General features: G+C 60.0%; 92 protein-coding genes, 2 tRNA genes and 24 pseudogenes (2 of these 118 running past the window's edge). 61 read left to right on the top strand and 57 right to left on the bottom strand.

Going from position 1 to position 113,567, the window contains the following annotated elements; genetic code table 11:
• Positions 1-140 carry the 3' portion of an MFS transporter small subunit gene (locus ACW4PC_RS12515; RefSeq protein ID WP_455874015.1) on the top strand. The gene continues 373 nt to the left of window position 1, outside the view, so 140 of the gene's 513 nt are visible here — the last part of the coding sequence; its start codon lies off the left edge, out of view; it ends in the stop codon at positions 138-140.
• Positions 141-255: 115 nt separating this feature from the next.
• Here the strand turns inward: ACW4PC_RS12515 and ACW4PC_RS12510 are convergent, their stop codons facing one another.
• The 3 genes from ACW4PC_RS12510 to rocF all read right to left on the bottom strand — a co-directional run bounded on the left by ACW4PC_RS12510 (position 256) and on the right by rocF (position 3,108).
• Positions 256-732 carry a chemotaxis protein CheW gene (locus ACW4PC_RS12510; protein WP_027511677.1) on the bottom strand — a complete coding sequence of 159 codons (477 nt, stop codon included), beginning with the start codon at positions 730-732 and terminating at the stop codon, positions 256-258.
• A gap of 228 nt (positions 733-960) precedes the next feature.
• Entirely contained in the window at positions 961-2,160 is a 1,200-nt protein-coding gene (gene rocD, locus ACW4PC_RS12505) for an ornithine--oxo-acid transaminase (RefSeq protein WP_455874014.1), read from the bottom strand.
• Between the two features lie 12 nt (positions 2,161-2,172).
• On the bottom strand, positions 2,173-3,108 hold the full coding sequence (gene rocF, locus ACW4PC_RS12500; RefSeq protein WP_194728356.1) for an arginase: 936 nt from the start codon (positions 3,106-3,108) through the stop codon (positions 2,173-2,175).
• A gap of 132 nt (positions 3,109-3,240) precedes the next feature.
• Here rocF and ACW4PC_RS12495 point away from each other — a divergent pair.
• Positions 3,241-3,660: pseudogene (locus ACW4PC_RS12495) on the top strand (Lrp/AsnC family transcriptional regulator); the annotation flags it as partial.
• 4 nt (positions 3,661-3,664) lie between these two features.
• Here ACW4PC_RS12495 and ACW4PC_RS12490 read toward each other — a convergent pair.
• From ACW4PC_RS12490 to ACW4PC_RS12475, 4 genes are all read right to left on the bottom strand, one after another.
• Entirely contained in the window at positions 3,665-4,036 is a 372-nt protein-coding gene (locus ACW4PC_RS12490) for a translocation/assembly module TamB domain-containing protein (RefSeq protein WP_455874013.1), read from the bottom strand.
• Positions 4,023-10,412 carry a translocation/assembly module TamB domain-containing protein gene (locus ACW4PC_RS12485; RefSeq protein WP_455874012.1) on the bottom strand — a complete coding sequence of 2,130 codons (6,390 nt, stop codon included), beginning with the start codon at positions 10,410-10,412 and terminating at the stop codon, positions 4,023-4,025. Before ACW4PC_RS12485 ends, ACW4PC_RS12490 begins: the two co-directional genes overlap by 14 nt.
• A 62-nt stretch (positions 10,413-10,474) precedes the next feature.
• A complete protein-coding gene (locus ACW4PC_RS12480; RefSeq protein WP_455874011.1) occupies positions 10,475-12,397 on the bottom strand; it encodes an autotransporter assembly complex protein TamA in 1,923 nt (640 codons plus the stop codon).
• 155 nt (positions 12,398-12,552) lie between these two features.
• Positions 12,553-12,807: a YMGG-like glycine zipper-containing protein gene (locus tag ACW4PC_RS12475; protein WP_039846321.1), complete on the bottom strand. Its 255-nt coding sequence runs from the start codon at positions 12,805-12,807 to the stop codon at positions 12,553-12,555.
• 271 nt (positions 12,808-13,078) lie between these two features.
• Here ACW4PC_RS12475 and ACW4PC_RS12470 point away from each other — a divergent pair.
• From ACW4PC_RS12470 to ACW4PC_RS12460, 3 genes and pseudogenes are all read left to right on the top strand, one after another.
• Positions 13,079-13,569: pseudogene (locus ACW4PC_RS12470) on the top strand ((2Fe-2S)-binding protein).
• Between the two features lie 84 nt (positions 13,570-13,653).
• Positions 13,654-16,004, top strand: a pseudogene (locus ACW4PC_RS12465) (xanthine dehydrogenase family protein molybdopterin-binding subunit).
• Positions 16,005-16,016: 12 nt separating this feature from the next.
• On the top strand, positions 16,017-16,814 hold the full coding sequence (locus tag ACW4PC_RS12460) for an FAD binding domain-containing protein (RefSeq protein WP_455874010.1): 798 nt from the start codon (positions 16,017-16,019) through the stop codon (positions 16,812-16,814).
• 93 nt (positions 16,815-16,907) lie between these two features.
• On the opposite strand, the gene ACW4PC_RS12455 is transcribed toward ACW4PC_RS12460, so the two are convergent.
• Positions 16,908-17,099 carry a hypothetical protein gene (locus ACW4PC_RS12455; protein ID WP_455875078.1) on the bottom strand — a complete coding sequence of 64 codons (192 nt, stop codon included), beginning with the start codon at positions 17,097-17,099 and terminating at the stop codon, positions 16,908-16,910.
• On the opposite strand from ACW4PC_RS12455, the pseudogene hemA reads away from it, so the two are divergent.
• Positions 17,013-18,252: pseudogene (gene hemA / locus ACW4PC_RS12450) on the top strand (5-aminolevulinate synthase). The gene ACW4PC_RS12455 and the pseudogene hemA overlap by 87 nt on opposite strands.
• Before the next feature lie 233 nt (positions 18,253-18,485).
• Here the strand turns inward: hemA and dxr are convergent.
• Positions 18,486-19,682: pseudogene (dxr, locus tag ACW4PC_RS12445) on the bottom strand (1-deoxy-D-xylulose-5-phosphate reductoisomerase).
• A gap of 311 nt (positions 19,683-19,993) precedes the next feature.
• Here dxr and ACW4PC_RS12440 point away from each other — a divergent pair.
• The gene (locus ACW4PC_RS12440; protein WP_455874009.1) at positions 19,994-20,641 is read left to right on the top strand and encodes a hypothetical protein; all 648 of its coding nucleotides are present in this window, start codon (positions 19,994-19,996) and stop codon (positions 20,639-20,641) included.
• A 75-nt stretch (positions 20,642-20,716) separates the two neighbouring features.
• Positions 20,717-20,983 (top strand): BON domain-containing protein, encoded by a 267-nt coding sequence (locus tag ACW4PC_RS12435; protein ID WP_455874008.1) that lies wholly within the window; start codon positions 20,717-20,719, stop codon positions 20,981-20,983.
• A gap of 90 nt (positions 20,984-21,073) precedes the next feature.
• Here ACW4PC_RS12435 and ACW4PC_RS12430 read toward each other — a convergent pair whose 3' ends face one another.
• The gene (locus tag ACW4PC_RS12430; protein WP_455874007.1) at positions 21,074-21,238 is read right to left on the bottom strand and encodes a hypothetical protein; all 165 of its coding nucleotides are present in this window, start codon (positions 21,236-21,238) and stop codon (positions 21,074-21,076) included.
• Positions 21,239-21,588: 350 nt separating this feature from the next.
• Between ACW4PC_RS12430 and ACW4PC_RS12425 the strand changes: the two genes are divergently transcribed.
• The 4 genes and pseudogenes from ACW4PC_RS12425 (at position 21,589) to ACW4PC_RS12410 (ending at position 27,399) form a co-directional block, all read left to right on the top strand.
• Entirely contained in the window at positions 21,589-22,128 is a 540-nt protein-coding gene (locus tag ACW4PC_RS12425; RefSeq protein WP_455874998.1) for a DUF992 domain-containing protein, read from the top strand.
• 481 nt (positions 22,129-22,609) lie between these two features.
• The gene (locus tag ACW4PC_RS12420; protein WP_039846313.1) at positions 22,610-24,553 is read left to right on the top strand and encodes a PrkA family serine protein kinase; all 1,944 of its coding nucleotides are present in this window, start codon (positions 22,610-22,612) and stop codon (positions 24,551-24,553) included.
• A gap of 19 nt (positions 24,554-24,572) precedes the next feature.
• The gene (locus ACW4PC_RS12415) at positions 24,573-25,850 is read left to right on the top strand and encodes a YeaH/YhbH family protein (protein WP_455874006.1); all 1,278 of its coding nucleotides are present in this window, start codon (positions 24,573-24,575) and stop codon (positions 25,848-25,850) included.
• A pseudogene (locus ACW4PC_RS12410) lies at positions 25,847-27,399 on the top strand (SpoVR family protein). The gene ACW4PC_RS12415 and the pseudogene ACW4PC_RS12410 overlap by 4 nt, the downstream one beginning before the upstream one ends.
• Positions 27,400-27,435: 36 nt before the next feature.
• Here the strand turns inward: ACW4PC_RS12410 and ACW4PC_RS12405 are convergent.
• Positions 27,436-27,512 (bottom strand) — tRNA-Arg (locus tag ACW4PC_RS12405).
• A 73-nt stretch (positions 27,513-27,585) separates the two neighbouring features.
• Positions 27,586-28,754, bottom strand: a pseudogene (locus tag ACW4PC_RS12400) (M20 aminoacylase family protein).
• A 176-nt stretch (positions 28,755-28,930) separates the two neighbouring features.
• Between ACW4PC_RS12400 and ACW4PC_RS12395 the strand changes: the two are divergent.
• Positions 28,931-30,018, top strand: a pseudogene (locus ACW4PC_RS12395) (D-alanyl-D-alanine carboxypeptidase family protein).
• An 11-nt stretch (positions 30,019-30,029) separates the two neighbouring features.
• A pseudogene (locus tag ACW4PC_RS12390) lies at positions 30,030-31,243 on the top strand (CobW family GTP-binding protein).
• Here ACW4PC_RS12390 and ACW4PC_RS12385 read toward each other — a convergent pair.
• The 5 genes and pseudogenes from ACW4PC_RS12385 to ACW4PC_RS12365 form a co-directional block, all read right to left on the bottom strand.
• Positions 31,187-31,414: pseudogene (locus ACW4PC_RS12385) on the bottom strand (sulfurtransferase TusA family protein). The pseudogenes ACW4PC_RS12390 and ACW4PC_RS12385 overlap by 57 nt on opposite strands.
• Positions 31,415-31,419: 5 nt before the next feature.
• A pseudogene (locus ACW4PC_RS12380) lies at positions 31,420-32,714 on the bottom strand (L,D-transpeptidase family protein).
• Positions 32,715-32,840: 126 nt separating this feature from the next.
• A pseudogene (locus ACW4PC_RS12375) lies at positions 32,841-33,850 on the bottom strand (acetyl-CoA carboxylase carboxyltransferase subunit alpha).
• Between the two features lie 62 nt (positions 33,851-33,912).
• Positions 33,913-34,881 (bottom strand): annotated as a pseudogene (gene xerD, locus ACW4PC_RS12370) (site-specific tyrosine recombinase XerD).
• Positions 34,878-35,030, bottom strand: a complete 153-nt coding sequence (locus ACW4PC_RS12365; protein ID WP_455875077.1) for a hypothetical protein — start codon at positions 35,028-35,030, stop codon at positions 34,878-34,880. The pseudogene xerD and the gene ACW4PC_RS12365 overlap by 4 nt, the downstream one beginning before the upstream one ends.
• Before the next feature lie 188 nt (positions 35,031-35,218).
• Here ACW4PC_RS12365 and ACW4PC_RS12360 point away from each other — a divergent pair.
• The 3 pseudogenes from ACW4PC_RS12360 to ACW4PC_RS12350 all read left to right on the top strand — a co-directional run.
• A pseudogene (locus ACW4PC_RS12360) lies at positions 35,219-35,794 on the top strand (shikimate kinase); the annotation flags it as partial.
• A gap of 18 nt (positions 35,795-35,812) precedes the next feature.
• A pseudogene (gene aroB, locus ACW4PC_RS12355) lies at positions 35,813-36,945 on the top strand (3-dehydroquinate synthase).
• A pseudogene (locus ACW4PC_RS12350) lies at positions 36,942-38,253 on the top strand (HlyC/CorC family transporter). The pseudogenes aroB and ACW4PC_RS12350 overlap by 4 nt, the downstream one beginning before the upstream one ends.
• A gap of 3 nt (positions 38,254-38,256) precedes the next feature.
• Here ACW4PC_RS12350 and ACW4PC_RS12345 read toward each other — a convergent pair.
• On the bottom strand, positions 38,257-38,580 hold the full coding sequence (locus ACW4PC_RS12345) for a hypothetical protein (protein ID WP_455874005.1): 324 nt from the start codon (positions 38,578-38,580) through the stop codon (positions 38,257-38,259).
• Between the two features lie 54 nt (positions 38,581-38,634).
• Positions 38,635-38,920: pseudogene (locus ACW4PC_RS12340) on the bottom strand (BolA family protein).
• 104 nt (positions 38,921-39,024) lie between these two features.
• On the opposite strand from ACW4PC_RS12340, the gene ACW4PC_RS12335 reads away from it, so the two are divergent.
• The 7 genes and pseudogenes from ACW4PC_RS12335 (at position 39,025) to ACW4PC_RS12305 (ending at position 43,879) form a co-directional block, all read left to right on the top strand.
• Positions 39,025-39,639: a J domain-containing protein gene (locus ACW4PC_RS12335; protein WP_074069857.1), complete on the top strand. Its 615-nt coding sequence runs from the start codon at positions 39,025-39,027 to the stop codon at positions 39,637-39,639.
• Between the two features lie 311 nt (positions 39,640-39,950).
• The gene (gene cobS, locus ACW4PC_RS12330) at positions 39,951-40,943 is read left to right on the top strand and encodes a cobaltochelatase subunit CobS (RefSeq protein ID WP_022718065.1); all 993 of its coding nucleotides are present in this window, start codon (positions 39,951-39,953) and stop codon (positions 40,941-40,943) included.
• 12 nt (positions 40,944-40,955) lie between these two features.
• Entirely contained in the window at positions 40,956-41,111 is a 156-nt protein-coding gene (locus ACW4PC_RS12325; protein ID WP_455874004.1) for a hypothetical protein, read from the top strand.
• A 52-nt stretch (positions 41,112-41,163) separates the two neighbouring features.
• The gene (locus tag ACW4PC_RS12320; protein WP_455874003.1) at positions 41,164-41,439 is read left to right on the top strand and encodes a hypothetical protein; all 276 of its coding nucleotides are present in this window, start codon (positions 41,164-41,166) and stop codon (positions 41,437-41,439) included.
• Positions 41,345-41,578, top strand: a pseudogene (locus ACW4PC_RS12315) (cobaltochelatase subunit CobT); the annotation flags it as partial. The gene ACW4PC_RS12320 and the pseudogene ACW4PC_RS12315, both read left to right, overlap by 95 nt.
• Positions 41,491-42,861 (top strand): cobaltochelatase subunit CobT, encoded by a 1,371-nt coding sequence (gene cobT / locus ACW4PC_RS12310; protein ID WP_455874997.1) that lies wholly within the window; start codon positions 41,491-41,493, stop codon positions 42,859-42,861. The pseudogene ACW4PC_RS12315 and the gene cobT, both read left to right, overlap by 88 nt.
• 22 nt (positions 42,862-42,883) lie before the next feature.
• Positions 42,884-43,879 (top strand): annotated as a pseudogene (locus ACW4PC_RS12305) (esterase-like activity of phytase family protein).
• A 29-nt stretch (positions 43,880-43,908) separates the two neighbouring features.
• Here the strand turns inward: ACW4PC_RS12305 and ACW4PC_RS12300 are convergent.
• Together ACW4PC_RS12300 and rpmB are read right to left on the bottom strand one after the other, a co-directional pair.
• Positions 43,909-44,544 (bottom strand): queuosine precursor transporter, encoded by a 636-nt coding sequence (locus ACW4PC_RS12300; protein ID WP_455874002.1) that lies wholly within the window; start codon positions 44,542-44,544, stop codon positions 43,909-43,911.
• Between the two features lie 112 nt (positions 44,545-44,656).
• Entirely contained in the window at positions 44,657-44,947 is a 291-nt protein-coding gene (rpmB, locus tag ACW4PC_RS12295; RefSeq protein ID WP_022718069.1) for a 50S ribosomal protein L28, read from the bottom strand.
• Between the two features lie 240 nt (positions 44,948-45,187).
• Between rpmB and ACW4PC_RS12290 the strand changes: the two genes are divergently transcribed.
• Both ACW4PC_RS12290 and yddG read left to right on the top strand, forming a co-directional pair.
• The gene (locus ACW4PC_RS12290; protein ID WP_455874001.1) at positions 45,188-45,964 is read left to right on the top strand and encodes a DUF3108 domain-containing protein; all 777 of its coding nucleotides are present in this window, start codon (positions 45,188-45,190) and stop codon (positions 45,962-45,964) included.
• 28 nt (positions 45,965-45,992) lie between these two features.
• Positions 45,993-46,889 carry an aromatic amino acid exporter YddG gene (yddG, locus tag ACW4PC_RS12285; RefSeq protein WP_455874996.1) on the top strand — a complete coding sequence of 299 codons (897 nt, stop codon included), beginning with the start codon at positions 45,993-45,995 and terminating at the stop codon, positions 46,887-46,889.
• 3 nt (positions 46,890-46,892) lie between these two features.
• Here yddG and ACW4PC_RS12280 read toward each other — a convergent pair whose 3' ends face one another.
• Together ACW4PC_RS12280 and gloB are read right to left on the bottom strand one after the other, a co-directional pair.
• Positions 46,893-47,315, bottom strand: a complete 423-nt coding sequence (locus ACW4PC_RS12280) for a cupin domain-containing protein (protein WP_455874000.1) — start codon at positions 47,313-47,315, stop codon at positions 46,893-46,895.
• Positions 47,315-48,085, bottom strand: a complete 771-nt coding sequence (gloB, locus tag ACW4PC_RS12275) for a hydroxyacylglutathione hydrolase (RefSeq protein WP_455873999.1) — start codon at positions 48,083-48,085, stop codon at positions 47,315-47,317. The genes ACW4PC_RS12280 and gloB overlap by 1 nt, the downstream gene beginning before the upstream one ends.
• 53 nt (positions 48,086-48,138) lie before the next feature.
• Between gloB and ACW4PC_RS12270 the strand changes: the two genes are divergently transcribed.
• The 3 genes from ACW4PC_RS12270 (at position 48,139) to ACW4PC_RS12260 (ending at position 51,041) form a co-directional block, all read left to right on the top strand.
• Positions 48,139-48,915 (top strand): class I SAM-dependent methyltransferase, encoded by a 777-nt coding sequence (locus ACW4PC_RS12270; protein WP_039847020.1) that lies wholly within the window; start codon positions 48,139-48,141, stop codon positions 48,913-48,915.
• An 87-nt stretch (positions 48,916-49,002) separates the two neighbouring features.
• A complete protein-coding gene (hisC, locus tag ACW4PC_RS12265) occupies positions 49,003-50,112 on the top strand; it encodes a histidinol-phosphate transaminase (protein ID WP_455873998.1) in 1,110 nt (369 codons plus the stop codon).
• A complete protein-coding gene (locus ACW4PC_RS12260; RefSeq protein WP_133941558.1) occupies positions 50,109-51,041 on the top strand; it encodes a prephenate/arogenate dehydrogenase family protein in 933 nt (310 codons plus the stop codon). Before hisC ends, ACW4PC_RS12260 begins: the two co-directional genes overlap by 4 nt.
• A gap of 3 nt (positions 51,042-51,044) precedes the next feature.
• Here ACW4PC_RS12260 and ACW4PC_RS12255 read toward each other — a convergent pair whose 3' ends face one another.
• Complete coding sequence (locus ACW4PC_RS12255; RefSeq protein WP_455873997.1) at positions 51,045-52,046, bottom strand: DUF2125 domain-containing protein; 1,002 nt, start codon at positions 52,044-52,046, stop codon at positions 51,045-51,047.
• A gap of 52 nt (positions 52,047-52,098) precedes the next feature.
• Here ACW4PC_RS12255 and ACW4PC_RS12250 point away from each other — a divergent pair, with 52 nt between their 5' ends.
• Positions 52,099-52,629 (top strand): gamma-glutamylcyclotransferase, encoded by a 531-nt coding sequence (locus ACW4PC_RS12250; RefSeq protein ID WP_455873996.1) that lies wholly within the window; start codon positions 52,099-52,101, stop codon positions 52,627-52,629.
• Here ACW4PC_RS12250 and ACW4PC_RS12245 read toward each other — a convergent pair.
• From ACW4PC_RS12245 to ftsE, 4 genes are all read right to left on the bottom strand, one after another.
• Entirely contained in the window at positions 52,626-53,423 is a 798-nt protein-coding gene (locus ACW4PC_RS12245) for a lysophospholipid acyltransferase family protein (protein WP_455873995.1), read from the bottom strand. The two genes, ACW4PC_RS12250 and ACW4PC_RS12245, sit on opposite strands and share 4 nt — an antisense overlap.
• Before the next feature lie 87 nt (positions 53,424-53,510).
• Positions 53,511-54,227 carry a YdcF family protein gene (locus ACW4PC_RS12240; RefSeq protein WP_455873994.1) on the bottom strand — a complete coding sequence of 239 codons (717 nt, stop codon included), beginning with the start codon at positions 54,225-54,227 and terminating at the stop codon, positions 53,511-53,513.
• Positions 54,228-54,293: 66 nt separating this feature from the next.
• The gene (locus tag ACW4PC_RS12235) at positions 54,294-55,307 is read right to left on the bottom strand and encodes a cell division protein FtsX (protein ID WP_455874995.1); all 1,014 of its coding nucleotides are present in this window, start codon (positions 55,305-55,307) and stop codon (positions 54,294-54,296) included.
• On the bottom strand, positions 55,300-55,959 hold the full coding sequence (gene ftsE / locus ACW4PC_RS12230; RefSeq protein ID WP_022718083.1) for a cell division ATP-binding protein FtsE: 660 nt from the start codon (positions 55,957-55,959) through the stop codon (positions 55,300-55,302). The genes ACW4PC_RS12235 and ftsE overlap by 8 nt, the downstream gene beginning before the upstream one ends.
• 206 nt (positions 55,960-56,165) lie before the next feature.
• On the opposite strand from ftsE, the gene ACW4PC_RS12225 reads away from it, so the two are divergent.
• From ACW4PC_RS12225 to ACW4PC_RS12215, 3 genes are all read left to right on the top strand, one after another.
• Complete coding sequence (locus ACW4PC_RS12225; protein ID WP_455873993.1) at positions 56,166-56,825, top strand: hypothetical protein; 660 nt, start codon at positions 56,166-56,168, stop codon at positions 56,823-56,825.
• 59 nt (positions 56,826-56,884) lie between these two features.
• Positions 56,885-57,427 (top strand): hypoxanthine phosphoribosyltransferase, encoded by a 543-nt coding sequence (hpt, locus tag ACW4PC_RS12220; protein ID WP_022718085.1) that lies wholly within the window; start codon positions 56,885-56,887, stop codon positions 57,425-57,427.
• Positions 57,428-57,547: 120 nt separating this feature from the next.
• Entirely contained in the window at positions 57,548-57,907 is a 360-nt protein-coding gene (locus ACW4PC_RS12215; protein ID WP_455873992.1) for a response regulator, read from the top strand.
• A gap of 150 nt (positions 57,908-58,057) precedes the next feature.
• On the opposite strand, the gene ACW4PC_RS12210 is transcribed toward ACW4PC_RS12215, so the two are convergent.
• The 4 genes from ACW4PC_RS12210 to argH all read right to left on the bottom strand — a co-directional run bounded on the left by ACW4PC_RS12210 (position 58,058) and on the right by argH (position 63,826).
• Complete coding sequence (locus ACW4PC_RS12210) at positions 58,058-60,721, bottom strand: TIGR02302 family protein (RefSeq protein ID WP_455873991.1); 2,664 nt, start codon at positions 60,719-60,721, stop codon at positions 58,058-58,060.
• A 149-nt stretch (positions 60,722-60,870) separates the two neighbouring features.
• Positions 60,871-62,139, bottom strand: coding sequence for a diaminopimelate decarboxylase (gene lysA, locus ACW4PC_RS12205; RefSeq protein ID WP_455873990.1), 1,269 nt, complete (start codon positions 62,137-62,139; stop codon positions 60,871-60,873).
• 12 nt (positions 62,140-62,151) lie between these two features.
• Positions 62,152-62,346 carry an LPS translocon maturation chaperone LptM gene (gene lptM, locus ACW4PC_RS12200; RefSeq protein ID WP_455873989.1) on the bottom strand — a complete coding sequence of 65 codons (195 nt, stop codon included), beginning with the start codon at positions 62,344-62,346 and terminating at the stop codon, positions 62,152-62,154.
• 76 nt (positions 62,347-62,422) lie between these two features.
• Positions 62,423-63,826 (bottom strand): argininosuccinate lyase, encoded by a 1,404-nt coding sequence (gene argH, locus ACW4PC_RS12195; protein WP_074069841.1) that lies wholly within the window; start codon positions 63,824-63,826, stop codon positions 62,423-62,425.
• A 41-nt stretch (positions 63,827-63,867) separates the two neighbouring features.
• Between argH and tlpA the strand changes: the two genes are divergently transcribed.
• On the top strand, positions 63,868-64,530 hold the full coding sequence (tlpA, locus tag ACW4PC_RS12190; protein ID WP_455873988.1) for a thiol:disulfide interchange protein TlpA: 663 nt from the start codon (positions 63,868-63,870) through the stop codon (positions 64,528-64,530).
• A gap of 2 nt (positions 64,531-64,532) precedes the next feature.
• On the opposite strand, the gene ACW4PC_RS12185 is transcribed toward tlpA, so the two are convergent.
• From ACW4PC_RS12185 to ACW4PC_RS12155, 7 genes and pseudogenes are all read right to left on the bottom strand, one after another.
• Positions 64,533-65,414, bottom strand: a complete 882-nt coding sequence (locus ACW4PC_RS12185; RefSeq protein WP_455873987.1) for a 3-hydroxybutyryl-CoA dehydrogenase — start codon at positions 65,412-65,414, stop codon at positions 64,533-64,535.
• 149 nt (positions 65,415-65,563) lie between these two features.
• Positions 65,564-66,495: pseudogene (locus tag ACW4PC_RS12180) on the bottom strand (electron transfer flavoprotein subunit alpha/FixB family protein).
• A 21-nt stretch (positions 66,496-66,516) separates the two neighbouring features.
• Positions 66,517-67,267 (bottom strand): annotated as a pseudogene (locus ACW4PC_RS12175) (electron transfer flavoprotein subunit beta/FixA family protein).
• Positions 67,268-67,455: 188 nt separating this feature from the next.
• The gene (locus tag ACW4PC_RS12170; protein WP_455873986.1) at positions 67,456-68,223 is read right to left on the bottom strand and encodes a rhomboid family intramembrane serine protease; all 768 of its coding nucleotides are present in this window, start codon (positions 68,221-68,223) and stop codon (positions 67,456-67,458) included.
• 35 nt (positions 68,224-68,258) lie between these two features.
• Complete coding sequence (locus ACW4PC_RS12165; protein ID WP_183930785.1) at positions 68,259-68,837, bottom strand: cob(I)yrinic acid a,c-diamide adenosyltransferase; 579 nt, start codon at positions 68,835-68,837, stop codon at positions 68,259-68,261.
• Between the two features lie 23 nt (positions 68,838-68,860).
• Complete coding sequence (locus ACW4PC_RS12160; protein WP_455873985.1) at positions 68,861-69,064, bottom strand: twin transmembrane helix small protein; 204 nt, start codon at positions 69,062-69,064, stop codon at positions 68,861-68,863.
• An 18-nt stretch (positions 69,065-69,082) separates the two neighbouring features.
• A complete protein-coding gene (locus tag ACW4PC_RS12155) occupies positions 69,083-69,916 on the bottom strand; it encodes an SDR family oxidoreductase (protein WP_455873984.1) in 834 nt (277 codons plus the stop codon).
• A 76-nt stretch (positions 69,917-69,992) separates the two neighbouring features.
• Between ACW4PC_RS12155 and ACW4PC_RS12150 the strand changes: the two genes are divergently transcribed.
• On the top strand, positions 69,993-70,910 hold the full coding sequence (locus ACW4PC_RS12150) for a YihY/virulence factor BrkB family protein (RefSeq protein ID WP_455873983.1): 918 nt from the start codon (positions 69,993-69,995) through the stop codon (positions 70,908-70,910).
• On the opposite strand, the gene gluQRS is transcribed toward ACW4PC_RS12150, so the two are convergent.
• The gene (gene gluQRS / locus ACW4PC_RS12145) at positions 70,872-71,753 is read right to left on the bottom strand and encodes a tRNA glutamyl-Q(34) synthetase GluQRS (RefSeq protein WP_455873982.1); all 882 of its coding nucleotides are present in this window, start codon (positions 71,751-71,753) and stop codon (positions 70,872-70,874) included. The genes ACW4PC_RS12150 and gluQRS overlap by 39 nt on opposite strands.
• Here gluQRS and ACW4PC_RS12140 point away from each other — a divergent pair.
• Positions 71,752-72,438 carry a DNA-3-methyladenine glycosylase family protein gene (locus ACW4PC_RS12140; RefSeq protein ID WP_455873981.1) on the top strand — a complete coding sequence of 229 codons (687 nt, stop codon included), beginning with the start codon at positions 71,752-71,754 and terminating at the stop codon, positions 72,436-72,438. The two genes, gluQRS and ACW4PC_RS12140, sit on opposite strands and share 2 nt — an antisense overlap.
• Before the next feature lie 111 nt (positions 72,439-72,549).
• Positions 72,550-73,107 (top strand): HNH endonuclease, encoded by a 558-nt coding sequence (locus ACW4PC_RS12135; RefSeq protein ID WP_022718785.1) that lies wholly within the window; start codon positions 72,550-72,552, stop codon positions 73,105-73,107.
• Between the two features lie 14 nt (positions 73,108-73,121).
• On the opposite strand, the gene ACW4PC_RS12130 is transcribed toward ACW4PC_RS12135, so the two are convergent.
• The gene (locus tag ACW4PC_RS12130; protein WP_455873980.1) at positions 73,122-73,637 is read right to left on the bottom strand and encodes a disulfide bond formation protein B; all 516 of its coding nucleotides are present in this window, start codon (positions 73,635-73,637) and stop codon (positions 73,122-73,124) included.
• Positions 73,638-73,659: 22 nt separating this feature from the next.
• Positions 73,660-74,250, bottom strand: coding sequence for a YqaA family protein (locus ACW4PC_RS12125; protein WP_074069827.1), 591 nt, complete (start codon positions 74,248-74,250; stop codon positions 73,660-73,662).
• A gap of 199 nt (positions 74,251-74,449) precedes the next feature.
• Between ACW4PC_RS12125 and ACW4PC_RS12120 the strand changes: the two genes are divergently transcribed.
• The gene (locus ACW4PC_RS12120) at positions 74,450-74,749 is read left to right on the top strand and encodes a hypothetical protein (RefSeq protein ID WP_455873979.1); all 300 of its coding nucleotides are present in this window, start codon (positions 74,450-74,452) and stop codon (positions 74,747-74,749) included.
• Here ACW4PC_RS12120 and ACW4PC_RS12115 read toward each other — a convergent pair.
• Complete coding sequence (locus ACW4PC_RS12115; RefSeq protein WP_455874994.1) at positions 74,719-76,485, bottom strand: cation:proton antiporter domain-containing protein; 1,767 nt, start codon at positions 76,483-76,485, stop codon at positions 74,719-74,721. The two genes, ACW4PC_RS12120 and ACW4PC_RS12115, sit on opposite strands and share 31 nt — an antisense overlap.
• 207 nt (positions 76,486-76,692) lie before the next feature.
• Between ACW4PC_RS12115 and ACW4PC_RS12110 the strand changes: the two genes are divergently transcribed.
• The gene (locus ACW4PC_RS12110) at positions 76,693-76,899 is read left to right on the top strand and encodes a hypothetical protein (RefSeq protein WP_074069825.1); all 207 of its coding nucleotides are present in this window, start codon (positions 76,693-76,695) and stop codon (positions 76,897-76,899) included.
• A gap of 65 nt (positions 76,900-76,964) precedes the next feature.
• Here ACW4PC_RS12110 and ACW4PC_RS12105 read toward each other — a convergent pair whose 3' ends face one another.
• The gene (locus ACW4PC_RS12105) at positions 76,965-77,552 is read right to left on the bottom strand and encodes a hypothetical protein (RefSeq protein ID WP_455873978.1); all 588 of its coding nucleotides are present in this window, start codon (positions 77,550-77,552) and stop codon (positions 76,965-76,967) included.
• A gap of 336 nt (positions 77,553-77,888) precedes the next feature.
• On the opposite strand from ACW4PC_RS12105, the gene ACW4PC_RS12100 reads away from it, so the two are divergent.
• Positions 77,889-78,467, top strand: coding sequence for a DUF1643 domain-containing protein (locus ACW4PC_RS12100; RefSeq protein ID WP_455873977.1), 579 nt, complete (start codon positions 77,889-77,891; stop codon positions 78,465-78,467).
• Positions 78,468-78,700: 233 nt separating this feature from the next.
• On the opposite strand, the gene ACW4PC_RS12095 is transcribed toward ACW4PC_RS12100, so the two are convergent.
• Both ACW4PC_RS12095 and ACW4PC_RS12090 read right to left on the bottom strand, forming a co-directional pair.
• A tRNA-Ser gene (locus tag ACW4PC_RS12095) sits at positions 78,701-78,786 on the bottom strand.
• A 123-nt stretch (positions 78,787-78,909) separates the two neighbouring features.
• A complete protein-coding gene (locus ACW4PC_RS12090; RefSeq protein WP_194728316.1) occupies positions 78,910-80,205 on the bottom strand; it encodes an MFS transporter in 1,296 nt (431 codons plus the stop codon).
• Positions 80,206-80,329: 124 nt separating this feature from the next.
• Between ACW4PC_RS12090 and ACW4PC_RS12085 the strand changes: the two genes are divergently transcribed.
• Complete coding sequence (locus tag ACW4PC_RS12085; protein WP_455873976.1) at positions 80,330-80,914, top strand: TetR/AcrR family transcriptional regulator; 585 nt, start codon at positions 80,330-80,332, stop codon at positions 80,912-80,914.
• Positions 80,915-80,936: 22 nt separating this feature from the next.
• Here the strand turns inward: ACW4PC_RS12085 and ACW4PC_RS12080 are convergent, their stop codons facing one another.
• Positions 80,937-81,914, bottom strand: a complete 978-nt coding sequence (locus ACW4PC_RS12080) for an aldo/keto reductase (protein WP_455873975.1) — start codon at positions 81,912-81,914, stop codon at positions 80,937-80,939.
• 208 nt (positions 81,915-82,122) lie between these two features.
• Here ACW4PC_RS12080 and ACW4PC_RS12075 point away from each other — a divergent pair, with 208 nt between their 5' ends.
• Positions 82,123-83,751 (top strand): AMP-binding protein, encoded by a 1,629-nt coding sequence (locus tag ACW4PC_RS12075; protein WP_455873974.1) that lies wholly within the window; start codon positions 82,123-82,125, stop codon positions 83,749-83,751.
• Here ACW4PC_RS12075 and ACW4PC_RS12070 read toward each other — a convergent pair.
• From ACW4PC_RS12070 to secA, 3 genes are all read right to left on the bottom strand, one after another.
• Entirely contained in the window at positions 83,748-85,025 is a 1,278-nt protein-coding gene (locus ACW4PC_RS12070; protein ID WP_455873973.1) for a GNAT family N-acetyltransferase, read from the bottom strand. The two genes, ACW4PC_RS12075 and ACW4PC_RS12070, sit on opposite strands and share 4 nt — an antisense overlap.
• Positions 85,026-85,027: 2 nt before the next feature.
• Positions 85,028-86,437 carry a lipopolysaccharide biosynthesis protein gene (locus ACW4PC_RS12065; protein ID WP_455873972.1) on the bottom strand — a complete coding sequence of 470 codons (1,410 nt, stop codon included), beginning with the start codon at positions 86,435-86,437 and terminating at the stop codon, positions 85,028-85,030.
• Between the two features lie 162 nt (positions 86,438-86,599).
• Entirely contained in the window at positions 86,600-89,314 is a 2,715-nt protein-coding gene (gene secA / locus ACW4PC_RS12060; protein WP_455873971.1) for a preprotein translocase subunit SecA, read from the bottom strand.
• A 247-nt stretch (positions 89,315-89,561) separates the two neighbouring features.
• On the opposite strand from secA, the gene ACW4PC_RS12055 reads away from it, so the two are divergent.
• From ACW4PC_RS12055 to ACW4PC_RS12030, 6 genes are all read left to right on the top strand, one after another.
• The gene (locus ACW4PC_RS12055) at positions 89,562-90,437 is read left to right on the top strand and encodes a peptidylprolyl isomerase (RefSeq protein WP_092588443.1); all 876 of its coding nucleotides are present in this window, start codon (positions 89,562-89,564) and stop codon (positions 90,435-90,437) included.
• Positions 90,438-90,551: 114 nt separating this feature from the next.
• Entirely contained in the window at positions 90,552-91,793 is a 1,242-nt protein-coding gene (gene argJ / locus ACW4PC_RS12050; RefSeq protein ID WP_455873970.1) for a bifunctional glutamate N-acetyltransferase/amino-acid acetyltransferase ArgJ, read from the top strand.
• The gene (locus ACW4PC_RS12045; RefSeq protein WP_455873969.1) at positions 91,762-92,583 is read left to right on the top strand and encodes a GNAT family N-acetyltransferase; all 822 of its coding nucleotides are present in this window, start codon (positions 91,762-91,764) and stop codon (positions 92,581-92,583) included. The genes argJ and ACW4PC_RS12045 overlap by 32 nt, the downstream gene beginning before the upstream one ends.
• On the top strand, positions 92,580-92,993 hold the full coding sequence (mutT, locus tag ACW4PC_RS12040; protein ID WP_039846256.1) for an 8-oxo-dGTP diphosphatase MutT: 414 nt from the start codon (positions 92,580-92,582) through the stop codon (positions 92,991-92,993). The genes ACW4PC_RS12045 and mutT overlap by 4 nt, the downstream gene beginning before the upstream one ends.
• A 124-nt stretch (positions 92,994-93,117) precedes the next feature.
• Complete coding sequence (locus tag ACW4PC_RS12035; RefSeq protein ID WP_074069810.1) at positions 93,118-93,435, top strand: hypothetical protein; 318 nt, start codon at positions 93,118-93,120, stop codon at positions 93,433-93,435.
• Positions 93,436-93,472: 37 nt separating this feature from the next.
• Positions 93,473-93,640: a Flp family type IVb pilin gene (locus ACW4PC_RS12030; protein ID WP_455873968.1), complete on the top strand. Its 168-nt coding sequence runs from the start codon at positions 93,473-93,475 to the stop codon at positions 93,638-93,640.
• Positions 93,641-93,664: 24 nt separating this feature from the next.
• On the opposite strand, the gene ACW4PC_RS12025 is transcribed toward ACW4PC_RS12030, so the two are convergent.
• Positions 93,665-94,549 carry a methyltransferase domain-containing protein gene (locus ACW4PC_RS12025; RefSeq protein WP_455874993.1) on the bottom strand — a complete coding sequence of 295 codons (885 nt, stop codon included), beginning with the start codon at positions 94,547-94,549 and terminating at the stop codon, positions 93,665-93,667.
• A gap of 77 nt (positions 94,550-94,626) precedes the next feature.
• On the opposite strand from ACW4PC_RS12025, the pseudogene ACW4PC_RS12020 reads away from it, so the two are divergent.
• From ACW4PC_RS12020 to ACW4PC_RS12005, 4 genes and pseudogenes are all read left to right on the top strand, one after another.
• A pseudogene (locus tag ACW4PC_RS12020) lies at positions 94,627-95,108 on the top strand (ComF family protein); the annotation flags it as partial.
• 90 nt (positions 95,109-95,198) lie between these two features.
• Positions 95,199-95,456, top strand: a complete 258-nt coding sequence (gene grxC, locus ACW4PC_RS12015) for a glutaredoxin 3 (protein ID WP_022718762.1) — start codon at positions 95,199-95,201, stop codon at positions 95,454-95,456.
• 10 nt (positions 95,457-95,466) lie between these two features.
• Positions 95,467-96,324: a carbon-nitrogen hydrolase family protein gene (locus ACW4PC_RS12010; RefSeq protein ID WP_455873967.1), complete on the top strand. Its 858-nt coding sequence runs from the start codon at positions 95,467-95,469 to the stop codon at positions 96,322-96,324.
• A complete protein-coding gene (locus tag ACW4PC_RS12005; protein WP_455873966.1) occupies positions 96,321-96,749 on the top strand; it encodes a DUF1178 family protein in 429 nt (142 codons plus the stop codon). The genes ACW4PC_RS12010 and ACW4PC_RS12005 overlap by 4 nt, the downstream gene beginning before the upstream one ends.
• 3 nt (positions 96,750-96,752) lie before the next feature.
• On the opposite strand, the gene ubiG is transcribed toward ACW4PC_RS12005, so the two are convergent.
• From ubiG to ACW4PC_RS11990, 3 genes and pseudogenes are all read right to left on the bottom strand, one after another.
• Positions 96,753-97,499 (bottom strand): bifunctional 2-polyprenyl-6-hydroxyphenol methylase/3-demethylubiquinol 3-O-methyltransferase UbiG, encoded by a 747-nt coding sequence (gene ubiG / locus ACW4PC_RS12000; RefSeq protein ID WP_455873965.1) that lies wholly within the window; start codon positions 97,497-97,499, stop codon positions 96,753-96,755.
• A 53-nt stretch (positions 97,500-97,552) separates the two neighbouring features.
• Positions 97,553-98,980 (bottom strand): amidase, encoded by a 1,428-nt coding sequence (locus ACW4PC_RS11995; protein ID WP_455873964.1) that lies wholly within the window; start codon positions 98,978-98,980, stop codon positions 97,553-97,555.
• Positions 98,981-99,016: 36 nt separating this feature from the next.
• Positions 99,017-99,301: pseudogene (locus ACW4PC_RS11990) on the bottom strand (cysteine hydrolase family protein); the annotation flags it as partial.
• Between the two features lie 156 nt (positions 99,302-99,457).
• Between ACW4PC_RS11990 and ACW4PC_RS11985 the strand changes: the two are divergent.
• Positions 99,458-99,961 carry a hypothetical protein gene (locus tag ACW4PC_RS11985; protein WP_455873963.1) on the top strand — a complete coding sequence of 168 codons (504 nt, stop codon included), beginning with the start codon at positions 99,458-99,460 and terminating at the stop codon, positions 99,959-99,961.
• Between the two features lie 12 nt (positions 99,962-99,973).
• Positions 99,974-100,417: a DUF421 domain-containing protein gene (locus tag ACW4PC_RS11980; protein ID WP_039846247.1), complete on the top strand. Its 444-nt coding sequence runs from the start codon at positions 99,974-99,976 to the stop codon at positions 100,415-100,417.
• 30 nt (positions 100,418-100,447) lie between these two features.
• Here ACW4PC_RS11980 and ACW4PC_RS11975 read toward each other — a convergent pair whose 3' ends face one another.
• Positions 100,448-101,857: a DUF5939 domain-containing protein gene (locus tag ACW4PC_RS11975; RefSeq protein WP_455874992.1), complete on the bottom strand. Its 1,410-nt coding sequence runs from the start codon at positions 101,855-101,857 to the stop codon at positions 100,448-100,450.
• Positions 101,858-102,127: 270 nt separating this feature from the next.
• On the opposite strand from ACW4PC_RS11975, the gene ACW4PC_RS11970 reads away from it, so the two are divergent.
• The 5 genes from ACW4PC_RS11970 to ACW4PC_RS11950 all read left to right on the top strand — a co-directional run bounded on the left by ACW4PC_RS11970 (position 102,128) and on the right by ACW4PC_RS11950 (position 108,749).
• The gene (locus ACW4PC_RS11970) at positions 102,128-103,402 is read left to right on the top strand and encodes an aspartate kinase (RefSeq protein ID WP_455873962.1); all 1,275 of its coding nucleotides are present in this window, start codon (positions 102,128-102,130) and stop codon (positions 103,400-103,402) included.
• A gap of 87 nt (positions 103,403-103,489) precedes the next feature.
• Positions 103,490-105,757 (top strand): phosphoenolpyruvate--protein phosphotransferase, encoded by a 2,268-nt coding sequence (gene ptsP / locus ACW4PC_RS11965; protein ID WP_455873961.1) that lies wholly within the window; start codon positions 103,490-103,492, stop codon positions 105,755-105,757.
• 28 nt (positions 105,758-105,785) lie between these two features.
• Positions 105,786-106,865, top strand: coding sequence for a peptide chain release factor 1 (gene prfA / locus ACW4PC_RS11960; protein ID WP_455873960.1), 1,080 nt, complete (start codon positions 105,786-105,788; stop codon positions 106,863-106,865).
• Positions 106,862-107,734, top strand: a complete 873-nt coding sequence (gene prmC, locus ACW4PC_RS11955; RefSeq protein WP_455873959.1) for a peptide chain release factor N(5)-glutamine methyltransferase — start codon at positions 106,862-106,864, stop codon at positions 107,732-107,734. The genes prfA and prmC overlap by 4 nt, the downstream gene beginning before the upstream one ends.
• Positions 107,735-108,074: 340 nt before the next feature.
• Positions 108,075-108,749 (top strand): DUF4167 domain-containing protein, encoded by a 675-nt coding sequence (locus ACW4PC_RS11950; protein WP_455873958.1) that lies wholly within the window; start codon positions 108,075-108,077, stop codon positions 108,747-108,749.
• 104 nt (positions 108,750-108,853) lie between these two features.
• On the opposite strand, the pseudogene ACW4PC_RS11945 reads toward ACW4PC_RS11950, so the two are convergent.
• Positions 108,854-109,282, bottom strand: a pseudogene (locus ACW4PC_RS11945) (LysE family translocator); the annotation flags it as partial.
• On the opposite strand from ACW4PC_RS11945, the gene ACW4PC_RS11940 reads away from it, so the two are divergent.
• On the top strand, positions 109,281-109,583 hold the full coding sequence (locus ACW4PC_RS11940) for a hypothetical protein (protein WP_455875076.1): 303 nt from the start codon (positions 109,281-109,283) through the stop codon (positions 109,581-109,583). The pseudogene ACW4PC_RS11945 and the gene ACW4PC_RS11940 sit on opposite strands and share 2 nt — an antisense overlap.
• A gap of 64 nt (positions 109,584-109,647) precedes the next feature.
• Positions 109,648-112,251 (top strand): ATP-dependent chaperone ClpB, encoded by a 2,604-nt coding sequence (clpB, locus tag ACW4PC_RS11935; protein WP_455873957.1) that lies wholly within the window; start codon positions 109,648-109,650, stop codon positions 112,249-112,251.
• Between the two features lie 51 nt (positions 112,252-112,302).
• Here clpB and ACW4PC_RS11930 read toward each other — a convergent pair whose 3' ends face one another.
• A protein-coding gene (locus ACW4PC_RS11930; RefSeq protein ID WP_455873956.1) for a M23 family metallopeptidase crosses the window boundary here: on the bottom strand, positions 112,303-113,567 show its 3' portion. Its footprint extends 667 nt past the window's final position; 1,265 of the gene's 1,932 nt are visible here — the last part of the coding sequence; its start codon lies off the right edge, out of view; the stop codon is at positions 112,303-112,305.

The raw sequence follows: 113,567 nt of genomic DNA, 5'->3' as shown, positions 1-113,567 counted from the left end.
GCATCGGCCCGACCGGCTCGTTCGGTATCGGCAAAGGCGGCTTCGACGCGAAGGCTCTGCTTGCCTGGGCCGTCGTCGGCATCCCGCTGCTTTGGGGCGTATGGGTCACGCTGAAGGCAACCTTTGCACTGTTCGGTTGATTTTGACCATTCTCGAAAATCAAGGCACGCGCGTCGGCGCGTGCTTTTTTAATGGTGCGCCACCATTAAAAAAGCCGCCTTGCGGCGGCTTCTCCGGAAATCATGCTTCGATGGCTTACGCTGCCAGTTCGTCGGTTTCGTTTTCCTTGAACATCTTGGCAAGGTTCAGGAAGCAGATCATGCCGTTCTCCGAAGCGATGACGCCTTCGCAGTAAGCGCGATCGAAGGATGCCGTCACTTCGGGTACGGGCTGAACCTGGCTGGAGGCAATCGTCAGAATGTCGGAGACGCGGTCGACAAGCATGCCGATGACCATGCTGTGCACTTCGGCGACAACGATGGCGCTTCGCTCATTGGCGACGGTGCTCTTCATGCCGAGCTTATAGGCGAGATCGATGATCGGGATAACTGAGCCGCGAAGGTTCATGACGCCGATGACATCAGCGGGCGCATGCGGGATCGGCGTCGAGGGCGCCCAGCCGCGGATTTCGCGGATGGTGGTCGTCTTTACGCAGAACTCCTGATCATGCAGGCGAAATGCGATGATCTCGAGAGTGTCGCCGCTGAAGTTATTTGAGTTGATCGTCGTCATTAGAAAGTCTTCCCAAGCCCGGCAGAAGCGGCTGCGCCACCATTGGCGCGAACACCCCGTGCCTTCACACCACGCGACGCCCTCGCAATGATCTTCGAGGCCTCGTTACGGTTATCCGGGACATTACCGGAAGAGTGTTGCACAAATCTAAATTGTCACAGGAGACCACAAGGTTTTTGGGTTCATTCGCGGTCTTGCATCAACAACAGAAACGAGAAGGTGCTTGCCTTATGCGATCGTCTTCTCGATCTCAGAGATCGCCCATTCCACCTGTTCCTTGGTGATGACGAGCGGCGGCGCCAGGCGGATCGTATTTTCATGCGTATCCTTTGCCAGCAGGCCCCGTTCCTTGAGGTTGTAGCAGTACTGCCGCGCGCCGCCAGCTTCCGGCTCCAGCTCGATCGCCATCATCAGGCCGCGGCCGCGCACGTCCTTGACGATGTTGGAGCGGATCGACCTCAGGCCGTCGAGGAAGTATGCACCCATCTTCTCGGCATTTTCGATCATGCCTTCCTCAGTGAGCACCTTCAGTGCCGCGCGGGCGACGGCGCAAGCAAGAGGGTTGCCTCCAAACGTCGAGCCATGCTGGCCGGGTTTTAGCACGCCGAGAACTTCCGAGTTGGAAAGGACGGCCGATACCGGATAGAAACCACCGGAAAGCGCCTTGCCGATCAGCGTCACGTCGGCTTCAATGCCCTCATGCTCCTCGGCCAGGAGTTTGCCCGTCCGGCCGAGGCCCGTCTGGATCTCGTCGAGGATCAGCGTGACGTTGTTGGCGGTGCACAACTCACGGACACGCTTGAAATATCCCTCAGGCGGGATGATGACACCGGCTTCGCCCTGGATCGGCTCGATGAGGGCGGCAACGGTGTTCTCGTTGATGGTGGCCGCGAAGGCTTCCGCATCGCCGAAGGGAACCATGCGAAAGCCTGACGTATAGGGGCCGAAGCCGGCACGTGCGTCCGGATCGGTGGAAAAGCTGATGATAGTAAGCGTCCGGCCATGGAAGTTATCGGCGCAGACGATGATCTCCGCCTGTCCTTCCGGAACGCCCTTTACTTCATAGCCCCATTTGCGAACCGCCTTGATGGCCGTCTCAACGGCTTCGGCGCCGGAGTTCATCGGCAGGATCTTGTGAGAGCCGGTGAGCGTGGCCAGCTCCTCATAGAGATGTGCGAGCTGGTCGTTGCGGAATGCGCGCGAGGTGAGAGTGAGCTTTCCGGCCTGTTCGACCATCGCCGCCAGGATCTTCGGATGGCAGTGCCCCTGATTGACAGCCGAATAGGCGGAAAGGCAATCGAGATACCGCTTGCCGTCCGTATCCCAGACGTACACCCCTTCGCCGCGGGTCAGGACGACGTCGAGCGGCTTGTAGTTATGCGCACCAAGCTGGTGTTCGGTGGCGATCAGATCTGCGGATGTGCTCATGGCTGCTTCCCCTTATGCGGCGCGTGTCGGACGATCGAAGATGCGGCGGCCGAAGAGGCTTGCCGTCAGTTCCACGAGAACGCGGGCACTCTTGCCGCGATCGTCCAGAAACGGATTGAGCTCGACGAGATCAAGCGACGAAACGAGCCCGCTGTCGGAAAGCATTTCCATGACGAGGTGCGCTTCGCGAAATGTCGCGCCGCCCGGGACGGTAGTGCCGACGCCAGGTGCGATATCCGGGTCGAGGAAATCGACATCGAGGCTTACATGCAGAAGGCCGTTCGCCTTTTCGATTGTGCTGACGATATGGCGCATGGTGGCTGCGATGCCCTGCTCATCGATCGAGCGCATGTCGAAGACGTTGACGCCGTGCTTTTGGATTTCCACGCGCTCGGACGGATCGACGGAGCGAATGCCAACTTGGAACACATTGCGCGGGTCAACGAGGGGCCGGTCCTTGGGCAGGATTTCGGCGACCTCGGCCTGACCGCTGAAGAAAGCGACGGGCATGCCGTGCATATTGCCGGAAGGCGACGTCGCCGGCGAATTGAAGTCGGAATGGGCGTCGAGCCAGAGCACGAAGAGCGGGCGGTCTTTTTCGGCCGCGTAACGCGCCATGCCGGAGACACTGCCCATCGACAAGCTGTGGTCGCCGCCGAGAATCAGCGGAAAGCGTCCGGCCGCAGCGGCCTCGTAGGTGCTGGCTTCGAGCGCACGCGTATAGGCGCCAATGAGACGCAGATTGTGCGCCTTCGGATGGTTCGGAAGGTCACGTGCCGGAACGACGTGGATGTCGCCTTCATCGCGCACATCATGGCCGAGGTCGATCAACGTCTGGTCCACACCGGCAATGCGCAGCGCTGCCGGCCCCATCGCCGCCCCGCGCCGGCCCGAGCCTTCCTCTACCGGAACACCAATGAGTGTGACTGATCGAGATTGAACTTCCATTCTGGGCGCTCCGGATTCGAAATTGGATTAGCGCATATTCGGATATCGACGTGACGGCAAAAAGATGGAAAAGTGTCAGAAATGAAATCCGATTATGCACTTTGCTAAGTGTGTTTCGACAAAGTGATCGCCATGGACGACCTTGATCAAGAACTTCTAAGCGCGCTTCGCCATAATGCGAGAACGCCGGTATCCTCTCTCGCCGCGATGACTGGCGCGTCGCGCGCGACCGTTGCCGCCCGTATCGACCGGCTTGTTGCAAGCGGCACCATAGCCGCTTTTACCATCCGGACCGGCCATGAAACGCGCGCCGCCGGCGTTCGTGCCATCGTCATGATCGAGGTACTCGGCAAGCTCGCCGACCGAGTAGCCGATCAGTTGCGCGGTCTCCCGCAGGTGCGCGCGCTGCACAGCACCAACGGCAAATGGGATTTCGTCGCCGAGCTTGAGGATCGCGATCTCGTCTCCTTCGATGAGACGCTCCGCCGTATCCGGCTCATCAACGGCATCAATTCGACTGAAACCAGTATCCTGCTGAAAACCCGGAAGTCCGATTCTAATATTCATGTTCGTAGACGATGCCGGCTTCGCCGGCGCCATTTCCACCCGCAGCACCACGTAATTTCACGCCACGCCCGACATCGAGATTGATGACCGCCTTGGCGCCTGCTTCGCCGCCTTGCTGCAACTCGAAATAGGTGCGCTCGTTCAGATAGCGGCCGACGCTGACGCTTGTCTGCCCCTTCTCGTCGGTGCTGATGTTGAGGTCGTCGACACCAAGCTGGTTGCGGAGCCCCTCGAAAAGCGAGGTCGAACGTCCGCCCGCCAGCTGGCTCACCGCATCGGCGAGCTGCGCGATCTGGACCGGCGAGAGCTTCGACATCGATTGGCCGAATATGAGCTGCGCCAGCACTTCATCCTGCGGCAAGGTTGGCGAGGACGAGAAGGTGATCGAGGGATTCTGTCGCAAGTCCCGTGACATCGACGGTGAGCGTCGTCGTTCCCGAAGTGGAGCTCGCTTCCATATCGAGCGCCGGCGTCAAGTCGCCAGCAAACGTAATGCGGCTCTTGTCGGTGAAGTTCAGGCGGCGATTAAGCATGGTCAAGCGTCCGCGACGCATGGTGAAGCCGCCGGAAACGACGGGCGTTGCCGCCGTTCCCCTGATCGTGACACTGCCTCCAAGTTCCGAATCGATGCCGCGGCCGCGGACGAAGATTTTCGACGGCGCGCTAATCTGCAGGTCGAGCGCGAGCGTCGTGGATTTCTCGCCGGCCTTCTGTGCGTTTTCGTCGCGCAGCTGGGCACGCACCGCAGGTGGTGCATTCACGTGCTTAATGTTGATTTCGCGCAGTGAAGTCGGCAGCTTGTCCGGCACGGTGATCGATGCTTTTTCGACGTTCAACCTGCCGCTCAGCACCGGGTTGGTGAGAAGCGGACCCCGCAGACCGAGATTGCCATCGACCGTCGCGACGACAAGCGTTCCGTCAACATAGACTGCCCTGTCCAGCCTAACCTCGATGTTTACCGGATAGCCGCTGCCCGGCCGTATCCCGACCGTGCCGCTCGCCGTAACGCTGCCGCCGCTCGCGAAATTGCCGCTCAGGCGGGAAATGGTGGCCTGCTCGCCATTCATGGTGATGTTGGCGACGACGTTGTCGAGCGCAAGGTTCCTGCGGACATCGACCAGCTTGGCGCCGCTGGTCGCGATAGACCCGTTGATGACGGGGCCGGCGGCCGTGCCGGTGACACGGAGGTCTATGTCGGCGGTACCGTCCGCGACAAAGCCCTGTTGCGCCAGCTGTGCACCCAAGATGGCAAAGGGGAGGTTGCCGCGGAATTGCAGGTTGAGGGCCCGACTGCCGGTGATCGCAACGGTGCCGCCACCCTTCATCGAAAGGCCGCTGTCGCCGGTAAGGTCGGTATCGAGGGTGAGTGTGTTATCGGCGAGCTTGCCGTTCGCGGTGATTGCGAACGGCGAGAGCCCGGCGCCTTTGGTTTGGCTGGTCGCCGCATTCTTCCAGTTGAGCTTGAAATCAACCTTCGGAGCGGAAAGCGGCCCCGAAACCGATGCGGTTCCGGAGATCGTTCCCTCGGCGGCGAGGCCCGGTACGAAACCGTTTGCCACGCTCGCCGGAAGATTGGAGACATTGGCGTCCACCTTGAGGCTCTTGACGACTGTGCCCTCTATCATGACATTGCCGCCGGCTTTCAGCGTGACGTTGTCAGCGCCGTTCAAGTTAGCATCGAAGTCGAGCCTGTTGTTCGCAAGCTTGCCGGTCGCGTTCACCGCGAGCTGGGACAGTCCTGCCTTCTTGGTGTGGCTGGTTGCCGCGTTCTTCCAGTTGAGTTTGAAATCGGCTGTCGGGGAAGCAAGGCTTCCCTCAGCCACAACCGTGCCAGAAATGACACCTTCTGCCGCAAGGCCCGGCACGAAATTGTTGGCGATGCCTGCCGGTAGATCGGCAATGTCGGCGTCCACCTTCAGGCTCTCGACTGTCTTGCCGGCAATTGCGACATTGCCGATAGCTTTCAGCGAAGCTCCGTCAGCACCGCTCGCATTCGCGTCGAAATCGAGCTTGTTGTCGGCATATTTTCCGGTCGCGCTGAGGTTCAGCGACGACAGCTTGGCGTCCTTCGTCTGACTTGTCGCCAAGTCCTTCCAATCGAGCCTGAAATCAACGGCAGGTGAGGAGAGCGTCCCAGAGGCTGTCACCGTTCCCGAAACGGTACCCCCGGCAGCCAGGCCCGGGACGAAGCCGTTTGCGATGCTTGCGGGAACGTTGGTGACGTTCGCGTCAATCTCCAAGCTCTGAATAGTCTTTTCAGCAACAACGACCTTACCCGCCGCTTTCAAAGCTACGCCATCGGCGGCATTCGCACTTGTATCGAAGTCGAGCTTGTTATCGGCAAATTTGCCGGTGGTGCTCAGCTCGAGCGCTTTCAATCCGGCACCCTTGGTCTGGCTTGTGGCTGCGTCCTTCCAATCAAGATCGAAATCAACGGCCGGCGCAGCAAGTGTTCCCGATGCCTTGGCAGTTCCGGAGATCGTGCCCTCCGCGGCAAGTCCGGGCACGAAGCTGTTTGCAATGCTTGCCGGGACATTGTTGAGATTGGCATTGACGTCGAGACTTTGGACCGCCGTGCCGGCGATAACAATATTCCCGTCCGCGCTCAGTCCCGTGTTGGCTGCCCCGGTCAGATCTGCATCGAAGTCGAGCTTGTTATCTGCGAGTTTGCCGGTGGCGCTCAGGCCGAACGGAGCAAGCTTTGCCTGTTTCGTCTGGCTCGTGGCTGCGTCTTTCCAGTCGAGATCGAAATCGACGGCCGGTGCAGTCGGCGTTCCCGATGCCTTGGCAGTTCCAGAGATCGTTCCTTCGGCAGCAAGTCCGGGCACGAAGCTATTTGCAATGTTTGCCGGGACATTGTTGAGATTGGCATTGACGTCGAGACTTTGGACCGCCGTACCGGCAATCACGACATTGCCGTTTGCCTTGAGACCCATTTCGGCTGGGCCCGATAGGTTCGCATCGAAGTCGAGCTTGTTATCGGCAAACTTGCCAGTGGTGCTCAGCCCGAGCGCTTTCAATCCGGCACCCTTGGTCTGGCTTGTGGCTGCGTCCTTCCAATCAAGATCGAAATCAACGGCCGGCGCAGCAAGTGTTCCCGATGCCTTGGCAGTTCCGGAGATCGTGCCCTCCGCGGCAAGTCCGGGCACGAAGCTGTTTGCAATGCTTGCCGGGACATTGTTGAGATTGGCATTGACGTCGAGACTTTGGACCGCCGTGCCGGCGATAACAATATTCCCGTCCGCGCTCAGTCCCGTGTTGGCTGCCCCGGTCAGATCTGCATCGAAGTCGAGCTTGTTATCTGCGAGTTTGCCGGTGGCGCTCAGGCCGAACGGAGCAAGCTTTGCCTGTTTCGTCTGGCTCGTGGCTGCGTCTTTCCAGTCGAGATCGAAATCGACGGCCGGTGCAGTCGGCGTTCCCGATGCCTTGGCAGTTCCAGAGATCGTTCCTTCGGCAGCAAGTCCGGGCACGAAGCTATTTGCAATGTTTGCCGGGACATTGTTGAGATTGGCATTGACGTCGAGACTTTGGACCGCCGTACCGGCAATCACGACATTGCCGTTTGCCTTGAGACCCATTTCGGCTGGGCCCGATAGGTTCGCATCGAAGTCGAGCTTGTTATCGGCAAACTTGCCAGTGGTGCTCAGCCCGAGCGCTTTCAATCCGGCACCCTTGGTCTGGCTTGTGGCTGCGTCCTTCCAATCAAGATCGAAATCAACGACTGGTGCGGAGAGCCTTCCAGAAGCGGAAACGGTGCCGGTTATCGCGCCTTCGGCGGCAAGATCCGGAACGAAGCCGTTGGCGATGCGCGCCGGAAGGTTGACGACATCGGCATCGATTTTCAGGCTTTGTCCGTCCGTTCCGGCCACAACAACATTTCCGCGGGATTTCAAGGACAGTCCCTCGGAACCATCGACACTTGCGTCGAAGTCGAGCTTGTTATCGGCGAGTTTTCCGATCGCGGCGACGCCGAACGGCGCAAGATGCGCGCTCTTGGTGTGGCTAGTTGCGGCATTCTTCCAGTCGAGCTTGAAATCCGCAATCGGCGTCGCCGGCGTTCCCTTGACCGATACCGTGCCGGAGATGGCGCCTTCGGCATTCAGCTTGGGAACGAAACCGTTGGCGAGGCTTGCGGGCAGGTCGCTGATGACCGCATTGATGTCGAGCGTCTCGCCCGCCGAGCCGGTCACCGCCACGGAACCGCTTCCGGTCTTGACCGTGAGGCCGCTCAGCGCGGCCTGGCCGTTCGCAATCGCGATTTCGGTGGGTTGGGAGAGCTCAACCGGAATGTTGCGTGGTTTGCCTGAAAATCGATCGAGCCGGATCCTCGTCGCGCCTGCTTTTGTTTCAAGATCGCCTTCGGCAAGCACCGGATTATCGTCGTAGGCAGCGTTAAGATCGAACTTCGTGCGGTTCTGTTGCTGCACGAAGTTCAGCACCGGTTCAGCGAGCTTGTTGGCGCCTGCCGACATCTCGCCGGCCTTGACGATGCCGTTGGCGGAAAAGGCTTTGAGATCGGTAATGGTGATAGCGATGTCCGGTCTCACGATCGAAAATGTGTCGCGCTGCAAGCCATTTCCCGCTGCCGTCACCTTTAGCGCGATCTTGCCATTGTCGTTTGCGATGTCGAGTGCACCCTTGAGATCGCCTTGAGCTCTCTGCCCGCCGAGTGCGGCTAGCAGGCCGATATCCGGAAAATCGAAGGTGAGCGCTCCGGTCGGCTCGAAGCGTGAGGACAGTTGGATACTGCCTCGCAGCCGGTTGCTGCCGACGTCCGCACTGAGAGACGGAACGTTGATGACGCCGCCTTTGGACTGTGCGTCGGCAACGATGGAAATCGGTTGGCCGTCGATCGTGACCTTGGCATTGATGGTACCTTGCGGTGCGTCGGGATCAGCCGCGCCGGAAATGTTGACGTCCAGGTCACCAAGCGTGCGGCCAGCGGTGCGAAGAGTTGCCGCCTTCAGATTTGCCTTTATCGCCAGGGCTGTCAGCGGGCCGCTGGCATTGACCGTATAGCTCGCCTCGCCTTCGGCGGTTTCCAGAAGCTTCCTTACATCCGGCAGCCGCCCGGAAAGGCTGGCGGTGAGGCTTTCGCCGTCAAGCACCACGGAGCCGGCAGTTTCGATCGTTCCGGATTTGACGACGAGATCCGAGAGGTTGATCTTGGACGGAATGGTTCCGGCGATCTGTGTATCGATCGAGATCGGCGTATCGAAGCGCGGCGCGATAGCAGGCGGCAGTGCCGCGGGTTGAACTGTAAGCTTCGCATTTCCCGTCAGCGTGTTGTCGGTAAGCTTGTAGGTGCCGTTGACGGTGCCGCTTGCATTGGCGCTTTCAAATGTCGTCCCGTTGAAGCCTACGCCATCGGCGCCGATTTGGAGCGGCGCGGCAAGCGTCACAGGACCTTGTACTGCCCGATTGACATCCGGGTTCAGGAACGTCGTATCACCGGCAACCATGCGCAACTGAACGGCACCGGAACGCTTGGCCAGGTTGAAAGCGTCGCTCTTTGCCGTCAGCTTCACGTTGCCGATCGTCGCCTGAGGCAATGTCGCGGCATCGAGCGAAGCACTGGCGTTCAGCCGTGCCGACTGCGCATCGCCCGTGAGGGCGAGGTTTAGACCGGTCACCATGAAACGGGCTTCGCCATCGGCAAGCGGCCAACGAAAATCGACCGGGCCTGACGTACCGAGCACGTTGACGTTCAGGCTGTTGTTTCCCGCCCGATCCAGGGTGCCGGATGCCGCAATGACGACGCTGCCGGTTGCTATGTTGCCGGTCTGGATATCGAGTTTGCCTCTATTGTTGAAGGTGGCGGAGACATCGATGTTCGTCTGGCCGGAAAACAGTGGCCGGAAGGCCGGCGGCAGAAGAGTGCTCAGATCGCCGCCGCCCTTGAGATCAAGATGGTGCAGACCGTCCTGTGTGAGCGCATGATGTCCTTTGATCGAAGCGCGTTGCTGACCGTCCAGGGCGGCTTGAAGCCTGCCGTTCCAATCCGAAACCGGTCCTTCGCCATCGACGACGATATCGACTGAAGGGTCGCCCGGCAGCGATAGGAAAGCTGCAACCAGCCCCCCCTTCGGTTCAGACAGCTGCGCCTTCAGCCGCAACTGGTTCTGATCGGGCATGAACGCCAAATCGGCCGAGAGCTTGGCGTCCGGCACATCGTGACGGCTGATATTGATTACGGCATTCCCGCCATTCTGGTCGGCCTGCAGATTGCCGCCCGCCGTTAAAGTAAACGCGCGTCCCGCGAATTTCTCGCTCAGATTGATGTCCGAGATGGCGATCCTGTCGACATCGATCTTGATCGGCAGGCTGAATCCCTCGTCCTCACCGCTTGCTGGTGGTGAGGGAATGGTACGCACCGGCTTTCGGATCATATTGACCGAGCCGAGGGAGAGTTCGCTTGCGTGGAATGAGCCGCGCAGCAGCGCCAGCGGGTTCCAGTCTATCGAGAGACCGGTTATCTGCGCAAATACCCCGCGCGTATCTGAGACCGTTATCTCCGCAGCGCGTAATCCGCCGGTCAGCAGGCCGCTTGGCTCGCGGACCGCAATTTTCATGTCGCGGTTCGAAAGGGCTTCCGCGACTTCCTCCGTGACAATGCGCGAGCCGAACGAGGTGAAGCCGAAGATCGCAATGGCTATCGCGGCAAGGATCAGTGCAGCACCGGTCGCAAAGCCGATCACACGGATGGTCCAACTCACGAATTTCGTCAGCGCTTGCATGAAGGCGCAACTACCCTGTTCTCGTCATTGTTCGCGGGTTTGAAATCCGCGACTGTCGCATTCTAGAATGACTGGCCGATCCCGGCATAGATGCCGTAACTCGTGCCATCCTCGTACTTGTTCAACGGTACGGCAAAATCAAGCCGCAGGGGGCCAAAAGGCGTCGCGTAGCGTATTCCGATGCCGGCACCGGCCCGGATGTCGGAAAAATCGGGAAACTCCTCGCTCCCCACTGTTCCGACGTCGATGAAAGGAACGATGCCGATGGTCTCGGTGATCCTGACGCGCGCTTCCAGCGAGGCGGTGACATAGGATTTGCCGCCCGTCGCTTCATTCTCAGCGTTGTAGGGGGAAATCTCCTGATAGCCATACCCCCGAACCGAGCCGCCACCGCCGGCAAAAAAACGTCTCGTTGCGGGAATATCCGGCAATTCTCCGCCAACCAGCAGGCCGGCCGCCACCTTGCCAGCGAAGACAACATTGTCTTCCGCGCCGATCGACTGGTAGCCGGTTATCGAACCCTCGAAGGACGAGAAGATCGTGCTGCCGAACATTTCATAGCTCGGCGTCGCTGCAAGCGTTGCCCGGTACCCTTCCGTGGGGTTGAGTTTGTTGTCGCGCGCATCGCGCTCGTAAGTAAGCGGCAGGGCGAAAGTCAGATATTCATTGTCGCCGAAGGCGTCATCGTCCTTTTCATAGCTGATTTCAGCGCTCGCCGAGGCGGTATCCTGATCCGTCAGCTCGTAAGACAGGCCGAGCGACGCGGTGATCAGGGATGCGTTGTAGGCATCCGGATTTTCCGTCTTTGCGAGAATGCCGGCCTTCAGCGTTGCGGCAGGGAAAAAGGCGCCGGGTTTGGTGAAGAGAATACCTGTCGAGTAGTCGAGATTTCCGATGTCGTTTTCGCCGAGGCGTCCAACGGTGCCCTCAATTCGAAGGGATTCCGCTTCGCCGAAAAGGTTGCGGTGTCCCCAATAACCTTGGACCCCCATGCCGTCGATCGTCGAATAATTAGCGCCGACACCGAAATAGCGCTGCTTGCCTTCCGAGACTTCAATCGTCATCGGCAACGTACCATCGGCGGCGAGGCTATCGGCTTCGTGAATGGTGACGCTCGAAAAAACGCCAAGCGCGCGCAACCGTTCGCCAGCCTTCTTGAGTGCCTCGGGAGAATAGGTTCCCCCTTTTTCAAGGCGCGAATAACGCTGGATGAACGCAGGTTTGACGGCTTTCTGCCCGGTGACGCCGACATTGCCGATCGGGGCTACCGGACCCCCTTCCGTCGCGATAACGATATCGACCGTCTTGGTGCGGTGATCGGCCACCACTTGGCGTGTGGTCAGCTTCGCAAGCGGTCGGCCCTCGCTCTTCAGCTGTTCGACGATCTTGTCCCCGGCCTTGATGATCGTCAGCGATCCGGCCACTTCGCCAGGCCCCAGGTCGTAATCGGCGGGATTGCGATTTGCAGCATCGCCGCCGAACTGCACTTCCTTGACCCGGAAGACCGGTCCCGGCTCGATGGCGACTTGAACGGGAACGGGCCTGGACCGGTCGAAGGTCGGGTTGGGAGGCAGGTCGTCGATGTTCTTTCCGTCGATCGTGATCGTCACGACGCCGCCGTAGCGCGCTTTTTCATAGAGCGCCGCGATCAGGCGGTCGCGGTCGTCGCGTGCCTTGACGACAATGCCGAGATCGCCGGAAACCGGGCGATCCTCGTCGCCAATCAGACGCGAACTGTTCTCCAAAGCCTCTTTGAGATCAGGATCGGCGGTATTCGTTGCAAGATTGGCGTCGTAGCGCACAGGATCAGGCACCTGCTCGCTGTCATTCTCGTCTTCGCCAAAAATGGTAATGCCGAAAAGCTTGAATGCATAGGCCTCGCCAGTCAGAACCGGTGAAAACGCAGCCGTCGCCGCGATCACCATCATGGTGCCTGCCCGCCGATACGCAAAACCCGATTTCGGTGTCTTCCCTCTGATATGCATCCGCCGCTTTTGATTACATGCGTTGCCCAGCAATTAACAGCTTAGCGGCAAAAATGCACGAGGTGTACCGATTTAAGCTATTTTCGAGCTAATTTAGCACGAAAGATGAAAAATCCCGGTCTGCAGCCGGGATTTTCGGACCTTGGCACTCCGTCTCAGGGGCAATCGTCGATGTAGCGGCGACCATAGCGGTCACGATAGTAGCATTGCCCGGGCTGTTCTGCGACTCTGCCAATGACGGCACCTGCGACGCCGCCGATCGCAGCGCCGACTGCGGCTCCGCGAACATTGCCTGTGGCAACCCCGCCGATGACCGCGCCAGATGCCGCACCGATGCCGGCACCCCGCTCCGTCGGTGTGCAGCTCGCGATCGAGAGGCCGATCAGAGCAAATGCGATTGCTTTCTTCATTTTTTCTCTCCAAGGTTGACTGCCGCTTGACAGCCGCTGTCCCTTCACGGTGTCTTTTTGATAATTAAAACTATGTCGCAACAGGATGGCGTCCAGTTTGCAGCTGAAATTTTTGTGATCACGGTTGTTTTCAATCCGATTCAGATGTCATGGGGAGTCATGCAGTCGTCCGTAGAGCAAATTTGGCAGAACTCCCCAAAGTAGCGGTTGATCCCCAAGCGAAAAAGTCAAATGATGTTCCTGTGCCTGGAGGAGGCACGAGGAGAAAATCATGGCGAAGGTGAAACTGACGGTGAACGGCCGGGCGGTGAGCGGCGACTGTGAAGAGCGCATGCTTCTCGTCCATTTCATTCGCGAAAAACTGGGCCTGACGGGAACCCATGTCGGCTGCGATACGACGCAGTGCGGCACCTGCGTCGTCCATATGGACGACAAGTCGGTCAAGAGCTGCACGATCCTCGCCGTTCAGGCATGGGTTCGTCGGTCACGACGATCGAAGGCCTAGCCGCAAATGGCGAACTTCATCCGGTTCAGGCCGCCTTCAAGGAGCATCACGGGCTCCAGTGCGGATTCTGCACGCCCGGCATGGTGATGACCGCGGTCGACATGATCAATCGTCATGGCGGGCAACTGGATGAACAGACGGTTCGCCAGGAGCTCGAAGGCAACATCTGTCGCTGCACCGGTTACCACAACATCGTCAAGGCCGTGCTTTCCGCCAATGCGCAGATGCATGGCGGCGCCAAGCAGGCTGCCGAGTAACATCTTTCCGGAATTGTCTGGCTGACTGCCGCACACGATGCTCTTTGGCGGAGGCCAGGCCAAAACCCCAATTGGGAGGACATCATGGGTGTCGAAGGAGTTGGTGCACGCGTCGCACGCAAGGAAGACAAGCGGTTCTTAACCGGCAAGGGCCGTTATACGGACGATATGGTCGTGCCCGGCATGAAATACGGCTATTTCGTTCGCAGTCCGCATGCGCATGCCAAAATCAAGCGCATCGATATTTCCGCTGCGAAAGCCATGCCGGGCGTCATCGACGTGCTGGACGGCAAGCAATTGCTCGCTGACGGCATCGGCAACCTCATCTGCGGCTGGATGATCCATTCGAAGGACGGTTCGGCGATGAAAATGGGCGCGTGGCGCCCGTTGGCGGTGGAGACGGTGCGCTATGTGGGCGATGCTGTTGCGATCGTCATCGCGGACTCGCTCGACGAAGCGCGCGACGCGGCAGAAGCGGTCGTTGTCGATTACGAGGAACTGCCGGCTGTGATCGAGGCGGTCGATGCTCTGAACCCCGGTGCGCCGCAAATCCATCCGGAAGCGGTCAATAATCTGATTTTCGACTGGGAGATCGGCGACGCTGCCGCTGCCGACCAGGCAATCGCGCAAGCAGCACATGTGGTCGAGGTCGATATCGTCAATAACCGCCTCTCCCCCAATGCGATGGAGCCGCGCGCCACGCTCGGCATCTACGATGCGGGCGATGACCATTATACCTGCTACACCACCAGCCAGAATCCGCATCTGGCGCGGCTGGTCATGAGCGCTTTCTACAACGTGGCGCCGGAAAACAAGCTGCGGGTCATCGCGCCGGATGTCGGCGGCGGCTTCGGCTCCAAGATCTACATCTATCCGGAGGAGATCGTGTGTCTCTGGGCATCCAAGAAGACCGGCGTGCCGGTGAAATGGACTGCAGACCGCACGGAGGCCTTTCTCACGGACGCGCACGGCCGCGACCATGTCTCCAAGGTCAGGATGGCCTTCGATGCAGACAATCGCATCACGGCACTGAAGGTCGACACGATCGCCAACCTCGGCGCCTACATGTCGCTGTTCTCGTCCTGCGTGCCGACCTACCTCTACGCGACGCTGCTTTCCGGCCAGTACCGGATACTACCGGCAATCCACGCCAATGTGCGTACGGTCTATACCAACACCGCGCCTGTCGACGCCTATCGCGGCGCGGGGCGGCCGGAGGCGACCTATCTCCTCGAGAGGACCATGGAAACGGCGGCGCGCGAGCTCGGCATTTCGCCTGCTGAACTCAGGCGTAAGAACTTCATCCGCTCGTTCCCCCACCAGACGCCGGTCATTTTGAACTACGACGCAGGCGATTATGAAGCTTCGCTCAACGCGGCGATGCAGGCGGCCGATTGGAACGGCTTTGCCGCGCGCAAGGAGGAGGCTAGCCGGCGTGGCATGAAGCGCGGCATCGGCATGAGCTGCTATATAGAGGCATGCGGGCTTGCTCCGTCGCAGGCGGTCAGGCTCCCTCGGCGCCGGTGTTGGCCTTTGGGAGTCCGCCGAGGTGCGGGTCAATGCCGTCGGTACCGTGGAGGTCCTGACCGGGTCGCACAGCCACGGCCAGGGACACGAAACGACGTTCGCACAGCTCGTTGCGGGCCGGCTCGGCGTGCCGATCGATAGCATTTCCATCGTTCACGGCGATACCGACAAGCGTGCAGATGGGCATGGGTACCTATGGTTCGCGTTCTGGTGCCGTTGGCATGTCGGCCGTTGCCAAGGCGCTCGACAAGGTCGAGGCCAAGGCGAAAAAGATTGCCGCGCACCTCATGGAGGCGGATGAGAGCGATATTGTGATCGAAAACGGCGAGCTGAAGGTGGCGGGCACGGACAAGACGCTGCCATGGTTCCAGGTAGCGCTTGCCGCCTACACCGCCCACAATCTGCCTGCCGGAATGGAGCCGGGTCTGAAGGAGACGGCCTTCTATGATCCGTCGAACTTCACGTTCCCGGCGGGCTGCTACATCTGCGAGGTCGAAGTCGATCCCGAAACGGGCACGACGAAAATCGTGCAGTTCGTCGCTGCCGACGACTTCGGCAATATCATCAACCCGATGATTGTCGAAGGCCAGGTCCATGGTGGCCTTGCCCAAGGCATCGGCCAGGCGCTGCTTGAAGGCGTTCACTACGACGAGAGCGGCCAGCTTTTGACGGCGAGCTACATGGATTACGCCATGCCGCGTGCCGACGACCTGCCATCCTTCAATCTGTCGCATCAAAACACCCCGTGTCCGAGCAACCCGCTGGGCGTCAAGGGCTGCGGCGAGGCGGGCGCGATCGGCTCGCCGCCGGCGCTGATGAACGCGATCACGGATGCGATCGGCAACAACATGCTGACGATGCCCGCCACGCCGCAGAAGGTGTGGATGGCTGCGCAAGCAACCCACTGAGGAGGAACGGCCATGTATCAAACGAATTATCACCGCGCCTCGACAGTCGATGAGGCCGTGAGCATGATCACGGGCGCATCGGAGGGCAAATATGTCTCCGGGGGCATGACTTTAATCGCAACGATGAAGCAACGGCTTGCCGCGCCAAGCGATCTGGTGGATCTACGCCACATTCAGTCGATGAAAGGTATCCAGGTCGAAGGCCGCAAGGTGCGGATCGGCGCGGCATTGACACATGCGGAAGTGGCGTCTTCTGCCGCAATCGGCGCAATCTGCCCGGCCTTGTGCGAACTCGCCGGACGGATCGGCGATCCGCATGTGCGGCATATGGGTACCATCGGCGGTTCAATCGCCAATAACGATCCTGCTGCCGATTATCCAGCTGCGATGCTGGCGCTGAATGCCCGTATCGTCACGAATAAACGCGAGATCGCAGCCGACGATTTCTTCACCGGTCTTTTCGAAACGGCACTTGAGGAGGGTGAACTGATCGCAGCGATCAGCTTCGAGGCGCCGGAGAGGGCCGGCTACGCCAAGTTTGCGAATCCGGCTTCCCGCTATGCCATGACCGGCGTGTTCGTTGCGAAGGGATCCGGCGGCGTGCGCGTCGCCGTCACCGGTGCGGGCTCCGGCGGTGTCTTTCGTCAATCTGCGATGGAGCAGGCGCTGGGCGCAAACTGGTCGCCGGATGCGCTCGCGAGCGTCAATGTCGATCCGGCCGCGTTGATGTCGGACCTGCATGCCAGCGCGGAATATCGCGCCAATCTGGTGAAAGTGATGGCGAAGCGCGCCGTTGCCGCAGCGGGCTAACATATCGAGCGGAGCCGGCTTGCCGGCTCCATCAATTGTGCAAGAATGCGCTCCGGATCAGCGAGGTTCGCGCAATTTTTTATCTGAAATCATTCAAAAATATGGGCCATTTGCCGCAGTTGGTGCTAAAGCGTGAAGTAAGGGTTGACGCGCGATCGTCCGCTCAGCAAAACCGTCGCGCGATACTGGAGCACATGCATGGATTTCGAAGGATTTTTTAGGAGCGAGCTGGACGGGCTTCACAAGGAAGGCCGCTATCGGGTTTTCGCCGATCTCGAGCGTCATCGCGGCAGCTTTCCACGCGCCACGCGTCACACGGCCGGACGGTGCGAAAGGACGTCACCGTCTGGTGCTCCAACGACTATCTCGGCATGGGCCAGAACCCGAAGGTGATCGAGGCGATGAAGAATGCCATCGACCACTGTCGGCGCGGGCTGCCGGCGGCACCCGCAATATCTCCGGCACCAACCACTACCACGTGCTGCTCGAGCGCCGAGCTGGCCGACCTGCACGGCAAGGAAGCGGCGCTGCTCTTCACCTCCGGCTATGTCTCCAACTGAGGCGTCGCTCGGCACGCTCGGCGCAGGATCCTCCGGGCTGATCATCTTCTCCGACGCGCTGAACCACGCCTCGATGATCGCCGGCATCCGCCATGCCGAGATGCGGCAAGCGTGATCTGGCCGCCACAACGACGTCGGCCGATCTCGAAGCCAAGCTTGCGGCCGCCCGATCCGACGCGCGCCGAAGCTGATCGCCTTCGAGATGCGTCTATTCGATGGACGGCGACATCGCGCCGATCAAGCGAGATCTGCGATCTCGCCGACAGGTACGGCGCGATGACCTATCTCGACGAGGTCCATGCCGTCGGCATGTATGGTCCGCGCGGCGGCGGCATCGCCGAGCGCGACGGGGCTGATGGACCGGCTGACCATCATCGAGGGCACGCTCGGCAAGGCCTTCGGCGTCATGGGCGGCTATATCGCCGCCTCAACGGCACTGTGCGATTTCATCCGCTGCGTTTGCCTCCGGCTTCATCTTCACGACGGCGCTGCCGCCGGCGCTTGCTGCCGGTGCGGTGGCCTGCGATCCAGCACCTGAAAGTCAGCCAGTTCGAGCGCGCCGCGCCATCAGGACCGGGCGCGCAACGCTCGAGGTCACTGCTTGACCAGCGCGGCCTCGCCGCATGATGCCGAACGCCGAGCCACATCGTGCCGGTCTTGGTCGGCGATGCCGGCGAAGTGCAAATGGATCATCGGATCTGCTGCTCGACAATTTCGGCGTCTATGTCCAGCCGATCAACTATCCGACGGTGCCAAAGAAGACCGAACGGCTGCGCATCACCCCGACGCCGCTGCATTCCGATGCCGACATCGAACAGCTGGTCGCAGCACTCCATTCCCTCTGGTCGCGCTGCGCGCTCGCAAGGCAGGTCGCATAAAGTCGATTGGCTTCGTGGTCATCGGGAAGAACAACGCGAGGTCGCCGTCCGGCCGTGGGATAGGAACGCCGACCACAACAGTCCGGCGATACAGATAGATAATTGACAGCCGTTTCGATTCGGCCAGCAGCGCTTCCGACGTTGTGCCATTGCAGTCGCTGCGCTCATCGTAGCGATTGTGCACCAGCGGTCGCTAGTCGGGAAGAAAAGGACCGCCAATCAGCGGCCTGCCGTCAGGCGGCTTTTTCGTTGAGCGCAATCAGTTCGGCAGCAAGCCTGCGGGCTTCAGCGTCGGCCGCAAAGACGTCATCCATCGTGTGCGCGCCACCCGTGCCGGCCATCCTGTCCATAACGGCTTCGACAATATCGGCCATTTGCAGGAGAGCCGATCCGTTTCGTCGACGAAGGCATGAAAGGCCACTTCTTCAGCAGCATTCATGATCGCTCCTTGCAAGCCGCCTCGCTCCAATGCCGTGCGCGCAAGCCTGAGAGCGGGGAAACGCTTTTCGTCCGGCGCTTCGAAGTCCAGGCGAGAGAGCTTTGCGAAATCCAGGCGCTCGACATTCAGCTTCGGCCGGCGCGGATACTCCAACGCATAGCCGATCGCCGTTCGCATATCCGGGCTGCCGAGTTGGGCGATGATGGATCCATCGGTGTAACCGACCATGGAATGGACGATCAGGTTGCGGATGCACGACCACCTCGATCTGGTCCGGGCGGACACTGAAGAGGTGCTTAGCCTCGATCATCTCCAGTGCCTTGTTGAACATCGAGGCACTGCCGATGGAGATTTTCAAGCCCATCGACCAATTCGGATGGGCGCGTGCGGTTGCCGCAGTCACATTCGCCATCTCGGCGCGCGACCAGGTGCGGAAAGGACCGCCTGATGCCGTGAGGATGATCCGTTCGACGGCGTGCCGCTGATTTTCGTCAAGCGACTGGAAGATGGCACTATGCTCGCTATCGACCGGGATCAACAGCCCGCCGCCTTTCAGCACCGCTTCGACAAAGAGATCGCCTGCTGAAACAAGGCACTCCTTGTTTGCCAGCGCGATCGCCGCACCCTTGCGCGCTGCCGCCAGTGTCGGCACCAGCCCCGCCGTGCCGACGATGGCGGCCATGACCCAGTCCGCTTCGATGTCGGCGGCTTCCGCCAGTCCTTGAGCGCCGGCTGCGACCCCGATACCGCTGCCCGAGAGCTCGGCCTTCAGCGATCTGTATTTGCTGTCGCTTGCGGTGACTGCTAGCCGGGCGCCGGTCGATCTTGCCTGCTGCGCAAGAAGCTCAATATTTTCATTTCCGGTCACCACGGAAATTTCATAGCTCTCACGGCCGCCCAGCTGCTGGATGACATCGAGCGTATTTTGCCCGATCGAGCCTGTTGAACCAAAGATGCTAAGGCGCCGCGGCGCGTTTGTGGCGGTCGTCATGCGGGTTTTTTGCCGAAGATTTCCCATTAGCCTCTGGCTCTACAAGGCTTTGAAATGGGCGGCAAGTGTGCAGTGCAGCACTTTTCTACCGTTGAGTGGTTTACACGATGAGCTTCGGATGTGATCCTTATAACAATTCCTGCGGGGTTTAACTCCGCAGTTGTTCTGCAGTCGCCGATGAACTCATGTCGCGCTGCATGGCAAACGGCATCAGATGCCGGGCCAGTTCACAAATCGGGAGGAGTTGAAAGGATGCGTGGAAGCGCATCAGCGGGTTTTTGCGCGGTGCGCGCTGAGTGCGATTGGATTTGATGACGACGTTTAAGAAAATACTATTGTCGGGCGTATGCCTTCTGGGGGCCCTTCCGGCCAAGGCGGACAATCTTTTGATCTGGGCACCAGTGCGGGTTTCCGAGCAATCCTACAAGGCGACGATGGGTTTTCGCCTGCCTTTCGAATGGGAAACGAGCGCCGGCGCCGACCTGGCGCTCGCGTCGACCGATGGCGAGGCTATCCAGCCCGGCTCCGAACAGGCGACGTTTTGGGGAAAGATCACAAAGGCGCGCGTCACGCCGGCAGGCAAAGCGCAACAGGATGCAAGCCTCCGGATCGATACGTTGCGCGGCAGTGGTTCGCTGATGCTGAGCCGCTCGCGCAGTTTTATTCTCTCTGACTCGCTCGACCTGCAGACAAGCCGGGCTGTCAGCGTCGGCTACGCTGCCGTCGAAACGCGTCAGACGTCGGTGACGGCGACCCAGGCGCTGAAACTGATTTATCCGTGGACTGGAACGTCAATTTCGGCAGGAAGCAGCGTGACGGATTTCGGCAAGGATTTTTCGAGTTCAGTGGGCGTCAGCCAGACTGTTCTTCCAAACCTCAATCTCAATGCTTCGGTGACCGATCCGCTTTCGTCGGGACGTTCAGCCAGCGTCAATGTCAACTACCGGGTAAGCTGGTAGGCGATCACGAGATCGACGGCTGCAACAAAGCCGGTTGCCTTTGCGTTTCCCCGCAATCCAACAGGAGGAACGATCATGGTTTTCAAGAAGGCTACATTCCACGGGAAGCAGCCTGGAATCGAAGCGGTGTCGGTCGATCATGCATCGCTTGAAAGGGCAGTGGCTGGCGCGCTTGCGACAGCTGGCGGCATCGACGCTTCGGACGTTGAAGTAACGGCCGAAGGCGACGACATCGTACTCACCGGCTCGGTTGGTACTGCCGATGAAATCGAACGTGCCACGGCCGTCGCGCGAGCCGTTCAGGGCGTACGCTCTGTTCGAAACCGGATCCTGCCTGGTTGAATGCACACGCGCCACCATAAACCAGGACGAAAGATTGGCACCCCGCAGTTGGACCGGTGGATTGCGCGGCCTACATTACTTTTAGCTGATTCAGCCGGCAAAGCGCTCGCTAAGGAATACCGAGCCATTGCCTGCGCCGCCCGCGCGGTCGGTCTTTTCTGTGGTGACTGGGCCGGACGACTGATGAGCGATTGCAAGCAACAGGCCACTGATCGCGACGTAAGCAATCGCAAGGATGGTCATCTTTGTACGCATGACGAAACACTCCCTGTTTCGCCTTCAACGCCAGCCCTATTTCAAAGTTCCCGATGACGATATCGGGAGCCATTTGCTCGCTGTCGCTTTTCCGCCACTTGCTGGGAGAAAAGGACGCCGACCCGGGCCGATTTAGGCTGCGCCTTCGAAATGTCCGTTTGCGATGTGAGCAGTGTTTGCTGTCCGCAACATGCAACCAAGGCACGGCGCCCAAGGCACGGCGCCATGACATGCAGATAAGGGGGAGACAGTTGGGATCATTCTTCGACGACGCACGTTATGTGTTTCAGAGTTTGTTCTTCGCCGGCTGAACCCAATGCCATCGCCATAATTTGAGTAAGGAGACCATGATGAAAAAGTCCATTGCGATGATAGTTGCCGCAGCGTCACTGGCTCAAGCCTGCGTGACGGCTGCAAACGCAGCAGACACGATCCGGCGCTACCAAGAGCCAGACGCACGCACCTACCAAGAGCCGGACGTACGCGGTGGGGTCAAGATTGGCCTCCTGACATGCGATGTCGGTGGAGGCCTAGGCTACGTGCTGGGTTCAGCGAAGGAGGCCGACTGCGTTTTTTCTTCGAGTGTTGGTCAGGAGATTTCCGATCACTATACCGGCGATATCAGGAAACTCGGTGTGGATCTCGGCTTCACGACGCGCAGCCGCCTCATTTGGGCCGTCTTCGCGCCGACTGCCGGCTATCATCGCGGCTCGCTCGGTGGCCTTTATGTCGGCGCCGTGGCTGAAGCCACGCTTGGCGCCGGTGTCGGTGCGAATGTCTTGGTCGGTGGTACCGCGGGATCGATCCATCTCCAGCCTCTCAGCGTAACAGGCCAGCTCGGTCTCAATATTGCAGCGGCCGGCGCGTCGATGACGCTCACCCCGGCCTGACAAGTTGCGTTACGCCCCTTTCGTCATGTCGGAAGGGGCGCCAAGCTCGGATGAGGAGTTTGATGTTTGGTTCGGCAAATATAGCAAAAGCGTCCGCTGGAGCATGTAAGGCTCGCGTTCCCGCGCTGTTTATGCCGGCTCGTGGGAATCAAAATCGTAAGCGCAACTGGTCAAGCGTGGAATCTTTCGATTTTCCGCGCGCGGGAATCAGCAGCAGCGGCATTAGAAGCCCTTTGCGGCCTCATGTCACGTCCTGAAATGTGCTGATATCGCACTGGCGCCTTACGAATTAGGATATAGTATAGTTAGTTTGATTGGAGCCAAAACGACCGGTGGATGCACATTTTTGTGCATTGCCATAGACGGCCGACAGGTGTCCAATCAATTCATTAAACATATTGATTCTCAACGAAATGTTGTTTCCATTGCGGTGGTACGGCTATTTCGGGAGCCTGTGGCATAAACCTTGAATGGAGGGCCCATGCTGAATGAATCCGTGTTCGATGCGTTTACGCGTAACTATGAAACGCGACGCGAAACTGAGATGTCCATCACAGAATACTTGTCGCTCTGCAAGCAGGAGCCGCTTGCCTATGCCAACGCGACGGAGCGTCTCCTAGCAGCGATAGGCGAACCGGAGGTATTGGACACCGCCAAGGACCTGCGCCTCGGTCGGGTCTTCATGAACAGGACGATCCGGACCTACCCGGCCTTCACTGGCTTTTACGGCATGGAGGAGACGATCGAGCGTATCGTTTCCTTCTTCACACATGCCGCACAGGGGCTCGAGGAGCGTAAGCAGATTCTTTATCTGCTCGGTCCGGTCGGCGGCGGCAAGTCGTCGCTGGCTGAACGATTGAAGCAGTTGATGGAAGTCCATCCGATCTTTGTGCTGAAGGCGGGCGAGGAGGTCAGTCCGGTCTTTGAAAGTCCGCTCAGCCTCTTTGATCCAGCCACAATGGGGTCGCTGCTCCTTGAGGAATACGGCATTCCGACGCGGCGGCTGACCGGGCTAATGAGCCCTTGGTGCCTGAAGCGGCTTGACGAGTTCGGTGGCGATATTTCCCAATTCCGCGTCGTCAGAATGCAGCCTTCGCGGTTGCGCCAGATCGCGATCGCCAAGACCGAGCCGGGCGACGAGAACAATCAGGATATTTCTTCGCTGGCGGGCAAGGTCGATATCCGCAAGCTTGAGACCTATTCCCAGAATGATCCGGACGCCTACAGCTATTCCGGCGCGCTCAACCGCGCCAACCAGGGCCTGCTGGAATTCGTCGAGATGTTCAAGGCGCCAATCAAGATGCTGCATCCCCTGCTGACAGCGACGCAGGAGGGGAATTACATTGGTACCGAAAATATCGGCGCCATTCCTTTTTCGGGCATTGTTCTTGCGCATTCCAACGAGGCCGAATGGCAGAGTTTCAAGGCGAACAAGAACAATGAAGCTTTCATCGACCGCATCTGCGTCATCAAGGTGCCGTATTGCCTTCGGGTCACCGAGGAGCAGAAGATCTACGAGAAACTGATCGAAGGGTCGGAACTCGCGGATGCTCCTTGTGCACCGGGGACGCTTAAAATGCTGGCGCGCTTTTCGGTGCTTTCGCGCTTGCGAAAGCATGAAAACTCGACATATTTTTCCAAGATGCGCACCTATGACGGCGAAAGCCTCAAGGAGACCGATCCGCGCGCCCGTAGTGTCCAGGAATATCGGGATGCGGGCGGCGTTGACGAGGGAATGGACGGAATATCGACACGTTTCGCCTTCAAAGTGCTCGCTTCGACCTTTAATCATCACACGAGCGAAGTGGGGGCCGATCCGGTTCATCTGATGTACGTTCTGGAACAGGCGATCCGCCGCGAGCAGTTTCCTGACGAGATCGAGAAGCGCTACATGGAGTTCATCAAGGCCGAACTCGCGCCGCGCTATGCGGAGTTCATCGGTAACGAAATTCAGAAAGCCTATCTGGAATCCTATGCCGATTACGGACAGAATCTTTTCGATCGCTACGTGGACTATGCCGATGCCTGGATCGAGGATGTGGACTTCAAGGATCCGGATACCGGCCAGCTTCTCGACCGGGAACTGCTCAATCAGGAGCTGACGAAGATTGAAAAGCCGGCGGGCATCGCCAACCCGAAGGACTTCCGCAACGAAATCGTCAAGTTCTGCTTGCGGTCGCGGGCAAACAACAGCGGGAAAAACCCGTCCTGGACGAGCTATGAAAAGATCAGGGAGGTGATCGAGAAACGCATGTTCTCGCAAGTCGAGGACCTGCTGCCAGTTATTTCGTTCGGCACGAAGAAGGACGGCGAAGCCGAAAAGAAACACAGTGAATTCGTTTCGCGCATGACCACGCGCGGCTACACCGAAAGACAGGTTCGGCGCCTCGTGGAATGGTACATGCGCGTTAAGCAGGCAAGTTAACGCTCACGCGGGAGCTATCATGCACATTGTCGACCGCCGGCTCAATCCGCGCGGTAAAAGCTTGGAAAATCGTCAACGGTTTCTTCGGCGCGCGAAAAGCGCCGTGCAGCAGGCGGTGAAACGTTCTCTGCAAAGCCGTAATATTCGGGACGTGCTCGACGGTGGCGAAATCACCCTGCCGATTGACGGCCTGACAGAGCCGGGTTTCCGCCGGGGCGAGGGCGGCATCAGCGATCAAATTCTGCCGGGAAACAGAGCCTTCGTTGAGGGGGACATCATCCCGCGGCCGCCTGGCAAGAGCGGCGGCAGGCCGAAGGAGGCAGGTGAAGGCGACGGCGAGGATGGTTTCCGCTTCGTGCTGACGCGCGAGGAGTTCCTCGACGTCTTTCTTGATGATCTGGAACTGCCCGATCTCGCCAAGCGGCGGCTGACGGAAACCGAGGAAGAAAGCCCTGTGCGGGCCGGTTATTCGGTATCCGGTTCACCGTCCAACATTGCTGTCGGTCGCACGACGCGGATGGCGATGATGCGACGGATCGCGCTTCGCCGCCCGCGCATCCAGGAGATGGAAGCACTTCGGCGCGAGATCGGGGAATGCGAAGACGACGAGAAGCGCCTGTCTCTTGAGGCTAAACTCAACGCGTTGACGGAAAAAAGCCGGCGCATTCCTTATATCGATCCGCTCGATGTGCGCTATCGCCGCTTCGAAAGCGAGCCGAAACCGGTGGCGAAGGCCGTCATGTTCTGCCTGATGGACGTCTCCGGCTCTATGTCGGAGCATATGAAGGATCTTGCGAAGCGGTTCTACCTGCTGCTCTACCTTTTCCTGTCGCAGCGCTACAAGAAGGTCGAGATCGTCTTCATCCGCCATACGGACAAAGCCGAAGAAGTCGACGAGGAAACCTTCTTCTATGGTCCGGCGACGGGCGGTACGCTGGTATCAAGCGCACTTGCGGCGATGCGCACGATTGTCGCGGCGCGATTCGATCCGGCGGAGTGGAACATCTATGCCGCCCAGGCTTCCGATGGTGACAACTCCTATTCGGACGGCACCATGACAGGGCAACTGCTGCGTCATGAGATTTTGCCGCTGTGCCAGTATTTCGCCTATATCGAGGTCGGCGAGGAAGACAGCGATTCCTCCGTGTCCCGTTCACCGCTCTGGACGCTTTACGAAGGGATCCGTGCCGAACAGGTGCCCCTGTCCATGCGCAAGGTGTGCCGGCGCAACGAAATATTCCCGGTGTTCCACGATCTCTTCCAGAAACGCGATGCACAGTCGAAGGTGGCGCCATGACGACCACGTCGATGTCAAAGGAGCGGTTGCTGTTTAACGGCGCCGACTGGGATTTTCCAACGCTCCAGCGCGTTCATGACGCCTGCGAGGAGATCGCGCTCGGCGAACTCGGCCTGGATGTCTACCCAAATCAGATCGAGGTCATCACTTCGGAACAGATGCTGGATGCCTACTCGTCGACCGGCATGCCGCTCTTCTATCGCCATTGGTCCTTCGGCAAGCATTTCGCCCATCACGAGGCTTTCTACCGTCGCGGCATGCGCGACCTTGCCTATGAAATCGTCATCAACAGTTCGCCCTGCATCTCCTATCTGATGGAGGAGAACTCGGCGACGATGCAGACGCTTGGTCATCGCGCACGCCGCTTTCGGACATAATCACTTCTTCAAGAACAACTATCTCTTCCAGCTCTGGACGGATGCCGACGGTATCCTCGACTACCTCAATTTCGCCAAGAGCTACATCGCCCGCTGCGAGGAGCGCTACGGCGAAGTCGAGGTCGAGCGTACGCTCGATGCCGCGCACGCGCTGATGTCGCATGGCGTGCATCGGCACGCCGGCAAGACGAAGGTCGACCTTCGTGGCGAGGAGCGGCGGGAGCAGGAGCGCCGCGTCCACGAAGAGCAGGTGTTCAACGATCTTTGGCGCACTGTTCCCGCCGGCAAGAAGCGCACGGCAGCCGATGTCGGCCTGGAGAAGCGGCGCCTCGCCCTTGGCCTTCCTCAGGACAACATCCTCTACTTCCTCGAAAAATCAGCGCCATTGCTGCAGCCATGGCAGCGTGAGATTTTGCGCATCGTCCGCCATGTCGCGCAGTATTTTCACCCGCAGCGCCAGACCAAGGTGATGAACGAGGGAACGGCCACCTACGTCCACTACCGGATCATGAACAGGCTTCATGAGCGCGGGCAGATCAGCGACGGAAACTTCCTCGAATTCCTGAAATCACATGCCAATGTCGTGTTCCAGCCCAACTACGACGATCGTCGTTTCTCGGGCTTCAATCCCTATGCGCTGGGTTTTGCAATGATGCAGGATATCGAGCGGATCGTGACGGCACCGACGGAAGAGGACAGGGCGTGGTTCCCGGACATTGCCGGACAAGGCGATGCAATGTCCGTGCTGCGTGACATCTGGGCCGATTATCGGGACGAGAGTTTCATCAATCAGTTTCTAAGCCCCAACCTGATCCGCCAGTTGCGCCTTTTCCATCTTTACGACGACCCGGAGCAGGAAGAAGGAATTCTGGTTTCGGCAATCCACGACGAACGCGGCTATCGGCGCATCCGCCGTCAGCTTTCCCGCGAATACGACATCGGCTGGATCGACCCGGGAATAGACATCGTCGATGTCGATCTTGCCGGTGACCGCCGCCTTCTCTTGCGCCACAATGTCACGAACGATTGGTTTCTTCAGGAGGCCGAATACGAAGCTCGTCCTGCAGCATCTCGCCAATCTTTGGGGCTATGACGTCTTGCTTCAGGAAGTCGATAGTTCAAATGAAGTGGTGAAGGAACACACCGCCAGCCCTCGCAAGCCCATTCAGTGAGGCACTATCCGCATTGAGGGCTTCCTCGGAATGTTTTGGTGATCCCGGCGCGATTCGAACGCGCGACCCCCAGATTAGGAATCTGATGCTCTATCCTGCTGAGCTACGGGACCACTCCGTGCCATGCATACAAAAGGCTTGGCGGGAAGCCAAGACTTTTTTGAGGCTCTTATCGAGTATAGATTTTCACGCGCCCAAACGCTGTTCGGCAAGGCGGACCCAATAGGAGATGCCGTGGGCAATGGCTTCGTCGTTAAAATCATAGGCCGGATTGTGAAGGCCTGCGCTGTCGCCGTTGCCGATGAAGATGAAAGCGCCGGGACGGGCGTTCAGCATGTAGGAGAAATCCTCGCCTCCCATCATCGGATCGATTTCGCAGTTGACGTTTGCCGCGCCCGCTATGTCGCTGGCGATGGCAATCGCATGGGTCGGTCTCGGTGGCGTGGTTGACGGTGACGGGATAGTTGCGGTGGAAACTGATGTCGGCCTGCGCGCCATGGGCGGCGGCCAGGCCGTTGATGATCTGCTTCAGCCGTGTTTCCGCCAGATCGCGGACTTCTGCGTCGAGCGTGCGGATCGTGCCGGCGATCATGCGCGTCATTCGGAATGACGTTGTGGGCGAAACCTGCATTGAACTTGGTAACCGAGACGACGACAGAACGCAGCGGATCGGCGCTGCGCGAGGCGATCATCTGCAGGTTGGTGACGATCTGCGCACCGATCGCAATCGGGTCGATCGTCCGGTGCGGCTGGGCGGCATGACCGCCGAGGCCCTTGATCGTCACCGTGAACTCGTCCGTTGCCGCCATGATCGCGCCCTTGGCGGATGGCGAACTGCGCCGACGGGAAGGCCCGGCAGGTTATGCATCCCGTACACCTCCTCGATACCGAAGCGCTCCATCATGCCGTCCTGGACCATCAGGTTGCCGCCGCCGCCGCCCTCTTCGGCCGGCTGGAAGATGACGGCGATGTTGCCGTTGAAGTTGCGGGTCTCGGCAAGATATTTCGCGGCGCCGAGCAGCATTGCCGTGTGGCCGTCATGGCCGCAGGCATGCATCTTGCCGGGCGTCGTCGAGGCCCAGGGCTTGCCGGTGATCTCCAGTCAGCGGCAAGGCGTCCATGTCGGCGCGGAGGCCGATCGTGCGGCTGCCCTCTCCCTTGCCCTTGATCAGGCCGACCACGCCGGTGCGGCCGATGCCGGTCACGATTTCGTCAACGCCGAACTCCCTGAGCTTGCCGGCAACGAAGGCTGCCGTGTTTTCGACCGCGAAAAGAAGCTCCGGCCGGGCGTGGATATGGCGGCGCCATTCGGCCACTTCGGCTTGCATTTCAGCGGCTCTGTTCAAAATCGGCATACGTAGCTTCCTGTCGTCGAAATCGGGTTGTCCGGCGGCTTGCGCAATGCTGCGCCGCGGAAATAACTTATTCAATGACCTTTGCCATGTCATGGCCATATAAGCTAAATAGGTGGAGCTTTCGAGATTTCCGGACATCTTAGGGACGAACCGTGTCAGACGACGCCAGAAACCGTTTGATTTCACTCGCAGCCACCGTCTACCGCCGGCCTTTTTTCTTCTCGGTTCCGCTGGCGCAGGCCAATCCGCATATCCTCGTCGATGTCCAAAGCGGCCGCGTGCTGGAGCATGAGGAAGCCTTTCGCAAATGGTACCCGGCATCGCTGACGAAGCTGATGACGGCCTATACGGTGTTCAATGCAATCCGCGCCGGCGAGATCAGCCTCGAAGCGCCGATCGTCATCAGCAAGCAGGCGGCTGCCCAGCCGGCTGCGAAAATGTATTACAAGCCGGGGCAGAAGCTGACGCTCGACAGCGCGTTGAAGATCCTCATGATCAAGTCGGCGAATGACGTCGCGGTTGCCGTGGCAGAGGCCGTCGCTGGGACGCAGGATGCCTTTGTCCTGCGCATGAATTCCGATGCAGCAAAGCTCGGCATGTCGGATTCGCATTTCGTCAATCCGAACGGCCTGCCGGGCAGGGGCCAATATACGACGGCGCGCGATCTCGCAGTCCTGACGGTCGCGTTACGGCGTGACTTCCCGCAATATGCGGGCTATTTCGCTCTTGAAGGCTTTACCAACGGCAAGACGAACACGCCGAACTATCAATCATGCTGATCGGCCGTTTCGCCGGTGCGGATGGCATGAAGACCGGTTTCATCTGCGCGTCGGGCTTCAACCAGATCGGTTCGGCGACACGTAACGGCCGCACCATCATTTCGGTCGTTCTGGGCACAGACAGCCTCGCGGCGCGTGCGGATGCGACGGCGAACCTGTTGCAGAAGGGCTTTACGGCACAGTTTCCCGCAGTCGATACCTTGGGTTCGTTGAAACCCTACGGACTGGGGCAGGATCAGGTCACCGACTTGAGCGCCGATATCTGCAGCGCAAAGGGTGCCAAGGTGCGCAGCGAAACGCGCGACGAGGTCGGCCGCATGAAAGTGCAGTCGCCCTATATCCAGGAAATGGATCACGAGCCGCGTTACGTCTTTGCCGGCCTCATTCCCGGCCAGGAAGTCCAGCCGGACAAGATGGCAAAGGCCGAGGCAATCGGCGACCTTGCCAATGTGCCGGTACCGCTGCCGCGCCCGACGTCCTTCTAAGGCAAAAGAAAATGAGCAGTCATCACGACACAATCCCGGTCACGATCCTGACCGGCTTTCTTGGCGCCGGTAAGTCAACCTTGCTGAACCGCATCCTCAAAGATCCGGCGATGAAGGATGCCGCCGTTATCATCAACGAATTCGGCGATGTCGGCATCGACCATCTGCTCGTCGAAAGCTCGGGCGATGCGATCATCGAGCTTTCTGACGGCTGCCTTTGCTGCACAGTGCGCGGCGAGCTCGTCGATACGCTGGCAAACCTCATGGATGCGGTGCAGACCGGCCGGGTCAAGCCCGTGAAACGTGTCGTGATCGAGACTACGGGCCTTGCCGATCCGGCGCCGGTCATGCAGGCGATCATGGGCAACCCGATTATCGCCACCAATTTTGAACTCGACGGCGTCGTAACGGTCGTTGACGCAGTCAATGGTCTTCAGACGCTCACCAATCACGAGGAGGCGCGCCGGCAAGTCGCAGTCGCCGATCGCCTCATCGTGTCGAAGCAGGCGATGGCATCCGCCGAGCTGTCTGTCGGCGCTGGAGGCGCGGCTGCAGTCACCTCAATCCGCGCGCGGTGACCGATGGATGCTGACAGCGCGCCCGACCGGTAGCGCTGCGAGATTCTCGTAAACGGTCTATACGACCCGGCAACGAAGAATCGCCGACGTCGGCCGCTGGCTTCGCGACGAAGACGAGCAATGATGACCATCACCATGACCATGGCCACGATCACCACCACCATCATGGTCATGACGCATCAAGATCCCCATGATGTGAACCGTCACGATGCGTCGATCCGGTCCTTCTCGATTGTCGAAGACAAGCCGATCGAGCCGATGGCGCTCGAGATGTTCATCGACCTGCTGCGCTCCGCGCATGGCGAAAAGCTGCTGCGCATGAAGGCCATCGTTCCGCTTCGGACAGACCGGAGCAGGCCTCTGGTGCTGCATGGCGTGCAGAACATCTTCCACCCGCCGGTGCGCCTTCCGGCCTGGCCGGATCCGGTCGACCGGCGCACGCGCATGGTTCTGATCACCAAGGATCTGCCGGAGGACTTCGTGAAGGACCTCTTCGACGCATTTCTCGGAAAGCCGCGGCATCGACACGCCCGATCGCGCGGCTCTCAACGGACAATCCGCTCGCCATTCCTGGCATGAAGATCTGCAGATTATCGCTTGCGGATCAGGAAACGGTGACCGGTTTCGGTTATCTCCGTTTCCAGTAACGCGTGGCCGTCTTCCTTACAGAAATGGGGGATGTCGATCACCAGCCAGCGGGTCGGTCGTTTCGACGCCGAATCAGCGCGCCGCTCGTCATGGAAGAGAGCTTGCTGGCGGGTCTTCAGCACGGGAAGGGGGCATTTCAGGCCGCGCAGGTCATAGGAAAAGGCGTCCAAGCCGCTCAGTTCCTGGCCCAGAATTTCCAGAACGGCTTCTTGGTGGCTTCGGCCGTTTCCTGCGGAGGCGGTTCCGGCGCGAAAGGCCAGCGGATTCTGCGTCGGAACGGGGATGATTGGCAGGTACAACCGGCTGCAACGGCCGTCGCATTGTTGGCTGAGCAGGTGCTGCCGCCGGTGCCGGCGTTGCAGCGGCGGTCGCCGTCGGCATTGGCCGCGGGTGCAGCGGTGCGTTCGGACATCATTGGTCCTCAAGTTCGGCTACCTTGACCATGCGGCCCGCCTCCAGCGACGTGCCGGTCGGAGCATAAGCGAGTTCGCGGCCCTTGCGCTGCTTGGCGACCGACGGCTTTGCGCTCGGCTTCGGTTGGGTCGTACCAGGCCATGCCGTCGAATTTCCTCATCGGCCCTGGCGATAGTCGGTCGTCGTATGTTTTGTTATAGGCAGCAAGTGCTGACGCCAGCGCCGGCGGCGTGGACATCGCTGGGCACTGGCCGGCCGGCATTGAAGGCGGCGCTGCCCTCGCGCTAACTGCTGGTTGAAGACATATTTCTTCTCGCAGACATTCACTTCCGGCGGGCGCTTGGTGACCTCGAAATTGTCGTAGCCGACCTTCAGCATCTTCCAGAAGTCGTAGTTGCTGGTTCAGGCGATGCTTGAACCATGTTTTCCGCCGTCATGCGGAAGGGGAAAGCCTGCAGCTGCACGGTTGCCTGGCCGCCCTTGAAGGCATCGCGCGCGAAAGCGTAGATTTCCAGAACCTGCTCGTCGGTCATCGAATAGCAGCCGGAAGACGAGCAGGCGCCGTGGATCATCAGAGTCGGAGCCCGTGCGGCCGTTGACGGCGTCGTATCGGTTCGGGAAAGCCGGTGTTGATCGCCAGATAATATTTGGAGTTCGGGTTCAGGTTCGCCCGTGTCAAGTTGTAGAAGCCCTCCGGCGCCTGCCGGTCGCCAGTCTTGACCTTCGGGCCCAGCCGGCCGGACCACGCGCAGATCTTGTAATCCGGCGATCTTGTCGAAGCGGTTGTCGCGTCTTTGCCTTCCAGATCTTCGAGGGCGCCTTCTTCCTTGAAGATGCGGATCATGATCGGGGAATTGCGGTCCATGCCTTTCGTCCGCATATCGGCAAGGATATGGCCGGGACAGCGGTTGCTCGACCTTGTTCTTGACCTTCGACAGATCAGTACGCGGTGACGGTTCCAAAGCGTCGTTGCAGCCGGCAAGAGCCAGCGCCATGCAGCGAAACATAGGCAAAATGACGTAATGCGCATTTCCCAACAAGCCCATTAAGATCGATACGACCCGGTCCGCGTCCATGGAGTCCGGGCGATCCCAAAATCATAGGCGGCTTATACTTCACAATTTCTTACCAGCCTATGACTTGCCCAAGGATATCCCGCAAGCGCGACTGCTACAGATAACATTATTGTGGCCAAGGTTTGGCCGCAATCCGGTCGACGTATGCTGGGATGTCCGTGCAGAGATTCCGGCCCATGGCGAGGAATTTCTGGCGGCGGTCCTTGCGCAGCTGTTCGCCGGAACGCGGCGAAAGTTCGGCCAGGGCGCTGGCGATGACATCGCCGGTGGCGGCTGATGACGCTGTCCGGATCGCGATGCGCGCCGCCGAGCGGCTCGGGAATGATGCCGTCGATGACGCCAAGCGACTTCAGGTCCTCGGCGGTGATCTTCATGTTGGTTGCTGCTTCCCTGGCGCGGGTCGAATCGCGCCAGAGAATGGAGGCCGCGCCTTCCGGCGAGATCACGCTGTAGATCGAATGCTCGAGCATATAGACCTTGTTCCCGGTCGCGATCGCGATTGCGCCGCCGGAGCCCCCTTCGCCGATGATGACGGAGATGATCGGCACTTTCACGCCAAGGCACATTTCCGTCGAGCGCGCGATTGCTTCAGCCTGGCCGCGCTCTTCAGCACCCACGCCTGGATAAGCGCCAGCGGTATCGACGAGGGTGACGACCGGAAGGCCGAAACGGTCAGCCATTTCAAGAATGCGGATCGCCTTGCGATAGCCTTCAGGGCGGGCGCTGCCGAAATTGTGCTTCAGTCGGCTCTTGGTGTCGCTGCCCTTTTCCTGGCCGATGACGGCAATCGGCTGGCCGCGGAAGCGGGCAAGGCCCGCCTGGATCGCCGCGTCCTCGGAGAACTTGCGGTCGCCGGCGAGCGGCGTGAACTCCTGGAACAGCGTTTTGGCGTAATCGACGAAGTGCGGGCGCTGCGGATGGCGAGCGACCTGCGTCTTCTGCCAGGCGTTGAGCTTGGAATAGATATCGACCATCGCGTCGCGGACGCGAACCTCCAGCCTGCCGACCTCATCGGACGGTGTCGATGCTCTCGTCTTCGGAAGCGAGCTTCTTCAGCTCGATGATCTTGCCTTCGAGGTCGGAGATCGGCTTTTCGAAGTCGAGATAGTTGTGCATGAGGTGCGTTTCCGTTCCTTGTGCCCGGGGCATCTTGCTGGCCTTGCCCCATGTCGCCGGTCCTATTCGTGCTTTTTCGCCTGTTTGGCAAGGGGGTGATGCGTCTGAACCAGCTGCTGCAGCCTTTCTTCAAGGACATGCGTATAGATCTGTGTCGTCGAAATGTCGGAATGGCCGAGGAGTTCCTGAACTACGCGCAGGTCGGCGCCGTTAGCAAGAAGGTGGCTGGCAAAGGCGTGACGCATGACGTGCGGCGAGATCATTGATGGCGTCAGGCCGGCGCGGATCGCGAGGTTCTTCAGGTCGCGGGCAAAAACCTGGCGCGGCAGATAGCCTTCCTTGGAGGCTGCCGGAAACAGCCAGGGGCGATCAACTGCTGACTCCTTCGCCGCTGGCGTTCTCTTCTGCGAACGACCGGCCATAGGCCTTGAGTGCAGCTGATATCGCCGATTGAGACAGAGGTACGAGCCGCTCCTTGTTGCCCTTGCCGCGGATCATCAGGAAACGCCCTTCTTGGTCGAGCACGCGTGCCGGCAGCGAAACGAGCTCGCTGACGCGCATTCCTGTCGCGTAGAGCAGCTCCAGCAGCGCCAGCATCCGCCGGCGCTGCAACTGGCCATCCGCTGGGATCGTCGGCCTCGGTCTCGGCCTGTGTCAGTAGTCGCTGTCACCTCCTCGACGCCCATCGTCTTCGGCAGAGCTCGCGCCCTTCTTCGGCGCGTCGAGTACGCCCGTCGGGTCGTCGTACACGCAGGCCTTCGGCATAAAGGAACTTGTAGAATTGCCGCATGGCGGCCAGCCGGCGCGCCTGGGACGAGGACTTGAAGCCCCGTTTCGGAGAGCGAGGAGAGGTAGGCGGCGAGATCGCCGGAGGCCGCTTCGGTCAGCCGCACGCTTGCGCTCGTTCAGGAAGGTGCATGGAGGTCGTCCAGATCGCGCTCGTAGGATTGCAGCGTGTTCGCGGCAGCACCTCGCTCGGCGCTCATCATCTCCAGAAAGGCTTCCACGTGGACGCGGCTCAGGTCCTTCATGCCGGATCACTTCTTCGCCGGTGTCGATCGCGCCCGTTGCCGGCGGGTTGATCCGTCTCCGACGGGATGCGGATCGTCACGTCGCGCGGCTGTGGCTCCACGAAGGTCACGAGCGCCACCATCCCGCCATAGATCGCCCCAGCGATCATCGCCAGGACAGCACAATAGACGCAAGAGGGTCGGCATTTCGCAACTCCATGATGCTCTGCCTCTTTTATGAAGAAGCGGGTTTGCAAGTGCAAGAAGCGGCTATTTGAACCATGTTTCCCTGGTCCTGCGACTTGACGCTACACCCGCATTTGTCGATACCGTTTGCAAACAAAGTGTGAATGGACCGATGAGTGACCCAGTTGCTGACAGTGGGAGACAGCCTGAAAGACAGAGCTCGCGCCACGCTCGGGTCCCGCAATCTGATCCTCGTCGGCCTCATGGGCGCCGGAAAATCCTCCGTCGGCCGCATCGTCGCCCAGTCAGCTGGGTATTCCTTTCATCGACAGCGATCGTCGAGATCGAGCGCGTCTCCCGCATGACGATCTCGGAGCTTTTCGCAGCCTATGGCGAAGAGGAGTTCCGGGCGCTGGAAACGCGCGTGATCAAGCGGCTGCTGAAGAATGGGCCGCGCGTGGTATCTCACCGGCGGTGGCGCCTTCATCAACGATCGGACGCGCAAGCACATCAAGAAGGGCGGCCTTTCCGTCTGGCTGAAGGCCGATCTCGACGTGCTGTGGGAGCGGGTCAGCAAGCGCGACACGCGCCCGCTCCTCAAGACCGAGAATCCAAGGCAGACGCTCGAAGGCCTGATGAACGCGCGATACCCGATCTATGCGCGAAGCCGACATCACCGTGCTTGTCGCGCGATGTCCGCAAGGAAGTCATGGCTGACGAAGTGTTGAAAGCCGTGATCGAAGCCCAGAACCGAAAGTACCGCACCATGAATGCGATCACCTCCGCTCCGCCGAACGAAAGGTTCACGTGCCGCTCGGCGAGCGCGCCTACGACATACTGATCGGGCCGGGCCTGATCGCGCGTGCTGGAGCGGAAATAGCGTCCCGGTTGAAGGGTCGCAAAGCTGCGATCATCACGGATGAGCATGTGGCGCCACTCTATCTCGAAGCTCTCGTCAAAAGCCTCGAAGGCTCGGGCATCATGTCCGCGCAGCTTGTGCTGCCCGCCGGCGAGAAGACGAAGAGCTTCGAGCATCTCATGACCGTCTGTGACAAGATCCTGGAGGCGCGCGTCGAGCGGAATGATTACGTCGTTGCGCTTGGCGGCGGCGTTATTGGCGATCTTGCCGGCTTTGCCGCCGGCATCGTGCGTCGCGGCGTGCGCTTCGTGCAGGTGCCGACGTCGCTGCTTTCGCAGGTCGATTCTTCCGTCGGCGGCAAGACGGGCATCAACAGCCGACACGGCAAGAACCTTATCGGCGTCTTCCATCAGCCGGATCTGGTCCTTGCCGATACGGATGTTCTTAACTCTCTCAGCGAGCGCGAATTCCGTGCCGGCTATGCAGAAGTCGCGAAATACGGTCTTATCGACAAGCCGGATTTTTTCGCTTGGCTTGAAACAAACTGGAGCGCCGTCTTTGCCGGCGGCTCTGCGCGTATCGAGGCGATTGCCACAAGCTGTCAGGCGAAATCCGATGTCGTGGTCGCTGACGAGCGCGAGAACGGTCCGCGGGCGCTTCTCAATCTCGGCCATACTTTTGGGCACGCTCTGGAGGCGGCCACAGCCTATGAGAGTGCACGCCTGGTGCATGGTGAAGGCGTTTCGATCGGCATGGTCCTCGCACATGAATTTTCCGCGCGCATGAATCTCGCAAGCCCTGATGACGCCAAGCGGGTTGAGAAACATCTGAAAGAGGTCGGCCTGCCGACGCGCATGGCTGATATTCCGGGCGCTCTTCCGCCGGCTGAAACGCTGCTCGAGGCGATGGCGCAGGACAAGAAAGTGAAAAACGGCAAGTTCACCTTCATCCTGACGCACGGCATTGGCCGGTCGTTCATCGCCGATGACGTGCCGGCTTCCGAAGTGTTGGGCTTCCTCAAGCAAAAGCAGCCGCAATGACACTCGAAGGCACGCTGGCATTTCTTGCGGTTTACTGGCCGGAAATCGTTTCCATCGTGGCCCTCGTGCTGATATCAGCCTTCTTCGTTCGGTTCGGAGACGGCACTGACGGCGGTCTCTCGCAGCCGCATGCATACGCTGGAAGCCAACGGCGAAATGCGCGCCGGTCTTGTGCGCCAGCTGATCGAGCGGCGCGACCGGCTGATCGGGGCGCTGCTGATCGGCAACAACCTTGCAAACATCCTGTCTTCGTCTCTGACGACCAGCTTGTTTCTCAGTCTCTTCGGCAGCTCGGGCGTGGCGCTTGCAACGCTTGCGATGACTGTGATCCTCGTCATTTTCGCGGAAGTTCTGCCGAAGAGCTGGGCGATCTCGTCACCTGACCGTTTTGCATTGAGCGCGGCATTGCCAATCAAGCTCTTTGTCGCTGTCGTCGGCCCGATCTCATCTCTCGTCAATGCCGTCGTCCGCCGGATCCTGGGGAGCTTCGGTGTCACCCTATCGCGTGAAATCCCAATGCTGACGGCGCACGAGGAACTGCGCGGTACCGTCGATCTGTTGCATCGCGAGGGGGCGGTGGTGAAGGCTGACCGGGATCGTCTTGGCGGAATACTCGACCTGAGCCAGCTCGAACTCTCCGACATCATGGTCCATCGCACGGCGATGCGGGCGATCAATGCAGATGACGCGCCTGAGGTAGTGGTTCGCACGATCCTCGAGAGCCCCTATACCCGCATGCCGCTGTGGCGCGGCACGATCGACAACATCATCGGCGTCGTCCACGCAAAAGACTTGCTGCGCGCGCTGGCCGAGCCGAACGTGGAGCCGGAGAATCTCGATATCGTCAAGATTGCCCAGAAACCCTGGTTCGTGCCGGACAGCACCAATCTCGAAGATCAGCTCAATGCGTTCCTGCGCCGCAAGCAGCACTTCGCCGTCGTCGTCGATGAGTATGGTGAGGTGCAGGGCATCGTGACGCTCGAGGACATCCTGGAAGAGATCGTCGGCGATATTTCCGATGAACACGACATCGATATGCAGGGCGTGCGCCAGGAATCCGACGGCTCGATCGTTGTCGATGGCAGTGTGCCGATCCGGGACCTGAACCGCGCGCTCGATTGGCAGTTGCCCGACGAAGAGGCGACGACGATCGCCGGCCTCGTCATCCATGAATCGATGACGATCCCGGAAGAGCGGCAGGCCTTCACGTTTTACGGCAAGCGCTTCATCGTCATGAAGCGCGAGAAGAACCGCATCACCAGGCTACGCATCCGTCCTGCTGCGGAGAACGAGACCAAACCGCTCTGAATCTTACCCGGTCGCTCCGTGGCTGGTGAGCAGACGCAGGATTTGCACTTCTTTCGGCAGTTCAATTAAAAATTCGCTGTCGCGTTCGAGGTGATGGATCTTCGTGGGATCGGCGCCGGCAAAGGTGCTCATTGCCTCGATATTCTCCCAATAAGAGATCGTCACGAATTCGCTTTCCGTGTCGCGGTCTTCGCGAAAAGTCTGGACGCCAAGTGCTTTCTCGATCAGCGGCTTGATGCCCGCTTCGTAGTTATAGGCTTCGTATTCGTCAGCCTTGGCTCTTGGCGTACGTCCGCGCCAGACGCGGGCAATCGTCGGCTTCGTCATCCCTGTTTCCTCCTTGGTGAAAGGAGGGCAAACGCTTATGTGAGGGACGTGTTCCTACCAGCTGGTTGCTTCGCCGGGTGCGGCCGAGCTCTACGGCGAGCGCATGCAGCCCTGCGTCGAGTTCCGGCTTCAGCAGTTCGGTGACGGCGCGGTGGCGGGCGAGCCTCGTCATTCCTGCAAACTTGGCTGAGACGATGCGCACGCGCATGTGCGTTTCACCGGTGCCGTTGAAACCCGGCTGATGGCCGGCATGCAGGCGGCTTTCGTTGATGACGCTCAGGCGCTCGGGCGCAAAAGCTTCGGTCAGTTTTTCTTCGATGCGGGTCTCAAGGGTCACGATTTCGTCCAGTTGCTTCGCAAAAAGGGGGTTCCCACCAAGCCAGCAACATTCGTGTTTGTCAATTCTTGTCGTCGCTTCGCGGCAGGCCCATAATTAGCGCCGTCATGAGACTCGATTCCAAATATTTCGATCGCATCCGCACCCGCCGCAAACGCGAGCAGGAAACCGAGCAGGCTCCTCCGACCTGCCAGTGGGACGGCTGTGATAAAAAAGGCGTGCATCGCGCTCCTGTCGGACGCAATGCCGAAGGGCAGTTCTTTCTTTTCTGCTTCGAGCACGTCAAGGAATACAACAAGGGCTACAATTATTTTTCCGGCCTCTCGGATGGCGAAATCGCCCGCTACCAGAAGGAGGCGGTCACCGGGCATCGTCCGACCTGGACCGTCGGCGTCAACAAGGCGGCGAAGGACAGCCCGCTGCATTCGGACATCCGCTCCGGCGCCTATAGCCGTGTGCGCGATCCCTTCGGTTTCGTCAGCGGCGCCAAAGGCAGCGGTCCGCGTTTTCCCGAGCAACGCAAGTTGAAGAGCCTGGAGGCCAAGGCCTTCGATACGATGGGGCTGCAGGCAAGTGCCACCTCTGCCGAGATCAAGACCCGCTACAAGGAACTGGTCAAGAAGCATCATCCCGATGCCAACGGCGGCGACCGCGGTTCCGAAGAGCGCTTCCGCGCCGTCATCCAGGCCTATCAATTGTTGAAGCAGAACGGTTTTTGTTAATTCCTGTCCTTGCTCTCCGCCTTCAATCGGGTATGGTCCAAATCGGCTGAGGCCGCAGGCAACCGCGGCATGCTTCTGTGCGTTTTGCCAACGCCGCCTTTGCCAACCTTCCGGACGCGGCGTTTCTTGTCCGGGACTTTGTTCCAGAATGCTCGCAAGCGGTCATTATCCCGCCGAGGTTTCGCTTCAGTCCCGGAGAGGTATCGCCGACGTTCCCACCTTGAACGGGCGCAGAACAAAGCTGCGGCGTCATGGTTGCGAAATGGCCTGAGATAATATGGCCGGGTGGAAGCACCCGCCTTGGAGACATGATGAGCAAGATTGACCTTGATATTTCCGAGCTTCCAGACACCACCGTTTCGGTCAGGGAGGTCTTCGGGATCGATTCCGATATCCGCGTTCCGGCTTACAGCAAGGGCGATGCCTACGTTCCGGACCTGGATAACGACTATCTCTTCGACCGCGAGACGACGCTCGCCATTCTTGCAGGTTTTGCCCATAACCGCCGCGTCATGATCTCCGGCTACCACGGCACCGGTAAATCCTCTCACATCGAGCAGGTCGCTGCCCGCCTCAATTGGCCCTGCGTGCGCATCAACCTCGACAGCCACGTCAGCCGTATCGATCTCGTCGGCAAGGACGCGATCGTCGTCAAGGACGGCCTTCAGGTCACGGAATTCAAGGACGGCATCCTGCCCTGGGCCTATCAGCACAATGTCGCGCTCGTCTTCGACGAATATGACGCCGGCCGTCCAGACGTCATGTTCGTCATCCAGCGCGTGCTGGAATCTTCAGGCCGCCTGACGCTGCTCGATCAGAGCCGAGTCATTCGTCCGCATCCGGCCTTCCGCCTCTTTGCGACGGCAAACACCATCGGCCTCGGCGATACCACCGGCCTCTATCATGGCACGCAGCAGATCAACCAGGCGCAGATGGACCGCTGGTCGATCGTCACCACGTTGAACTACCTGCCGCACGACCATGAAGTGAACATCGTCACCGCCAAGGTGAAGAGCTTCCAGAAGGACAAGAACGGCCGCGATACCGTTTCCAAGATGGTCCGCGTCGCCGATCTGACACGCGCTTCCTTCATGAACGGCGATCTGTCGACTGTCATGAGCCCGCGTACGGTCATCACCTGGGCCGAAAACGCCGATATCTTCGGCGACCTCGCCTTCGCCTTCCGCGTCACCTTCCTCAACAAGTGCGACGAACTGGAGCGTCCGCTGGTCGCCGAGCACTATCAGCGTGCCTTTGGTGTCGAGCTCAAGGAGAGCGCAGCCAACATCGTGTTGGAGGCTTAAGGCCCGTCGATCATGGCATCACGTGGTGACAATTCGAAAGCAAGACCAAGCGGCCCGGTCGACGTCGAGCCCTTGCGGCGCGCGATAACCGGCTGCGTGCGCGCGATTGCAGGCGACGGCGAGGTCGAGGTGACTTTCGCCAACGAGCGCCCCGGCATGACCGGCTGAGCGTATTCGGCTACCCGAGCTTTCCAAGCGGCCAACGGCGCATGAGCTGGCGGTGACGCGCGGTCTAGGCGACTCCATGGCGCTTCGGCTTGCCTGCCACGATGAAAAAGTTCACGCGACGATGGCGCCGCAGGGCTCCGACGCGCGTGCGATCTTCGACGCCGTCGAGCAGGCGCGCGTCGAATCGATCGGCACGCTGCGCATGGAGGGCGTGGCGTGCGAACCTGCGTTCGATGACGGAGGAGAAGTACTCCAAGGCGAATTTCACCGGCATCGAGCGGCAAGAGGATGCGCCGATCGGCGAGGCCGTCGCCATGATGGTGCGTGAGAAGCTGACCGGCCAGAAGCCGCCCGCCTCCGCGGGAAAGGTTCTCGATCTCTGGCGCGATCCTTCATCGAGGAGAAGGCGGGTTCCGAACTCGATGACCTTACAAGCGTCGATCAACGACCAGCAGGCTTTCTCGAAGGTGATCCGCCACATGCTCTCCGCTATGGAAATGGCGGAAGAATTCGGCGACGACAGCGAACGCCGATGAGGACAACGAGCAGGATCAGGAAGACCAGCCGAACGGCGACGAATCAGAATCAGGACGAGGTCGATGATGACGCGGGCACCGATGCCGCGCCGGTCGAAGATAGCGAAGTTGCCGACGAGCAGATGGAGGACGGCGAGACCGAAGGCGCCGAGATCTCCGACGACGACATGATGGAAGAGGGCGAGGACGATTCGGAAACACCGGGCGAAACCCGTCGTCCAAACACGCCCTTTGCCGATTTCAACGAGAAGGTCGACTATCACGTCTTTACCGAAGAGTTCGACGAGATCATCACCGCCGAGGAGCTTTGCGACGCTGCCGAGCTGGAGCGCCTGCGCGCCTTCCTCGACAAGCAGCTCGCGCACCTGCAGGGCGCTGTCGGCCGGCTCGCAAATCGATTGCAGCGTCGCCTGATGGCGCAACAGAACCGCTCCTGGGACTTCGATCTGGAAGAGGGCTATCTCGATACCGCCCGCCTGCAGCGCATCATTATCGATCCGATGCAGCCGCTTTCCTTCAAGATGGAGCGGGACACGCAGTTCCGCGACACGGTCGTGACGCTGCTGATCGACAATTCTGGCTCCATGCGTGGGCGCCCGATCACCGTTGCTGCCACCTGCGCCGATATTCTGGCCCGCACGTTGGAGCGTTGCGGTGTCAAGGTCGAGATCCTTGGCTTCACGACCAAGGCCTGGAAGGGCGGGCAGGCGCGTGAGAGCTGGCTTGCCGGCGGCAAGCCGCAGACGCCCGGCCGCCTCAATGACCTGCGTCACATCATCTACAAGTCCGCAGACGCGCCGTGGCGCCGTGCGCGCACCAATCTCGGCCTGATGATGCGCGAAGGGCTGCTGAAGGAAAATATCGACGGCGAGGCGCTGATCTGGGCGCATAATCGTCTTCTTGCTCGTCGCGAACAGCGCCGCATCCTGATGATGATCTCCGACGGTGCGCCGGTCGACGACTCCACGCTTTCGGTCAATCCCGGCAATTACCTTGAGCGTCATCTGCGTGCCGTGATCGAGCAGATCGAGACCCGTTCGCCGGTCGAACTGCTTGCGATCGGCATCGGCCACGACGTGACGCGCTATTATCGCCGCGCCGTGACCATCGTCGACGCGGATGAGCTTGCGGGCGCGATGACCGAGCAGCTGGCCTCGCTCTTCGAAGATCAGGCAGCGCAGGCGCGTGGCGGCCGTTTGCGACGCGCCGGCTGATGCCGAAAGGAACCGGCGCTTAATGATCCGTCTGTCCCGCGCGGCTTTGCTTGTTCTTTGTCTCGCTGGGGATGCTTCGATCGCGGTTGCGCGCGACGAGCGTGGATATCAGCAGCCGCGTCATCTCGACCTTCAAGATTGGTTCCAGCGAGACGAGATTCGGGCCGCTGGAATTCCTTGGCGGGCTGGAAATGGTGTCCGGCAACCGGCTTTTTGGGTCTTGGTCGGCGATCCGTTTCCGCGCCGGACCGGAAGCATTTCGTTGGTGTGCTTGATACCGGCCACTGGCTGACCGGCAGCATCGAGCGCGACCAGCAGGGAAGGCTTTCCGGTTTGTCCGGCGTTGAAATCACGCCCATGAAAAACGGGAGCGGGGCCACTTTCGAGGGGAAGGGACGCATGGATGCCGAGGGTCTTGCCCTCAAGGGCGACCAGGTTCTGGTTTCCTTCGAACAAGACCATCGGGTCGAAGCCTACCCCGATCCCGGGTTCGAGACCTCGTCGTCGGTTGGCTCGATCCCCATTCTCGTGCCGATACGGTCGTTGCGAAGCGGCCGCGGCTTCGAGACGCTAGCGGTGGCTCCGCCCGAGAGCGCTTTGAAGGGCGCTGCCGTCATCATTTCGGAAGAGAGCCGGGATCGGAAGGGGAATATCTACGGCGCAATCCTATCCGGGCCGCTCAAGGGCCGCTTCGCGGTGACGCGCGACGGTGATTTCGATCCGACCGATGGTGCGTTCCTGCCGGACGGCGATCTTTTGCTTCTGGAGCGTCGTTTCAACATCGCCAACGGCATCGCTATGCGGATCCGGCGCATCGCTGCGAGCAGAGATCCGGCCGGACGCCGTCGCCGATGGCGACATTTTGTTGACGGCCGATTTCGGTTACCAGATCGACAACATGGAAGGCCTGGACAGTTTTCAGGCGCCCGATGGCAGCACGCATGTGATCATCGTTTCCGATGACAATCACTCCATTTTGGAGCGGAACCTCATGCTGGAATTTCGTCTTACTGAGTAAAGGCCTTTTCGAAGGCCGGCCACTGGCGATCAGCTTGCGCGGGCCGGCTGCATCGGCCGTAGCACGTTCATGAGTGCACCGTAGGGCAGCAGCATGACGAGACCCATGATCATCTTCACCGAGAAATCGCTGATCGCCCAGGAAATCCAGCGCGGCGCCTGAGCGGCCATTGCACCGAGGATCGGGGCCTGCTCCAGCGCAAACGGATCGTTCGGGCCGAAAAAGACGAAAAAGGCGGCAAAGGCGAAGGAGAAGAAGATCACCGTGTCGAGCGCCGAGCCGATCAGCGAGCCGACGAGCGGCGCACGCCACCAGGTCTGGCGGCGAAGGCGATTGAAGACGGCGATATCGAGCAGCTGGCCGACGAGGTAAGCGGAACCGGAGGCGATCGCAATGCGCGGCACTGATGTGAAGAAGGAAAGCCCGATGCCGACGACAAAGCCGGCGAACACGACCTTGCGCGCTACCTGAGGACCGAACTGGCGATTCGTGAGATCGGTGATCAGGAAAGCGACCGGATAGCTGAACGCACCCCAGGTCAGGATATCGGCGAGGTTGATGCCGGCGACTTCCGCGTTCACGGGAAACTGGACGAGGAAGTTTGAGGCCACGACGACGAGCGTCATCAGAGCGATGTAGAGGAGGGTATAGCGGGTCTTCAGCATTTTTTTATCCTGGGTGATGCCACCAGTTAAGGTATCGGGCCGGCAAAGCAAAAGGCTTGTCCGGTATTAGCCGTGCAAGCCTTTGAAGCCGTATGGAAGAAGATCTCGAAGCTTATGCGGCTTCGGCGGTCTTCTTGACAATCTGACGTCGCAGCAGACGGGCGCGCATCGACAGTTCGTTTTCGCTTGCCTTGATCAGGAAGGCATCGAGGCCACCGCGATGCTCGACGGAGCGCAGCGCAGCAGCTGAAACACGCAGACGGTAGCGCTGGCCGAGAGCGTCGGAGATCAGCGTAACCTGGCACAGGTTCGGCAGGAACCGGCGCTTGGTCTTGTTGTTGGCATGGCTGACATTGTTACCAGTCAGGACGGCCTTGCCGGTCAATTCGCACACGCGGGACATTGAACACCTATTCTTGTTTTTCTAGGCCATCGAATTACCATGCCCCGGCAAACGCGGATCTGCAATCCAACAGGCCATAATTGGAAAGTTGCGGTTCTATAGTCAGACCGGCCGCCCGCGTCAAGCCAAACCTTGGCCTTTCCCGCAATTCTGTCAAAAAGCTCGTGTTTGCTTCTATGCGCGGCAGGAGTATAGACCGCTTATGCAGGGCATTGTCTGCCCTTAAAAAAGGCTCTCTTCATGGCTCATCTGGGCAGGCGGATTTTCCTATCGTCAATTGCAGCGCTGATGTCCATCCCGGCCGGCGCAAGCGAGATCCGTCATCGTACGGAATATAGAGTTGCTCTCGGAATCGTGCCGATTGCGCGCGCCGCCTTCGTTACCCAGATCGACGATGATCAGCGCTACCAGGTTTCAGGCAATATCAGTTCGGCGGGCCTTGCCGATCTTGTGACGAACATTGCTGCGAAAACCAACGTCACCGGTGTCCTGCGCAACGACCGACTGCAAGCGCAGCGCTACTATCTCTATTACAAGAGTGGCAAACGCGTGCGTACCTACGAAGTCCGCTACAGAAACGGCGATATCGTCTCCACGACCGTGAAGCCGGAACGGCGCCGGCCACGCAACTGGGTCGTTGTCAAGCCGGGCGATATGCGCTCCGTGCTCGATCCCATCTCCGGGTTGATCTTCCCGGCGGATACGAAGCTCTGCTCGCAGCGCCTGCCGATCTATGACGGGGAGATGCGCATGGACCTTGTGCTTTCGCCAAAGGGATCCCAGGATTTCAAGACGGATGGGTTTTCCGGCAAGGCAACGGTTTGCGGCGTGCGCTTCGTGCCCAGGTCCGGCTACAGGAAAGGCCGCAAGGATATCGATTATCTGAGCAGAAGCGGCAACATGGAAATCTGGTTTGCAAAGGCAGATGCGGCCAACGTATATGCTCCGGTCTATGTTCGCATTCCGACGCAGTACGGAACGGTGACGATTACCGCGGTGAAATACCGTGCAAACTGACGGAGCTGGTCTGCGTGAAGGGGGACAGGTGAAGCTTCGGGCGACATTGATCGGGTTCACGGCCATTTTGATGTGGTCGTTTCTGGCGCTCTTCACCGCTGCATCCGGTGAGATGCCGCCGTTCCAGCTTTCGGCGATCTGCTTTGCGATCGGCAGCATCCCCGGCATTGCCGTTTTGATCCTCAACCCGTCTCGCGTGGCGCTGCTGAAGCAGCCGGCAAAGGTCTGGATCATCGGCATTGCCGGCCTCTTCGGCTATCACTTCCTCTATTTCACCGCGCTTCGGAACGCGCCGGCGGTGGAGGCCGGCTTGATTGCCTATCTCTGGCCGCTGCTGATCGTCGTCGGCTCGGCGCTGCTGCCGGGCGAGCGGTTGCGCTGGTATCATGTGGCAGGCGCGCTCGCCGGGCTCTGCGGCACTTTCCTGATCGTCGGCCGCAACGGCATCGATTTCGACGGTGCCTATGCGATCGGCTACGGCACTGCCTTCCTTTGCGCCTTCACCTGGTCCGGCTATTCGTTGCTGACGCGGCGCTTCGATGCGGTCTCGACCGATGTCGTTACCGGCTTCTGCCTTGCGACATCCATTCTGTCGTTCTTGTGCCATCTCGGGTTGGAAACGACCCTTTGGCCGGCAACGGCTTTCGAATGGATCGCCGTTGCCGGTCTCGGTCTCTTCCCGGTCGGCGCTGCGTTCTATGCCTGGGATTACGGCGTCAAGAACGGCGACATCCAGATCCTCGGCGCGGCAAGTTATGCAGCGCCGTTGCTTTCGACGCTCATCCTGACGATATTCGGCTTTGCCGAGCCAAGCTGGCGCATTGCGCTTGCCTGCCTGCTGGTCACCGGCGGTGCAGTGCTTGCGGCTCAGGAAATGTTCCGCCGTAAAAGCGTCGCAAAACAGCTTGCGGCGGCGGCTGAATAGGTCTCAGCCGCCCGGTTTCCAATCCATCGGTGCCATTTCGAATTTCGAGAACTCGAAGCCCGGCGCCACCGTACAGCCAACGAGCGTGTATTCGCCAAGCGTTTCTGCCGATTGCCACCAGTTTGCCGGAATGATTGCTTGCGGACGCTCACCATTTGCCAGGTCGATCCCGAGCATCAAGGTTTCGCTTTCCGCGCCGTCTGCGGACCTGTGGAGGGCCAGGGGCGCACCGGCGTAATAATGCCAGACCTCCGCCGCATCGTGAACGCGATGCCAGTGCGAACGTTGCCCGTCTTTCAGCAGATAGTAGATTGCCGTCGAGTGCCCGCGATCCTTGCCATTGCCATCGCGAAACGTCTGCACGTACCAGCCGCCTTCCGGATGCGGCTGCATCGAAAGCGCCTCTATAATATCGTCGGGAGACATCAGAAATTGTCCTTGCGCCTGCGGATCTCCGCAAAGACTTCCCCGTTCGTCTTGCTTTCCATCAGGAGATTGCGGCGGATGGCGGGATCGGCAGCGCGAAGAAAAGGGTTGGTTTCCTTTTCCAGGCCCAGCGTCGTCGGGATCGTGAACCTGCCTTCGGCGCGCAGAGCCTCGATCTCCGCAGCACGCGTCTTCAGCCGCTCGTTGTCCGGATCGATCGTCAAAGCGAAACGAGCGTTCGAAAGCGTATATTCATGGCCGAAATAGATCGCCGTCTCGTCTGGGAGCACGGCCAGCTTTTGCAGCGAATGCCACATATCCGCGGCCGGGCGCTCCAAGAGGCGGCCGCAGCCCAGTGCAAAGAGCGTATCGGCGGCAAAAAGCAGCTTGTCGTCAGCGAAATGGTAACAGATATGGCCGACGGTATGGCCCGGCGTTTCGATGACGTTGACCACATGGTCGCCGAAGAGAAAGCTGTCGCCATCGGCCATCGATTTGTCGAGGCCGGGAATTGCCACGGCCTCGTTGACCGGACCGATGATCTCGCAGCCGAATTGCTCTTTCAACGCCAGATTGCCTTCGACGTGGTCGGTGTGGTGATGCGTGGTGAAGATGTGCGAAATCTTCCAGCCGCGCCGTTTAGCCGCCGCTGCCACGGCCGCCTCTTCCGGCGCGTCGATCGATGCCGTCAGCCCGGACTCCGGGTCATGCACGAGAACGCCGAAATTATCGGATCGGCAGAGAAAAACTTCTAATTCCAAAGGTTTCATTGTCCAAGCGGCCTCTTTCCCACGAACATGTCCGGAATGTAGAGGCTCCGGCCTTGAAGTCCAATCGCCCGCTGATAACATTTATTGCGATGCACACGGATATTGTCGATCTGCGCCAGTTCTATCACTCCGAGCTCGGCCGCCTTGCCGAGCACTCGATTGCCATGGCGCTGTCGTCGCTTTGGGTGCGCCTGCCGCAGGAGCGGCTCGTCGGCATCGGCTATGCCGTTCCCTTCCTCGACCGGTTCAGCGCCGATACCGAGCGCACCTTCGCCTTCATGCCAGCCGGGCAGGGCGCCGTGAACTGGCCGGTGGGGTCGTTGTCGTCGACCGCACTCATCTTCGACGAAGAACTGCCGCTTCCCGATTCGTCCATTGATCGTGTGCTGATGGTGCATTCGCTGGAATTCGCCGAAAGCCCGCGGGAGACCTTGAAGGAGCTCTGGCGCGTGCTTGCGCCCGGCGGACGCCTCGTCATCGTGGTGCCTAACCGGCGCGGCGTCTGGGCGCGCATGGAACATACGCCTTTCGGCTCCGGGCGCCCCTATTCGCGGGGTCAACTCACGCATCTGCTGCGCGAGACGAATTTCACGCCCGGCGCGACCGCCGAGGCGCTGTTCTTCCCGCCATCGAAGCTTCGCACGGTTCTCAGCCTTCGCCGCGCCTTCGAACGCATTGGCCGCACACTCTGGCCGGCCTTTTCAGGCGTCATCATCGTCGAGGCACAGAAGCGGCTCTATCAGGGCCTGCCGGTAGCCGCACGGGCTTCGCGCCGCGTCTTCGTGCCGGTTCTTGCGCCGCATGGTGTTCCGACGACACGCAGCCGTTAAGTCTCACTCGACAAAGGCCGCTTTCCGCTTTATTGCCACAGGGCAATTTCCGGCCGGAATTTCCGGCGTTTTTTCAAGGTCGATCCCATGAGCGTTGAGATGAGCAAGCCTGTTCCGCGTCCCGGTATCCTCGATATTGCAGCCTATGTGCCGGGCAAGGAACATGCACCGGGCGTCGCCCGCGTCTACAAGCTCTCCTCCAACGAAACGCCGCTTGGCGCGAGCCCGAAGGCCATAGAAGCCTTCCGTGAGGCCGCCGGCCATCTCGAGCGCTATCCGGACGGGCAGGCGATCGAATTGCGCGAGGCGATCGCCGCGGTTCATGGCCTGAATCCGGCTAACATCATGTGTGGCAACGGCTCGGACGAACTGCTCGGCTTGCTCTGCCACGTTTATCTCAGCCCCGGTGACGAAGGCATCATCACCGAGCACGGCTTCCTCGTTTACAAGATTCAGATCATGGGCGCGGGCGCGACGCCAGTCGTGGTGAAGGAGACGGATCATACCGTGGATGTCGATGCGATCCTTGCCGCCGTGACAGACAAGACGAAGATCGTCTTCATCGCCAATCCTGGCAATCCAACCGGTACCTATATCCCGGTCAGCGAAGTCCGCCGCCTGCAGGCCGGTCTGCCGAAGCATGTCGTCCTGGTGCTCGATGCGGCCTATGCCGAATATGTCCGGCGCAACGACTATGAATCCGGCATCGAGGTCGTCTCCTCGAACGCGAACGTCGTCATGACCCGCACCTTCTCGAAGGTCTATGGGCTTGCCGCGCTCCGCGTCGGCTGGATATATGCGCCTGCCGACATCATCGATGCGCTGAACCGCGTGCGCGGCCCGTTCAACATGAATACGCCGGCCATCGCGGCCGGCGCCGCGGCGATCCGCGATCAGGCCTTCGTTCAAGAGGCGACCTCCTTCAACCAGATGTGGATCGAGAAGGTTACCGGAGCGCTCGAAACGATCGGTCTCAAGGTTACGCCGTCGGTGACCAACTTCGTCCTCATCCATTTTCCGGATGTCGACGGCAAGCGCGCTGCCGATGCCGACGATTTTCTGACGAGCCGGGGCTATATCCTGCGGGCGGTTCGCAGCTACGGCTTGCCCAATTCACTCCGCATGAGCATTGGCCCCGAAGACGCCAATCGCGGCGTCGTCGAAGCGCTCGGCGAATTCATGGGACGCCCGGCATGACAGCGCAGTTTGATCGCATCGCGCTGATCGGCATCGGGCTGATCGGCTCCTCGATCGCCCACGACATCAAGCGGCTGGGGCTTGCCAACGAAGTGGTCGTGGCAACGCGCAGTGCCGAAACGCTGAAGCGTGCCGAGGAATTGCAGCTCGGCAGCCGTTATACGACTTCGTCGGCCGAGGCCGCCGAGAATGCCGATCTCGTCATCGTGTCCGTGCCGGTCGGCGCCTCGGAAAGTGTTGCCAAGGAAATCGCAGAAAGCGTGAAGCCGGGGGCGATCGTCACCGACGTCGGATCCACCAAGGCGTCGGTCATCGCGCAGATGCAGCCGCATATGCCACCGCATGTGCACTTCATCCCCGGCCATCCGCTGGCCGGTACGGAAAAGTCCGGTCCTGACGCCGGCTTCCCAGGCCTTTTCGAAGGCCGCTGGTGCATCTTCACGCCGATTGCGGGCACGGATGAGGGTGCGCTCAAGAAGCTTCGCAAATTCTGGGAAAGCCTTGGCTCCAAGGTCGATGAGATGGACGCCGACCACCACGACAAGGTGCTCGCCATCGTCTCGCACCTGCCGCACATCATTGCCTACAATATTGTCGGCACGGCCGACGATCTGGAAACCGTGACGGAATCGGAAGTCATCAAATACTCCGCCTCCGGCTTTCGCGACTTTACGCGCCTTGCGGCCTCCGATCCGACGATGTGGCGCGACGTCTGCCTGCACAACAAGGATGCGATCCTTGAAATGCTGGCGCGCTTTTCGGAGGATCTTGCCTATCTGCAGCGCGCGATCCGCTGGGGCGAGGGCGACAAGCTTTTCGAGCTCTTCAGCCGCACTCGCGCAATTCGCCGCTCGATCGTCCAGGCGGGACAGGATGTGGACACGCCAGACTTTGGCCGCCCACATGCCCAGGATACGAAGACGAACTGAGCCTCAAATCGGCGGGATCGTGCCGAGCGGGATGAAGCCGCTTACGGTGGCATTGCCGTGCTGGACGACGAGGTCGACCGAAACCCTGTCGCCGCCGACCGCGAGCGCCTTTAGAAGCTTGGCGGCGGTATCGACGGTCTTGGCGATTTCCGGAAGGGCCTGTTTCAGGCTGTCGCGCCAGGGGCCGAGTTGCTCGATCTCCAGCTTGAACTTTCCGGACAAAAAGCCTTGCTCATCGAAAGAAAAGGGCCCCGTCAACGTCATCACCTTGCCGTCGCCGATATCGGCCACGGCCTTGCGCAGCTCTCCGCTTGCCCCATAAAGCCCTTGCGGATCGCTTCCGTCGATCATTCCGCCTTTGCCTGCAAGGGTGATATCGGCGCTCGCCGAGAATTTCGGGAAGACCTGCGGCCAGTCCTTGATGACGGCATTTGCATCCTGGAGTGAGAAGGCACCGTCGAGATCGCCTGCATTCTGGCGGAGGTGGACTTCCGTGTGTCCTGCATCGACATTGACCGTTTGCCCGGTGTAGGAGGAAACAGCGGTCGCCTTCAGGCCGTCGATGATCATGGAGGTGCGGTCGATGCCCCTCAGCCGCGTCACCAGGCTGGATTGCAGATTTGCCCACTGCGCCGAGATCGAAAGGCCGTTTGCCGTGCGGATTTCAGCCGGCGAATCGAGTTCCCAGACGATATGGCCCGGCGCGTAAACCTGGGCTGCGGAACGAAGTTCGCCAAAGGAAGCTGAGACGCCGTTCGTGTTGTCATCCACACCCACTTTCGAGCAATAGAGGCCAATGCGGAACGGATAGCCGCGAAAGTCGATATCGGCGCATTCGCCGCTGACGCCTGCCGTGCTGCGCGGCGCAATAACCTTGAGCACGGTATCCTTGAGGTGGGAGGCTGCGTAAAACCAGCCGCCGGTATAGATCGCGATAACCAGAACGATGCCCAAGCCGAGCAACCAGAATTTTCTGCCGCTGCCGGATTGGCTTGACGCTGCCATGATGGTTCTCCAATGGTGAATCGCGAATGGGAATTTCGGTCTGGCCTGCGATATGGACGAATTTTGGGTATTTGGCTACGGATCGCTGATGTGGAATCCGGGCTTCGAGTTTCTTGAGCGCTCTCAGGCTCTCGTTTACGGCTACCGGCGATCGCTATGCGTCCATTCCTGGGTTCATCGCGGCACGCAGCAAAGTCCGGGTCTCGTGCTAGGCCTCGATCGCGGCGGCTCCTGCCGCGGCATAGCGTTTCGCGTGGCCTTGGAGAGGCGGGACGAGGTGATGGACTATCTGCGCGCCCGCGAGCTCGTCACCAACGTCTATCTCGAGCGGCATGTGCCGCTATCGCTTCCCGGCCGACGCAACATCAAGGCAATTGCCTACATCGTTGACCGCGACCACGCCCAATATGCCGGCGCACTCGATGCCTCTGTAGCTGCGCGCACGGTGCACGAGGCAAAGGGTCAGTCGGGTTCGAACGACGCTTATGTTTTCAATACGCTCTCGCATCTTAAGGAGATGGGCATTCGCGACCATTGGCTGGAACGGGTCGCCGGCGAGGTCGAGCGGCTGCGGGCCGCCTAGGCAGAAGCGGCCGTTTCCTTCCGCAATTGCGCCAGTCTCTCGACGGCGGTCGGCGGCAGTGGCAAGTGCGGATTGCGCGCCACCGTGTCGACCAGCAGTTCGTCGCTCGCCTTCTCGGTCACATCGATTAGATGCTCGAAGAACGCATCCGGATCCATGCCCGGCGGAATGGCAGGCAGGATGCGAACCTTGAAATGGCCGGGACGGCGCACGGCGCTGCGGCGCGGCCAGAAAAGGCCGGGATGCATGGCCACCGGCACGACCGGAATGCCGAGATCCCGATACATGCGGGCAATGCCGTATTTGTAGAGCGGTTCTGCGCCCGGAGGCCGGCGCGTGCCTTCCGGATAGATGATCAGCTGACGGCCTGTCGCAAGCTCTTGCTTGGTGCGCTTCAGCACCTCGACCATGACCTTGCCGCGTGCGCCGCGATCGACCGGGATCATGCGCTGTTTTTTCGCATACCAGCCGAAAAGCGGGATCCACATCAATTCGCGCTTGAGGATGTAAACCGGGTCTTTCAACCAGGGCAGCAGTGCATAGGTGTCCCAGAAGGACTGGTGCTTAGGGGCGAGGATGTAGCTGCCGTCCGGCAGGTTCTCTATGCCATCGATCTCGAAGGTGGTCCCGACGATCTTTTCCATCAGCCAATGGTTCGAAAGCGCCCAGTTCTTGGGGATCGCATAGGCGGTCTTGCGGGGCACGACGAAATAATAGGGCGAAAGCACGATCATCCGGATGATGAGGTTGACGTAGAAGATCGTGTTGAAGAGAACGGAACGCAGGGCGATCATGAAATTTTCCAAAGCCAGTATCGGCGCAAACGGCGGGCTGGCCCTGCCTACACGATAATGGCTCTCATAAAAAGCGCTCGATGGAAATCAGCTCGGACCGGTGATGCTTGCCGAGCGAAGGCCGGGATGGCGCCCGAAGCCGGTGATGTTGCGCGCGCCTGCCAGAAGCACCTTTGCATATTCGGCGAGCATGACGCGAAGCGCATTTGGATCGGTGAACCAGGCCCTGGTCTTCAGGTCGGAATTGACGACCGGGTAGGGGATGAACTGCGTATCGGCATCGACGTAGGCGAGTTCTGCGAGACTGCGTGGCATGTGGTAGTTGTTGGTGACGACCAGAACGCTCCTGTAGCCTTTCGCATGGATCCAGTTTGCGGCTTCCTGCGCATTGCCGATCGTGTCGATCGCGTCATAGCCGATGTCGACGCAGCAATCGAAAAGATCAGCAGACGCCGATGTGGTTTTGCGTATCTGCCCCGGCGTTGTCGACGGATGAACGCCCGATATGAGCAGCCGCTTGCCCGCGCCTTTCTCCAGCAGTTCGACGGCCTGATCGATGCGCTGATAACCGCCTGTCAAAACGACGATGGCATCGGCCTTCGGTTCGGCCGGAGGTTTCAAGGTGGTTACGGAATCGGCGAACCGCAGGAAGCCGACGAAAAGCAGCGCGGTCGCCAGGACGAAGGCGAATCCGCCCCATCGCAACATCCGGCGTAGAGGACCACGACGCAGGGTTTCGACACCGTAGCTGGCGAGCGCCGGGTCGGGACGAATCGGAGTGCGTCTAGTATGGCCCATGGTCATAAATCGTGAATATATGCAGATTGCGGCAGGGAACAGACACTTTCGTGGCAAAAAAGACTGAGCCGTTCAATTCGCGATGCCATCGCTTCGCGTCGGGTCGGAGCGCAGCGTATCGATTTCATAGATCGTGCGCATCACCGTGAGCCGCGCTGTGAGCGTCGTCAGCAATGCAATGACGATCATCGTCGCGAAAATGCCGAGGTAGCCAAGGGCTCCGACCGAGAAGGTTCCGAAGAGAGCCGTCGCTTGATCGGTCTGCGGCGTCGCAATCGTACGGCTCTGCAGGAAGCCTGCCGCTAAGAAAAAGAGAGCTGCCAAAGCGCTGCCGATTGCCGATCCCTTGAGACTGATCTTCAGGAAATGCTTCTGGAATTCAGTCGCGACGAAGGAACTTTCGGCGCCCACGAAATGCAAGACCTCGACGATATGGCGGTTGCCGGAAAGCGCGCCACGTGTCGCAAAGACGACCGTCAGCACCATGGCGATGAAGACGAGCAGCAGCACGCCGGTGCCGAGCATGACCGTTGTATGCGCCATTGAAACGAGGCGATCGACCCATGTGCGGTGATCGTCCAGCGACGCCTGAGGGATGCTCTCCTTCAGCAGTGAGCGCATCGCGTCAAAATCGGGCGGGTTCGTCTCATCGATGGTAATAATCACCAGGCGGGGGACGGGAAGCTCCTTGATGTCAAGGCCGCTGCCGAGCCATGGCTCCAGCAGACGGGCCGTTGCCGCCTCATCGACGATCTGGCCGCTTTTGGTGCCGACAAAGGTCATGGCGATATCGCGTGCCTGCGTCAGCGCCTTTTCCATATCGAGGCCGTCGTCCGGCTTGATCTGGATGGTGATCTCGCGGGAAATCTGGCTCTCCCAGCTGGCCGCTGTAGAACGCACCATGCTGACGCCGCCTAGCGTCAGGCAGGCGAGGAAGGCCATGATGGCGATGACCACCGTCAGTGCGTTGCCCTGGATATTCGAGGGCGGAAGGATCGGCGCCGTTGGCCGCACGCGCATCTCCGCCCGCTTCTGCTGTGCTTGGGCGGCGCTTTGCGCGCCGTTCTTTGATGCGGGCTCAATCATAGACGTCAAGATGCCCTTCCGAAAGGATCATGCGGCGGGCTTCCACCTGGTCCATCAATGTCAGATCGTGAGTTGCGATCACGACAGCTGTACCAAGGCGGTTGAGTTCGAGAAAGAGGTTCAACAGGCGGCGCGCCATCGGCGGATCGACGTTGCCGGTCGGCTCGTCGGCAAGCAGAACCTCGGGTCGGTCGATCAGCGCGCGGGCGATCGCCGCGCGCTGTTTCTCGCCGCCGGAAAGCACCGGCGGAAGCACATTGATGCGCTCGCCGAGCCCCACCCATTTCAGCAGTTCGAGCACGTCTGTCTTGTAAGAGCTCTCGTCCTTGCCGCGTACACGAAGCGGCAGTGCGACATTCTCATAGGTCGTGAGATGATCGAGCAGGCGGAAATCCTGGAAGACGATACCCACGCGGCGGCGAAGCAGCGGCAGCTCCGGCCGCGGGATGTCGGAAATGTCGCGTCCGAACATGCGGATCAGGCCGCGCGTCGGCTGCAGCGACATAAAAAGCAGGCGCAGAAGCGTCGTCTTGCCGGCGCCAGAGGGACCGGTCAGGAACTGAAAGGACTTTTTCGGAATATCGAAGGTGAGGTCCCGGAGAATCTCCGGGCCCATGCCGTAGCGCAAACCGACATTCTCGAAATGGATCAACGGGCAGCCCAGTCTTTCATGGTTTCACGCCATCGACTTGTTAACCAACACCGTTAACAATCAGTGAATTTCGTCGGAAAGATGCCTGTTTGAAGGCAAGCTTAGCGAAGCATTAACCATTAAAATTTACGACTGGGCAGGATTCGTTTCAATGCCGGATTTTAACCGTGCACTGAAACCATGTGGAGATGGGAGAGACCGTCAACATGGAAGCATCCACCTTCAGGCGCCGTGCGCCGAGCAACGCCTACGATTTCTTGCCGCCGGAGCCTGCCGCCCGTCAGCCCCGCTATCCTGGCCGTCCGACTGATGTCGCCGATGCCGAATTCGTCGTTATCGGCAACCGGAGCCAAGGCTTCAACGCCAAAAGTTTCAATGACAATCGCAAGCGCGTCGCTGCCGCTGCTAAGTTACCTGCGACGCCTGCGGCTTTCTCGAAAGCGACTATGTTTCTCGCGATCGCAGAAGAATGGCTGCAGCAGGCGTCGCTCAAGAGCTTTATAGCCCTGGTCTTCATGCTTTTCGTTCTCGTTTTCGGCCTGACGGGCGGTTTCTCCGGCCTGGCGGGGAGCGATACTGCTGCCTTGGCCTCGCCGCTTCACTTCACGCATGTCACGATGGCGCCGCGCGAGGCAAATGGTATGCGCATCCTGGTTATCAACGGCATCATCGAAAACGGCAGTGGTACCACACAGACCGTGCGGCCGATCCGCGCGGATCTGATGAGCGGCGAGCAGCTGGTGGCCAGCATGGTCATCAATCCGCCGGCAGACGTCATCTACGGTGGCGAGAGCCGCGGCTTTTCGGCACGCGTGCAGCACTCTGGCGGAAAAATGCCGGAAGTCCGGCTTTCGTTCATGCCTTAGGGTGTTTCTGCCCTTCTAATGTGCTAACGGCTTACCCTTCGTTTCATGGAGCTAGCCGTATGCCTGTCGTGCGCGGAAAAATTATCGAACCGCTTTTCACTGCCGAGCAGATTGCCGAACGCAATCACGCAATGGCAAAGCACATTGCTGCGGGTCCGACAAAGGACCTGCTCGTCATTGCCGTGTTGAAGGGGTCGTTCATTTTCGCCGCAGACCTCATCCGCGCGCTCCATGACAGCGGGCTTGCGCCTGAAGTCGAATTCATCACGCTTTCCAGCTACGGCACGGGAACGGTTTCTCAGGGCGTCCGCATCGTCAAGGATATCGACAGCGACGTGAAAGATCGCGACGTGTTGCTGATCGACGACATCCTCGAATCCGGCCGCACGCTGCTTTTCGCCAAGGAACTGCTCTACGAACGCGGCGCGCGCAACGTCAGCATCGCCGTGCTGCTCGACAAGAGCGTCAAGCGCAAAGAAAAGCTCGAGGCAGACTATGTCGGCTTCGAATGCCCGGATTACTTCGTCGTCGGCTACGGCATGGATGTCGCCTATGCCTTCCGTGAGCTGCCTTACGTCGGCGTGGTTACCGGTGACGCCTGACCTCATCGAGGATAAGACGGGTTGTTAACCATCCCTTCCATCGCCTTCTTTCGTTTACCGATCGAAAAGGAACGCCGTGCAATTTCCGTTCCGGGGCATGAAGACGGAGCGATGCACATCATGGCAAAAATTCTGATCACGGAAGACGAAGATTTGCTTCGCTCTTTCGTCGCCCGGGCCTTGCGCCTTGACGGTCATGAGACCGACGAAGCCGCCGATGGCGCCGAGGGGCTGGAGAAGCTGAAGGACGGGATCTACGATCTACTGCTTTCGGATATCCGCATGCCGGTCATGGACGGCATCGAGCTTGCTCATCAGGCGAAATCCGCCTTTCCGGCGCTCAAAATCCTGCTGATGACCGGCTATGCCGAGCAGCGCGAACGGGCCGATGACCTTGCAGAAAAGATCGTCGATGTCGTGTCGAAGCCGTTTGCACTTCCAGACATCCGAAAAGCGGTTGCCCGGGCACTGGCTGCGTGAGACGAGTTGGCGGCACCTTCCCCTGCTCCCCATTCCTGTCCTTGTGACAGGAATTCCGCCACGCTGCGTCGGCGCCGTGAGCGAATCATCATTTGAAAGAGAATCGTCTGCACCAAAGGAGTTGGATGGCGCATTGCGATCCAAGTTCAGCTACTGAATATCCAGTAGCCGTTCCAGATAGCGCCGCTCCATCTCCTGCGGCGGGTTGTTGCCGAGCTTTTCGCGGATCGCATCGAGAATTTCGCGTGCGCGCTGCACGTCGATTTCGTCGGGCACCTTCACGTGCTCTCCGAAATCCGGACCCTCTGCGCGACGCGGACGACCGAGCGGATCGCGGCCGTTCTGGTTGCCCTGGCCGACCTGACCTTGTGGCCCTTGGCCTTGCTGGCCCTGTTGCGCCTGCATCATCTGGTTCATCATGTCCCGGGCGCCCTGGCGCAACGCTTCCAGCGCGCGGCCCTGGCCCTGGAGGGCCGGTTCGCCGCGGCCCTGGCCGAGTTCGCGCCCGGCACCTTCCATTTCGCGCTGTGCCTGACCAAAGCCCGGGCCGGGCTTCATACCCATCTCACCAAGGCCTTTCTGCAGTTCGCCGAGCTGCTTGCCAAGGGCATCCTGCTGTGCTCGGAGCTGTTTCAACGCGTCGCGCAATTGCTCCTCGGTCATCTGCTCCGACGGTGACTGCCCCTGTTCGCCGTTCTGCCCCTGCTGCTGATCCTGCGGCTGGCCATCCTGGCCTGGCATCATCTGGTCAAGCAGCGGATCGTTCATACCCATATTCGGGTCGCCGCGCTGCATACGGTCCTTCAACTGTTGGTCCAGCTTGAAGGTCTGCTCCATCAGCTTCTGCTGGTCGCGGAGGATCTGGCCAAGCTTGTCCATCTGCTGGCGCATCTGGCTGTTGTCGCCCTGCTGTTGCTGGCCCTGTTGCGGCCTGCCTGCCTGCAGGTTGTTCATCATGCGCTGCAATTCTGAAAGCATCTGCTGAGCGGCATCGCGGTTGCCTGAACGGGCCAGATTCTCGATCTGGTCCATCATGCGCTCCAGATCCTGCTGGCGGATGACGTTCTGCGCGTTCTGGTTCGGCTGCATCGGCGCATTCTGCATGCGCTGAGCCAGTTCCTTCATGTATTCGTTCATCGCCTTGCGAAGCTCGTCCATGAGCTTCTTGATCTCCGGGTCTGGCGCATTGCGCTGAAGCGCGTCGGCGAGATTCTGCTGGGCGTTGCGCAGGTTGCGTTCCGCAAGCGAAAGGTCGCCGTCTTCCATGCCGATCGCGATATCCCAGAGATAGTCGGCCGTATCCTTCAACTGCTCGTCGCCCTTGGCGAGCTTCATGCGCGTGTGCGCCGATTGCAGCAGCAGATAGTTGGTGAGCTTAGGAATCGTTTCTTCAGGACGGATCGTCAGCGCCTCGTTAAGAGCGATCGCTTCCGGCATCTTGCGGGTATCGAGTGCGAAAACCTGGCGTTCCTCCGCAACGGCTGCGGCCAGCGGTTCGTTGAACGGCCGTGACGGCAGCGTCATTTCATGCGGCGGGCTCCGGCCGGTCTGACCGGCTGCATCCTTGGCGACCAGCGTAACGCGTACGCGCTTTCCGGCCAGCGGATGTTCGGTCAGGTTCTTGCTGGTCACGGCCTTGGCATCACGCGCGTTGCGGCGCGGAATGTCGAGCCGGAAATCGGGAAGTGGATAAAGCGGCTTTGCCTCCGGATCGGATTGGGCCGGCAGGATTTCCGCACGTGCTTCCTGCACGCCGTAATCATCCTTTACCGTGAAGCCGATTTCCAGCGCACCGTTTACGCTGGGTTTGGGCAATCCGTCGAAAGCAATCTCGGGTGCCTTGTCGGGAATGACATTGAAGTTCCACCTGCGGCCATTGACGAGCAGCGCACCGTTTTCCTCAAGCTTCATCAAATGTGTCTGTGCGGCAAGGGCTGGCGTGGCAGGAGCCTGTGGCTTCGCCTGCGGTGCAGCACCAGGCTGCTGATTTGCCTTTGCCTCGGCTGCGATTTCCCGCACCTCGCCGCTCTCTTTCCTGAATACGACCTTTCCATCCGTCTGCCCGCCGCTAACGCGAACGGTCAGGTTCGAGAACTGCGGAACGTTGATCGCCTGCTCAGTGCCGGTTGCCGTCAGATAGACCGGAGCGCGGCTGGTATAGGAGGGTGGGGTGACCCATGCGTCGATACGCACAGCCGGATTGGTCGCTGCCGGCGCGACCGGTGGCTGCAGCGCGTCGGTGATTGAGCCGCCGTTGGTCGAAAGCGAGTAACCGAAGGCCGTGACGAGAAGGAGGGCCGGGATGGCACGCAGCGCGAAACGGTCGTGGGTTGCGATGTCCGGGCGGGGGAAGCCAGCGTCGAGGGTTGCTATCTTCTTCGCCATCCGCGTCTGATGTTCGCGCCAAAGCGCCTTTGCGAAGGGTGTGTCGAGGGCCGGTTCATCTTCCTGCACCGTCACCGGCTGATGCGGTAGGCCGTTGCGCTCCTCAAGCAGGTGGTCGGCTTCGCCGGTATTGGGCCAGCGGAGATTGCGAAATGGGATGAGCGCGGCGAGGAAGGCGATGGCGAAGGCAATCAGTAGCCCGACACGCATGAAGTCAGGAACGGAGCGGAAGAGGCCGAACCAGGACGCTGCCAGATAGAAGGCAACGACGGAAAGAACCGGGACAAGCGGTGGCAGGACCTGCTCGGAAACGAGTACCAGGCGCGCAAAGAACCGCTTTACCGCTACGAGCCTCGCGAGAGAGGGCCGAAGGGCAAACGCACCATGTCTTTGCCTGCGGGGGCTGTTCGTCAATCCGGTCTCCGCCATTTGATGCTGGAGTAATGGAGGGCGCTTCGGGCGCTTGCTAGGCAATGTGCTCGCATGAAGAAAAGATAACACTCTTTGTGGCGAAGGCGAGGGCAGGCGATCGGCAAAGCCGTTTTTTCACCTCTATTCGCCAAAAAGTGATGAGGCTGTCACTCGATCCAGGCGGGTACGGAGTCGAGGCCGATCAGTTCTTCGTAGGTTCGGCGAGGCCGAATTACATGGAAATCGGCGCCCTTCACCAGAACTTCTGGCACCAGCAGGCGGCTGTTGTAGGTGCCTGCCTGCACTGCGCCATAGGCGCCGCCGGAACTGACCGCAAAGAGATCGCCCGGCTTCGGCATCGCCATCTCTCGATCGAGCGCCAGGTAGTCCCCGGTCTCGCAAACCGGTCCCACGATATCGGCCTTGATGCGCGGAGCATTTGCCGCCGAGATCACGACGGGCCGGATTTCGTGCCAGGCGTCGTAAAGCGTCGGGCGGATCAGATCGTTCATTGCCGCATCGACAATGACGAAGGTCTTTTCGCCACCGTCCTTTACATAGATAACTTCGGTAACGAGAATGCCGGCGTTGCCGACGATCAGGCGGCCCGGTTCAGTCACGATCTTGCAGTTCAGCCCGCGGAGCTGGTTCTTGACGATCGCCGCGTAGGCATCCGGGAGTGGCGGCGGCTCGTTGTCTTCCTTGTAAGGAATGCCCAGGCCGCCGCCAATATCGACATGGTGGATGTCGTGGCCGTCGGCACGCAGGGTGTCGACCAGTTCGCGCAACAGCTTGAAGGCATCGTCGAAGGGCTGCAGCTCGGTGATCTGGCTGCCGATATGCATGTCGATGCCGGTGACTTCGATACCGGGCAGCTTGGCGGCTTGCGCATAGACGGCGCGAGCGCGTTCCCAGGAAATGCCGAACTTGTTTTCCTTCTTGCCGGTCGAGATCTTCGAATGCGTCTTCGCATCGACGTCCGGATTGATGCGGAAGGAGACCGGTGCCTTCTTGCCGGCCTTGACCGCGCGCTGATTGAGGATTTCGAGTTCCGGTTCGGATTCTACATTGAAGCAGTAGATGCCGGCCTCGAGCGCGAAATCCATCTCAGGGGGCGTCTTGCCGACGCCGGAGAACATGATGCGGCTTGCCGGGATGCCGGCAGCAAGCGCGCGGCGTAATTCGCCCTCGGACACGACGTCGATGCCGGCGCCGAGCTTGCCGAGAGTCTTCAACACAGCCTGGTTCGAATTCGCCTTCATCGCATAGCAGACCATGGAGTCGATATCGCTGAAGGCTTCGGCGAAGACCCGGTAGTGGCGCTCAAGCGTTGCGGTCGAATAGCAATAGAAAGGCGTGCCGACGGCCTTGGCGATCTCCGGAACGGGGACGTTCTCGGCGTAAAGGATGCCGTCGCGATATTCGAAGTGGTTCACGGGACGTGCCTATCAAAGCAAAGGATCGAGAAGGAATGGCCTGTCGACGGCGCCCGGCTGTTTCGTCGGCTTCGATGCGTCGCCTTCCTTCGTTGCCATCGCGCTCGGCGGATCGAGATCGCCCTTGCGTCCACATCCGACAACGGCAAGGCCGATGACGGCAAAGACAACCGTCAGGCGGATGAGGTGCGGCAAGCTGGTCTGCATGGGATTCCTCTTGGAGCGGCGCTGGTGGACATCTTCATAGCGAAGTTTATCCGCCTTGTGCACCCTGATTGTTTTCTCAGTTGCGAGCCCGCCAAAAGGCGATCTGCTTCCTCACCTCGGAGGGTGCCGTGCCGCCGAAGCTCTTGCGACTTGCAACCGAAGCCTCGACAGTCAAGACGTCATAGACCTTGCCGGTGATTGCCGGGTTGATGGACTGGAGATCGGCAAGCGGCAGTTCGGCGAGGTCGCAGCCCTTGCTTTCGGCAAGCGCCACGGCACGGCCGGTCACATGATGTGCGTCGCGGAACGGAAGTCCCGCCTCGCGCACCAGCCAGTCGGCGAGATCGGTGGCCGTCGAATAGCCGGAACCGGCTGCGGCTTTCATGCGCTGCGTATTGACCGTCATGTCGCGGACCATGCCGGTCATGGCGGCGATCGCAAGTTCCAGGCTCTCGGCCGCGTCGAACACCTGTTCCTTGTCTTCCTGCATGTCCTTGGAATAGGCGAGCGGCAGGCCCTTCATGATCGTCAGCAGCGCAATCAGCGAGCCGTTGATGCGGCCGGTCTTGGCACGCACCAGTTCGGCGGCGTCGGGGTTCTTCTTCTGCGGCATGATCGAGGAGCCGGTCGAAAATGCATCGGAAAGCCGCACGAATCCAAATTGCGGCGTCGACCAGATGACGATCTCTTCGGCCAAGCGTGACAGATGCATGCCGCAGATCGCGGCGATCGACAGGAACTCGATGGCGAAGTCGCGGTCGGAGACGGTATCGATCGAGTTGCGCGTCGGTTCCCGGAAGCCGAGCGCCTTTGCCGTCATGTGGCGGTCGATCGGGTAGCCGGTCCCGGCCAGCGCTGCAGCGCCAATGGGGCTTTCGTCCAGATGCTCGATGGCGTGGCGTACGCGCGAACGGTCGCGGCCGAACATTTCGACATAGGCCATGCAATGGTGACCGAAGGTGACGGGCTGAGCGGTCTGCAGGTGCGTAAAGCCCGGCATGACGCTTTCGGCATGTTCTTCAGCGCGGTCGAGGAAGGCTGCGATGAGGTTCGTCAGCATCGCTTCAGTCTTCTGCAGCTCTTCCTTCACCCAGAGACGGAAGTCGAGCGCTACCTGGTCATTGCGTGAACGGGCGGTGTGCAGGCGGCCGGCGGCCTGGCCGATCAGCGCGGCAAGGCGGGCTTCGATATTCATGTGAATATCTTCGAGCTGGCGGGAGAATTCGAAATTGCCGCTTTCGATTTCTGACAGGATCGTGCTTAGTCCGTGAACGATCTTGTCCTTATCATCCACGGAAATGATGCCCTGATGGGCAAGCATCGTCGCGTGGGCGATCGATCCACGGATATCCTGGGCAAAGAGCTTCTTGTCGAAACCGATCGAGGCATTTATCTCCTCCATGATCGCGTCGGGGCCGGATGCGAAACGTCCGCCCCACATCTGGTTGGAGGATTTGGTGTCCTTTGTGCCATCGGCCATGAAAGATGCCTGTCTTAAGGGTGCATGCCCTGGAGAATGAAATGACGACAAGAAAGCTGTTCGGGCTGCCATCCTTGAAATTGATCGCGGTAGCCGCCGTCGCAGGCGTAATTGCCGGTGCGGCAGCGGTTTACATTAAGGAGGCCGGGTATGGCAATGCCGGCGGTGAAACGGCCTCTGCCGAATGCTCCGCGACCAAGGATCTCGTCCAAAAGATTACGCCGCTCGCCAAAGGCGAGGTGGCCGCGATGGTTGCTGTCAACGCGCCACGAAAGCTCACGTCCGTCGCCTTCAACGGTCCGGACGGCAAACCGGTGACGCTCGACAATTTCGCGGGCAAGATCGTGCTGCTCAATCTCTGGGCCACATGGTGCGTGCCCTGCCGCGAGGAAATGCCGGCGCTGAACGCGCTGGAGAAGGAGATGGGCAGTGACAAATTCCAGGTCGTCGCGGTCAATATCGACACTGGAGATGACGAGAAACCGAAGGCTTTCCTAAGCGAAACCGGCGTCGATTCCCTGCAGTTCTATCGCGACAATACGATCGGCGTCTTCAACAGCCTGAAGAAAGAGGGGGTTGCTTTCGGCCTGCCAGTGACGTTGCTCATCGACGACAAAGGGTGCCTGGTTTCGGCGATGAACGGCCCTGCCGCATGGGATAGCGGCGATGCGAAGGCGCTGATTCAGGGTGCAACAGGGTCTTAGCGCTACCGCGTCGGGACGGGCGTGTCGCCGCGATAATCGTAGAAGCCGCGGCCGGACTTGCGGCCAAGCCAGCCGGCTTCCACATACTTTACCAGCAGCGGGCAGGGGCGGTACTTGGAATTGGCTAGGCCGTCGTGCAGCACCTGCATGATCGAGAGGCAGGTGTCGAGGCCGATGAAATCGGCAAGCTGAAGCGGGCCCATCGGGTGGTTGGCGCCGAGCTTCATCGCCGTGTCGATGGCATCGACAGTGCCGACGCCTTCGTAGAGCGTGTAGATCGCCTCATTGATCATCGGCAGCAGGATGCGGTTGACGATGAAGGCCGGAAAATCCTCAGCGACCGTGACAGTCTTTTCCAGCGAGGCGACGAATTCCTTTGCGGTCGAAAACGTAATCTCGTCCGTTGCGATGCCGCGCACCAGTTCCACCAGTTTCATAACCGGGACGGGGTTCATGAAATGAATGCCCATGAAGTGCTCAGGCCGGTCCGTTGCCGATGCCAGGCGGGTAATGGAGAGCGAGGACGTGTTCGTCGCAAGCAGCGCGCCCGGCTTCAGCACTGGACAGACCTGCGCATAGATCTTGCGTTTTACCGCTTCCTCTTCGGTTGCCGCCTCGATCACGAGGTCGGAGGGAGCAAGGTCATTGAGGTTGGCGGAGCCGGAGATGCGGGAAAGGGTTGCTTTGCGCTCCTCATCCGTCATCTTGCCGCTCGTTACCTGCCGGGCAAGGTTGCCATTGATGGTCGCGAGACCGGATTCGATGCGCTCCTGCGTCAGGTCGTAGAGCTGGACCTTATAGCCCGCAGCTGCTGAAACATGGGCGATGCCGCAGCCCATCTGGCCCGCGCCGACAATACCGATCGTTTTCAACACCGCACTCATCTCCAAACCCCCGTGGCAGCCGCCCGCTCCGCCCGTATTTTTCTGCTAATGAAACTGCCGGGCAAAATGATCGCCCGGCAGCAGTAGTAGCCCCATAAGAGATAATTTTCCAGTCATTCGCAAGTGCGAAAAGCTGGCATTCTGCCCGTTTAAAGAGCTTTCTGCAGTTCCGGCAGGGCCTCGAAGAGATCGGCGACGAGGCCGTAGTCGGCGACCTGGAAGATCGGGGCCTCCTCGTCCTTGTTGATGGCGACGATGACCTTCGAGTCCTTCATGCCGGCAAGGTGCTGGATGGCACCGGAAATGCCGCAGGCGATGTAGAGTTCAGGGGCGACGACCTTGCCGGTCTGGCCGACCTGCCAGTCGTTCGGAGCGTAGCCTGCATCGACGGCCGCACGGCTTGCACCGACGGCGGCTCCCAGCTTGTCGGCGAGCGGCAGGATGACTTCCCTGAACTTCTCGGCCGAGCCGAGTGCGCGGCCGCCGGAGATGATGATCCTTGCCGACGTCAGCTCCGGGCGGTCGGAAGCCGACAGCGCGTCCTTGACGAAGGTCGAAAGACCCGGATCGGAAACGGCCGGGATTGCCTCGACCGGAGCCGAACCGCTGGTCTCGGCAGCCGCGAACGACGCTGTCCGCACGGTGATGACTTGTCTCTGGCATCGGTCGCCTGAACGGTCTGGATGGCGTTGCCGGCATAGATCGGCCGCTTGAAGGTGTCGGGCGCGACGACTTCAATGATTTCCGAGATCTGCGCGACATCGAGCAGGGCTGCGACGCGCGGAGCGACGTTCTTGCCGGTCGAGGTCGCCGCCGCAATGATCGTGTCGTAGCTGCCGGCGAGCGAGACGATCAGGTCGGCCAGCGGCTCGGCCAGATTGTTGGCGAGCGTGTCGCTTTCGGCCAGCAGCACCTTGGAGACGCCGGAAAGCTTGGCAGCGGCATCGGCGGCAGCCTTGGCACCCTTGCCGGCAACCAGGATGGTGACATCGCCGCCGATCTGGCTGGCAGCGGTCAGCGCCTTGGCGGTCTGGTCGGAAAGGCTTGCATTGTCGTGGTCAGCCAGAAGCAGAATGGCCATGGTCGTATTTCCTTTCTCGCCTTAGAGGACGCCAGCTTCGGTCTTGAGCTTCTCGACGAGCTCGGCGACCGACTTGACCTTGACGCCTGCCTTGCGGCCACCTGGCTCTTCGGTTTTCAGCACCTTCAGCCGCGGGGTGGTGGAAACGCCGAAGTCGGCAGGCGTTCGTCTGTCGAGCGGCTTCTTCTTCGCCTTCATGATGTTCGGCAAAGAGGCATAGCGTGGCTCGTTCAAGCGCAGGTCGGTGGTAACGACGGCCGGCAGCTTGATGTCGATCGTCTGCAGGCCGCCATCGACTTCGCGGGTGACCGGTCGCTTTGCCGTCGGTAATCTCGATCTTCGAGGCGAAGGTTGCCTGGGCAGTTCCGAGAAGGGCGGCGAGCATCTGGCCGGTCTGATTGCTGTCGTCGTCGATCGCCTGCTTGCCGACGATGATCAGGCCCGGCTGTTCGGCGTCTGCCACGCCCTTGAGGATCTTGGCCACGGCAAGCGGCTCGAGCATCTCGTCGGTCTCGACCAGGATCGCCCGGTCAGCGCCCATGGCGAGCGCGGTGCGCAGCGTTTCTTCGGCCTTGGCCGGACCGATCGACACGACGACCACTTCCTCGCACTTGCCGGCTTCCTTCAGCCGCAGCGCCTCTTCCACCGAGATCTCGTCGAACGGGTTCATCGACATCTTGACGTTGGCAAGCTCGACGCCCGTGCCATCCGGCTTGACGCGGATCTTCACATTGTAATCAACCACCCGCTTCACGGGGACGAGAATTTTCATGGGGTCCTTCCTTCAACTCTTTCGCCAAGAAAATGCGCGCTTCGGCGTCGCTCCGATTGTCGAATGGCGACATGGATACGCGTTTTTCCTCCAAATACAACGCTTGCCGGCGCAGACAGACAATTTGCGTCTGCAAATATATGACGTTTACGTTCACGTCAATATTCGAGGCGGCGCGATATTTCTTTTCAGTGTCCAGGCGCCCCGTCGTCAGCGGCGACGACCGCCCGCCTCACAGCCGGCGTGCTGAAAACGGCGCGGGGCGTGACGATCTCGCGATCGAACAGCGGCACACCCTTGCGGCGCATGAAGAAGACTAGAACGGCGCCGGCGACGATGCCGCCGGCATGGGCGCCCCAGGAAACATTTCCGTCGGGATCGACAAGCAGCATGAAGAACTGCTGGCCGATCCAAAGCAGCAGCGGCACGAAGGCAGGAAGCGGCAACGGAACGCGGAAGAAGACCAGCACCCAGATTTTCACGCGCGGGTGAAGGATGACATAGGCAGCAACCACGCCTGAGATCGCACCTGAGGCGCCGACCAGCGGCGCCTGCGATTCCGACACGAGCAGGCCATGGCAAAGCGCGCCGAAGGCGGCGCAAACGAGATAAAAGATCAGGAAGGGGAGATGCCCCATGGCATCCTCGACATTATCGCCGAAGACCCAGAGGAAGATCATGTTGGAAACGAGGTGCCAGAAGCCGGCATGCACAAAGGCATGGGTGATGTAGGTCAGTGGCTCCGGAACAATCGCGAGGCCGGGTGCAAGTGTTGCATAGTCAAAGGAGACCGCCGGTATGTAGCCCAGGCCGACTGATGTCGCCTGAGCCGTCTGTTCCGGAGCGAAGAAGCCGGTGAAAAGCCAGACGGCGATGTTCATGCCGATCAAGCCCAGCGTCACCCACTGGACCTTGATGTGTTTCAGCGTATTGGCATCGTGCAGCGGTATGAACATAAAGCCTGCCCCTGGCTATCGTGACCGCGAGAAGCCTATCTGTTTTTTCCAGGAACCCAAAGCACATCCGCGTTGCCGCGGTCATTGGCGTGGCGCGCGGCAACGAAGAGGAAGTCCGAAAGGCGGTTAACATACTTCAGGGCCGCTCCGCTGACGATTTCGCCCTCCGTGCGGGCGAGTTCCACCATCAGCCTTTCTGCGCGGCGCGCGATTGTGCGCGCTAAATGAAGATAGGCAGCTGCCGAATGGCCGCCGGGCAGAACGAAGGATTTCAAGGGTTGCAGATCGGCATTCAGTTCATCGATCTCGCTCTCGATCCGCGCCACCTGCGTATCGATGATGCGCAACGGCTCGTGCGCCGGCGGCTTGCCGTCGTCGGGTGTCGCAAGGTCAGCGCCGAGGTCGAAGAGGTCGTTCTGGATCAGCGTCAGCATTCTTTCGAGAACCGGCATGCCCTGCATGTGCAGTCTTGCGACGCCGATTGCGGAGTTGACCTCATCGATCGTGCCATAGGCTTCCACGCGCAGGTCGTATTTGAGACGACGCGGTCCGCAAACGAGCGCAGTCGTGCCGTCGTCGCCGGTCTTCGTGTAGATCTTGTTGAGTGTTACCATGCCTATCCCCTCTCTTCCCGGCGTTAACTAGGGCGGCCACCGCCTGTCAGCCAGAGCGTCAGCATGATCAGCATCACTGCGATCGCCTGCAGCAATACGCGCAGCTGCATCAGCTTGTTGGAAGTGTTCGCGTCGCCGCCCTTCATCATGTTGAAGAGGCCGCGGACCAACACGAGCGCGACGAGGCCCATGACGATGATCGCGAAAATATAAGTGGCCGTGGACATGGAAGTCGGCTTTCTTGATTAATCGGTCCAGCGCATCAGGCGATAAAAAAGGTCCGCCGGAATCAGCCTCTTCAGCAACATGCCCTGTTTTGCCGGTGTCGTTACAGGATAATGTGGCTTCGGATTGTTCGAGTTCAATGCGTGTTTCAACACAGTATAGACGGCGTCTGGTTGAAGCTTATGTCGATTCTTCGGGCCGGTCCCGTCAAGACGCGCGAGCTGTCGGCGGTAATCTACCGCGTGCACCGAATTGCGGATGTCGACATGTTCATTGAACTTCGCGAGCGCGTTGGCGGTAAAGCGCGAGGCAATCGGACCTGGTTCGATCAGGCACACGTGGATGCCGCTGCCCTGAAGTTCCATGCGCAGCGTGATGCTCAGCCCCTCCAGCGCAAACTTCGAAGCGGTGTAGGCGCCGCGAAAACGATAGGGGACGACGCCGAGAATGGACGAGCATTGTACGATGCGGCCCGAGCCGCGCCTTCGCATCAGCGGCAGTATTTGCCGTGTCAATTCATGCCAGCCGAAGAAATTCGTTTCGAACTGCGCACGCAGCACGTCGGTCGTTAAATCCTCGACCGCGCCGGGTTGGCCGTAGGCGCCGTTGTTGAAAACTGCGTCGATGCGCCCGCCGCTTGCCTCGGCTACATCGCGAACGAAATCAGTGATCGTATCCGACCGCGTATAGTCCATCAGGAAGGCTTCGATGCCCTCATCCTGCAGCGGTCCGAGGTCGGCGTGTTTTCTGACCGCTGCAAACACACGCCAGCCGTCGATCTTCAGGGCTCGCGCGCAATAGGCACCGATGCCGGATGAGCATCCGGTCACGATGATGGTGCGTTGCTCCGCCATGGAATGATTCCTGTACAAATTGGGACTCGTTTCCCATATTCGAACCGACGATACAATGACGAAGCCCGGGGGTGGAATGCCGAAGATAGTGCGTACGCTCTATGATGTGGCATACGACGCGATCTGCCACCTAATCGAGGATGACGGTTTCGCGATGGCGAGCCATGTTGCATTGTCGATCCTGCTGGCGGTTTTTCCTTTTTTGATCTTCGGCACGACGCTCGCAAACTTCCTCGGAGCCGACCAGTTCTCCTCCACGGCCGTTCATCTTATTTTCGATACCTGGCCGGAAGCGATCGCCAAACCCGTGGCCGACCAGGTGCTGCAGGTGCTGACAATTCCGCGCGGCGGACTGCTGACGGTCTCGGTGCTGGCGGCCGCCTATTTCGCCTCGAACGGTGTCGAGGCGCTGCGCATATCGCTCAACCGCGCCTATCGCGTACAGGAGACGAGGCCCTGGTACTTCACGCGCCTGGCCAGCCTCGGTTACGTGCTGATCGCGGTGATCATTTTTGCCGCCATCAGCATCCTGCTCGTCGCCGTGCCGCTCGCTCTCGATTACGCGCGGCAGTGGATTCCGCTCTTTGCCGATACGCTCGAAATCGTTTTCAGCTGGCGAATCTACGGAACGCTTTTCGTGCTGACGGTCGGTCTGCTCGTCGTTCACCTCTGGCTGCCTGCCGGCCGCAGGCGGGTTTACGACGTTATCCCTGGGGTTTTGCTGACACTGCTTCTCTGGCTCGCGGGCGCGCTGATCTTCGCCTTTTACCTCGCCACCTTCGCGAATTACACAGCGACCTACGCGGGCCTGGCATCGGTGATGGTCGTGCTGATCTTCCTCTACATGGTCGGCGTGATCTTCATCATTGGCGCGGAAATCAATGCGGCACTGATGAAATTTCGCGTGCGCGCCATATTCGCCCGCAACTTTTTGGGCGGGCAGGGCAGCAAGCTTTCAAAGACCGACAAGATTCCGGATATCGGCCCCCGATAGCCCCTTGCCACGCAAATCCGCGAGCCCGGTATCGCCATCGCTTTTCGAAAGCTTGCGTCCCTTTGCATCCGTCACCAGCCGATGATGGTGGTAGACCGGCTGAGGCAGGTCGAGCAGCACCTGCAGCAGCCGGTGGACCGATGTTGCGTGAAAGAGGTCGAGCCCGCGCACGATATGAGTGACGGCCTGCAGCGCATCATCGACAACCACCGAAAGGTGATAGCTTGAGGGGGCATCCGAGCGCGAAAGAACGACGTCCCCCCACACCGATGGATCGGCGGCAATCCCCCCGGTCTCGCCGTCGCCGGTCTCGCTCCAGGATAAAACACGATCGGCAGCCTGCAGTGCCCGCCCCATGTCCAGACGCCAAGCGTGTTTGAGGCCTGAAGCAAGCATCTTGCGCCACTCGCCTTCACTTCGATCGCGATCGTCGGAGGGATAGTGCGGCGAACCGTCCGGATCGCGCGGCCAGGGGTTGCCGCCGGCTTCGGAAGCGGACACTCTGGCTTTCACCTCGCCGCGCGTCAGAAACGAAGGATAGACCAATCCGCGCTCGATCAGACCATGCAATGCTGTCTGATATTCCGCGAAATGGTCGGATTGTCGCCGGACGGGCTTCTCCCAGTCTATTCCCAGCCATTCGAGATCGGCATAGATGCCTGCTTCGAATTCGGGTGTACAACGTGTCTGGTCGATGTCTTCGATGCGCAGCAGCAGGCGTCCGTCCATTGCTGCGGCCATATCCTGGTTGAGGAAGGCCGAAAGCGCGTGGCCGAGATGCAGCGGGCCGTTGGGACTGGGCGCAAAACGGAAAATGGGCTTTTGACGCTGAGTCGTGGTCATGCTTTCTTCTGCCACGAATTCGAAACCATCGCGAGGCAACGTGCAGATCATTCGAAGCGAAGACGATATCCGCGAGGGACTGAAGCATCTGTTTCGCCTCGACCCGCGGCTCGCCGATATTGCGAAGGAGGCGGGTCCGATCCCGCTGCGCCTTCACGAGCCGGGTTTTGCGGGCCTTGCCCATATCATCGTTTCGCAGATGGTTTCGCGCGCAAGCGCCGATGCCATTTGGCGGCGCATGTCGCTTGCTGAAGGAGTGCTGACGGCCGAAAGCTATGTCGCACTGCGACCGGATGCCTGGCGGGAATTCGGTCTGTCGCGTGCCAAGGCGACGACACTGTCGGGTATCGCCGAAGCAGTCATATCCGGCCGCCTTGATCTCGCTCTGCTTTCCTCGAGGCCGCCGGCGGAGGCGCTTGCCGAGTTGACGGCGTTGAAGGGCGTTGGTCCGTGGACCGCGGAAGTCTATCTGATGTTTTGCGGCGGGCACGCCGATGTCTTCCCATCAGGAGACGTCGCACTGCAGAACGCCGTCGCTGCTGCCTTTGGTCTTGCACAGCGTCCGCAGGCGAAAGTGCTCGCCTCGCTTGCCATGGTCTGGTCTCCCTGGAGATCGGTCGCAGCAAGGCTTTTCTGGGCTTACTATGCTCAGAAACTGGGTCGCGGGCTCCTGCCGGTCGGCTGATGGGCAACGCTCATCGAATTGCCGTTATTCACTGAATTTATTGGGCTTCACAAGGCTGTCACAACCGGCCTAATATAAGGATGCAGATGCCGAATCGCTCAGGAGAGTACCTTGACGATTGCAGTCTCCCCCCAGGCCCTGCCGGCGCTCGTCCTGAACGCTGACTACCGGCCTTTGAGTTATTATCCCTTGTCGCTCTGGTCCTGGCAGGACGCGATCAAGGCGGTTTTCCTTGACCGTGTGAATATCATTGCGGAATACGAACATTCGGTTTCCTCGCCGAGCTTCTCGATGCGGCTTCCGAGTGTCGTCTGCCTCAAGACCTACGTTCAGCCTTCGCGGAACCCGGCCTTCACCCGGTTCAATGTATTTCTCCGCGACAAATTCGAATGTCAGTATTGCGGCGAGAATGACGATCTGACCTTCGACCACGTCATCCCGCGCGCCCATGGCGGCGAGACCACCTGGCAAAATGTCGTGGCGGCCTGCTCACCCTGCAATCTCAAAAAGGGCAGCAAGCTGCCGAAGCAGGCAGGCATGTTCCCGTCGCAGAAGCCGTATCAGCCGACCGTGCAGGACCTGCACAACAACGGCCGGCTCTTTCCGCCGAACTATCTGCACGACAGCTGGCTCGACTATCTCTACTGGGATACCGAACTGCAGCCCTGATTGCCGCTATTTCCTTATGCCGATTTGCGGACGCCGACGAAAGCGAAAGCCGCAAGGATCAGGCTCGCAATCACATTCCAGCCCGCAAAGGAAAGACCGAGAACGCGCAGCGCCGCATCGGTGCAGGACGGGCCGGTAATTGTGTTGAGTTCCGTCAGCAGGTCGCCGGCATTCTGCGTCATGGCGCCTGCACTGGTCGAGCAAGTCGCCGGCCCTGCCCAGAAATGCCATTCGACTCCCGCGTGATAGACACCCATGCCGGCACCGACCACCATCAGCATACCTGCCGCCAGAAGCAGGGCACGGGCGACCCAGTTCGGCAGACCGAAAAACGATGCGAGCGCGCTGAGGATCGCGATCGGAATGCCGTAATAATAGGGCTCGCGCTGCAGCAGGCAGAGCGCACAGGGAATGTAGCCGCCGATATACTGGAAGCCGAGTGCAGTTCCGACGACCACCGCCATGGCGAGGGCCAGGAACAGCGAATAGACAACGACCGGGCGGGAAAGAGGCGAGGCAATGGCAGTCATGGCGGAACTCCGCGAGCTTGGCTCAGTGGGCAAGGTAGCGATAGACAATATAAAGCACGATGGCGACCACTGCACCGATGCTGACAATATGCCCCAAGCGCTTTTCAATGAAATGGCGAATCGGCTCGCCGTAGCGGCGAAGCAGCCAGGCCAGGAATAGGAATCGCGCGCCGCGGGCGACGATCGCCGAAATGACGAAAAGCCATATGTTGACGTGAATCACCCCGGACAGGATCGTCACGATTTTGATCGGCGGCAGGTGCGCCAGTCCCGACGTCACCAGCAAAAGCAGGATCGTCTCGTAAGTGACGTAAGATTTCATCTGCTCGAAGGCATCGAGCTTTCCGTAGAATTCCAGCACCGGCCGCGCAACGGTCTCGTAGGCATAGAAGCCGAGCGCCCAGCCAGCGATGCCGCCGAGAACCGAGGCGGCCGTGGCAACGATCGCATATCGATATGATCGCTCGGGCTTGGCGAGTGCCATGGGAAGAAAAAGGACATCGGCCGGGACGAGAAAGACGGAGCTTTCGACGAAGGCGATAACGGCGAGCCAGACTTCGGCCGATCTGCGGGCGGCGAGAGACATGGTCCAGTCGTAAAGTCTGCGGAGCATTCCATTCCTTTCGTGCTGCGGTGCAAAAGCTTTAGGGGGGCAGTCTGGCGCTGTAAATGCCTAGTGTGGCAATGATGCCAGCGTGCCACGAAAATTTTCGTGATCCGTATAGCGGCTGTGCTCCCAGGTTTTCGGGAGATTGCAAATCGGTGAATCTTCTGCAAGCTGGTTTCCGATTGGTTTTTGCAGGTGGCTATGAATGAAATTGAGGGTGATTGAGGGCGGGCTCGGCGAAGCGGCCGATGCGCGCGAAACCGTAGCTTCAGCTCGAAGGCCGAGCAGGGAGGATGTACGGAGGGAAGCCGTCAGGCGGCTTCGGGAAAGCGGCTATCATTCGTCTTATGTGAGAGAGTTTGCGACGGGTGTTCCCGCGCCGGAAGCGCTCAGATATCTGAAGATGCAGCTCGATTTTGCGGCCGAGACGCTGTCCCGGCTCGATCCGATCCCCCACGACTTCTCCGCGGATGCCTATTGGCCTTGCGCTGACACTTCGCGTTGATCCGGCTGCTCTTCGCGCTTCGCGTTTAGTGCGTTCATCTGCGAGCGCTCTCGCGCCATTTCGCTGACGGCGGCCCTTAGCGCCGGGTGGCGGGCGGTGAACATATTGAAGTCACGGCGTTCCAGCACCAGGAATTGGCAGAAATCGATGGCAATGACATCGGCCGTTCGCCGTCCGCCGCTCAGCAGAGCCATTTCACCGAAAAATGCACCCGGTTCGAGACGGACGGCGCCGCTGGGAAGACGGACTTCCACGGCTCCGGACGAGAGAAAATACATGCCGTCCCCGCGGTCCCCCTTGCGCATGACGCGTTCGCCCGGCAGCGCGGATTTGGGACGGAAGAGAAGGAGCAGTTCCTCCTGCGAGTGCTCATCGACCTTGGCGAAAAGCGGGAAAGTCTCGATCAGTTGCTGCATCTCCAGCTGATGCTGGCGCTCCCGCGCTTCGGTAAGTGCCCTGATCTTTTCAAGCTCGCGCCCGAGCGCCTCATGCCGGCGGCGGCCGTAATGATTGCTAAGCACCGGCCATCGGGCGTGCACATAGGTATGCAGTGCCTCGGCGCCGGCGCAAACGAGTGGATTGAGCGTGATCGAAATGATCGCGGACGCAAGAATGACATCCTGCCCGTCAGTCGGCAGCAATCCGAGGGAAACGCCGAGACCGGCAAGAATGAAGGAAAATTCGCCGATTTGCGCCAATCCGCCTGCGACGGTCAGCGCCATTCCGATCGGATATCGAAGCAGGATGACGATCAGAAAGGAGATGATCGCCTTGCCGACGATGATCAACGTCAGCGCGCTGATGACGGCCATCGGCTGGCGCACCAGGATCGATGGATCGAACAGCATGCCGACCGACACGAAGAACAGGACTGAAAAGGCGTTCTGAAGCGGCAGAGAATCGGCAGCGGCGCGGTGGCTGAGATTGGACTCGCTCATCACGACGCCCGCGAAGAAAGCGCCGAGTGCGAAGGAAACGCCGAAGATCTCGGCGGAGCCGAAAGCGATGCCGAGGGCGATGGCAAGGACCGTCAATGTGAAGAGTTCGCGCGAGCCGGTTCGGGCGACGAGCGTCAGGAGCCAGGGAACAATCTTCGGGCCGACAAAAATCGCCATGACCGCAAAGGCGCCGACCTTCACCAGCGTCAGCGCGATCGCCAGCGAAAGCGGCAGCCCAGCGCCCTGTGCAGCATCGCTAGCGGCGTGGCCGCCGAGCAATTCCGCAAGGGCAGGCAGCAAGACCAGCGCCAGAACCATCGCCAAGTCTTCGACGATGAGCCAGCCGACCGCGACGCGGCCGCTTGCTGAATTCAGGAGGTTGCGTTCCTCAAGGACCTTCAGCAGCACGACGGTGCTTGCCACCGACAGGCTGAGGCCGAAGACGATCCCGGCGCCGAGCCCCCAGCCCCACCATTTCGCGAGGCCAATTCCGAGCAGTGTGGCGATGATGATCCGGATGATCGCGCCCGGCACGGCGATACCGCGCACGGCAAGCAGGTCAGCGGCGGAAAAATGCAGCCCGACGCCGAACATCAGCAGGATGACACCCATCTCCGCCAACTGTCCGGCAAGCCCTGTATCGGCGACGAAGCCCGGCGTGAACGGTCCCATGAGTATGCCTGCCACGAGATAGCCGACCAGCGGCGGCAGCCGCAGCCTGTCGGCCACATATCCCAGCACCGCCGCAAAGACGAAGCTGACGGCGACTGTGGCAATAAGCGTTACTTCCTGATGCACATCCGTCCCTTGATATTCGTTGGCGACCGCCACTTTGACCGAAGCGTGAGTGAAATTAAATACTTGATTTGAGTTTCCGTATCACCGGCAAATGCTGAGCTCCAGCGATACTGGAGCGTTCTCGTGGCGACACCAGTTTGGCGTCAGTTTCGGAGATCAATATAAGCTGGCACTAAAACAGAAGTCGCTGTCTCATTGGAGATTTCCATGCGAGAAATAGAAGCTGTTGATGTCGCGTTCAAACGGTCTTTTGAAGCCGTCGAATTCGGATATGTCCGAGAGGTATTTCTTGAGGACGAAGCCTGCTGGGGTCTGTTCGATTCCGAAGGCGACGTGATCTTCGTCGGCGACGACCTAGACGAATGCCGCTCCTTCGCTGCAAAGGAAGAGATCAGGATTCAGCTGATCCAGTAGGACTAGCCACGTGTGGTCCCGCACTTCTTGCAGTTCTTTTCGCAAACCCCGCCGCGGAAACGACGTCAGTGCGATAAGGATTGGATGTGGTCGTAACTGACGATGGCTTCCTCGCTTGTGCCCTCGTCGTAGATCTTGGCAAGGGTCGCGTGCAGGTCGGGGGAGTAAAGAGCGCTCCAGAGCTCAACCCGCTCGCCGCCCCTTTTGGTTTCCTCTCTGATCCTGAAAACCTCGTATTTGCACCGGCCAACTGCAACTGTCTCGCGTTTGGTTACCGTCAGCTCCAGCGTCCACTTGTCACTGGATTGTTGAGGATCCAAGGGGACAAAGGGGATGACGTGATGCCCATCCTTCTTGATGGGCAGAAGCTTGTCCAAGCCATCGAGTGGATAGATGGCGTAACGCTCATCGCTGCTGGAGCGCGACAGATCGAAAAGCCCCTGGTACGAATAAACCGTCTGCTTCTCCGAACTTCCGAAGGAATTGGTTATTGCGACCACAGGTCCTTGCGCTGGCCGGAATTCGCTTATCGCCCCCGAATTCCTCAACAAGAAACCGTTCTTTGCATTCTTGGCTGAAGGGCAATCCGCGCCATAAGAAACAACCGGAAGGACAACAAGCAGGAGCAGGTCGAAGAGGCGCCTTTTGATCATGATCTTTTGATGGCAGCGGGTTGGGATCTCCCGAACGCTAGATCATCAGAATTAAAAGGTCGACAAGGATAATCGCACTGGTTGAAGTTTTTCACAGCTCTGACCGTGTTGACGACGAGATCGCCATCAGTTGCACCGGCGAACTCCGCCAGGGATATACTGGATGCTTCGTCATCGCCGTTCTTGAGCATCCCAATCGCGACGAAGTGGAGATCATCGGCGAAGGCCGCATCTCCGCCTTCATCTGCCCGGTTGGGACGACAAGACGGTAATGATGGTCGGCGTCGTTCGCATGGCCGGAACGTCTTGCGTCGACGTCTCGAAAGGAGAGGTAGCATGACGCAGCTCGCACTCGGTGGCAGCATTGGTCTCATCAATAAGGCCGCCGTCATTTCCGATTGCGGCCGATTTCGCTACGAGCTGACGCGTGTGTGGGAGAAGGGCAGGCCGCTGCTCGTCACCTGCATGCTGAACCCTTCGACGGCCGATGCCGACAACGATGATTCGACCATCCGCGCGCTGATCCATTTTGGTAAGGCGTGGGGCTATGGCGGCCTGCTGGTCGTCAACCTCTTCGCCTTCCGCTCGTCGAGCCCGATCGTGATGATGTCGTCGCACTATCCGCGCGGCTTAAAGAACGTCCAGTTCGTCGATACCGCCTTGACGATCGCCCGCTTGCAGAACACGCCGGCTCTTGCCGCATGGGGCGCCAACGGCGGGCACCATGCAGGTCTGAACGATGGGGAAGGTGGACAGGACTGGTTCTGCGGCCGCGCCCGCCACCAGACCGTCGATCTCGTCTGCCTGGGGCTGACGAAGGACGGATTTCCGAAACACCCGATGGCACGTGGCGTCCATCGCATTGATCGGAACCAGCAGCCGGTCATGTTCCGGCGCGCAACGGAGGCTGCGTAAACGTCAAAAGCAATCGACGATGTGATCGCCGAGCGCCGTCGTATATTCTTTTACTCTGGCGGGCGAGTTGGTCGCCTGACCGGTTTAGCTGCGCCGCGCCCGGCCTGCGCAAGGCGGGAGCGAGGATCGCCGCTGAGAACAGTGCGGCCGACGAAGAACTGATGACGATCTTCGGCTGGACGACGAAGAGCCAGACGACGACCTATACGAATTATCGGATCGTTTTTCGTCGGTGGTGCCCCATGCCGGGGTCGAACCAGCACTTCTTTCGAAACTCGATTTTCGAGTCGAGCGCGTCTACCAATTCCGCCAATGGGGCAACGGATACCGACGAGCCGGGTGTCTAACATGCGACCCCCGACCGCGCAAGACGGCGGGCGGGCTTATCAGGCTGATTTGATACGGCTTCCGGCTTGATGTTCCGTGGAAAAGCCTTTTGCAATCAGTGTGCGGTAGCCGGTGCCGGCTCGGTCAAGCCGGACTTCTTCAACGTGATGGCGAGGATCGAGGCGAGCAGGCAGAAGGCGCCGGCAACGAAGAAGGCCGGCAGGTAGCTCGACAGCTCGGTCCGTGAAAGGCCGGCACCATAAGCAGCGGTTGCCGCGCCCAGCTGATGGCCGGCAAAGACCCAGCCGAAGACCAGACCGGCCTTCTCCCGGCCGAAGCGGTCGGCGGCAATCTTTACGGTCGGCGGAACGGTGGCGATCCAGTCGAGGCCATAGAACACCGCAAAGATCGAAAGACCGTAGAAGCTGAAATCGCTGAAGGGCAGGAAAAGCAAGGAAAGCCCGCGCAGACCGTAATACCAGAAGAGGAGCCAGCGGTTGTCGAAGCGGTCCGACAACCAGCCGGAGCCGATCGTGCCGAAGAAATCGAAGATGCCCATTACGGCTAGAACGCTGGCCGCCGCGACAGGCAGGATGCCGAAGTCGCCGCAAAGCGTGACGAAATGAGTCTGGATCAGGCCGTTGGTGCTGAGGCCGCAGATAAAGAAGGTGGCGAACAAGATCCAGAAGGTCGAAGTTCCGGAGATCTCTTTCAGGATCGTGATCGGCGTCTTCAGCGCGCCGACCAACGTGCCCCGTGCCGGCGGCGGCGTGACATGAGCTTCGCCGAGCGAGGGCAGGTTTAAGTCGGAGGGCCGGTCGCGCATGAAGGCAAGCACGGCAAGTGCGGCAACCATGATCATGGCGCAGACGAAGAAGACCGTGGAGCGCCAGCCGTAGCGTTCCGTTAATTCCGCCATCAGCGGCAGGAAAACGAGCTGACCGGTGGCCGAGCTTGCCGAAAGCATCCCGACGACGAGGCCGCGGTGCTTCGTGAACCAGCGGGCAGATATGGTCGCTGCAAGCACCATGGCCGTCAGGCCCGTGCCGAAACCGACGACGATGCCCCAGAGCAGCAGAAGCTGCCAAAGCGATGTCATGAAGAGCGAGCCAACGAAGCCCGCGCCGATCAGCGCAAGCGCGAAGACGATGACCTTGCGCACACCGAAATAGTTCATGAAAGCCGCCGCGAAGGGACCCATCAGGCCGAAGAGGACCAGGCGGATCGCAAGTGCCGAGGAAATCTGCGAAGTTTCCCAGCCGAACTCGTCCTGCAGCGGCTTGATCAGCACGCCCGGCGCGCCCATGGCGCCGGCGGTGACCAGCATGGTCAGGAAAGTCGCGCCGACAACGATCCATCCGTAATGGATGTTGCGGCGTGCAAGGGTGGAGGCAAGCGCAGTGGAAACCATGGGGCACGTTCCATTCGTGGGAATGATCGATACATCACTGATTTAGATGATGGTCGTCATGTTTCTTGCGTATTGATGATGGGCGTCATATAATTTGTCAAGGGACTATTTTCGGAGCCGGATCATGCGCGTCAGCCGCGAAAAATTTGCAGAAAACCGCCAGAAGATCCTGGAAGTCGCGGGCGTAATGTTCCGCGAAAACGGATTTGATGGTGTGGGGGTTGCCGATATCATGAAAGCCTGCGGGCTGACGCATGGAGGGTTCTATGGCCACTTCCAATCAAAGGAAGAGCTGCAGCTGGAGGTCAGCCGTGCGCTGATCGCCAGGGTGGAAGTGCGATGGAAGGCTCTTATCGCCGACGCTCCGGATCGCTCCCTGGAAGCGCTCCTCGACCACTATGTTTCCTGGTGTTCCGTCGACAATCCAGGCTCGAGCTGTGTCTTCGTGGCGCTGATGGAAGAGGTGAGCCGCAGCAGCGGTGCGGTGCGGGAAACCTTCAACGACGGGCTTTCCACGCTTGTCGATATCCTGGCGGAGATCGTTCCGGGTGAGACGCCCGAGGAGCGCCGCAAGAATGGCTTTACGACGCTCTCATCAATGATGGGCGCCGTCAGTCTGGCGCGCGCGGTCGAAAATCGCGAATTGGCCGGTCAGTTCCTTTCGACGATGCGGGAGAAGCTGGCGCCGGCAAAATTTGTCGGCGCCTGAGTGCCCGTCGGCATGTGTCTGCTTATTTGAAGCCTTCCACGTGATGCGGAACATAAGGCTCTTCGAGAGCGGCGACGTCCTCGGCGTTGAGCTTGACAGCCAATGCCCCAACGGCGTCCGAAAGATGGTGCGGCTTCGATGCGCCAATGATCGGTGCGGTCACCGCGCTCTTCTGCAAGATCCAAGCAGTGGCGATCTGGGCTCGGGAGACGTCATGTGTCTTCGCCAATCGGCCGACCGCGTCGATGATTTTGCGGTCGGCATCTTCGGCCTGCCTGTAGAGCGTCTTGCCGAATTCATCCGTTTCCGTGCGGGCGGTCCTTTCGTCCCAGTCGCGCGCCAGGCGGCCGCGGGCAAGCGGACTCCATGGAATGACAGCGATCTTCTGGTCCTCGCAGAAAGGCAGCATCTCGCGCTCCTCCTCGCGATAGAGAAGGTTGACATGGTCCTGCATGCTCACGAACTGGGTCCAGCCGTTCAGCCGCGAGGTGTAGAGCATCTTTGCGAATTGCCAAGCGTACATGGAGGAGGCGCCGATATAGCGCGCCTTGCCGGCCTTGACGACGTCGTGCAACGCCTCAAGCGTTTCCTCGATCGGCGTCGTGTAGTCGAAGCGATGGATCTGGAAGAGGTCGACGTAATCCGTGCCGAGTCGGCGCAGGCTGTTGTCGATTTCGTCAAAGATCGCCTTGCGGGAAAGACCAGCGCCGTTCGGACCGGGGCGCATGCGGTTGAAGACCTTGGTCGCGAGTACGATATCCTCGCGCTTCAAGTCCTTGAGTGCCCGTCCGACGATTTCCTCGGACGAGCCGTCGGAATAGGTATTCGCCGTGTCCAGGAAATTGATGCCAAGATCGAGTGCCTGCCTGATGATCGCGCGGCTTTCCTCCTCGCCGAGCGTCCAGGCGTGATTGCCGCGGCCCGGATCGCCGAAGGTCATGCAGCCGAGGCAGATCTTCGAAACTTCAAGGCCAGTGCCTCCGAATTTGACATAGTCCATGAATTGACTCCGTGAATGAATCTCAATCCCCCGAGACACCTCGGGGTGATGTAGGGCGCAATCGGTGAGAATGTCAGCAATCCGGCGAAAGAATATTTCAGGCGCATCCTTGCGATCATCAGGTGGAGCTTTGAAACACGCGATCAAGCGAACTTGCACTCGATCGCCGCAAGGTGTTAGCTGGTGCAGCATTCACTGGATTTCGACTATGAGACTTCCCGCCCGCGACCGCTATGACGGTCTTTATCGCGATTTTTCGTGGGAGATTCCGGAAGACTTCAATATCGGGCGTGCCGTCAGCGACGAATGGGCGGCGCAGGCACCGGAACGCATCTGCCTCGAACATTTCAGCCCGGATGGCCGTCATTTGTCGATGACCTACGGCGCGCTGGCGGAGCGCTCGTCGTCTTTTGCCAATGCATTAACGTCGCTCGGCATTCGCCGCGGCGATCGCGTCGCGTTGCTTCTTCCGCAATGTTTCGAGACGGCGATCGCCCATGTGGCGATCTACAAGATGGGTGCGATTGCGCTGCCGCTCGCGCTGCTCTTTGGCGTCGAGGCACTGGAATACCGGCTGAGAACGTCAGGCGCGGCTGCGATCGTCACCAACGCGTTCGGACTGGAGCGGGTGAACCAGATTCGCGAAAACCTGCCCGAACTCAGCACGGTCATCAGCATCGATGGCGGCGAAGGGTTTGCTTTCGGAGCGCTTGTCGAGGCGCATCCGTCGCTTTTCGACGTTGCTGCGACCAGCCCGGAAGATCCGGCGTTGATGATCTTCACATCAGGCACGACGGGGCCGCCCAAGGGCGCCTTGCATGGCCATCGCGTTCTGGCGGGCCACATTCCCGGTATGCAATTCGCGCATGAAGGTTTTGCACAGCCCGGCGACAAGGTCTGGACGCCGTCGGACTGGGCCTGGGCGGGCGGGCTCCTGAATGCGCTGCTGCCAAGCCTCCTGCTTGGCGTTCCTGTCGTTTCCTCTCCGGCGCAGAAGTTCGACGCCGATATGGCTTATCGCATCATGGCCGAGATGAAGGTGCGGAATGCCTTCATTCCGCCGACAGCGCTCCGCCTGCTGAAATCGATCAGTGATCCCCGCGCGAAATATGATCTCAATCTGCGCACCATCGGCTCCGCCGGTGAATCGCTCGGTCGCGAAACCTATGAGTGGGCGCGCCAGGCGTTCGGCATCACCGTCAATGAGTTTTATGGCCAGACGGAGTGCAATTTCGTACTCTCCTCCAGTGCAGGCTATGGTGTCACGAAGGCAGGCGCGATCGGCCGCGCGGTTCCCGGTCACCGGGTTGCTATCATCGGCGAGAGCGGCGATGAAGTGTCCCCCGGCGAGACAGGCCAGATCGCTATCAAGGCGCCCGATCCGGTCATGTTCCTCGGCTATTGGAACGACGGCGAGGCAACCAGGAAGAAGTTCATCAAAGGCTGGCTGCTAACCGGCGATCTCGGTCATCAGGATGACGAGGGCTACGTCATTTTCGAGGGTCGGGATGATGACGTCATCACGTCGTCAGGCTATCGCATTGGTCCTGCCGAAATCGAGGACTGTCTGTGCGGCCACCCGGCCGTGCAGCTCGCTGCCGTCGTCGGCAAGCCGGATCCGGTGCGCACCGAGATCGTCAAGGCCTATATCGTGCTTTCACCTGGCCGCACGCCCAGCGATGCGCTCGGCGCTGAAATCCGCGATTGGGTGAAGATGCGGCTTTCAATGCACGAATATCCGCGCGAGGTAGAATTCGTGGACGCGCTGCCGCTGACGACGACCGGCAAGGTCATCCGCAGACTTCTGCGCGAAAAGGCGGCCCGGCGAGGGGCCTAACCGCGCCGCGTGAGCGATATGATCTTCTCGCGCAGCATCTTCGCCATATTGCGGGTGCTGCGATACATATGCAACTGAGCGGCGGCCTGCCGAACATCGCGGTCGCCGTTCTGCGTCAGGCCGATCACCAGCGTTCCCATTTCCTCGCGCTCCTGCCAGAAGCGGCTCATGATCGGATGGTCCGGCACCGCGCAGGAATCGGAACGCACGATATTCGCATCGTCGAGATGCCACTCCGTCAGTTCGGCCATCAGCAGCTTGCCCGGAGAATAGCGGGCATAGGCCTCGTCGTAGGCTGTCTTCCAAGTATAGGCCTCGCCGCCCATCATCAACACGACTGTTGCCGCGATTGCCTTACCGTTCAGGTCGATCGTGTGAATGCGCACCGCGTCGATCGCCGCAAGGTTCGAGACGGCTTCGCGGGCGAAGGCCGTGTGGTAGCGGTCGGTTGCCAGCGCGCTTCGCCTCTTGCCTTTCCAGCCGCCGGCTTCCATTGCTAAGAATTCCTCAAACCGCGCATGAATATCGCGGGGCTGGCGCGCGACGACATAGACAGCTGTTCCGAGCTCTTCGAGCTGCCGCCATTGACGGCGCATTTCCCTTTTATGCGAAGAAGAGATGGTACGGCCAAGATAGGCCATAGCGTCGTCCTCGCTCTGCAGCATCGGCCGCTGGGATGGATTGGTGACCGTGACCGGCAGGTTGCGGCTCAGCGCGACCGCCTTTGCCATGCGAGCAAAGATGCCGTTCAGGCGAATATCCGGCAGCACCAACGTTGCGGGAAGGTTCAGATCGCGCGCCGTCAAGCCTTCAAAAAGATTGTCCAGCGTCTCAGCCGCATCTTCGGCATCCACCAGGGGGGTGCCGAGCGGCGCGAAGCTGTTCGACCATGCGCGGATGATCGAGGGGCCGACGGCAAAGCCGGGTCTTTCGACAGAGAACGGCATCAGGAAACGCAAGCGGCTGCGCCTGCCGTTCTCATCGCGGATCAGTGCGAAACTCACTTGCCGGTCTTCAAGCCGCGGCATGGCGGGCGCGAGGAAGCGGCCGGTGAAGAAAACATTCGGCTCCATCGCACGGTTCGAAAGGAAATCCAGTTCGTCCTGCAATTCATAGCCGAGCCTGCCCGGATAGAGGCAGAGCTCCCGGCCCGGACGTCCGATCTCGACGCGCGCTTCGGCCTGCGGCAAGTCGAAGTTTATCGAAGCAAGCTCGTGAACCATGCGATTGGCATTGGTATCGGTGCTTTCGGTAACGGGGGGGACACGCACCATTATCAGGCTCTCGTTTCTATCGTTGCCGGAGGGCGGCTGAATGCAAAAAGGACAATGCCGAGCGCCCGGCGCACGGCGATGTGCAGCAGGATCGCTTCCACACCCATTGCCGATGCCGTCGCGATCGCAGTGCCGACGGTGCCAAGGTGCGGGATCAGGGCGATATTCAAGGAGACGTTTGCCGTGAGCGCCGCCGCATAGAGGGCCACGCAGAGGTTCTGCTTTCCGGCCATCATCAGCAGCGTTTCGGCCGGACCGACGAGGGCCTTGGCGAGGATGCCCGCAAGCAGGATCGCCATCAGAACATAACCTGCCGTAAAGGCTCCGCCGAAAAGCGACAGCAGCAAGTGACCGGCTGCAACGACTGCGAGCCCGAGGCCCAGCGCCGGCCAGAAGGTCCAGCGCGCAGCGTCGATTGCTGCTGCTGCAAGCTGCTCGCGGGTGCCTTCTGCGATGAGGCTGGAGAAGCGTGGACCGGATGCTGCCTTTACCGAGAACATGATGAAATGCACCAGCGCCATCGTCTTTGCGGCGGCAAAATAGATCGCAACGTCATGCGGCTCGAGGAAGATGCCGACGACAACCACATCCGAATTGGTCAAGAGGAAGCTCACGCCTTCGACCAGGAAAATCGGGAAGGCGATGTTCAGCCAGTTGAGGAAATCGACCCTGCGCGGTCCCTCGCTGTAGTGGCGGCGCAGGCGGAGGAGTGTCGCGATGTATTGGCCGACGGCGGTGACATAGGTTGCGGCCAGCGCGGCTTTCATGGCGGTGACGGCAGAATGCTCCGCACCGGCTCCGATCGCTGCCAGCATGAAGAGAATGATGAGGACAGGCCGGACGATGTAGACCGGGCTCAGCGCCATGACCGGCCAGTGATTGGCACGCGAGGTGCCTTCCAGAATGTCGCCGAGCGCGATCATCGGCATGGCGAGAAGGCCAAGGAAGACAGGAATGAGATAATAGGACTCAATCCTGTCGCCCAGGAAATGGAGTCCCGCCATACCGGCAGCCATCACCAGCGTTCCGGAAAGCATGGCGAAGGTACGGGCCGTTCCCGTCAGGCCGCGAATCTCCTCGAAGGCACCTGCAGCCTTGTATTGCGGCAGGAAACGAACGATCGCGGTGTGAAAGCCGAGGCAGGAGAGATCGCCGAACAGGACGATCAGAACCCAGACAAACACGAAAATCCCGTATTCATATTCGCCCATGAGGCGCGCGAGGATGATCTGGGAAATGAAGGCGAGGGCGGCGCTCACTATGCGGATCGAAAAGGCGGTAAGTGCCATCCGCTGTGCGGTTGCCTTGTCGCCGTGCCCGGTCAGAACTGCGGCAAGCACGCGCAGCAGACGGCTTCCCGCTGGACGCAGGCCCGCAGGCAGCAGTCTTTCCGCTGTTTCAATGACCGCCATTACGAACACGCAACACTCTGAACTCAGGCAAATCGTGTCAGAAGTCTTGTCAGCTCAGGATTAAGAAACGGTTGTGGCGAGCACATTATCCTTAACCGCCAGTCTAATTCGCGCAAAAGAAATGCCGCCCGAAGGCGGCATTCTTGAGCTGCCTGCCGTCGCTCAGGCTTCGGCAAACGCACCGTGGCAGTGCTTGAATTTCTTGCCAGAACCGCAGGGGCACGGCTCGTTGCGGCCGACCTTGCCCCAGGTGGACGGGTTGTTCGGATCCCGGTTTTCCGGCGAGACGATCACTTCGGATGCCTGGTAGATCGGCGCGAAATCATTCTCGCCCGTGTCGGGGTCCAGGTGCTGGGCTTGCATGACCGGCAGTTCCGGCTCGGCGGGCGCCTGCTGCACCAGCTCGACGCGCATCAACTGCGCCGTCACAGCCTCGCGCAGGCTGTTCAGCAGGGTCTGGAAGAGCTCGAAGGCTTCGGATTTGTATTCCTGCAGCGGATCGCGCTGGGCATATCCGCGGAAGCCGATGACGGAGCGCAGGTGATCGAGATTGACGATGTGCTCGCGCCAGAGATGGTCCAATGTCTGCATCACGATCGAGCGCTCGACATAGTGCATGATATCGGGGCCGAAACGCTCTGCTTTTTCGGTGAAGGCAGCGTTGGCCGCTTCCGTTAGACGTTCGCGGATATCGTCTTCACCAATGCCTTCTTCTTTCACCCAGTCTTCGATTGGCAGATCGAGGTTGAAAAGCGCGGCAACCTGCTCCTTCAATCCGGCAGCATCCCATTGCTCGGCATAGGCGCGCTCGGGAATATGCTTCTCGACGAGGTCCTCGATGACCTCGCGGCGCATATCCGAAACGGTCTCGGAGATGTTCGTAGCTTCCATCAGTTCGAGGCGCTGTTCGAAGATCACCTTGCGCTGATCGTTCAACACGTCGTCGTATTTCAGCAGGTTCTTGCGGATATCGAAGTTGCGGGCCTCGACCTTCTTCTGGGCGCGCTCCAGAGCTTTGTTGATCCAGGGATGGACGATTGCTTCGCCTTCCTTGAGACCAAGCTTCTGGAGCATGCCGTCCATGCGATCGGAGCCGAAGATGCGCATCAGGTCGTCCTGAAGCGACAGATAGAACTTGGAGCGGCCCGGGTCGCCCTGACGGCCGGAACGGCCACGGAGCTGATTGTCGATGCGACGGCTTTCATGGCGTTCCGTCGCGATGACATAGAGACCACCGGCGGCGATCGCCTGCTCCTTGAGTTTCTGGATCTCCTCCGCGATCGCTGCAATCTTGGCGTCGCGTTCCGGGCCAGGCTCGGCCTCGCCAAGCTCGCGCTCGATGCGCATGTCGAGGTTGCCGCCGAGCTGGATGTCGGTACCGCGGCCCGCCATGTTAGTGGCGATCGTGACCGCGCCCGGCACGCCTGCTTGCGCAACGATATACGCTTCCTGCTCGTGATAGCGGGCATTCAGGACCTGGAAGTCCTTGAAGCCCTGCTTGCGCATCAGCTCAGCCAGAAGTTCGGATTTCTCGATGGAGGTCGTGCCGACGAGCACCGGCTGGCCGCGCTTCTGGGCGTCTGCGATCTCGGCGATGATCGCCTTGTACTTCTCCTCGAAGGTCCGGTAGACCTCGTCGTCTTCGTCGATGCGCTGGATCGGCAGGTTGGTCGGCACTTCGATGACATCGAGGCCGTAGATGTTGCCGAATTCTTCCGCTTCCGTCTGCGCCGTACCGGTCATGCCGGCGAGCTTTCCGTACATGCGGAAATAGTTCTGGAAGGTGATCTGCGCCAGCGTCTGGTTTTCTGGCTGGATCTGCACCTTTTCCTTGGCTTCCAGCGCTTGGTGCTGGCCCTCCGAATAGCGGCGGCCCGGCATCATGCGGCCGGTGAATTCGTCGATAATGACGATTTCACCATTGCGCACGATGTAGTCCTTGTCGCGCTGGAAGAGTTTGTGGGCCTTCAGCGCATTGTTGATGTGATGGACGATCGCGACGTTTTCGATGTCGTAGAGTGCGCTGCCTTTCAGGAGGCCGGCCTGTTTTAGGAGACCTTCGAGCTTTTCAGTACCAACTTCAGAGAAGTTCGCCGAACGTTGCTTCTCGTCGATCTCGTAATCTTCTGCCGACAAGAGCGGAATGAAAGCGTCAATCGTGTTATAGAGATCGGACCGGTCGTCGAGCGGACCGGAGATGATCAGCGGCGTGCGTGCTTCGTCAACCAGGATCGAGTCCACTTCGTCGACGATCGCGAAGTTGTGGCCGCGCTGGACCATCTGGCCCTTCTCATACTTCATATTGTCGCGAAGATAATCGAAGCCGAGTTCGTTGTTCGTGGCGTAGGTGATGTCGCAATTGTAAGCGGCAGCGCGCTCCTCATCCGACAGTCCATGGACGATGACGCCCGTGGTGAGCCCGAGGAAGTTGTAGATACGGCCCATGTTGGCGGCGTCGCGGCGGGCAAGGTAGTCGTTCACAGTAACGACATGGACACCCTTGCCGGCAAGCGCATTCAGGTAAACCGGAAGTGTCGCAACGAGCGTCTTACCTTCACCGGTCTTCATTTCGGCGATGGCGTTCGAATGTAGGATCATGCCGCCGACAAGCTGCACGTCAAAAGGCCGCAGGCCGAGTACGCGGCGCGAGGCTTCGCGCACGACGGCGAATGCCGGAACGAGAATGTCGTCGAGCGTCTTCCCGTTCGCCAGCATCTTGCGGAACTCGACCGTCTGGGCGGCGAGCTGTTCGTCGCTCAGGGCCTTCGTCTTCTCTTCGATCGAGTTGATGGCGGCGACTTTCGGCTGGAAGGACCGCACGCGGCGATCATTGGCAGAGCCAAATATTTTGCGGGCGAGACCGCCGAAGCTGACCATATGACTGGTCCTTTCTCAATATTCTTCCCCGGCTTTTCTTATACGCACACCCAGCCGAAAATCAGGCACACGTCTCGAAACGCCAGGAAACTTTTCTGGACGCGAGGTTGCGTGACAGATAAGAGGGGGGTCGAATGATGTCAACGGATTTGGCTGATATAGAAAGGCCACATTCCAGTGTTGATGGCTGTTTTGGGCTGGATTCACGAATGCTGAAGCCGGTGATGTAACTCTGAAAGGTTATTTGATGTTGAGCTACAACAAACTCGCCGTGATGGCGCTTGCAACTTTCGTTGCGCTCCAGGCGCCGGTCTATGCGGAAGACAAGCCCGATGCAGTCGTTGCCAAGGTCGGCGACCTTGAGATCCATCAGTCGGAACTCGATCTGGCCGTCGCCAACCTCGATCCCCAACTCGCGCAGCTCCCGGACGATCAGAAGAAGGTTGCCGCGCTTTCGGCCGCGATCGACGTCAAGCTGCTCGCCGGCGATGCGGCTGCCGAGAAGCTCGATCAGACCAGCGAATTCAAGAAGCGCATACAGTATCTCTCGGATCGCGAACTGCATAATGCCTATTTCAAGAAGCATGTCGTCGATACCGTTACCGACGATGAAGTGAAGGCGCGCTACGACAAGGAAGTCGCAGCCCTTCCGAAGCAGGAAGAAGTCCATGCTCGCCACATCCTCGTGAAGACCGAGGAAGAGGCCAAGGATGTCATCAAGCAGCTGGATGGCGGCAAGGACTTTGCAGAACTTGCCAAGGAAAAGTCCACCGACCCGAACAAGGCTGACGGCGGCGATCTCGGCTACTTTACCAAGGGTCGCATGGTCAAGGAATTCGAGGACGCAGCCTTCTCTCTCGAAAAGGGCACCTATTCGAAGACGCCTGTGAAGACCGATTTCGGCTTCCACGTCATTAAGGTCGAGGACAAGCGCGACGCTCCGCCGCCGCCGCTTGATCAGGTCAAGGACCAGGTTCGTCAGCTTGTCATGCGCGATAAGTACCTTGCACTCCTCGCCAAGGCGAAGGAAACGTCCAAGGTCGACATCATGGACGAAACGCTCCGCAAGGGTTACGACGACGCGAACAAGCAGCAGGCGCCGGCAACGCAGCCGCAGCAGTAATTTCCACCCAGGGCCCGGTTCTTCCGGGCCCTTCACTATCCTCTGTTGTCGCATTTCCGGACGGCGAACCGTTTTCCAAGTCGCCTGGAAATGCCTATAGCCAGGTCGATCCTCATGTCCGGTTCCATTTCTCCGCTCGCTCCGAAAACCTTTGCCACGATGCCGGCGCTGCGCGGCGTGCGCATGGCGACCGCTTCCGCAGGCATCAAGTATAAGAACCGGACGGACGTGCTTATGATGGTCTTCGACAAGCCGGCCGCCGTTGCTGGGGTTTTTACGCGATCGAAGTGCCCGTCGGCGCCCGTCGACTTCTGCCGTGGCAATCTGCCGCATGGCGTGGCGCGCACCGTCGTCGTCAACTCTGGCAACGCCAATGCCTTCACCGGCCTGAAGGGACGCCAGGCGACCGCCTTGACGGCAAAGTCGGCTGCCGCTGCCGTCGGATGCGGCGAGAATGAAGTCTATCTGGCGTCGACCGGCGTGATCGGCGAGCCGCTGGATGCGACGAAATTCGCAGGTGTTCTCGACAGGATGCATGCCGCGGCGACTGGCGATTTATGGTTCGAAGCCGCCAAGGCGATCATGACCACGGACACCTATCCGAAGGTTTCGACCCGCACTGCCGAAATCGGCGGCGTGAAAGTGACGATCAACGGCATTGCCAAGGGCGCCGGCATGATCGCACCCGACATGGCGACCATGCTCTCCTTCGTCGTCACCGATGCCGATATCGCGCCCGCCGCTTTGCAGGCACTGCTTTCGGACGGCGTCGGCCCGACCTTCAATTCGATGACGGTGGATAGCGATACGTCTACCTCCGATACGCTGATGCTGTTTGCGACGGCTGCCGCCGCCGAGGACGGTCAGGTCCGCATCGAGCGTGCCGACGATCAGCGCCTTGCCGCCTTCCGCGCGGCGCTCAATGAAGTGTTGAAGGATTTGTCGCTGCAAGTTTGCCGTGATGGCGAAGGCGCCACCAAGATGCTCGAAATCAAGGTGACCGGCGCAGAGAGCGATGCGGCTGCCAAGCGCATTGCGCTTTCGATCGCGAATTCGCCTCTGGTGAAGACGGCTGCCGCCGGCGAAGACGCTAATTGGGGCCGCATCGTGATGGCCGTCGGCAAGGCCGGCGAGATGGCCGATCGTGATCGGCTCGCCATCTGGTTCGGCGATGTACGTGTCGCGGTTAACGGTGAGCGCGACCCTGATTACTCGGAGGAAGCCGCCTCGAATGTGATGAAGAAGCCAGATATTCCGATTAAAGTCGATATTGGGCTCGGCGCGGGTGCGGCTACGGTCTGGACCTGCGACCTCACAAAAGAGTATGTGGCGATCAACGGCGACTACCGGAGCTGATCGTTCATTGACTGAAACATTGTCCCAAAAGGCAAATTTGCCGCTCGTACGCAGGCTGGAAGCTGTCGGTTTCCGGGCATGGCCGGCTTCTTCCGTGCAATATAATGGCAGCTGGCAGGTACGGCTGACGGCGGGCCATCCGTCGAACCGGCTGAATTCCATCGTGCCGCTCGACCCTTCCGATCATCGCGACGTCGAAGTCCGGCTGGAGATGGCCAGCCGCAAATTCGAGGCTTATGGCCGCCCGGCCGTTCTTCGCCAGACACCGCTTGCGTCGCCGGTTCTGATCGATCTCGTCAAAGAGCGGCAATGGACGCATTTCGACGAGACAATCGTCATGATCTGCGACCTGGCGCATGCCGAACTGCCGGACACGCTCGATCACCTGCCGACGCATGACATCGGCCGCTTCGTCGATGCCAATCTCGCGACGGATCAAGTCTCCCCGAAGCTGAAGCCGGCGCTTGCGGAGATCATTAACGCGATCGGACCGCCGTGCGGTCTCTTCATGATCGAGGACCCGGAAACCGGCCCGCTTGCAACCGTGCTTTGTGTTCAGGACAACGATCTTGCCGGCATCATGTCGCTTTCGGTGGCTAAGAAGCGGCGGCGGGAGGGTCTCGGCCTCGAAATCCTGACCTCTGCCCTTCGCTGGGCACGCATGCGCAGCGCCCGCTCGGCCTGGCTGCAGGTCAAGGCTGCAAACGTGCCGGCTCTGGCGCTCTATGGCCGTCTCGGTTTCCGCGAAGCTTACCGCTACAGCTACTGGCGCCGGGAACAGGTGCAATGAGCGAAACCGGCAAGAATATTCTGCTGGTTGCCGCCTGCGCGTTGATCGATTCCGACGGCCGTATCCTTCTGGCACAGCGTCCGGAGGGAAAGTCGCTCGCCGGTCTGTGGGAGTTTCCCGGCGGCAAGGTCGAACCTGGCGAGACGCCGGAGGAGACCTTGGTGCGCGAACTCGAGGAAGAACTTGGCGTCAAGACCAAGGTTGCCTGCCTCGCGCCGCTGACATTTGCCAGCCACAGCTACGACACATTTCACCTCCTCATGCCACTTTATGTCTGCCGCCGCTATGAGGGCATTCCCCAGGGCAGGGAGGGCCAGGCTTTGAAATGGGTAAAACCCATGGCTCTCAGGGATTATCCGATGCCACCGGCCGACGAGCCGTTGATCCCTATGCTTCAGGATCTACTTTAGCGAATTATCGCTTTCTTGCGGCAAAGTGCCGGTTTCGGCCGGAGTTATTAATCGATCGTTTATCACCTTCTGCCAAAGATCGGCCTCACTCAAGCAATTGGCGTGTGAGTAAAAGGCTTGACGCATGGACGACGATTTCTGGAAAGCTGTCCGAGAGAAGGAACAGAGCTCGAATGCTTCGCGCAGGACGGGCGCGCTCAATCTCGTTTTGCTTTTCGGCACCGCGGTCGTTGCCCTGACGCTCATCCTCACGCCGATGCTCGCCGACAAGTCCAAGTCGAGCGTTTTCGCCAGTGTTCCGGCCGAGTTCGATACGATCACGACCGGATCGATCCCGAGAACGGAAAACGGCAAGCGCTACACGATTCGACGTAGCGTCCTGCAGGAGACGCCCGGCTCGGTCTGCGTTGTCCAGGGGTACGGTTCAGGAGCCGGCTGCTGAGGAAATCGGATATCCGCCTTGGCGGGAAAGGTTGGGCATGCGTATTCTGAAAGCTTTCCTTGCAGATGGTCGCGGCGCGACCGCCGTCGAGTACGGTCTGCTGGCCGCCCTGATATCAGCCGCCCTTGTCGGCGGACTGACGACCTTCGGCAACAGCCTGCAAAACACCTTCAATATAGTGTCCAACAACCTCGACAACCACTAGGCGAGCAACTGGCCGCGCCTTCATTCACTGCTTCAGCTTGTGCTCTTCCACACGCAGAGCATCGGCAAGCCGCGCTTTCGCCGAACCCGGCTGCAACGGCTTCTGCTGGCTTTCATGCGGTGCCCATCCTGAAACATAGATGATCGAGAATGTCGCCCTGATACGCCCGTCCGGATCGGAATAGCGCTCGGCATAGATTTCTGCCGCGCGCAGAAAGAATGCGCGGGTGGGCGGCTTGCGGCTGCGGGCGGCGAGCGGATTGGTCATGCCCATGGCGCGCAGGTCTTTCATCAGCGGGAAGAGGGAATTGTAGCGGACCGTATAGGTCTCGGCGTCGATCACCGGCAGCGCGAAGCCGGCGCGCTGGAGGAGGCCGCCCACATCGCGGACGTCGGCGAACGGGATCACGCGCGGGCTCGCGCCTCCGGTCATCTCCGCTTCCGTTGCAAGCAGAACATCCCTGAGTTCCTGGAGAGTCCCTGCTCCGGGGATCGCCGCAAGAAACAGGCCGTCGGGCTTGAGAGCGCGGCGAATCTGGATGAAGACGCCGGGCGTGTCGTTGGTGAGATGCAGACAGAGCGGCGCAAGAACGAGGTTGGCCGACTGTGGGTCGATCGGCACGTCCTCAAGCGGCGCCACGGCCAGCACTTCATTCGGCGCGGCAAATGCCTGTTCCGCCTCGACCCGGGTCATCGCACCGATCTTGCCTGTTGCGACTGCCGCCCGCGCCGCTGCTCCTGTCATCCCGTGCAGTTCCACGGCGTTCTCGAAATGGCGTTCGACGACAGCCAGCCGATCGGCAAGTTCCGCAGCGGCGATATCCAGGAGAAAGGCAGCTTTCGGATCGGCGTTTTTCAGTGCGCGACGGCGGTTTGCGGCGATCGCGGTCCGGTCGAAGATCATATCCATGCGCATGTCCATAATCCTGCGCGCGAAGGGCGGCAAGGCGGATTTTCGTTTCCTGCGGAAAGCGCCAGTCTTGGCAAATGAGGCTCATCAATTTCCAACGACCGGGGCGCTGCGATTAACGCAATTCGTGCGGCCATTCGCCACGTTCGCCGATCGGCTCTAGCCGCCGGCCCGCGCCTCCTGCGGCATTGTTGCCGCTGGCCACTGCGGATTATGTCCGAAATGCTTGCCCGGCGTGCACTTCATCGAGCGGCCTTATTGCGAAGTGCTGGGTCTGCCGTTAGCGCCGAGGCGATCGCCAACCCACCGCCCTTTTGACCGATTTCGCTCGGTCGCCGCGCACGATCACGCCGCCGGCGATCTCGCCCACGGTCTCAAATTTCGCGACCGCACAGATCCAGCGCCGATGATGGCGGGTTGGATGCTTCGCGCCAGCGACGGCATGATCGGGGCCTGCGATGTATTGGTTCCGGTTCCGCTCCATCGCTCCCGCATGCTGTCACGCAAGTTCAATCAGACAGCAGAGCTTGCCCCGCAAGGCGCGTTCTTCGGCGGGCGGGCGCCGCGGACATCACGGTTTTAACCTTTGCAAGGGCTTTCTCGGAACCTATATGAGAAAAAGAAACCGGCATCCGTCTGGAGATAAAATATGGCACCAGTCATCATCTATACGCGGCAGTTCTGCGGCTATTGCGCTCGCGCAAAATCTCTTCTCGAAGAGAAGGGGATCGATTATGTCGAACACGATGCGACCTTTTCGCCGGACCTACGCCAGGAGATGATTGGCAGGTCAAATGGCAGAACGACATTCCCGCAGATATTCATAGGCGGGCAGCATGTTGGCGGATGCGATGATCTATATGCGTTGGACCGGGCCGGCGGGCTCGATCCCATGCTGGTAGCCTGAGGGGGGTCCGATGACGTTCAAGGCCGCTGCCGTTCAGATGTGTTCCGGAGTCGATCCTGCGAAGAACGCAGCCTCGATGATGCACTTGGTGCGTGAGGCAGCAGCCCAGGGTGCGATCTATGTGCAGACGCCGGAAATGACGGGCATGCTGCAGCGCGACAGGATTGCCGCGAAACTGGTGTTGCGCGACGAGACGGGCGACATCATCGTCAGAACGGCGTCCGCACTCGCTGCCGAACTCGGCATCTACCTGCATGTCGGCTCGACGGCGATCGCACTCGACGACGGCAAAATCGCCAATCGCGGCTTTCTCTTCAGCCCGGAAGGCAAAATCCTCAATCGCTACGATAAGATCCATATGTTCGACGTCGATCTCGATAACGGCGAAAGCTGGCGGGAGAGTGCCGCCTATCGTCCGGGCTCGGAAGCGCGCGTCTTGTCGCTGCCATTTGCGGAAATGGGCTTTACGATTTGCTACGATGTTCGGTTTCCTGCGCTTTTCCGCGCCCAGGCGATCGCCGGGGCGGAAGTCATGACGGTGCCTGCCGCATTCACGAGGCAGACGGGTGAGGCGCATTGGGAAATCCTGCTTCGGGCCCGCGCCATCGAAAACGGGGTTTTCGTCATTGCTGCGGCGCAGGCCGGGCTTCATGAGGACGGCCGCGAGACCTACGGGCATTCGATGATCATCGATCCCTGGGGCAAGGTGGTGGCCTCGGCCGGCGGTACCGGCGAGGCGGTGCTTGTCGCGGACATCGATCGAACGGCGGTCAAGGCCGCTCGTGACAAGATTCCGAATCTCAAAAACGGCCGTGAATTCTCGATCGAAAAAATTACAGGGGCTGTCGTGGGAGGCGTCGCCACTTGATCCGTTATTCCCTCAGTTGCGAGAATGCCCACGAATTCGAAGCATGGTTTTCCGAAAGTGCCGATTTCGACCGCCAGGTTGCGTCCGGTTACCTCACCTGTCCGGTCTGTAATTCCACATCCATCTCGAAGGCGTTGATGGCGCCATCCGTCTCGACCGCCCGCAAGAAGGACGAGACGAAGACGCTGGCGATGGATACCGCGCGCCGCGACGCCTTTGAGAAGCTGAAGGCAGCCGTCGCTCACATCAAGGCGAACGCCGAGGATGTGGGCGCGCAGTTTCCCGAAGAAGCTCGCAAGATTCACTATGGCGAGGCGGACGCCCGTGGCATCATCGGACAGGCGACGACCGACGAGGCCCAGGCGCTGCTCGATGAAGGCATCGAAATTGCAGCGCTTCCGGTCCTGCCCGAAGACGTGAACTGATCGCTATTCGGGCCGCTTCGCCAGCAGCATGTAGTTCACGTCCATATCCTTGGACAGGTTCCACTGGTTCGACAGCGGATTGAAGAAGACGCCGGTGCGCTCGATGATCGTCATGCCGTGCGCCGCAAGAGGCTTTTCCAGCTCGTCAGGGCGGACCAGCTTTTCATATTGATGCGTGCCGCGCGGCAGCCAGCGCAGGATGTTCTCGGCCGCGAAGATCGCGAGTGCGGCGGCCTTCATCGTGCGGTTGATGGTGGCGACGAACATCAGCCCGCCGGGGCGCACCATCCTGGCGCAGGTCGTCATGAAGAAATCGACGTCGGCGACATGTTCCACGACTTCCATGTTCAGCACGATATCGAAGGTCTCGCCGGCTTCCGCAAGCTGTTCGGCGGTGACTGCTCGATAGTCGACTGTGACGCCAGACGCTTGCGCGTGTGTCGAGGCAATACCGATGTTCTTCTCCGAGGGATCGGCACCGACAACACTTGCACCCATGCGGGCGACGGGTTCCGAAAGCAGGCCGCCGCCGCAGCCGATGTCAAGCACGCGCAGGCCTTCCAGCGGACGCGGGCTCTTCTGGTCACGGCCGAAGTTTTCGGTTGCCTTGTCGCGGATATAGGTGAGGCGCACCGGGTTGAACTTGTGCAGAGGTCTGAACTTGCCGGTCGGACTCCACCATTCCGCCGCCATTGCGGAAAAGCGGTCCACCTCGCTCTGGTCGATCGTGCTTTTTGCCGCGTCGCTCATGACCCTGCTCCTTGCGTTCGTCGTGAGTGAAGTCGGACGATCAGCCGCATAAGTCAAGAGGCGGGAAAACGGGGAACGGCAAGACGCGCCTCGAGTGCCGCACCTATCGCCAGGACGCCTTCGTCGGCAAAGCGGCGTCCGACGATCTGCAACCCGACCGGCATGCCATTTGCTGCAGGACCGACCGGTAGTGAAAGCGCGGGCAGTTGCGGCAGCATGTTGAAAGGGCAGGTCATGTCGAGCCCGGCGAAACGGCCGTCCGGACAGGTCGCGACATAGTCGTCGTCAGTTTCGCTGGCGAGCGGAGCGGTGATGGCGCAGGTGGGACAGAGCAGGGCGTCGTAGCTCTCGAAGAGCTTTGCCATATCGCGCCACATTGCGGTGCGCAGCAGTTCCACGCGCTTGTAGGCGGTGGCATTCATTGAAAAGCCGCGCTCGATGATCGCGACGACGGCGGGATCCATTTTCTCCCGGTATTCGGCAATTGTCTCGCCGAAGAAGCCAGACATGAAGACGCACCAGAGATCGAACCATTCATCGTTAACCGAGCGCGTCCAATGCATCGGGACTTCATGGACGGTGGCGCCGGCGCGGCGCAATTCCTCGACAGCAACGCGTATCGCCTGCTCGACCTCGGGCTGGATACGATAGTAACCGAGGTCCATTGAGAGTGCGAAACGCTTGCCTTCCAACTGGCCCTCGCGCGCCGCATGTGACATGAAGCCGATCGGCAGCGAAGAAATGTCCTCGTCGCTCGGACCGCAGGCCGCTTCCATGAAGGCGATGGCGTCTCCCACCGTGCGCGCCAGCGGACCGAAATGCGAGATGTTGTCGAAAACGCTTGGCAGGATCGTCATCGGAATTCGTCCGAGGCTCGGTTTCAGGCCGACCGTGCCGCAGAATGCGGACGGAATACGCACAGAGCCGCCCATATCCGTGCCCTCCGCGAAAGGCACGACGCCGGTCGCGACCGCAACGGCCGACCCACCGGAGGAGCCGCCGGAGGTGCGCTCCGGATCCCACGGATTGCGGGTCACGCCCCAGCGCGGGCTTTGGGTGAAGCTCGCAAAGGCGAATTCCGGCGTTGTCGTCTTTCCTATCAGAATGGCACCCGCGCCTTGAAGACGGCGGATGCAGAGCGCTGTTTCGGCAGGCACCCAGTCGCCCTTTGTCCATGAGCCCAGCGTCGTCAGATCGCCTGCGGTCGGCGTCAGGTCCTTGGCGGCGAACGGTACACCGTGTAGTGGGCCGGTAGCTTCGCCGCGGGCGGCGGCGCGATCCGCCTCGCGGGCCGCTTCCAGCGCCTGCTCCTCACGGAGGACGGTGAACGGATTCAGCGTTTCGCGCACCGCCTTGGCGCGGCGGATCGATTCCGCCACCACGTTTTCGGAGGCGAACCGGCCCTGGCAGATACCGCTTGCGATTTCCATTGCAGGAAGGTCCAGCGGATGTGGTGTGGCGGTTTCCAGTGGCTTACTCATCGTGGCTTCTGCCGGCATAAAGGAGTGCGTGCGTTCTTATGCCGCTCTAGTTTCAACGGATATAGTGAAGCATCCTCGATCAACCACGTGCTTGCTGCAAAAAGTCATCCGTTGCGATTGCTCGAGCTCAACGGAGAAGCGATTTCTCAGAAATTCCAGCGAGGCATCGGAGGTTTGGTCGTCGCTCCTACAGACCGCATCTTCGACAAGGATGACGCGGTAGCCGAGGTCAATCGCTCCGAGTATCGTCGCCATCACGCACACGTCGGTTTCGCCGCTTGTCATCACCAGTGTTTCGACTGGTTGCGCCTGAAGCATAGGCCGCTGCATGTCGACACAGACATGGCGCCAATTTCCGAGCGGTCCTCTGTTCATTGGAACCTCCGACATTTTAACTCGGCATCGGTTGGTTCCTTGAATTATTGAAACTCGTTGCGGCCCGCGGCGTTATCTCGCAGGCGGATAAAGGCGGCGCAGATGACGAACAAAGGGACCGGCAGCGACCATTTGCCCGACGGCGTCACTGAACATCGGGACTTTCAACGGCGGGTCTGGATCGTTCAGCGTGTCGCCTGGTTTGTCTTCGGTCTTATCCTCGCGAGCTGCCTCTTCGGCGCGTTGGGAAAGGGCGGATATCTTTCCCGCGCCTTGGTGGAAACGCCGCAAGGAACGGTCGACTACCCAGCCATCTCGCGATGGAATGCGCCGGACGAGATTCATATTCGATTCGGACCCGGCGATGCGGATTGCGTCTTCACAGTCGATGCAGCGTTTCTGAAGGGCTTCTTCGTCGAGGGCATCGACCCGCCACCGAAGGCGGTGACGTCCAAAGCCGGCCTGATCCATTATCAGTTTCCCGGGGATCCAGGCATGCCGATCGATGTCAGGTTCCGGCTGCAAACCCAGTCGCCGGGCTTTCATCGCATTCGTGTCGGTATCGGCGATCACGTTTCGGCGCCGCTTGTCTTGATCCTTCCGTGAGGAGAACTCGATATGGAAAGCGTAATTCGCGGCCTTTCGATCTATTTTGCCCTCCTTGTCATCATACGCCTGTCGGGCCGCCGGACGCTCGCGCAGATGACCCCGTTCGACCTCGTGATCCTGTTGGTGGTCTCCGAGACGACGCAGCAGGCGATGCTCGGCGACGATTTTTCGATAACCAATGCGATCGTGCTGATCTTGACCCTGTTTCTTGCGGATATCCTGCTCTCCTATCTCAAGAGCTGGTCACCGCTTGCGGGCAAGGTCATCGACGGCGTTCCGACTATTCTGATTGCGAATGGGGTTGCAGACCAGGAGGCCCTGCGCGGCTGCAGGCTGCAGATGGAAGACGTGCTCGAGGCTGCGCGCAATCAACAGGGTGTCGAAAGCGTCAAGGATATCCGCTTCGCTATCCTCGAGGTGAGCGGCGCCATCAGCATCATCAAAAATCAATGACTGCTGAGCCGCGAAGGCCAGGAAGGTGGCTTATGGAATCGCATAGATGCTGATTTCGTGGGCGATGCCGCGAAGCGTGACTTTTTGCGACATCGGATTGAGGCCGCGATCCGTCAGAAGGCTTAAGGCGCGCGGGTCGCCCAATACCGAGCCGGTCGCGAAGATTTCGCGCGATGTGGCCAGATGCTGGACGCGCGAGGCGATGTTCACCGTCTGCCCGAAATAATCCTGCCGTTCGTTCAGGTTCACGGCGATGCATGGTCCTTCGTGGATGCCGATCTTCAGAAGCAGATCTTCACTGCCGCGTTCCTGGTTGAGCTTGCGCATCGCCTCGCGCATTCGCATGGCCGCGACGACTGCCCGGTCGGGGGTCGGGAAAGTGGCCATCACCGCGTCGCCGATTGTTTTCACTACAGCACCCGCTTCCGCGCCAACGATGTCGTTGAGAATGCTAAAATGCGTTTTCACGAGGTCGAATGCCGCAAGGTCGCCTACTCTTTCGTAAAGCTCAGTCGAACCGCGGAGATCGGTGAAGAGGAAGGTCAAACTGGTGATCTTCAACCGCTGATCCACTTCTATCGTGTCGGTGCGGTAGATGTCGCGGAAGGTCTGGTTGGAGAGCAGGCGCTTGGCAGTCAGGAACGGGCGGCGGCGGCCGAGCAAACCATGCAGGGCCTCGTTCGCTATGCAAACAGATGGCAAGGTGCGGACCTCGGTGTGGTTCTCCACCGAAATGCGCACCGGACCGGGCCTCAGCTCAAGGGGCTCGCTATGCCGGTGTGTGCGATCGAATACAAGCGAGAGGCTCTGCCGCTCCTTGGTTGGCTCGCCTTTGATATCCAGGAACTGCGCTGCGTGGGTGACCGGTTCGAAGATGATGACGAAATCCGCAGGCAGCTGCAGGGAAATGACGGCTTTCTCTCCCGGCGGCAGTTCGAGGGATTCAAGCACGAATTCGTCGACCTTCGCCTCAAAATCTTCCTCCGGCAGGTCGACACCTGAACTCCAATAGATCTGGCGGAAATACTCCAATGGCGGCAATTCGTGCGGATTGTGAGCGGCAATGCGGCGCACCCGCGGACTGACAGTGAAGGTGACCTCGACCATCTCGTCCAGCGTCGGCTCGTAGCCCGCCGCGCAAAGTGCGCAGTTATACTCGTCACTCTGGACGGTCTTCAGCGAGGTGTTGGCGTCGAGCACCCCGCCACAGCCTGGACACAGCACGTTCCATGACAGATCGAATATGCCAAGGCGGGACGCGTGCAGGAAGGCGTTGACCACCTGCTCTTCGTCGAGGTCCTCGCTGGCGGCGAAGGCAAGCGCATTGACACGGCAAAGCTTGCGGTCGGGGGCGTCATGGACGAGCCGCTCCATAGTGTCGACGATTTCAGGCTGCGCCGACTGGCGCAGTTGTGCGAATAAAGACCGGGCCTCATTCATGATAAACATCTTACACCGAATCCGATGCACGTCAGCGGATTTCCTCAAGGTGGATGAGATTGTCCCGTGGGTCTTTCCGTTTCAGTCGACGGCCACCTTGCCACCCCCATTCAAACTCGCTAAGAGACGCCGCAACTTGGGCCCTTGGGTGCAAGGCCTTAGAAGGGTTCCACAGACTCCTTATCCGACCCTTCGGCCATGCTGTTTTCAGGGCTCCGTCATGCCGGGTCTGGCTTTCGTCTCTCCCGGCGTTTGCTGTGGTAGAGGCTTATGGCACGCATCGTAATGAAATTCGGCGGAACGTCCGTCGCTGATCTGGACCGCATCAAGAACGTTGCCCGCCATGTGAAACGTGAAGTCGATGCCGGCCACGAGGTTGCAGTGGTGGTGTCGGCGATGTCCGGCAAGACTAACGAGCTGGTCGGCTGGGTGCAGGGGACGCCCAAGGTGGTCGGTGCCAATTCACCTTTCTACGATGCGCGCGAGTATGACGCGGTCGTCGCTTCCGGTGAGCAGGTGACCTCCGGGTTGCTGGCGATCGCGCTGCACGCCATGGACATCAATGCGCGCTCCTGGCAGGGCTGGCAGATTCCGATCCACACCGACAATGCACATGGCGCTGCCCGCATCCTTGAAATCGACGGTGCCGACATCATCAAGCGCATGGGCGAGGGTCAGGTTGCCGTCATCGCCGGCTTCCAGGGTCTCGGGCCGGACAATCGGATAGCGACGCTTGGCCGCGGCGGTTCGGATACGTCGGCGGTGGCGATCGCGGCTGCTGTCAAAGCCGATCGCTGCGATATCTATACCGATGTCGACGGCGTCTATACGACCGATCCGCGCATCGTGCCGCAGGCGCGTCGACTGAAGAAGATCGCCTTCGAGGAAATGCTCGAAATGGCCTCGCTCGGCGCCAAGGTGCTGCAGGTCCGCTCGGTCGAGCTTGCCATGGTACACAAGGTCCGTACCTTCGTGCGCTCCTCTTTCGAAGATCCCGATGCTCCGGGCATGGGTGATTTGTTAAATCCGCCCGGAACGCTGATTTGTGACGAGGATGAAATCGTGGAACAAGAAGTAGTCACCGGCATCGCCTATGCCAAGGATGAGGCTCAGATCTCGCTTCGCCGTCTTGCCGACCGGCCCGGCGTTTCCGCCGCAATCTTCGGCCCCCTCGCCGAGAGCCATATCAATGTCGACATGATCGTCCAGAACATTTCCGAGGACGGTTCGAAGACCGACATGACCTTCACCGTGCCTTCGGGCGACGTCGAGAAGGCGATCAGGGTGCTCGGCGAGAACAAGGAGAAGATCGGCTACGACGTCGTGCAGAACGAGTCGGGCTTGGTCAAAGTTTCGGTCATCGGCATCGGCATGCGTTCGCATGCCGGTGTTGCCGCCACCGCTTTCAAGGCTCTTGCCGAGAAGGGCATCAACATCAAGGCGATCACGACCTCGGAAATCAAGATTTCCATCCTGATCGACGGTCCTTATGCGGAACTCGCTGTCAGGACTTTGCATTCCTGCTACGGTCTGGATAAGAATTGATTCCCAGCAGGCCTGCCGCATTTAAGTTGTGAAGTTACGCGGCGTCTGCCGGGTTACTTTGCTTTTGTTTTTGGAGCTTGAGACGCCATGAGAGACCTATCCGGCGGTCCGCGCGTGCTGCTCAAGCGGCTGCGCGAGTTGATGGCGGAGCCGCTGGAGCCGCAGGAGCGTCTCGACCGGATCGTTCGGCAGATCGCCAGCAACATGGTGGCCGAGGTTTGCTCCGTCTACGTGCTGCGCTCTGACGGCGTTCTCGAACTTTATGCGACTGAGGGCCTGAAGAAAGAGGCCGTCCACCTGTCGCAATTGAAGATGGGGCAGGGCCTCGTCGGTACGATCGCCGCTTCGGCGCAGCCGCTCAACCTTTCCGATGCACAGTCGCACCCCGCTTTCCGTTATCTCCCGGAAACCGGCGAAGAAATCTACCATTCCTTCCTCGGCGTGCCGATCCTACGCACCGGCCGTTCGCTCGGCGTTCTCGTCGTGCAGAACAAGGCGAGCCGCACCTACCGCGAGGAAGAACTAGAAGCGCTCGAGACCACGGCGATGGTGCTCGCCGAGATGATCGCCACCGGCGAGCTCAAGAAGATCACGAAGCCCGGCCTTGAACTTGACCTGACACGCTCCGTCACGATCAATGGCGATACCTATAACGAAGGCATCGGGCTCGGTTATGTCGTGCTGCATGAGCCGCGCATCGTCGTCACCAATCTTCTCAACGAAGATTCGGAGAAGGAAATCCGCAGGCTGGCGGAGGCGATGGGTTCGCTTCGGATTTCGATCGACGACTTGCTTTCGAGCCGCGACGTGTCGATGGAGGGCGAGCATCGCGAGGTTCTGGAAACCTACCGCATGTTCGCACATGACCAGGGCTGGGTGCGGAAGCTCGAAGAGGCGATCCGCAACGGCCTGACGGCGGAAGCAGCGGTCGAAAAAGTCCAGAGCGACACCAAAGCGCGCATGATGCGTCTGACGGATCCTTATCTCCGCGAGCGCATGCATGACTTCGAAGATTTGGCGAACCGCCTTTTGCGGCAACTGACTGGCTACAGCGGCCACGCGTCGGGTGACGGTTTCCCGAATGATGCGATCATCCTCGCGCGCGCCATGGGTGCCGCCGAACTGCTCGACTACCCGCGCGCCAATGTGCGCGGCTTGGTGCTCGAGGAAGGCGCCGTCACCAGTCACGTCGTCATCGTCGCCCGTGCCATGGGCATTCCGGTGATCGGCCAGGCGGCAGGCGTTGTCGCGCTTGCCGAAAACGGCGATGCCGTGATCATCGATGGCGACGGCGGCCATGTGCATCTGAGGCCGTTGCCGGAGCATCAGAGGTCTTACGAGGAAAAAGTCCGGTTCCGCGCGCGCCGGCAGGAGCAGTTCCGGGCGCTGCGCTCCGTTGAGCCGCTGACGAGGGACGGGCAGCGGATTTCGCTGCTGATGAATGCCGGGCTTCTGGTCGATCTGCCGCAGCTTGCGGAATCGGGTGCCGAAGGTATTGGCCTCTTCCGCACCGAGCTGCAGTTCATGATCGCTTCCACGATGCCGAAGGCCGACGAGCAGGAAATCTTCTATCGCAACGTGCTGAAGCAGGCGGCCGGCCGCATCGTTACCTTCCGCACGCTCGATATCGGCGGCGATAAGGTTGTGCCCTATTTCCGCGGCCACGAGGAGGAGAATCCGGCACTCGGCTGGCGTGCCATTCGCTTGTCGCTCGACCGTCCGGGGCTCTTGCGCACGCAGCTTCGCGCCATGCTGAAGGCGGCCGCCGGGGCCGAGCTGAAGCTCATGGTGCCGATGGTGACCGAGGTTTCCGAGATCGCGGCCGTTCGCGAGCTTCTGCAGAAGGAAGTGCAGCACCTGTCCCGCTTCGGCCACGGCCTGCCGCGCAAGCTGCAGTTCGGTGCGATGCTGGAGGTGCCGGCACTACTCTGGCAGCTCGACGAACTGATGGCGGCTGTCGATTTCGTCTCAGTCGGCTCCAATGACCTCTTCCAGTTCGCTATGGCAGTGGATCGCGGCAATGCGCGCGTTTCCGACCGCTTCGATACGCTGGGCAAGCCGTTCCTCAGGCTCTTGCGCGACATCGTGCGAGCCGGTGAGCGCAACAATACGCCGGTGACATTGTGCGGCGAGCTTGCCGGCAAGCCGATCTCGGCGATGGCGCTGCTTGGTCTCGGCTTCCGCTCGGTGTCAATGTCGCCGGCCTCGATCGGGCCGGTAAAGGCAATGCTGCTCGGTCTCGATGCCGCGGCGCTGGCGAAGGTGATGAACGAGGCGTTGGACGATATCCACGCGACGACCCCGATGCGCGAGGTGCTTGCCCACTTCGCCGAGAGTCACAATATTCCCCTTTAGCAAACTATAAGAAGAATCGGAGCGAAGGGTGGCGAAGCTTCCCGTTGAAAAGATGCGCGAGCTGGAACGCCGCTTCGGCGAAATTGAAGCGCGGATGTCGGCCGGCCCGTCGGCGGACGTCTACGTGAAGCTCGCCTCCGAATATTCCGAGCTGCAGCCCGTCGTCACCAAGATCCGCGCCTATGAAAAGGCTGAAGCCGAGCTTTCCGATCTCGAAGCGTTGCTTGAAGACAGGTCCGTCGACCGTGAGATGCGCGATCTCGCGGAGCAGGAATTGCCGGATGTGAAGGAGCGCATCGAGGCACTGGAGCAGGAAATCCAGATCCTGCTGCTGCCGAAGGATGCCGCAGACGAAAAGAGCGCGATCCTTGAAATCCGCGCGGGTACGGGAGGCTCGGAGGCCGCACTCTTCGCAGGCGATCTTTTTCGCATGTATGAGCGTTTCGCCGCGGCGAATGGCTGGAAGGTCGAAATCCTTTCCGCAAGCGAGGGCGAAGCCGGCGGCTACAAGGAAATTATCGCCACGATCACCGGCAAGGGCGTCTTCGCCAAGCTGAAGTTCGAGTCTGGCGTGCATCGTGTGCAGCGCGTGCCCGAAACCGAAGCGGGTGGGCGCATTCACACGTCGGCAGCAACGGTCGCCGTGCTGCCCGAAGCCGAAGAAATCGACATCGAGATCCGGCCGGAAGACATTCGTATTGATACGATGCGATCGTCCGGCGCGGGCGGCCAGCACGTCAACACCACGGATTCCGCGGTGCGTATCACGCATCTGCCGACGGGCATCGTCGTCACCAGTTCGGAAAAGTCACAGCACCAGAACCGCGCCAAGGCGATGCAGGTACTGCGTTCGAGGCTCTATGATGCCGAACGACAAAGGGCCGATAGCGAACGTTCCGCCGATCGCAAGAGCCAGGTCGGCTCCGGCGACCGCTCGGAGCGGATACGCACCTACAATTACCCGCAGGGCCGCATTACCGATCACCGCATCAATCTGACGCTCTACAAGCTGGACCGGATGATGGAAGGCGAGATCAATGAAGTGGTGGATGCCCTGCTTGCCGATTATCAGGCAAGCCAACTGGCTCAGCTTGGCGAGCTGCAATGACCGGAGCGCGGCCGACGGTTTCTGAAGTTCTCGCCGAAGTCCGCCGCCGCTTCACCGAAGCCGGTATCGCCGATCCCGCAACGGATGCAAGACTGCTCGTTGCCGGATTGCTGAGGTTCTCCTCGAGCGAAATGCTATCACGCGGTAATGAGCCCGTCGCTGCCGATAAAGAGGCGCTGATCCTGGCGGCTGTGAAACGACGGCTAGCGCATGAGCCGGTCCACCGTATTCTCGGCGAGCGGGAATTCTACGGTCTGCCGCTTTCGCTTTCCGCCGAGACGCTGGAGCCGCGGCCAGACACGGAAATTCTCGTCGATACGATGCTTCCTTATTTAAGAACACTTGCAAAGACGGAGGAACATCTCCATATCCTTGATCTAGGAACCGGAACCGGGGCAATATGCCTTGCGCTTTTGAGCGAATTTCCGGGAGCGTCGGGTATCGGAAGCGATGTATCCGCAGATGCCCTCAGGACGGCAGAATCAAACGCTGCAAGAAACGGATTGAAGGAACGGTTTGAGACTGTGCAATCAAGTTGGTTTCAAAACATTCACGGTACGTTTCACGCAATCGTCTCAAATCCGCCCTATATTGCTTCCAATGTCATTGACAATCTCGCTCCTGAAGTGACGAAATTTGATCCGGCGGCAGCTCTGGATGGTGGCCCCGATGGGCTTGACGCATACAAAGCGATAGCCAAGGATGCTGCCAGGTTCATGCAGCCAAACGGCGTCATAGGACTGGAAATCGGCTACGACCAGCGGAATCACGTAACGGCGGTCTTCGAAGCCGCAGGTTTCAAATGCGTCGAATCCGCAAAGGATTATGGCCAGAATGACCGGGTGCTTGTGTTCGCACCCATCGCTTGAGCGACAAATTGCAGCATTGAACAGGACATTACTGCTATTGCGAAGAAAAGGCTTGGATTTCCCGGGGAAGCGATATAGGTTGCCCTCACGCGTTGGGCAGTCAAGAAGGAACGTCGATTCGTTCGGTACTTGGTCGGCCTCGGGGGTCCACTCTTTTAAACGAGAGTTTCAAAGGTTGAACACGACCCAATGCGTGAATCAGTCAATATGACTTGAGAACAAGCGGCAGGTCGGCGCGAAGGCGCATTATGCTTGCGGCACGAAGGCCCTGAGCCGGTTTACCGGCCACGGCGGTTGGTGCCATAATTCCACACAAACAGAGAATTCAGGTGAACGATCTATGAGGCCAGGACAGCAGAACAAGCGCGGTCGAGGGCGTGGCAGTAACAACAACGGCGGCGGAAATAACAACAACAATTTCAACCGCAAGGGTGGCAATCCGCTGACGCGGACCTACGACAGCTCCGGCCCCGACGTGAAGATCCGCGGTACGGCTCAGCATATTGCTGAAAAATATTCGCAGCTTGCCCGCGATGCCCAGAGCTCCGGTGACCGCGTCATAGCCGAGAACTACCTGCAGCACGCAGAGCACTATTACCGCATCATTGCGGCCGCCCAGACGCAGATGCAGGAACGTTTCCAGCGCGACGATCGGAACGAATATACCGAGCGCGAAGGTGGCGAGCGCGATGGCGACGAACTGGATTCGGTAGACAGCGATGATGCCGTCGTCGTTCAGCCGCCGCGCGAGCAGCATCGTCGCGAACAGCGCGCAGAAGCTCCCGCTTCTTTACCGGCCCCGACTCAGGAATCCAACGACGGAACCGGCCCTCAGCCGGAAATCGAAGGCATTCCGGCCGAAGTCTCCATGGAGGAAGAAGGCGGCCAGCAGCGCGAACGCCAGCCGCGCCGCCGTAACGCCAGCAACCGCCCCCGCCGTCCGCGCCGCGCCGAAGGCGAAGGCGAGGCTGCTTCCGCCGAAGCACCGGCTCTGGTCGAAGCGGCCACGGAATAAGGCTGCCGTCTCCGGCTCAACACGAATATTGTCGCGACAGAGCCAGCGAGTGCGATTGCCATCACGATATTGAAGGCGCGCGCAATGCGCGCGTCTTGAAGCAGTTTCTGCATCAATGCGCCAGCCATTAACCAGGCGAGACCGCTCGGAAAGGCTGCCACAAAGAATAGGACTGCGCAGGTTGCGGCCAAGCCGAAAGCGCTTCCTGGAGATGCGCCGGAGTAGGCGGCAATCCCACTCACAGCAACCAGCCAGCCCTTCGGATTCATCCATTGAAATGCCGCCGCTTGCAGAAAGCCCACGGCTTTCGTGTCGCCTTTCGCCTGCGTCACGTCCGCGGTCGCGATCTTCCAGGCCAGCCAAAACAGAAAGGCAGCGCCGATCAGATTCATGATCGTTAGCGTAAGCGGGTAAAGCAGAAACAACTGCGCAAGGCCGAGGCCCGCACAGAAGAATAGCGACGACATTCCCAAGGCAGCACCGAGCACGCATGGCAGGCCGCGTGTCAAACCGACGAGTGAGCCGGTCGCCATGATCATGACATTGCTGGGGCCGGGCGTGATGGCGCCGACGACTGAAAAGGTCAGAAATGCAATCGTTTGCTCGAGGGTCATCTCGGCTCTGCTGTTTAGGAAGCTGCAACGCATACCAGCAGCGCTACAATCGGGTCTTGAACGTTCGTGCCATCAGGCCGTGCCGCGCGTTCGCGGAGGATTCTTCGGCCTGGGTTTTCGTGGTTCCGGGCTCTTTAAACTCGCGAAAATCCATCCCATATTCGTCCTCGAATGCTTCGTCCAATTTCCAAAAAGGATGAAGCAACGGCTCGCCTTTTGAGGGAGCTCAATCTCAATCATCGGTCTGTGCCTTATAAGGGCAGGGCGATCCATGGAGGTAGAATATGAATATCGAAAAGTATTCCGAGCGGGTTCGCGGTTTCGTTCAGTCCGCCCAAACCTATGCCTTGGCGCAGGGTCACCAGCAATTCACGCCGGAACATGTCCTCAAGGTCCTGCTTGACGACGATCAAGGTATGGCTGCTTCGCTGATCGAACGCGCCGGCGGCGATGCCAAGGCCGCGCGGCTTGCAAACGATGCAGCGCTTGCAAAGCTGCCGAAGATTTCCGGCGGCAACGGCAACATCTATCTCGCCCAGCCGCTCGCTAGAGTTTTTTCCACGGCTGAAGAGGCCGCCAAGAAAGCCGGCGACAGCTTCGTCACGGTCGAGCGGTTGCTGCAGGCCTTGGCGATTGAGTCTTCCGCTTCGACCTCAACGACGCTGAAGAATGCTGGCGTGACGGCGCAGAGCCTCAATCAGGTTATCAACGATATTCGAAAAGGACGCACGGCCGACTCCGCTAATGCGGAACAAGGCTTCGATTCCCTGAAGAAATACGCCCGCGATCTGACCGGCGAGGCCCGCGAGGGCAAGCTCGATCCGGTGATCGGCCGCGATGACGAGATCCGCCGTACCATTCAGGTCCTCTCCCGCCGCACCAAGAATAACCCGGTGCTGATCGGCGAGCCCGGCGTCGGCAAGACGGCAATCGTCGAGGGACTGGCACTACGCATCGTCAACGGCGACGTGCCGGAGTCTCTCAAAGACAAGAAGCTGATGGCGCTCGACATGGGCGCGCTGATTGCTGGTGCAAAGTATCGCGGCGAATTCGAAGAACGGCTGAAGGCCGTGCTCAACGAAGTGCAGTCGGAAAACGGCGAGATCATCCTTTTCATCGACGAAATGCACACGCTAGTCGGCGCCGGCAAGGCGGATGGAGCGATGGATGCTTCCAACCTGCTGAAGCCAGCGCTTGCGCGCGGCGAGTTGCACTGCGTCGGTGCCACCACGCTCGACGAGTACCGCAAGCATGTCGAGAAGGACGCAGCACTCGCCCGCCGGTTCCAGCCCGTCATGGTCGATGAACCGACGGTCGAGGACACGATCTCGATCCTTCGCGGCCTCAAGGAAAAATACGAGCAGCACCACAAGGTTCGCATTTCGGACTCGTCGCTGGTGGCGGCTGCGACGCTGTCGAACCGCTATATCACCGATCGCTTCCTGCCCGACAAGGCGATCGACCTGATGGACGAGGCGGCCGCGCGGTTGCGCATGCAGGTGGATTCGAAGCCCGAAGAGCTCGACGAGTTAGATCGCCGCATCATGCAGCTGAAAATCGAGCGTGAAGCGCTAAAGAAGGAAACGGATGCAGCCTCCGCCGACCGTCTGACGCGGCTCGATGCCGAACTGACGGACCTGGAGGAGAAGGCCAACGCTCTGACGGCCCGCTGGCAATCGGAAAAGCAGAAGCTCGGTCTTGCCGCCGATCTCAAGAAGAAGCTCGACGACGCCCGCAACGAACTGGCAATCGCCCAGCGCAAGGGTGAATTCCAACGCGCCGGCGAATTGACCTATGGCGTCATTCCGGAGCTGGAAAAGCAACTGGCCGATGCGGAAAGCCAGGATGGCGATCGCAGCGCCATGGTGCAGGAGGTCGTGACCCCGGACAATGTCGCCCATGTCGTTTCCCGCTGGACCGGCATTCCGGTCGACAAGATGCTGGAAGGCGAGCGCGAGAAGCTGCTCAGGATGGAAGACGAACTGGCGACTTCGGTCATCGGCCAGGGCGATGCTGTGCAAGCCGTATCGCGTGCCGTTCGCCGCGCGCGCGCCGGGCTGCAGGACCCCAACCGGCCGATCGGCTCATTCATCTTCCTGGGCCCGACCGGCGTCGGCAAGACTGAGCTTACCAAGGCGCTCGCCCGCTTCCTCTTCGACGACGAGACGGCGATGGTGCGCATGGACATGTCGGAATACATGGAAAAACACTCGGTGGCCCGGCTGATCGGCGCCCCTCCCGGCTATGTCGGCTACGAGGAAGGTGGCGCATTGACGGAAGCTGTCCGCCGCCGACCTTATCAGGTCGTGCTCTTCGACGAGATCGAGAAGGCGCATCACGACGTCTTCAACATCCTGCTGCAGGTGCTGGATGAGGGGCGCCTGACGGACGGCCAGGGCCGCACGGTCGACTTCCGCAATACGATGATCATCATGACCTCGAACCTCGGTGCCGAATTCCTCACCCAGCTGGGCGAGGGCCAGGACAGCGACACGGTTCGCGAGGAGGTGATGGAGGTCGTGCGCGCCAATTTTCGGCCGGAATTCCTGAACCGCGTCGACGAGATCATCCTCTTCCATCGCCTGAAGCGCGATGAGATGGGCGCGATTGTCGATATCCAGCTGAAACGGCTGGTGGCGTTGCTGGCCGAGCGCAAGATCACGATCGAGCTCGATGACGATGCCCGCAGTTGGCTTGCCAACAAAGGCTACGATCCGGTCTATGGCGCGCGGCCATTGAAGCGGGTGATCCAGAAGTATGTCCAGGATCCGCTCGCCGAGCAGATTCTCTCCGGCCAGGTGCCGGACGGATCGACGGTGAAGGTCACCAACGGTTCCGACCGCTTGCTGTTCCGCCCGCGCAATTCCGCCGTCAGCGAAGCAGCGTAAAAGACGCATCCGGGAAAGCTAATGGCGGCTCCGGCCGCCATTTTTCTGGGCCTACTTGCTGGCGATCTGATCGACCGGCTGGTTATTCAGGAGCGTATCGATGCGCTTGCGCTCGTCCTGGAATTTAGCCAGTGCTTCGCCGGCCAGCGACTTGCCGCCCGGCAAGCGGATGCGGAGCGGATCGACCTTGGTACCGTTGACGATCATCTCGTAGTGCAGATGCGGTCCGGTGGATTCGCCGGTGGTGCCGACCCAGCCGATCACCTGGCCCTGACGAACTTTTGCTCCGGGCACGATGCCTTTGGCAATGGCGCTCTGGTGGTTGTAGGAGGACTCGTATCCATTGGCATGACGGACGATCGTCTGATTGCCATAGCCGCCGGAATCCCAGCCGGCCTTCTCGACCGTGCCATTGCCGGTCGCGATGATCGGCGTACCGCGGGGAGCGGCCCAGTCGACGCCCGTATGCATGCGGGCAAAACCCAGGATCGGGTGGCGTCGCATGCCGAAACCGGACTTGAAAATGCCGTTCGGCACCGGGTTGCGCAGCAAGAACTGACGGATGCTCTTGCCTTCCTGATCGAAGTAATCGACGTTTCCGTCCGCATCCTGGAAGCGGTAGAAGCGTGTCACCGTATCGCCAAAACGGGCATTGACGTAAAGCAGTTCGGAATTCGGCGTCGCGCGGCCGCTCGAATCGGCGACAGAGAAAAAGGCCTCGAGGAAATCGGTCGGCCTCAATTGCGCCTGGAAGTCAACATTTGCCGCAAGCAGCTTGATGATCAGCGCCGTCATATCCTTGGTCATGCCGTAGGAAAGGGCGGCGCGATAAATGCCGTCATAAACGCGCGGCAGGTTCTGGCCAGCGGGAACTGACAGCGAATTGTCATCGAAGGCAGTCGCGATCGCGTCAAGCCTAGGCGGTTCACTTGCCTCAACGAAGCGGCTCTTGTCATCGAGAGCGATTGTGACGAGATGACGCGTGCCGCGATAGACGCTGGCGCGGATGAGTTTGGCCTGTTCGCCCTTCTGGATGATGCCGACACGCAGGACGTCGCCCTTGGCAAGCTCGTCGCTGCCGAGTGGCGGCGCGAGGTTGGCAGAGAGCATCTTCGCCTGCGGCTCGGGATAGCCGGAATCCATCAGCGCCTTGACGATGGTGACATCCTGGCGGGCCGGCACGATGTCGTCGGCAAATTCCTCGGTCTGCGGCGTGATCGATTCCGGTGCAGACACCGTCATGTTCTGCTCGAGAACGCGGGCTGACAGGCCTGATGTCAGATCGACATCGTTGTCCTCGTTCGAAAAGCGCTGAG

The sequence above is a fragment of the Rhizobium yanglingense genome (assembly GCF_977109285.1).
The sequence above is the reverse complement of the archived record's forward strand: the minus strand, read 5'-3'. Positions and strand labels throughout refer to the sequence as shown.

Coding starts and splice junctions, on each gene's coding strand:
- ptsP (WP_455873961.1), top strand. CDS start 103,490: ATGAGAGACCTATCCGGCGGTCCGCGCGTGCTGCTCAAGCGGCTGCGC.
- ACW4PC_RS12035 (WP_074069810.1), top strand. CDS start 93,118: ATGGACGACGATTTCTGGAAAGCTGTCCGAGAGAAGGAACAGAGCTCG.
- ACW4PC_RS12240 (WP_455873994.1), bottom strand. CDS start 54,227: ATGACCATGGGCCATACTAGACGCACTCCGATTCGTCCCGACCCGGCG.
- ACW4PC_RS12080 (WP_455873975.1), bottom strand. CDS start 81,914: ATGGACTATGTCAAATTCGGAGGCACTGGCCTTGAAGTTTCGAAGATC.
- rocF (WP_194728356.1), bottom strand. CDS start 3,108: ATGGAAGTTCAATCTCGATCAGTCACACTCATTGGTGTTCCGGTAGAG.
- ACW4PC_RS12045 (WP_455873969.1), top strand. CDS start 91,762: ATGTGGCGATCAACGGCGACTACCGGAGCTGATCGTTCATTGACTGAA.
- ACW4PC_RS12120 (WP_455873979.1), top strand. CDS start 74,450: ATGAAATTGAGGGTGATTGAGGGCGGGCTCGGCGAAGCGGCCGATGCG.
- ACW4PC_RS12480 (WP_455874011.1), bottom strand. CDS start 12,397: ATGCATATCAGAGGGAAGACACCGAAATCGGGTTTTGCGTATCGGCGG.
- ACW4PC_RS11940 (WP_455875076.1), top strand. CDS start 109,281: ATGATCATGACATTGCTGGGGCCGGGCGTGATGGCGCCGACGACTGAA.
- ACW4PC_RS12110 (WP_074069825.1), top strand. CDS start 76,693: ATGCGAGAAATAGAAGCTGTTGATGTCGCGTTCAAACGGTCTTTTGAA.
- argH (WP_074069841.1), bottom strand. CDS start 63,826: ATGGCCGATGGCACAAAGGACACCAAATCCTCCAACCAGATGTGGGGC.
- ACW4PC_RS12090 (WP_194728316.1), bottom strand. CDS start 80,205: ATGGTTTCCACTGCGCTTGCCTCCACCCTTGCACGCCGCAACATCCAT.
- ACW4PC_RS11970 (WP_455873962.1), top strand. CDS start 102,128: ATGGCACGCATCGTAATGAAATTCGGCGGAACGTCCGTCGCTGATCTG.
- ACW4PC_RS12335 (WP_074069857.1), top strand. CDS start 39,025: ATGAGACTCGATTCCAAATATTTCGATCGCATCCGCACCCGCCGCAAA.
- ACW4PC_RS12210 (WP_455873991.1), bottom strand. CDS start 60,721: ATGGCGGAGACCGGATTGACGAACAGCCCCCGCAGGCAAAGACATGGT.
- ACW4PC_RS12225 (WP_455873993.1), top strand. CDS start 56,166: ATGGAAGCATCCACCTTCAGGCGCCGTGCGCCGAGCAACGCCTACGAT.
- ACW4PC_RS12070 (WP_455873973.1), bottom strand. CDS start 85,025: ATGGTGCGTGTCCCCCCCGTTACCGAAAGCACCGATACCAATGCCAAT.
- ACW4PC_RS12510 (WP_027511677.1), bottom strand. CDS start 732: ATGACGACGATCAACTCAAATAACTTCAGCGGCGACACTCTCGAGATC.
- ACW4PC_RS11950 (WP_455873958.1), top strand. CDS start 108,075: ATGAGGCCAGGACAGCAGAACAAGCGCGGTCGAGGGCGTGGCAGTAAC.
- ACW4PC_RS12160 (WP_455873985.1), bottom strand. CDS start 69,064: ATGTCCACGGCCACTTATATTTTCGCGATCATCGTCATGGGCCTCGTC.
- ACW4PC_RS12430 (WP_455874007.1), bottom strand. CDS start 21,238: ATGCGTACAAAGATGACCATCCTTGCGATTGCTTACGTCGCGATCAGT.
- ACW4PC_RS12415 (WP_455874006.1), top strand. CDS start 24,573: ATGCACATTGTCGACCGCCGGCTCAATCCGCGCGGTAAAAGCTTGGAA.
- prmC (WP_455873959.1), top strand. CDS start 106,862: ATGACCGGAGCGCGGCCGACGGTTTCTGAAGTTCTCGCCGAAGTCCGC.
- ACW4PC_RS12025 (WP_455874993.1), bottom strand. CDS start 94,549: ATGGATATGATCTTCGACCGGACCGCGATCGCCGCAAACCGCCGTCGC.
- clpB (WP_455873957.1), top strand. CDS start 109,648: ATGAATATCGAAAAGTATTCCGAGCGGGTTCGCGGTTTCGTTCAGTCC.
- ACW4PC_RS12255 (WP_455873997.1), bottom strand. CDS start 52,046: ATGGCAGCGTCAAGCCAATCCGGCAGCGGCAGAAAATTCTGGTTGCTC.
- ACW4PC_RS12365 (WP_455875077.1), bottom strand. CDS start 35,030: ATGATCGCTGGGGCGATCTATGGCGGGATGGTGGCGCTCGTGACCTTC.
- ACW4PC_RS12165 (WP_183930785.1), bottom strand. CDS start 68,837: ATGGTAACACTCAACAAGATCTACACGAAGACCGGCGACGACGGCACG.
- ACW4PC_RS11985 (WP_455873963.1), top strand. CDS start 99,458: ATGACGAACAAAGGGACCGGCAGCGACCATTTGCCCGACGGCGTCACT.
- ACW4PC_RS12460 (WP_455874010.1), top strand. CDS start 16,017: ATGTATCAAACGAATTATCACCGCGCCTCGACAGTCGATGAGGCCGTG.
- ACW4PC_RS12245 (WP_455873995.1), bottom strand. CDS start 53,423: ATGATCGCCCTGCGTTCCGTTCTCTTCAACACGATCTTCTACGTCAAC.
- ACW4PC_RS12300 (WP_455874002.1), bottom strand. CDS start 44,544: ATGCTGAAGACCCGCTATACCCTCCTCTACATCGCTCTGATGACGCTC.
- ACW4PC_RS12280 (WP_455874000.1), bottom strand. CDS start 47,315: ATGTCTCCCGACGATATTATAGAGGCGCTTTCGATGCAGCCGCATCCG.
- rpmB (WP_022718069.1), bottom strand. CDS start 44,947: ATGTCCCGCGTGTGCGAATTGACCGGCAAGGCCGTCCTGACTGGTAAC.
- ACW4PC_RS12425 (WP_455874998.1), top strand. CDS start 21,589: ATGAAAAAGTCCATTGCGATGATAGTTGCCGCAGCGTCACTGGCTCAA.
- mutT (WP_039846256.1), top strand. CDS start 92,580: ATGAGCGAAACCGGCAAGAATATTCTGCTGGTTGCCGCCTGCGCGTTG.
- ACW4PC_RS11975 (WP_455874992.1), bottom strand. CDS start 101,857: ATGAATGAGGCCCGGTCTTTATTCGCACAACTGCGCCAGTCGGCGCAG.
- ACW4PC_RS12440 (WP_455874009.1), top strand. CDS start 19,994: ATGACGACGTTTAAGAAAATACTATTGTCGGGCGTATGCCTTCTGGGG.
- grxC (WP_022718762.1), top strand. CDS start 95,199: ATGGCACCAGTCATCATCTATACGCGGCAGTTCTGCGGCTATTGCGCT.
- ACW4PC_RS12325 (WP_455874004.1), top strand. CDS start 40,956: ATGGCATCACGTGGTGACAATTCGAAAGCAAGACCAAGCGGCCCGGTC.
- ACW4PC_RS12185 (WP_455873987.1), bottom strand. CDS start 65,414: ATGAGTGCGGTGTTGAAAACGATCGGTATTGTCGGCGCGGGCCAGATG.
- ACW4PC_RS12235 (WP_455874995.1), bottom strand. CDS start 55,307: ATGATTGAGCCCGCATCAAAGAACGGCGCGCAAAGCGCCGCCCAAGCA.
- lptM (WP_455873989.1), bottom strand. CDS start 62,346: ATGCAGACCAGCTTGCCGCACCTCATCCGCCTGACGGTTGTCTTTGCC.
- argJ (WP_455873970.1), top strand. CDS start 90,552: ATGTCCGGTTCCATTTCTCCGCTCGCTCCGAAAACCTTTGCCACGATG.
- ACW4PC_RS12485 (WP_455874012.1), bottom strand. CDS start 10,412: ATGCAAGCGCTGACGAAATTCGTGAGTTGGACCATCCGTGTGATCGGC.
- gloB (WP_455873999.1), bottom strand. CDS start 48,085: ATGAAACCTTTGGAATTAGAAGTTTTTCTCTGCCGATCCGATAATTTC.
- ACW4PC_RS12055 (WP_092588443.1), top strand. CDS start 89,562: ATGTTGAGCTACAACAAACTCGCCGTGATGGCGCTTGCAACTTTCGTT.
- hpt (WP_022718085.1), top strand. CDS start 56,885: ATGCCTGTCGTGCGCGGAAAAATTATCGAACCGCTTTTCACTGCCGAG.
- ACW4PC_RS12010 (WP_455873967.1), top strand. CDS start 95,467: ATGACGTTCAAGGCCGCTGCCGTTCAGATGTGTTCCGGAGTCGATCCT.
- ACW4PC_RS12030 (WP_455873968.1), top strand. CDS start 93,473: ATGCGTATTCTGAAAGCTTTCCTTGCAGATGGTCGCGGCGCGACCGCC.
- ACW4PC_RS11995 (WP_455873964.1), bottom strand. CDS start 98,980: ATGAGTAAGCCACTGGAAACCGCCACACCACATCCGCTGGACCTTCCT.
- ACW4PC_RS12455 (WP_455875078.1), bottom strand. CDS start 17,099: ATGACGCTCGAGATCGGCGAAAACCCGATAGCGGCCTTCCTTGTGAAG.
- hisC (WP_455873998.1), top strand. CDS start 49,003: ATGAGCGTTGAGATGAGCAAGCCTGTTCCGCGTCCCGGTATCCTCGAT.
- ACW4PC_RS12260 (WP_133941558.1), top strand. CDS start 50,109: ATGACAGCGCAGTTTGATCGCATCGCGCTGATCGGCATCGGGCTGATC.
- ACW4PC_RS12105 (WP_455873978.1), bottom strand. CDS start 77,552: ATGATCAAAAGGCGCCTCTTCGACCTGCTCCTGCTTGTTGTCCTTCCG.
- ACW4PC_RS12065 (WP_455873972.1), bottom strand. CDS start 86,437: ATGGCGGTCATTGAAACAGCGGAAAGACTGCTGCCTGCGGGCCTGCGT.
- rocD (WP_455874014.1), bottom strand. CDS start 2,160: ATGAGCACATCCGCAGATCTGATCGCCACCGAACACCAGCTTGGTGCG.
- tlpA (WP_455873988.1), top strand. CDS start 63,868: ATGACGACAAGAAAGCTGTTCGGGCTGCCATCCTTGAAATTGATCGCG.
- ACW4PC_RS12215 (WP_455873992.1), top strand. CDS start 57,548: ATGGCAAAAATTCTGATCACGGAAGACGAAGATTTGCTTCGCTCTTTC.
- ACW4PC_RS12100 (WP_455873977.1), top strand. CDS start 77,889: ATGACGCAGCTCGCACTCGGTGGCAGCATTGGTCTCATCAATAAGGCC.
- ACW4PC_RS12150 (WP_455873983.1), top strand. CDS start 69,993: ATGCCGAAGATAGTGCGTACGCTCTATGATGTGGCATACGACGCGATC.
- ACW4PC_RS11980 (WP_039846247.1), top strand. CDS start 99,974: ATGGAAAGCGTAATTCGCGGCCTTTCGATCTATTTTGCCCTCCTTGTC.
- ACW4PC_RS12170 (WP_455873986.1), bottom strand. CDS start 68,223: ATGTTCATACCGCTGCACGATGCCAATACGCTGAAACACATCAAGGTC.
- ACW4PC_RS12075 (WP_455873974.1), top strand. CDS start 82,123: ATGAGACTTCCCGCCCGCGACCGCTATGACGGTCTTTATCGCGATTTT.
- ACW4PC_RS12435 (WP_455874008.1), top strand. CDS start 20,717: ATGGTTTTCAAGAAGGCTACATTCCACGGGAAGCAGCCTGGAATCGAA.
- ACW4PC_RS12155 (WP_455873984.1), bottom strand. CDS start 69,916: ATGGCGGAGCAACGCACCATCATCGTGACCGGATGCTCATCCGGCATC.
- ACW4PC_RS12085 (WP_455873976.1), top strand. CDS start 80,330: ATGCGCGTCAGCCGCGAAAAATTTGCAGAAAACCGCCAGAAGATCCTG.
- ACW4PC_RS12140 (WP_455873981.1), top strand. CDS start 71,752: ATGCTTTCTTCTGCCACGAATTCGAAACCATCGCGAGGCAACGTGCAG.
- gluQRS (WP_455873982.1), bottom strand. CDS start 71,753: ATGACCACGACTCAGCGTCAAAAGCCCATTTTCCGTTTTGCGCCCAGT.
- secA (WP_455873971.1), bottom strand. CDS start 89,314: ATGGTCAGCTTCGGCGGTCTCGCCCGCAAAATATTTGGCTCTGCCAAT.
- ACW4PC_RS12250 (WP_455873996.1), top strand. CDS start 52,099: ATGGACGAATTTTGGGTATTTGGCTACGGATCGCTGATGTGGAATCCG.
- ACW4PC_RS12125 (WP_074069827.1), bottom strand. CDS start 74,250: ATGCTCCGCAGACTTTACGACTGGACCATGTCTCTCGCCGCCCGCAGA.
- ACW4PC_RS12345 (WP_455874005.1), bottom strand. CDS start 38,580: ATGACGAAGCCGACGATTGCCCGCGTCTGGCGCGGACGTACGCCAAGA.
- ACW4PC_RS12290 (WP_455874001.1), top strand. CDS start 45,188: ATGGCTCATCTGGGCAGGCGGATTTTCCTATCGTCAATTGCAGCGCTG.
- ACW4PC_RS12475 (WP_039846321.1), bottom strand. CDS start 12,807: ATGAAGAAAGCAATCGCATTTGCTCTGATCGGCCTCTCGATCGCGAGC.
- cobS (WP_022718065.1), top strand. CDS start 39,951: ATGAGCAAGATTGACCTTGATATTTCCGAGCTTCCAGACACCACCGTT.
- ACW4PC_RS12130 (WP_455873980.1), bottom strand. CDS start 73,637: ATGACTGCCATTGCCTCGCCTCTTTCCCGCCCGGTCGTTGTCTATTCG.
- ACW4PC_RS12420 (WP_039846313.1), top strand. CDS start 22,610: ATGCTGAATGAATCCGTGTTCGATGCGTTTACGCGTAACTATGAAACG.
- ubiG (WP_455873965.1), bottom strand. CDS start 97,499: ATGAGCGACGCGGCAAAAAGCACGATCGACCAGAGCGAGGTGGACCGC.